At 67.0% G+C, this 115343-nt stretch carries 102 protein-coding genes, 3 tRNA genes, 1 other RNA gene, 2 pseudogenes and 1 riboswitch (2 of these 109 running past the window's edge); of the genes and pseudogenes, 80 read left to right on the forward strand and 28 right to left on the reverse strand.

The features are described from left to right. Positions 1-893, forward strand: partial view of a glycerate kinase gene (locus AAYO93_RS03715; protein ID WP_345763670.1) — the 3' portion only. The gene continues 235 nt to the left of window position 1, outside the view; the window shows 893 of its 1128 coding nt (coding positions 236-1128); its start codon lies beyond the left edge, outside the window; the stop codon is at positions 891-893. A 189-nt stretch (positions 894-1082) separates the two neighbouring features. Here AAYO93_RS03715 and AAYO93_RS03720 read toward each other — a convergent pair whose 3' ends face one another. The 3 genes from AAYO93_RS03720 to AAYO93_RS03730 all read right to left on the reverse strand — a co-directional run bounded on the left by AAYO93_RS03720 (position 1083) and on the right by AAYO93_RS03730 (position 4914). Continuing rightward, positions 1083-2525, reverse strand: coding sequence for a xylulokinase (locus AAYO93_RS03720; RefSeq protein WP_345763671.1), 1443 nt, complete (start codon positions 2523-2525; stop codon positions 1083-1085). 109 nt (positions 2526-2634) lie between these two features. After that, entirely contained in the window at positions 2635-3831 is a 1197-nt protein-coding gene (xylA, locus tag AAYO93_RS03725; protein ID WP_345763672.1) for a xylose isomerase, read from the reverse strand. An 84-nt stretch (positions 3832-3915) separates the two neighbouring features. After that, the gene (locus AAYO93_RS03730) at positions 3916-4914 is read right to left on the reverse strand and encodes a LacI family DNA-binding transcriptional regulator (RefSeq protein WP_345763673.1); all 999 of its coding nucleotides are present in this window, start codon (positions 4912-4914) and stop codon (positions 3916-3918) included. A 232-nt stretch (positions 4915-5146) separates the two neighbouring features. Here AAYO93_RS03730 and AAYO93_RS03735 point away from each other — a divergent pair, with 232 nt between their 5' ends. From AAYO93_RS03735 to AAYO93_RS03765, 7 genes are all read left to right on the forward strand, one after another. Continuing rightward, positions 5147-6433 carry an ABC transporter substrate-binding protein gene (locus AAYO93_RS03735; protein ID WP_345763674.1) on the forward strand — a complete coding sequence of 429 codons (1287 nt, stop codon included), beginning with the start codon at positions 5147-5149 and terminating at the stop codon, positions 6431-6433. A 12-nt stretch (positions 6434-6445) separates the two neighbouring features. Beyond that, a complete protein-coding gene (locus AAYO93_RS03740) occupies positions 6446-7471 on the forward strand; it encodes a carbohydrate ABC transporter permease (RefSeq protein WP_345763675.1) in 1026 nt (341 codons plus the stop codon). Beyond that, positions 7468-8334, forward strand: coding sequence for a carbohydrate ABC transporter permease (locus AAYO93_RS03745; RefSeq protein WP_345763676.1), 867 nt, complete (start codon positions 7468-7470; stop codon positions 8332-8334). The genes AAYO93_RS03740 and AAYO93_RS03745 overlap by 4 nt, the downstream gene beginning before the upstream one ends. 43 nt (positions 8335-8377) lie before the next feature. Beyond that, positions 8378-10705, forward strand: a complete 2328-nt coding sequence (locus tag AAYO93_RS03750; RefSeq protein ID WP_345763677.1) for a glycoside hydrolase family 3 N-terminal domain-containing protein — start codon at positions 8378-8380, stop codon at positions 10703-10705. Positions 10706-10780: 75 nt separating this feature from the next. Further along, the gene (locus AAYO93_RS03755; RefSeq protein ID WP_345763678.1) at positions 10781-11956 is read left to right on the forward strand and encodes a Gfo/Idh/MocA family protein; all 1176 of its coding nucleotides are present in this window, start codon (positions 10781-10783) and stop codon (positions 11954-11956) included. Then, complete coding sequence (locus tag AAYO93_RS03760; RefSeq protein ID WP_345763679.1) at positions 11953-12648, forward strand: ThuA domain-containing protein; 696 nt, start codon at positions 11953-11955, stop codon at positions 12646-12648. The genes AAYO93_RS03755 and AAYO93_RS03760 overlap by 4 nt, the downstream gene beginning before the upstream one ends. Next, positions 12633-13730, forward strand: a complete 1098-nt coding sequence (locus AAYO93_RS03765; protein WP_345763680.1) for a Gfo/Idh/MocA family protein — start codon at positions 12633-12635, stop codon at positions 13728-13730. Before AAYO93_RS03760 ends, AAYO93_RS03765 begins: the two co-directional genes overlap by 16 nt. A gap of 21 nt (positions 13731-13751) precedes the next feature. Here the strand turns inward: AAYO93_RS03765 and AAYO93_RS03770 are convergent, their stop codons facing one another. Further along, on the reverse strand, positions 13752-14717 hold the full coding sequence (locus AAYO93_RS03770) for an acetylxylan esterase (RefSeq protein WP_345764959.1): 966 nt from the start codon (positions 14715-14717) through the stop codon (positions 13752-13754). Between the two features lie 195 nt (positions 14718-14912). Between AAYO93_RS03770 and AAYO93_RS03775 the strand changes: the two genes are divergently transcribed. From AAYO93_RS03775 to AAYO93_RS03820, 10 genes are all read left to right on the forward strand, one after another. Next, entirely contained in the window at positions 14913-16106 is a 1194-nt protein-coding gene (locus AAYO93_RS03775; protein WP_345763681.1) for an ROK family transcriptional regulator, read from the forward strand. A 247-nt stretch (positions 16107-16353) separates the two neighbouring features. After that, positions 16354-17658: an ABC transporter substrate-binding protein gene (locus AAYO93_RS03780; protein ID WP_345763682.1), complete on the forward strand. Its 1305-nt coding sequence runs from the start codon at positions 16354-16356 to the stop codon at positions 17656-17658. Positions 17659-17757: 99 nt separating this feature from the next. Next, positions 17758-18723, forward strand: a complete 966-nt coding sequence (locus AAYO93_RS03785; protein WP_345763683.1) for a carbohydrate ABC transporter permease — start codon at positions 17758-17760, stop codon at positions 18721-18723. Then, positions 18723-19646: a carbohydrate ABC transporter permease gene (locus AAYO93_RS03790; protein ID WP_345763684.1), complete on the forward strand. Its 924-nt coding sequence runs from the start codon at positions 18723-18725 to the stop codon at positions 19644-19646. The genes AAYO93_RS03785 and AAYO93_RS03790 overlap by 1 nt, the downstream gene beginning before the upstream one ends. A gap of 66 nt (positions 19647-19712) precedes the next feature. After that, positions 19713-22040 (forward strand): alpha-xylosidase, encoded by a 2328-nt coding sequence (gene yicI / locus AAYO93_RS03795; protein ID WP_345763685.1) that lies wholly within the window; start codon positions 19713-19715, stop codon positions 22038-22040. Positions 22041-22139: 99 nt separating this feature from the next. Continuing rightward, the gene (locus AAYO93_RS03800) at positions 22140-23396 is read left to right on the forward strand and encodes an ROK family protein (protein ID WP_345763686.1); all 1257 of its coding nucleotides are present in this window, start codon (positions 22140-22142) and stop codon (positions 23394-23396) included. A gap of 242 nt (positions 23397-23638) precedes the next feature. Further along, positions 23639-24868: a multidrug effflux MFS transporter gene (locus tag AAYO93_RS03805; RefSeq protein WP_345763687.1), complete on the forward strand. Its 1230-nt coding sequence runs from the start codon at positions 23639-23641 to the stop codon at positions 24866-24868. A gap of 93 nt (positions 24869-24961) precedes the next feature. After that, complete coding sequence (locus AAYO93_RS03810) at positions 24962-25663, forward strand: phosphatase PAP2 family protein (protein ID WP_345763688.1); 702 nt, start codon at positions 24962-24964, stop codon at positions 25661-25663. Between the two features lie 133 nt (positions 25664-25796). Beyond that, the gene (locus AAYO93_RS03815) at positions 25797-27071 is read left to right on the forward strand and encodes a saccharopine dehydrogenase family protein (RefSeq protein ID WP_345763689.1); all 1275 of its coding nucleotides are present in this window, start codon (positions 25797-25799) and stop codon (positions 27069-27071) included. 106 nt (positions 27072-27177) lie between these two features. Continuing rightward, complete coding sequence (locus AAYO93_RS03820; protein WP_345763690.1) at positions 27178-27819, forward strand: GntR family transcriptional regulator; 642 nt, start codon at positions 27178-27180, stop codon at positions 27817-27819. Here AAYO93_RS03820 and AAYO93_RS03825 read toward each other — a convergent pair. The 4 genes from AAYO93_RS03825 to AAYO93_RS03840 form a co-directional block, all read right to left on the reverse strand. Further along, on the reverse strand, positions 27816-28640 hold the full coding sequence (locus tag AAYO93_RS03825) for an aminoglycoside phosphotransferase family protein (RefSeq protein WP_345763691.1): 825 nt from the start codon (positions 28638-28640) through the stop codon (positions 27816-27818). The genes AAYO93_RS03820 and AAYO93_RS03825 overlap by 4 nt on opposite strands. After that, positions 28637-29470, reverse strand: a complete 834-nt coding sequence (locus tag AAYO93_RS03830) for an AraC family transcriptional regulator (protein ID WP_345763692.1) — start codon at positions 29468-29470, stop codon at positions 28637-28639. The genes AAYO93_RS03825 and AAYO93_RS03830 overlap by 4 nt, the downstream gene beginning before the upstream one ends. A gap of 71 nt (positions 29471-29541) precedes the next feature. Continuing rightward, a complete protein-coding gene (locus AAYO93_RS03835; protein ID WP_345763693.1) occupies positions 29542-30099 on the reverse strand; it encodes a hypothetical protein in 558 nt (185 codons plus the stop codon). A gap of 294 nt (positions 30100-30393) precedes the next feature. Then, positions 30394-30807 (reverse strand): hypothetical protein, encoded by a 414-nt coding sequence (locus AAYO93_RS03840; protein ID WP_345763694.1) that lies wholly within the window; start codon positions 30805-30807, stop codon positions 30394-30396. A 174-nt stretch (positions 30808-30981) separates the two neighbouring features. On the opposite strand from AAYO93_RS03840, the gene AAYO93_RS03845 reads away from it, so the two are divergent. The 4 genes from AAYO93_RS03845 (at position 30982) to AAYO93_RS03860 (ending at position 33804) form a co-directional block, all read left to right on the forward strand. Continuing rightward, positions 30982-31851, forward strand: coding sequence for an N-acyl homoserine lactonase family protein (locus AAYO93_RS03845; RefSeq protein WP_345763695.1), 870 nt, complete (start codon positions 30982-30984; stop codon positions 31849-31851). A 4-nt stretch (positions 31852-31855) separates the two neighbouring features. Next, the gene (locus tag AAYO93_RS03850; protein ID WP_345763696.1) at positions 31856-32341 is read left to right on the forward strand and encodes a MarR family winged helix-turn-helix transcriptional regulator; all 486 of its coding nucleotides are present in this window, start codon (positions 31856-31858) and stop codon (positions 32339-32341) included. 55 nt (positions 32342-32396) lie between these two features. Beyond that, positions 32397-33290 (forward strand): metalloregulator ArsR/SmtB family transcription factor, encoded by an 894-nt coding sequence (locus AAYO93_RS03855; RefSeq protein WP_345763697.1) that lies wholly within the window; start codon positions 32397-32399, stop codon positions 33288-33290. Between the two features lie 103 nt (positions 33291-33393). Next, on the forward strand, positions 33394-33804 hold the full coding sequence (locus AAYO93_RS03860; protein WP_345763698.1) for an arsenate reductase ArsC: 411 nt from the start codon (positions 33394-33396) through the stop codon (positions 33802-33804). 6 nt (positions 33805-33810) lie between these two features. Here the strand turns inward: AAYO93_RS03860 and AAYO93_RS03865 are convergent, their stop codons facing one another. Together AAYO93_RS03865 and AAYO93_RS03870 are read right to left on the reverse strand one after the other, a co-directional pair. Then, positions 33811-34392, reverse strand: a complete 582-nt coding sequence (locus tag AAYO93_RS03865; protein WP_345763699.1) for a dihydrofolate reductase family protein — start codon at positions 34390-34392, stop codon at positions 33811-33813. 36 nt (positions 34393-34428) lie between these two features. Next, entirely contained in the window at positions 34429-35043 is a 615-nt protein-coding gene (locus AAYO93_RS03870; RefSeq protein WP_345763700.1) for a hypothetical protein, read from the reverse strand. A 56-nt stretch (positions 35044-35099) separates the two neighbouring features. Here AAYO93_RS03870 and AAYO93_RS03875 point away from each other — a divergent pair, with 56 nt between their 5' ends. After that, positions 35100-36071, forward strand: a complete 972-nt coding sequence (locus AAYO93_RS03875) for a GNAT family N-acetyltransferase (RefSeq protein ID WP_345763701.1) — start codon at positions 35100-35102, stop codon at positions 36069-36071. Positions 36072-36083: 12 nt separating this feature from the next. Here AAYO93_RS03875 and AAYO93_RS03880 read toward each other — a convergent pair. Together AAYO93_RS03880 and AAYO93_RS03885 are read right to left on the reverse strand one after the other, a co-directional pair. Beyond that, positions 36084-36171, reverse strand: a tRNA-Ser gene (locus AAYO93_RS03880). A gap of 44 nt (positions 36172-36215) precedes the next feature. Beyond that, entirely contained in the window at positions 36216-36779 is a 564-nt protein-coding gene (locus AAYO93_RS03885) for a hypothetical protein (RefSeq protein ID WP_345763702.1), read from the reverse strand. Positions 36780-36845: 66 nt separating this feature from the next. Here AAYO93_RS03885 and ffs point away from each other — a divergent pair. The 23 genes from ffs to AAYO93_RS04000 all read left to right on the forward strand — a co-directional run bounded on the left by ffs (position 36846) and on the right by AAYO93_RS04000 (position 64906). Next, an RNA gene (gene ffs, locus AAYO93_RS03890) (signal recognition particle sRNA small type) lies at positions 36846-36942 on the forward strand. A 107-nt stretch (positions 36943-37049) separates the two neighbouring features. Further along, a complete protein-coding gene (gene pta / locus AAYO93_RS03895; protein WP_345763703.1) occupies positions 37050-39158 on the forward strand; it encodes a phosphate acetyltransferase in 2109 nt (702 codons plus the stop codon). Next, positions 39155-40342: an acetate/propionate family kinase gene (locus tag AAYO93_RS03900; RefSeq protein ID WP_345763704.1), complete on the forward strand. Its 1188-nt coding sequence runs from the start codon at positions 39155-39157 to the stop codon at positions 40340-40342. Before pta ends, AAYO93_RS03900 begins: the two co-directional genes overlap by 4 nt. A gap of 84 nt (positions 40343-40426) precedes the next feature. Continuing rightward, positions 40427-41710, forward strand: coding sequence for an acyl-CoA thioesterase/bile acid-CoA:amino acid N-acyltransferase family protein (locus AAYO93_RS03905; RefSeq protein ID WP_345763705.1), 1284 nt, complete (start codon positions 40427-40429; stop codon positions 41708-41710). 62 nt (positions 41711-41772) lie between these two features. After that, positions 41773-43065, forward strand: coding sequence for an acyl-CoA thioesterase/bile acid-CoA:amino acid N-acyltransferase family protein (locus tag AAYO93_RS03910; RefSeq protein WP_345763706.1), 1293 nt, complete (start codon positions 41773-41775; stop codon positions 43063-43065). Further along, a complete protein-coding gene (locus AAYO93_RS03915) occupies positions 43062-44360 on the forward strand; it encodes an acyl-CoA thioesterase/bile acid-CoA:amino acid N-acyltransferase family protein (RefSeq protein WP_345763707.1) in 1299 nt (432 codons plus the stop codon). The genes AAYO93_RS03910 and AAYO93_RS03915 overlap by 4 nt, the downstream gene beginning before the upstream one ends. Next, the gene (locus AAYO93_RS03920; RefSeq protein ID WP_345763708.1) at positions 44357-45592 is read left to right on the forward strand and encodes an acyl-CoA thioesterase/bile acid-CoA:amino acid N-acyltransferase family protein; all 1236 of its coding nucleotides are present in this window, start codon (positions 44357-44359) and stop codon (positions 45590-45592) included. The genes AAYO93_RS03915 and AAYO93_RS03920 overlap by 4 nt, the downstream gene beginning before the upstream one ends. Before the next feature lie 100 nt (positions 45593-45692). Further along, on the forward strand, positions 45693-47981 hold the full coding sequence (locus AAYO93_RS03925) for a DNA polymerase III subunit gamma and tau (protein WP_345763709.1): 2289 nt from the start codon (positions 45693-45695) through the stop codon (positions 47979-47981). Positions 47982-47984: 3 nt separating this feature from the next. Beyond that, positions 47985-48581: a recombination mediator RecR gene (gene recR, locus AAYO93_RS03930; RefSeq protein ID WP_345763710.1), complete on the forward strand. Its 597-nt coding sequence runs from the start codon at positions 47985-47987 to the stop codon at positions 48579-48581. 101 nt (positions 48582-48682) lie between these two features. Further along, positions 48683-49972, forward strand: coding sequence for an aspartate kinase (locus tag AAYO93_RS03935; RefSeq protein WP_345763711.1), 1290 nt, complete (start codon positions 48683-48685; stop codon positions 49970-49972). Between the two features lie 127 nt (positions 49973-50099). Beyond that, entirely contained in the window at positions 50100-51110 is a 1011-nt protein-coding gene (locus AAYO93_RS03940; RefSeq protein WP_345764807.1) for an aspartate-semialdehyde dehydrogenase, read from the forward strand. A 14-nt stretch (positions 51111-51124) separates the two neighbouring features. After that, positions 51125-51571 carry a DUF1801 domain-containing protein gene (locus tag AAYO93_RS03945; protein ID WP_345763712.1) on the forward strand — a complete coding sequence of 149 codons (447 nt, stop codon included), beginning with the start codon at positions 51125-51127 and terminating at the stop codon, positions 51569-51571. Between the two features lie 42 nt (positions 51572-51613). Further along, complete coding sequence (locus tag AAYO93_RS03950; protein WP_345763713.1) at positions 51614-53089, forward strand: malate:quinone oxidoreductase; 1476 nt, start codon at positions 51614-51616, stop codon at positions 53087-53089. A 147-nt stretch (positions 53090-53236) separates the two neighbouring features. Then, positions 53237-54934, forward strand: a complete 1698-nt coding sequence (locus AAYO93_RS03955) for an ABC-F family ATP-binding cassette domain-containing protein (RefSeq protein ID WP_345763714.1) — start codon at positions 53237-53239, stop codon at positions 54932-54934. Positions 54935-54965: 31 nt separating this feature from the next. Next, on the forward strand, positions 54966-56081 hold the full coding sequence (locus tag AAYO93_RS03960; RefSeq protein ID WP_345763715.1) for an Rv2578c family radical SAM protein: 1116 nt from the start codon (positions 54966-54968) through the stop codon (positions 56079-56081). A gap of 115 nt (positions 56082-56196) precedes the next feature. Then, entirely contained in the window at positions 56197-57411 is a 1215-nt protein-coding gene (locus tag AAYO93_RS03965; RefSeq protein ID WP_345763716.1) for a sensor histidine kinase, read from the forward strand. After that, a complete protein-coding gene (locus AAYO93_RS03970; RefSeq protein WP_345763717.1) occupies positions 57408-58550 on the forward strand; it encodes a hypothetical protein in 1143 nt (380 codons plus the stop codon). Before AAYO93_RS03965 ends, AAYO93_RS03970 begins: the two co-directional genes overlap by 4 nt. A 6-nt stretch (positions 58551-58556) precedes the next feature. After that, a complete protein-coding gene (locus tag AAYO93_RS03975; RefSeq protein WP_345763718.1) occupies positions 58557-59225 on the forward strand; it encodes a response regulator transcription factor in 669 nt (222 codons plus the stop codon). 30 nt (positions 59226-59255) lie between these two features. Then, entirely contained in the window at positions 59256-59933 is a 678-nt protein-coding gene (locus AAYO93_RS03980) for a thymidine kinase (protein WP_345763719.1), read from the forward strand. A 13-nt stretch (positions 59934-59946) separates the two neighbouring features. After that, positions 59947-61260: a UDP-glucose dehydrogenase family protein gene (locus tag AAYO93_RS03985; RefSeq protein ID WP_345763720.1), complete on the forward strand. Its 1314-nt coding sequence runs from the start codon at positions 59947-59949 to the stop codon at positions 61258-61260. Between the two features lie 96 nt (positions 61261-61356). Then, positions 61357-63147 carry a DUF4012 domain-containing protein gene (locus AAYO93_RS03990; protein WP_345763721.1) on the forward strand — a complete coding sequence of 597 codons (1791 nt, stop codon included), beginning with the start codon at positions 61357-61359 and terminating at the stop codon, positions 63145-63147. 58 nt (positions 63148-63205) lie between these two features. Further along, positions 63206-63778: a hypothetical protein gene (locus AAYO93_RS03995; RefSeq protein ID WP_345763722.1), complete on the forward strand. Its 573-nt coding sequence runs from the start codon at positions 63206-63208 to the stop codon at positions 63776-63778. Between the two features lie 87 nt (positions 63779-63865). Next, a complete protein-coding gene (locus AAYO93_RS04000; protein ID WP_345763723.1) occupies positions 63866-64906 on the forward strand; it encodes an LLM class flavin-dependent oxidoreductase in 1041 nt (346 codons plus the stop codon). A gap of 40 nt (positions 64907-64946) precedes the next feature. Here the strand turns inward: AAYO93_RS04000 and AAYO93_RS04005 are convergent. From AAYO93_RS04005 to AAYO93_RS04015, 3 genes are all read right to left on the reverse strand, one after another. Further along, positions 64947-65020: transfer RNA gene (locus AAYO93_RS04005), tRNA-Pro, on the reverse strand. Positions 65021-65086: 66 nt separating this feature from the next. Further along, positions 65087-66064 carry a metallophosphoesterase gene (locus tag AAYO93_RS04010; RefSeq protein WP_345763724.1) on the reverse strand — a complete coding sequence of 326 codons (978 nt, stop codon included), beginning with the start codon at positions 66062-66064 and terminating at the stop codon, positions 65087-65089. Further along, the gene (locus AAYO93_RS04015) at positions 66064-68619 is read right to left on the reverse strand and encodes a transglycosylase domain-containing protein (RefSeq protein WP_345763725.1); all 2556 of its coding nucleotides are present in this window, start codon (positions 68617-68619) and stop codon (positions 66064-66066) included. Before AAYO93_RS04015 ends, AAYO93_RS04010 begins: the two co-directional genes overlap by 1 nt. Before the next feature lie 68 nt (positions 68620-68687). Between AAYO93_RS04015 and AAYO93_RS04020 the strand changes: the two genes are divergently transcribed. Both AAYO93_RS04020 and AAYO93_RS04025 read left to right on the forward strand, forming a co-directional pair. Further along, positions 68688-68861 carry a hypothetical protein gene (locus tag AAYO93_RS04020; protein WP_345763726.1) on the forward strand — a complete coding sequence of 58 codons (174 nt, stop codon included), beginning with the start codon at positions 68688-68690 and terminating at the stop codon, positions 68859-68861. Beyond that, entirely contained in the window at positions 68858-69331 is a 474-nt protein-coding gene (locus AAYO93_RS04025; RefSeq protein ID WP_345763727.1) for a RidA family protein, read from the forward strand. Before AAYO93_RS04020 ends, AAYO93_RS04025 begins: the two co-directional genes overlap by 4 nt. A 69-nt stretch (positions 69332-69400) precedes the next feature. Here AAYO93_RS04025 and acs read toward each other — a convergent pair whose 3' ends face one another. After that, the gene (gene acs / locus AAYO93_RS04030; protein ID WP_345763728.1) at positions 69401-71350 is read right to left on the reverse strand and encodes an acetate--CoA ligase; all 1950 of its coding nucleotides are present in this window, start codon (positions 71348-71350) and stop codon (positions 69401-69403) included. 354 nt (positions 71351-71704) lie between these two features. Between acs and AAYO93_RS04035 the strand changes: the two genes are divergently transcribed. The 5 genes and pseudogenes from AAYO93_RS04035 to AAYO93_RS20170 all read left to right on the forward strand — a co-directional run. After that, a complete protein-coding gene (locus AAYO93_RS04035; protein WP_345763729.1) occupies positions 71705-72730 on the forward strand; it encodes a TadA family conjugal transfer-associated ATPase in 1026 nt (341 codons plus the stop codon). Further along, positions 72720-73652: a type II secretion system F family protein gene (locus tag AAYO93_RS04040; protein WP_345763730.1), complete on the forward strand. Its 933-nt coding sequence runs from the start codon at positions 72720-72722 to the stop codon at positions 73650-73652. Before AAYO93_RS04035 ends, AAYO93_RS04040 begins: the two co-directional genes overlap by 11 nt. A gap of 105 nt (positions 73653-73757) precedes the next feature. Then, complete coding sequence (locus AAYO93_RS04045) at positions 73758-73949, forward strand: DUF4244 domain-containing protein (RefSeq protein WP_345763731.1); 192 nt, start codon at positions 73758-73760, stop codon at positions 73947-73949. Continuing rightward, positions 73942-74298 (forward strand): TadE family type IV pilus minor pilin, encoded by a 357-nt coding sequence (locus AAYO93_RS04050; RefSeq protein WP_345763732.1) that lies wholly within the window; start codon positions 73942-73944, stop codon positions 74296-74298. Before AAYO93_RS04045 ends, AAYO93_RS04050 begins: the two co-directional genes overlap by 8 nt. A gap of 100 nt (positions 74299-74398) precedes the next feature. Continuing rightward, positions 74399-74620: pseudogene (locus AAYO93_RS20170) on the forward strand (Rv3654c family TadE-like protein); the annotation flags it as partial. Positions 74621-74701: 81 nt separating this feature from the next. Here the strand turns inward: AAYO93_RS20170 and AAYO93_RS04055 are convergent. Then, positions 74702-74947 (reverse strand): hypothetical protein, encoded by a 246-nt coding sequence (locus AAYO93_RS04055; RefSeq protein ID WP_345763733.1) that lies wholly within the window; start codon positions 74945-74947, stop codon positions 74702-74704. A 213-nt stretch (positions 74948-75160) separates the two neighbouring features. Here AAYO93_RS04055 and topA point away from each other — a divergent pair, with 213 nt between their 5' ends. The 7 genes from topA to AAYO93_RS04090 all read left to right on the forward strand — a co-directional run bounded on the left by topA (position 75161) and on the right by AAYO93_RS04090 (position 83095). Further along, on the forward strand, positions 75161-77968 hold the full coding sequence (topA, locus tag AAYO93_RS04060; protein WP_345763734.1) for a type I DNA topoisomerase: 2808 nt from the start codon (positions 75161-75163) through the stop codon (positions 77966-77968). Then, complete coding sequence (tmk, locus tag AAYO93_RS04065; protein ID WP_345763735.1) at positions 77965-78597, forward strand: dTMP kinase; 633 nt, start codon at positions 77965-77967, stop codon at positions 78595-78597. The genes topA and tmk overlap by 4 nt, the downstream gene beginning before the upstream one ends. A 52-nt stretch (positions 78598-78649) precedes the next feature. Continuing rightward, positions 78650-79801 (forward strand): DNA polymerase III subunit delta', encoded by a 1152-nt coding sequence (locus AAYO93_RS04070; RefSeq protein WP_345763736.1) that lies wholly within the window; start codon positions 78650-78652, stop codon positions 79799-79801. A gap of 25 nt (positions 79802-79826) precedes the next feature. Continuing rightward, on the forward strand, positions 79827-81386 hold the full coding sequence (locus AAYO93_RS04075) for an alpha/beta hydrolase (RefSeq protein WP_345763737.1): 1560 nt from the start codon (positions 79827-79829) through the stop codon (positions 81384-81386). A gap of 63 nt (positions 81387-81449) precedes the next feature. Further along, on the forward strand, positions 81450-82130 hold the full coding sequence (locus AAYO93_RS04080; RefSeq protein ID WP_345763738.1) for a TetR family transcriptional regulator: 681 nt from the start codon (positions 81450-81452) through the stop codon (positions 82128-82130). Positions 82131-82225: 95 nt separating this feature from the next. Continuing rightward, positions 82226-82301 (forward strand) — tRNA-Thr (locus AAYO93_RS04085). Beyond that, on the forward strand, positions 82289-83095 hold the full coding sequence (locus AAYO93_RS04090; protein ID WP_345763739.1) for a Clp protease N-terminal domain-containing protein: 807 nt from the start codon (positions 82289-82291) through the stop codon (positions 83093-83095). The genes AAYO93_RS04085 and AAYO93_RS04090 overlap by 13 nt, the downstream gene beginning before the upstream one ends. A 52-nt stretch (positions 83096-83147) precedes the next feature. Here the strand turns inward: AAYO93_RS04090 and AAYO93_RS04095 are convergent, their stop codons facing one another. Continuing rightward, entirely contained in the window at positions 83148-83855 is a 708-nt protein-coding gene (locus AAYO93_RS04095; RefSeq protein WP_345763740.1) for an alpha/beta fold hydrolase, read from the reverse strand. A gap of 131 nt (positions 83856-83986) precedes the next feature. On the opposite strand from AAYO93_RS04095, the gene AAYO93_RS04100 reads away from it, so the two are divergent. The 13 genes from AAYO93_RS04100 (at position 83987) to AAYO93_RS04160 (ending at position 98241) form a co-directional block, all read left to right on the forward strand. Further along, positions 83987-84982, forward strand: coding sequence for a Gfo/Idh/MocA family protein (locus AAYO93_RS04100; protein WP_345763741.1), 996 nt, complete (start codon positions 83987-83989; stop codon positions 84980-84982). Positions 84983-85040: 58 nt separating this feature from the next. Next, positions 85041-86519, forward strand: coding sequence for a D-alanyl-D-alanine carboxypeptidase/D-alanyl-D-alanine-endopeptidase (locus AAYO93_RS04105; protein WP_345763742.1), 1479 nt, complete (start codon positions 85041-85043; stop codon positions 86517-86519). A 32-nt stretch (positions 86520-86551) separates the two neighbouring features. After that, on the forward strand, positions 86552-87133 hold the full coding sequence (locus tag AAYO93_RS04110) for an isochorismatase family protein (RefSeq protein WP_345763743.1): 582 nt from the start codon (positions 86552-86554) through the stop codon (positions 87131-87133). A 61-nt stretch (positions 87134-87194) separates the two neighbouring features. Next, entirely contained in the window at positions 87195-89417 is a 2223-nt protein-coding gene (locus AAYO93_RS04115; protein ID WP_345763744.1) for an MMPL family transporter, read from the forward strand. A gap of 127 nt (positions 89418-89544) precedes the next feature. Continuing rightward, positions 89545-90588, forward strand: coding sequence for a thiamine pyrophosphate-dependent enzyme (locus AAYO93_RS04120; RefSeq protein ID WP_434056667.1), 1044 nt, complete (start codon positions 89545-89547; stop codon positions 90586-90588). 10 nt (positions 90589-90598) lie between these two features. Continuing rightward, positions 90599-91573, forward strand: a complete 975-nt coding sequence (locus AAYO93_RS04125; protein ID WP_345764809.1) for an alpha-ketoacid dehydrogenase subunit beta — start codon at positions 90599-90601, stop codon at positions 91571-91573. Next, positions 91566-91889, forward strand: coding sequence for a biotin/lipoyl-containing protein (locus tag AAYO93_RS04130; protein ID WP_345763745.1), 324 nt, complete (start codon positions 91566-91568; stop codon positions 91887-91889). Before AAYO93_RS04125 ends, AAYO93_RS04130 begins: the two co-directional genes overlap by 8 nt. Next, positions 91889-92677 carry an alpha/beta fold hydrolase gene (locus AAYO93_RS04135; protein WP_345763746.1) on the forward strand — a complete coding sequence of 263 codons (789 nt, stop codon included), beginning with the start codon at positions 91889-91891 and terminating at the stop codon, positions 92675-92677. Before AAYO93_RS04130 ends, AAYO93_RS04135 begins: the two co-directional genes overlap by 1 nt. 77 nt (positions 92678-92754) lie before the next feature. Beyond that, complete coding sequence (locus AAYO93_RS04140) at positions 92755-93219, forward strand: Lrp/AsnC family transcriptional regulator (RefSeq protein WP_345763747.1); 465 nt, start codon at positions 92755-92757, stop codon at positions 93217-93219. A 208-nt stretch (positions 93220-93427) separates the two neighbouring features. After that, positions 93428-94576, forward strand: coding sequence for a hypothetical protein (locus AAYO93_RS04145; protein WP_345763748.1), 1149 nt, complete (start codon positions 93428-93430; stop codon positions 94574-94576). 152 nt (positions 94577-94728) lie between these two features. Next, positions 94729-96204, forward strand: a complete 1476-nt coding sequence (locus AAYO93_RS04150) for an NAD-dependent succinate-semialdehyde dehydrogenase (protein ID WP_345763749.1) — start codon at positions 94729-94731, stop codon at positions 96202-96204. A gap of 22 nt (positions 96205-96226) precedes the next feature. Further along, on the forward strand, positions 96227-97411 hold the full coding sequence (locus tag AAYO93_RS04155) for a thiolase family protein (RefSeq protein ID WP_345763750.1): 1185 nt from the start codon (positions 96227-96229) through the stop codon (positions 97409-97411). A gap of 68 nt (positions 97412-97479) precedes the next feature. Then, positions 97480-98241: a 3-hydroxyacyl-CoA dehydrogenase gene (locus tag AAYO93_RS04160; protein WP_345763751.1), complete on the forward strand. Its 762-nt coding sequence runs from the start codon at positions 97480-97482 to the stop codon at positions 98239-98241. Positions 98242-98265: 24 nt separating this feature from the next. Here the strand turns inward: AAYO93_RS04160 and AAYO93_RS04165 are convergent, their stop codons facing one another. Next, positions 98266-99708, reverse strand: coding sequence for a helix-turn-helix domain-containing protein (locus AAYO93_RS04165; protein ID WP_345763752.1), 1443 nt, complete (start codon positions 99706-99708; stop codon positions 98266-98268). A gap of 113 nt (positions 99709-99821) precedes the next feature. On the opposite strand from AAYO93_RS04165, the gene AAYO93_RS04170 reads away from it, so the two are divergent. Next, positions 99822-101672, forward strand: a complete 1851-nt coding sequence (locus tag AAYO93_RS04170; RefSeq protein ID WP_345763753.1) for a phosphoenolpyruvate carboxykinase (GTP) — start codon at positions 99822-99824, stop codon at positions 101670-101672. Positions 101673-101765: 93 nt separating this feature from the next. Here AAYO93_RS04170 and AAYO93_RS04175 read toward each other — a convergent pair whose 3' ends face one another. After that, the gene (locus AAYO93_RS04175; protein WP_345763754.1) at positions 101766-103748 is read right to left on the reverse strand and encodes an ABC transporter ATP-binding protein; all 1983 of its coding nucleotides are present in this window, start codon (positions 103746-103748) and stop codon (positions 101766-101768) included. Positions 103749-103879: 131 nt separating this feature from the next. Here AAYO93_RS04175 and AAYO93_RS04180 point away from each other — a divergent pair, with 131 nt between their 5' ends. The 4 genes from AAYO93_RS04180 to AAYO93_RS04195 are packed head-to-tail and all read left to right on the forward strand — an operon-like array spanning position 103880 to position 107198. Beyond that, positions 103880-104551: a GAP family protein gene (locus tag AAYO93_RS04180; protein ID WP_345763755.1), complete on the forward strand. Its 672-nt coding sequence runs from the start codon at positions 103880-103882 to the stop codon at positions 104549-104551. A gap of 51 nt (positions 104552-104602) precedes the next feature. Next, complete coding sequence (locus AAYO93_RS04185; RefSeq protein WP_345763756.1) at positions 104603-105529, forward strand: ABC transporter ATP-binding protein; 927 nt, start codon at positions 104603-104605, stop codon at positions 105527-105529. Then, positions 105526-106371 carry an ABC transporter permease gene (locus AAYO93_RS04190; protein WP_345763757.1) on the forward strand — a complete coding sequence of 282 codons (846 nt, stop codon included), beginning with the start codon at positions 105526-105528 and terminating at the stop codon, positions 106369-106371. Before AAYO93_RS04185 ends, AAYO93_RS04190 begins: the two co-directional genes overlap by 4 nt. Beyond that, positions 106368-107198, forward strand: coding sequence for an ABC transporter permease (locus AAYO93_RS04195; protein WP_345763758.1), 831 nt, complete (start codon positions 106368-106370; stop codon positions 107196-107198). Before AAYO93_RS04190 ends, AAYO93_RS04195 begins: the two co-directional genes overlap by 4 nt. Here the strand turns inward: AAYO93_RS04195 and AAYO93_RS04200 are convergent. From AAYO93_RS04200 to AAYO93_RS04205, 3 genes and pseudogenes are all read right to left on the reverse strand, one after another. Next, on the reverse strand, positions 107195-107473 hold the full coding sequence (locus AAYO93_RS04200) for a putative quinol monooxygenase (RefSeq protein WP_345763759.1): 279 nt from the start codon (positions 107471-107473) through the stop codon (positions 107195-107197). The genes AAYO93_RS04195 and AAYO93_RS04200 overlap by 4 nt on opposite strands. Positions 107474-107618: 145 nt before the next feature. After that, positions 107619-107963, reverse strand: a pseudogene (locus AAYO93_RS20175) (hypothetical protein); the annotation flags it as partial. After that, positions 107960-108319, reverse strand: coding sequence for an ArsR/SmtB family transcription factor (locus tag AAYO93_RS04205; RefSeq protein WP_345763760.1), 360 nt, complete (start codon positions 108317-108319; stop codon positions 107960-107962). The gene AAYO93_RS04205 and the pseudogene AAYO93_RS20175, both read right to left, overlap by 4 nt. A 56-nt stretch (positions 108320-108375) precedes the next feature. On the opposite strand from AAYO93_RS04205, the gene AAYO93_RS04210 reads away from it, so the two are divergent. Next, positions 108376-108849, forward strand: coding sequence for a DUF2269 family protein (locus AAYO93_RS04210; protein WP_345763761.1), 474 nt, complete (start codon positions 108376-108378; stop codon positions 108847-108849). Positions 108850-108871: 22 nt separating this feature from the next. Here the strand turns inward: AAYO93_RS04210 and ribH are convergent, their stop codons facing one another. The 5 genes from ribH to AAYO93_RS04235 all read right to left on the reverse strand — a co-directional run bounded on the left by ribH (position 108872) and on the right by AAYO93_RS04235 (position 113650). After that, positions 108872-109351: a 6,7-dimethyl-8-ribityllumazine synthase gene (gene ribH, locus AAYO93_RS04215; protein ID WP_345763762.1), complete on the reverse strand. Its 480-nt coding sequence runs from the start codon at positions 109349-109351 to the stop codon at positions 108872-108874. Next, positions 109348-110634 (reverse strand): GTP cyclohydrolase II, encoded by a 1287-nt coding sequence (gene ribA / locus AAYO93_RS04220; protein ID WP_345763763.1) that lies wholly within the window; start codon positions 110632-110634, stop codon positions 109348-109350. The genes ribH and ribA overlap by 4 nt, the downstream gene beginning before the upstream one ends. Then, positions 110631-111284, reverse strand: coding sequence for a riboflavin synthase (locus tag AAYO93_RS04225; protein WP_345763764.1), 654 nt, complete (start codon positions 111282-111284; stop codon positions 110631-110633). The genes ribA and AAYO93_RS04225 overlap by 4 nt, the downstream gene beginning before the upstream one ends. A gap of 2 nt (positions 111285-111286) precedes the next feature. Continuing rightward, on the reverse strand, positions 111287-112336 hold the full coding sequence (gene ribD, locus AAYO93_RS04230; RefSeq protein WP_345763765.1) for a bifunctional diaminohydroxyphosphoribosylaminopyrimidine deaminase/5-amino-6-(5-phosphoribosylamino)uracil reductase RibD: 1050 nt from the start codon (positions 112334-112336) through the stop codon (positions 111287-111289). A gap of 89 nt (positions 112337-112425) precedes the next feature. Then, positions 112426-112589, reverse strand: a riboswitch (FMN riboswitch). Positions 112590-112669: 80 nt separating this feature from the next. After that, positions 112670-113650 (reverse strand): sugar-binding transcriptional regulator, encoded by a 981-nt coding sequence (locus tag AAYO93_RS04235; protein ID WP_345763766.1) that lies wholly within the window; start codon positions 113648-113650, stop codon positions 112670-112672. A 151-nt stretch (positions 113651-113801) separates the two neighbouring features. Here AAYO93_RS04235 and AAYO93_RS04240 point away from each other — a divergent pair, with 151 nt between their 5' ends. After that, on the forward strand, positions 113802-115343 hold the 5' portion of the coding sequence (locus tag AAYO93_RS04240; RefSeq protein WP_345764810.1) for a glycerol-3-phosphate dehydrogenase/oxidase. It continues 168 nt past the right edge of the window; 1542 of the gene's 1710 nt are visible here — the first part of the coding sequence; it begins with the start codon at positions 113802-113804; the stop codon falls past the right edge of the window.

Genomic DNA, 115343 nt, shown 5'->3' on the forward strand with positions numbered 1-115343 from the left:
CGGCGTCGTGGCTGCTCCTCCCGCAGAGCGACGAGTTCCCGGGCGGCGTCGGAATCGTCGAACTGGCCACGACGAGCGGGATCACCCTCCTGGACGAGCTCGCCCCGCTCGACGCCCACACCCTCGGGTTCGGCCAGGCAATCGCGGATGCGCTCGACCACAGAGTCTCGCGGCTGCTGCTCGCGATCGGAGGGAGCGCATCCACTGACGGCGGTGTCGGCGCCCTCGCGGCCCTCGGGGCGCGCTTCTCCGATGCCCAGGGCCGACCCATCCGCCTCGGCAACCGGGGTCTCGGCAGCCTTGCGCGTGTCGACCTCGGCGGACTTCGCGCTCTTCCGGATGCCGGTGTCGCCATCCTGAGCGACGTCACCAACCCGCTGCTCGGTCCCGCGGGTGCGGCAGCGGTCTTCGCCCCGCAGAAGGGTGCGAACGAGGCGCAGGTGCTGGGTCTCGAGTCGGGGCTGGTCCGGCTCGAACGGCTGGTGCGCGCGGAGCGGCCCGGCGTCCGAGCGACGACAGCCGGCGCGGGTGCGGCCGGTGGAACGGGTTATGGGATGCTCGCCTGGGGCGCCACGATGACCCCCGGCGCCGGGGCGGTCGGAGATGCGCTCGGCCTGCCGTCACTGATTGCGGCCGCCGACGTCGTCGTGACCGGTGAGGGCCGTTTCGATGCACAGTCGGCAGCGGGGAAAGCGCCCTCGTATGTGGCGGGACTCGCGCGGTCCGCCGGCGTGCGCGCGATGTTGGTCGCCGGCGCGATCGAGGCGTGCGACGTTCCGTTCGACGAGGCGGTTTCGCTCGTCGAACTCGCCGGTGGGGCAGCGGATGCGATAGCCGACCCGGTCAGGTGGGCGCGCGCTGCCGGTGCGCGGCTGGCTTCGCGCATCCGCTGAGCGTGGCACGCTCCGACGCCGCCGCTTGCGGCACCGTTTCCCGCCGAGGTCTCGGCGCGAGTGCGGCACCTCCGGTCGAGCGCGACAGTTCTGCCGGGCGCTCTCGACCGGAAGTGACGCACTCGGCCGGCGCAAGGGCGCCCCGGCCGGCGCGAGGACGTCCCCGCCGAAGTAGGGGCGCCGGGCGGGCTAGACGCTCAGTGCGGCGTACCGCGCATACTGCTCGCGGACGACCGGGCGGTGGTCAGGCGCCGGCTCCGCCACGATCGCGAGTGGCCACGCCGGCCGAGTGCCGGTGAGCACCCACGCCGCCTGCACGGCCGCGCCGTCCGCGACGTATTCGCCGGGCTCCGGGATCACGACGGGCGCGTCGAACACCTGCGCCGCGACGGCCACCACGGCCGGGTTCTGCGCCGCGCCGCCGATGATCAGGATGCGCGTCTCGTGCACACCGACAGCGCGCACGGCATCCAGTCCCGCAGCGAGGCCGCACAGCATCCCTTCGACGGCCGCGCGGGCGAGGTTGCCGCGCGTGGTCGAGGCCAGGGTGAGACCGTGGAGGCTCGCATTCGCATCCGGAAGGTTGGGGGTGCGCTCGCCTTCGAAGTAGGGGACGAGCACGACGCCGTCCGAACCCGCGGGCGCACTGAGCGCCAGGTCGGCAAGGCCGGCATGGTCGACGTCGAGCACCCGGGCAACGGCGTCGAGCACGCGGGCTGCGTTGAGCGTCGCGACGAGGGGGAGGGAGAGCCCGCTCGCGTCGGCGAACCCGGCGACCGCGCCGGTGATGTCGATGGTTGGATGCTCGGTGACCGCGAACACGGTGCCGCTGGTTCCGAGGGACACCACTACGTCCCCAGCCCCGGCGCCCAGCCCGAGCGCAGCGCCCGCATTGTCGCCCGCTCCGGGACCGATCACGACACCGGACGGCGTTGTTCCCGCCGACTCGCCCGGCCCGAGCACGCGTGGCAGAACGACCGCCCCATCAGGGCCGGAGCTGCCGGCTTCGCGCCCCACCCGGCCGAGCGCCCGCTCGAACAGGTCGAAGTCGTACGCGCCGGTGGACGCGCTCCAGTACGCCGTGCCGCTCGCATCCGACCGGTCGGTGCGCAGTTCGTCCAGCACCGGTCCGAGCGGGCTCTCGCCGACCGGGCCGTAGCCGCGCAGCCGCCAGGTCAGCCAGTCGTGGGGGAGTGCGACGGCGGCGACCCGCGCGGCATTCGCCGGCTCGGCGTCGCGCAGCCAGCGCAGCTTGGTCGCGGTGAAGGATGCGACGGGCACGAGGCCCGTGCGACGCGAGTACTCATCGGCCCCGACCTCGGCGATCAGGTCGAGCGCCGCCTGGGCGCTGCGGGTGTCGTTCCAGAGGAGAGCGGGGCGAATGACCTGGCCGGCCGCGTCGAGGACCACCATGCCGTGCTGCTGGCCGGCCACTGCGATCGCGGCGACATCGTCGAGACCGCCGGCGTCGGCGATCGCCGACTGGAGCGCATCCCACCAGAACGCCGGGTCGACCTCCGTGCCGTCGGGGTGGGTCGCGCGGCCGGACCGCACGTGCGCCCCCGACTCGAGGTCGCGCACGACGACCTTGCAGCTCTGGGTGGATGAGTCGACTCCGGCGACGAGCGTCATGGCTGTTCCTTACGGTGCTTTCGGTGCTTCGACGACGAACGGTGAGCTCCGCACGTGACACGCGTGGCGCGTCAGAGCAGAACTCACCGTTCGGCGATCATGGGTGGGACTAGGAGCGGGCGCCGATCAGGTGCTCGAGAGCCAGCTGCTGGAGGCGAACGAAGCCGAAGCCCTTGCCGCCGAAGTAGGCGGAGGGGTCGAAGTCTTCATAGGATGCGCGGTCGGCGAGCAGGTCGTCGTAGGACTCACCGGCGCCGAGGGTCGGCACGGAGAGCTGGGTGACGCGCGACGCTTCGAGCGCTTCCTGCACCTCGGGGTCGGCGCGGAACGCCTGGGCCCGCTCCTTGAGGAGGAGGTAGGTGCGCATGTTCGCTGCGGCCGAGTCCCACACGCCGGTGATGTCTTCGGTGCGCGACGGCTTGTAGTCGAAGTGGCGCGGGCCGTCGTACGACGGGCCGCCGTTCGGGCCGCCGTTCTCGAGGAGGTCGACGAGCGCGAAGGCATTCTGCAGGTCGCCGTGTCCGAAGACGAGGTCCTGGTCGTACTTGATGCCGCGCTGGCCGTTCAGGTCGATGTGGAACAGCTTGCCCTGGTACAGCGCCTGGGCGATGCCCGCGGCGAAGTTCAGTCCGGCCATCTGCTCGTGGCCGACCTCGGGGTTGACGCCGACGAGCTCGGGACGCTCGAGGGTCTCGATGAAGGCCATCGCGTGGCCGACGGTCGGGAGCAGGATGTCGCCACGCGGCTCGTTCGGTTTCGGCTCGATCGCGAAGCGGATGTCGTAGCCCTTGTCGGTGACGTAGTCGCCGAGCAGGTTGACGGCCTCGCGGTAGCGCTCGAGAGCAGCACGGATGTCCTTGGCGGCGTCGTATTCGGCGCCTTCGCGGCCGCCCCACATGACGAACGTCTTGGCGCCGAGCTCGGCTGCGAGGTCGAGGTTGCGCAGCACCTTGCGGAGCGCGAAGCGGCGAACCTCGCGGTCGTTGGAGGTGAACCCGCCGTCTTTGAAGACCGGGGCGCTGAACAGGTTGGTGGTGACCATCGGGATGATGAGGCCGGTGTCGCTGAGGGCCTGCTTCAGTCGGTCGATCTGCTTCTGGCGCTCGGCGTCGGTCGAACCGAAGGCGAAGAGGTCGTCATCGTGGAACGTGAGGCCGTAGGCGCCGAGCTCGCTGAGCCGGGTAACTGCCTCGACGACGTCGAGCTGGGGGCGGGTGGGGCCGCCGAACGGGTCTGTGCCGTTGTAGCCGATGGTCCACAGACCGAAGGAGAATTTGTCGTCGCGGGTGGGGGTCGTCGTGCTCATGAGTCTGCTTCCTTCAGCATCATTGGTGATTTGTTGCGAGAATAAACATATAGGCAGTGTCTGCGAAACGCAATCCGGGTCCCATCATCGCGGAGGCGCGGTCGTCGCGCGAACAATCAGTCGGGTGGGCAGGCGGATGTGCGTCGGTGACGGCGACTCGCCCTTCATCAGGGCGACCAGCAGGTCCGCCGCGGCTGCGCCGAGCTGCTGCATCGGCTGCGCCACAGTGGTCAGAGGGCGGTTGTGTGTGGACGCTTCGGGGATGTCGTCGAATCCGACGACGGAGACGTCTCCGGGCACGTCGAGTCCGAGCTCCGTCGCGGCCTTGATCACGGCGATGGCCGAGAGGTCGTTCGCTGCGAAGATCGCCGTGGGCCGGTCCGCTCGTGACAGGAGGCGCGTGGCCGCTTCGCGCCCGGTGTCCTGCTGGTAGCGGCCGACGCCGACCAGGGATGCGTCGAACGGCAGTCCTGCCTCTGCGAGCGCCCGCCGGTAGCCGGCATCGCGGAGGATCGACGAACGCAGGTCGGGGCGACCCGCGACGAAACCGATCCGCTTGTGCCCGAGCTCGACCAGGTAGCTCGTCGCGTGCCGTGCCCCCGTGAAGCTGTCGGACTCGACGGTCGGCAGGTCCGCGTGGCCGGTGTGCGGGTCGATGGCAACGATCGGCACATCGGCGGTCACGTTCACCACGGTCGGAGTGACCATGATCGCGCCGTCGATCAAGGTGCCGCTCAGCCTGCTGAGGGAGCGTCGCTCCCATCCCTCGCTCGAGGCCTGCCGTGAGCCGCTGTACGCGAGCAGGTCGTATCGCGAATCATGCAGGGCGGTGCCGACACCTTTCAGGATCTCGGCGCTGAACGGCTCGAAGTCCGCGACCAGGACGCCGATGACGCCGGTGCGGCGGGATCGCATGCTGCTGGCGACGAGACTGGATTCATACCCGAGCTTCTCGACTGCCTCCAGCACGCGCTCGACAGTGTCGACGGCGATGCCGTAGCGCCCGTTGACCGCTTTCGACACGGTCGATACGGAGACACCGGCTGCTGCAGCCACATCGTGAATGGTCGGTCTTCGTCCCATGACCCTTGACACTAGCGCAATGGAAATCATTTTCGAAAACGTTTGACACTCTCAGGTGGGTTTGTAACACTGATGCCTCATCCGGGCCTGAGTCCGGAGACCCCTATGGGTACGCGGTCGGCTCCAGTGCTACGAGGCAGTCGCACCAGCCGGCACAACGCGAACCCAGTTCACCGGGCACCTCGGACATCACCGAGGTCCTGCTCAACGAAGAGAACAGGTTGGAAATCACATGAAAGCCAAGAAGCTCCTTGCGGGGGCGGCTGTCCTGGTTGCCGGCATGATGGCACTGAGTGCCTGTAGCGCACCAAGCAGCAACTCCAGCAATGGCAAGGTCACCATGACCCTCTGGCAGAACTCGACTACTGGCCCCGGCCAGCAGTTCTGGAAGGATGCGGCAGCATCGTTCCACACGAAGAACCCGAACGTCACCATCAAGGTCCAGACCGTCCAGAACGAGGCCCTCGACGGCAAGCTCCAGACGGCGCTGAACTCCGGCGACGCGCCCGACATCTTCCTGCAGCGTGGTGGCGGCAAGATGGCGGCGATGGTGCAGGCCGGACAGCTGATGGACATCACCGGCAAGCTCTCCTCCGACACCAAGGCGAACATCTCCCAGGGTTCGTTCAAGGCGGAGACCTACCAGGGCAAGGTCTGGGCGATGCCCCTCTCCGTGCTCCCCGGCGGCCTGTTCTACAGCAAGGACCTCTTCAGCAAGGCGGGCATCAACGAAGCCCCCGCGACGATCGACGACCTGTCGGCCGACGTCACGAAGCTGAAGGCCACGGGCGTGGCTCCGATCGCGCTCGGCGCGAAGGACGCCTGGCCCGCCGCTCACTGGTACTACTGGTTCGCTCTGCGCGAGTGCTCCGGTGACACCATGGAGAAGACCGCGGACTCGAAGGACTTCTCCGACCCGTGCTGGCTGAAGGCCGCTGAAGACCTGCAGGCCTTCGCCGGCGAGAAGCCGTTCAACAACGGGTTCCTCACCACTTCCGCTCAGCAGGGCGCAGGCAGCTCGGCTGGACTCGTCGCGAACCACAAGGCCGCGATGGAGCTCATGGGCGCCTGGGACCCGGGAGTGATCGGATCGCTCACGCCCGACCAGAAGCCGCTTCCGGACCTCGGTTTCTACCCGTTCCCCGAACTCTCCGGCGGTAACGGCCAGCCCGGCTCGATCATGGGTGGTGTCGACGGGTACTCCTGCTCGGCCAAGGCTCCGAAGCAGTGTGCCGACTTCCTGAACTACATCGCGTCCACGGAGCAGCAGACCGCCTACTACAAGGCGTACAACTCCCCGCCGGTCAACACCGAAGCGCAGAAGGCCGTCACCGAGCCGTACCTGAAGGATGTCCTGGCCGCCTACAACAAGGCGCCGTTCGTCTCGCAGTGGCTCGACACGATCCTCGGCCAGAACATCGGAAACGCGCTCAACGTCGCTGTCGTCGACATGCTGGCGGGCAAGAGTGACCCCAAGGGGCTCATCCAGGCCGCCAACGACGCAGCCAAGAAGGGCTAAGAGGAACATCCAGTGAGCAACACCCGCGAGAAAACCTCGACCGAAAAAGGGTCGAAGGCCGATCTCGCGCAGCGAGGCGGGGGCGGCGCGAACGCGTCGCTCCCGCCGAAGCCGCGGCGTCGCCGCCGCGGCTTCGGCTGGGCGGGGCGCATGGAGATCGCCATCCTGGCAGGGCCGGCGGCCCTCGTCTTCATCGGCTTCGTGATCTTCCCGGTCGTCATGGCCGCCTACTACGGATTCTTCCGGTGGAATGGCTACGGACCGCCGACCGACTTCGTCGGTCTGCAGAACTACTTCGTCATCGTCACGGACAAAGCGTTCCAGGAAGCGCTGGGTCACAACCTCTTCATCCTGGTCATGTCCCTGGTCCTCCAGGGGCCGGCAGCCATCCTCCTTGCGCTGCTGCTCAATCGCAAGATGCGCGGACAGTCGCTCATCCGCGTGCTGATCTTCGTGCCCTACGTCATCTCCGAAGTCGTGGTCGGAACCGGCCTGAGCCTGATGCTCTCGACCAACGGTGCCTTCAACGGGTTCCTGGAGTCGATCGGCCTCTCGTCGTGGGCCCACGACTGGCTCGCCGATCCGAGTCTCGCCATCTGGACCCTGATGGGGATCCTCACCTGGAAGTACATCGGATTCGCAGTGATCCTGTTCCTCGCAGGTCTGCAGGGTGTTCCTGAGGAGCTCTACGAGGCTGCCGCTCTGGACGGCGCGTCGTACTGGCAGATCCAGTGGAGGATCACCCTCCCACTGCTCGCTCCCACGCTCCGCATCTGGGCGTTCCTCTCGGTCATCGGTGCGCTGCAGCTGTTCGACCTCGTCTACATCATCTGGGGTCAGTACGTCGCGTCGACCGCCGGGACCTCGACCATGGCGACCTACATGGTCTCGAACGGCCGCGACGCCGGCAACTTCGGGTACGGCAACGCCGTCGCCGTCGTGATCTTCCTCATCTCCCTGATCATCGCGCTGTTCTACCAGCGCTTCGTCCTCCGCCGCGACACCCAGGGCGCACTGACTGAAAGGAAGGCGAAATGAGCGCCATCGCCTCTGTTCGCGCCGCACGGCGGAAGGAGCGCAAGGCCCTTCCCTGGGGTTCTCCCGCTGTGTATTTCGTGGCGCTCGTCGTCATCGCACTGATGCTCGTACCGATCGCGTACATCATCATCGGCGGCTTCCGCACGAACTCGCAGATCACGGTCGACCCGGCCGGCTTCCCGAACCCCTGGAACTTCCAGAACTACATCGACGTGCTCACCGGCGGGGTCTTCTGGGCCCAGGTGGGGAACTCGCTGATCGCCGCCCTCGCGACGACGATCGGCGTCATCGCGCTCGGTCTTGCTGCCAGCTACGTGCTGGCACGGTATGAATTCAAGGGCCGCGGGGCGCTGTACGCTCTGTTCGCCGCCGGCCTCATGTTCCCGATCACGGTCGCGATCACGCCGTTGTACATCGTCGTGCGCAACCTGGGACTGACGAACTCGCTCGCGGGCGTCATCATCCCGCAGATCGCCTTCGCGCTCCCGACGACGATCATCATCCTCGTGCCGTTCCTCCGGGCCATACCGGACGAGCTCCAGGAGGCGGCCTTCATCGACGGCTGCAGCCGGCTCGGATTCTTCTGGCGGATGGTGCTGCGGCTCTCGCTGCCCGGAGTGATCACCGTCGGGATCCTCGCCTTCATCGGCAGCTGGAACAGCTATCTCCTTCCCTTGTTCATCCTGAACGACCAGGCGACGTACACCCTGCCACTCGGTGTGCAGGCGTTCTCGTCGCAGTACTCGACGAACACAGCCGAGGTGCTCGCGTTCACGTCGTTGTCGATGATCCCCGCCCTCGTGTTCTTCAGCCTGTTCGAGCGCCGCATCGTCGGCGGGCTCACCGGTGCGGTCAAGGGCTGAGCGCCCCCGACCGACCGCCCCAGAGAGAAGTGTGAAAAGTTTCATGATCAGCCCCGATCTTCCGTTGGTCTCGGACCGCGTGCAGACCCTGTTCGACTCCATGACGCTCGAGGAGAAGCTGGCGCAGCTCGTCGGCTTCTGGGTCGACAAGGGTGATGAGGTCGTCGCCCCGATGGCAGGCGAGATGGCCAACTCGGCGAACTACTCGGATGCGACCACCCACGGCATCGGACACCTCACGCGGGTCTACGGCACGCGTCCGGTGGACCCTGTCGAGCGTGCGAACTGGCTCTGGTCGGAGCAGCGGCGGCTGAAGGAGGGGACCCGTCTGGGCATCCCCGCGATCGTCCACGAGGAGTGCCTGACCGGGCTCGCTGCGTGGAAGGCCGCGACCTTCCCGACGCCGCTCGCCTGGGGCGCGTCGTTCGACCCCGAACTCGTCGAACGGATGGGCCGCCTCATCGGTGCGTCCATGCGCGAGCTCGGCATCCACCAGGGACTTGCGCCCGTGCTGGATGTCATCCGCGATCCGCGCTGGGGTCGCGTCGACGAGGCCATCGCGGAAGACCCGTACGTCGTCGGAACGATCGGCACCGCGTACGTCCGCGGGCTCCAGGAGTCCGGCGTGCACGCGACGCTGAAGCACTTCGTCGGCTACTCCGCCTCGCAGGCCGGACGGAACCACGCGCCGGTGCATGCCGGGCAGCGTGAGCTGCGCGACGTACTGCTCCCACCGTTCGAGATGGCAGTGCGCGACGGCGGCGTGCGTTCGGTCATGAATTCCTACGCCGAGATCGACGGGGTCCCTGTCGCGTCGAATCCTGAATACCTCACCGGCATCCTCCGGGACGAGTGGGGTTTCGACGGTGTCGTCGTGTCCGACTACTTCGCAGTAGCGTTCCTGCACACCATGCACGAGGTCGCGGCCGACTTGGGTGAAGCCGCGGAGCTCGCCCTCGCCGCCGGCATCGACATCGAGTTGCCGACCGGCGACGCCTTCCTCGAGCCTCTCGCCGCCCGTGTGCGTGCGGGCACGATGGATGAGGCTCTCATCGATCTCGCGGTCCTGCGCGTGCTGTCCCAGAAGGAGGAGCTGGGCCTGTTCGACGAATCGTTCGCCGAGCCCCCCACGTCGATCGATCTCGACACACCTGCGCACCGCGAGGCTGCCCGCGAACTCGCCGAGGAGTCCCTGGTGCTCCTGACGAACAACGGTGTGCTGCCGCTGGAGACGTCCGGCCCGCTCCGGATCGCCGTGATCGGCCCGAACGCCGACTCGTCCGAAGCGCTGATGGGGTGCTACTCGTTCGCCAACCACGTGCTCGCGCATCATCCGGGCACCGAGCTCGGCTTCAGCATCCCCTCCGTCCTCGAGTCGCTCCGCGAGGAGTTCCCGGATGCGGAACTGACCTACGTGGCCGGCTGTGCTGTCGAGGGTGACGACACCTCTGGTATCCAGGACGCCGCCGTGGCGGTCGCGTCAGCCGACGTGGCCTTCGTGGTCACGGGCGACCGCGCCGGTCTGTTCGGCCGCGGAACCGTCGGCGAGGGCAACGATGTCGAGAGCCTCTCACTGCCCGGTGTCCAGCGTGAGCTGGTCGAGGCCGTGACCGCGACGGGCAAGCCGGTCGTCATGATCGTGATCTCCGGACGTCCGTACGAGCTCGGCTGGGCCGTCACAGGACCGACCGCACCGGATGCGCTGGTCCAGGCGTTCTTCCCGGGCGAGGAAGGCGGACGGGCGATCGCGTCCGTTCTGTCCGGCCGCACGGCTCCGTCCGGCCACCTGCCCGTGTCGCTTCCGCGTTCGGCCGGTTCGCAGCCGTACTCGTACCTGCACCCGAAGCTCGGAGGGTCGTCGGAGATCACGAGCGCCGACAGCACTCCAGTACTGCCGTTCGGGCACGGACTCACCTACACGACCTTCGAGCGCACAGACCTGGCGGTGGATGCCGAAGCACCGACCGGCGGGACCTTCCGTGCGAGCGTCCGGATTCGCAACACCGGCGAACGAGCGGGAACGGACCTGGTGCAGCTCTACGCGCACGACGTGTACGCATCCGTCACGCGGCCGGTGGCCCAGTTGGTCGGGTACACGCGCGTCGAGCTGGCTCCCGGCGACGAGGCGATCGTCGAGTTCGACGTGCCCACTGCGCGCCTCGCCTTCACCGACCGGAAGTTCGAACGGATCGTCGAGGCAGGGGACATCGACCTCTGGGTCGGGCCGTCGTGCAGTGAGCGCGACACCTCCGCATCGCTCACGCTGATGGGCGACGACCACCACGTGACCGCCGCAGACCGGCGACTCGTCGGTGTGCGGGTCGAACTGATGGAGGCCGACGCCGTGGGAGCGGGGATTCCCGCCGAGTAGCGTGCGAGGTGTCGGAATCGCAGTCGCATTTGTGGTTTCATCGTACAAACCATTCGATTCGCGAAGGAGCGACCTATGAGCCTGGACAAGCCGCAACTGCGCGTAGCCATGGTGGGCTACGGATTCATGGGTGCAGCGCACTCGCAGGGCTGGCGCGTCGCACCCCGATTCTTCGAGCTGGAAGCCGATCCCGTCATGAGCGTGATCGTCGGCCGTGACGCGGACCGGGTCGAGGAGGCGCGCGAGAAGTTCGGCTGGGAGCGCGCCGAGACCGACTGGCGCAGGGTGGTGGCCGACCCGGAGATCGATGTCGTAGACATCTGCTCCCCGGGCGATTCCCACGCCGAGATCGCCATCGCCGCGCTCGACGCGGGCAAGCATGTGCTCTGCGAGAAGCCGCTGGCCAATACGGTCGAGGAAGCCGAGCGGATGGTCGCGGCGGCCGAGCGAGCGGCGGCGCGCGGCATCCGTTCGATGGTCGGATTCAGCTACCGCCGGGTGCCCGCCATCGGGTTCGCACGCGCGCTCATCGCGGACGGGCGTCTCGGCGAGATCCGGCAGACGCGCGCTGAATACCTGCAGGACTGGCTGGTCGACGAGAACGGTCCCATGACCTGGCGCCTCGACAAGGCGCTCGCCGGCTCGGGCTCGCTCGGCGACATCGGAGCCCACGCGATCGACATGATCCAGTACCTGACCGGCTCCACCGTCGAGTCTGTCAGCGGGACACTTGAGACCTTCGTGACCGAGCGCCCTCTCCTGGGCGAGGGTCGCGGACTCAGCGGCACCGCATCCGATGAGCGTGGACGGGTCACCGTCGACGACGCGGCCTGGTTCACGGGGCGGCTGTCGAGCGGCGCCATCGGCTCCTTCGAGGCGACCCGGTATGCGACCGGGCGCAAGAACGCGTTCCGCTTCGAGATCAGCGGAAGCCGCGGTGCGATCGCATTCGACATGGAGTCGATGAACGAGCTGCAGTTCTACGACGCGACGGCCCCGGCCGGTGAGCAGGGCTTCAAGCGAATCCTCGTCACCGAGCCCGAGCATCCCTACATGGCGAACTGGTGGCCGTCAGGTCACCTGATCGGCTACGAGCACGCCTTCTCGCATGAGATCCGCGACTTCGTCGGCGACATCGCGGCCGGACACGACCCGGAACCGTCATTCGCCGACGGGCTGCAGGTGCAGCGCGTGCTGGATGCGGTGGAGCAGAGCGCAGGCAACGGAAGCGCATGGACGGAGACCCGATGACCGCCAGGAAAGCACTCGTCGTACGTGGAGGATGGGACGGGCACATGCCCGTCGAAACGACCGGGCTGTTCATCCCCTTCCTGGAGGCGAACGGTTTCGAGGTGCGCGTCGAGGACGGTACGGCGGTCTACGCCGACGCGGACGTCATGGACACCATCGACCTGATCGTGCAGGTCAACACGATGAACACGATCGAGCCCGATGAGTTCGCGGGACTCCAGCGTGCGGTGCTGAATGGGACGGGCATGGCCGGGTGGCACGGCGGCATCGCCGATTCCTACCGGAACAACGCCGACTACCTGCACATGATCGGCGGTCAGTTCGCCCATCACGCGGGCAAGGACCCGGCGGAACGCATCGGCGAACAGTCGGACAACTACATTCCGTACACGGTACATATCACCGAGGTGGGGAAGAAACACCCGATCACGCAGGGTATCGAGGACTTCGACCTGGTCACGGAGCAGTACTGGGTGCTCAGCGATGAGTACAACGACGTGCTGGCGACGACCACACAGGACGTGCGCCCGTGGGATGCGTGGAACCGGCCGGTCACAGCCCCCGCGATCTGGACGCGCCAGTGGGGCGAGGGCCGGATCTTCGTGTCTGCTCCTGGACACCGGATCGAGGTCGTCGAAGATCCGAACGTACGCACCATCATCGAGAGGGGCCTGTTGTGGGCAGCGCGCTGAACGTCGGCGTCGTCGGAGTCGGCGTCATCAGCAACCAGTACTTCGCGTCGTTTCCGAAGCTTCCTAATCTGAGTCTCGCCGCCGTCGCGGACCTCGACGTCGCGCGTGCCGCATCCGTCGCCGACGCACAGGGGACGCGCGCGCTGAGCGTCGATGCGATCCTCACCGACCCGGGTATCGATGTGATCCTGAACCTGACGATCCCCGCCGCTCATGCGGAGATCGCGTTGCGGGCGCTCGACGGGGGCAAGCACGTCTACGGCGAGAAGCCGCTGGCGCTGACGACGGCGGATGCTGCGGGTGTGCTCTCGAGGGCGGCGGACGTGGGCCTGCGGGTCGGCGGCGCGCCGGACACGGTGCTCGGCACGGGCATCCAGACCACCCGCGCGGTGCTCGACTCCGGTCGGATCGGTGCCCCGGTCGGAGCGTCGGTGCACTGGACGGCACCCGGTCACGAGCTCTGGCATCCTGCCCCGGGCTTCTACTACCAGCCCGGTGGCGGACCGCTCTACGACATGGGGCCGTACTATCTGACCAGCCTCGTGACCTTCTTCGGGCCGGTCGTGCGAGTGTCGGGGGCGGTGAGCCGATCGGCGCGCGAACGCACGATCGCCACGGGACCGAGCGCTGGGGCCGCCATCCCGGTCGACGTCGACACCCACGTCACCGCCATCCTGGAGCACGCGAACGGTGTCATCTCCACCGTCACGGTGAGCTTCGAGGTCTGGGCCACCCGCTCGCCGTACTTCGAGATCTACGGAACCGACGGCAGCATCCTGGTCCCCGACCCGAACATGTTCTCCGACACCGTCTCCCTCGCCACCTCCGCGAACCGGGAATGGGTGGAACTGCCCGCCACGGCCGGGTACGCGGATGCGGGGCGCGGTTTCGGACTGGCGGATATGGCCCGCGGGATCGAGACCGGGCGGCCGCACCGCGCATCCGGCGAACTCGCGTTCCACGTGCTCGAGATCATGGAATCGATCATCTCGGCGGGGCGCGAGCACCGCGTCATCGAACTGTCGAGCACGGTCGAGCGGCCCGAACCCGTCGCCGACGGAAGCACGCCCGCGACCTGGTAGGGCGCACCCGGGAAGGACGGGTCAGATGCGGTCGGCGAGCCAGGCGGCCTGCCTCTGCCAGTGCTCGGTCTGGCCGCCCTCGTGGTTGTTGAACTCGTAGACGTCGATCGCACGGTCTGTCGCGCCGAGCCGGTTGTAGGCCGCGTAGATCGTCGACGGCGGAACGATGTCGTCCATGAGCGCAACCGAGAACAGGGCGGGAGCGGTGACCCGCTCGGCGAAATTCACACCATCGAAGTACGACAGTGTCTCGAAGACGCGCTCTACCCGGGTCCGGTGCACCGACAGGTAGCGTGCGATCTCGGCGAACGGGTCCGACGTTGCGATCTCGGCGCCGCGGCGAAAGGCCGACAGGAACGGCACGTCCGGCATCACCGCGCGGACGGCCGGTGACAGCGCGGCCGTGGCGAGGGCGATGCCGCCGCCCTGGCTGCCGCCGGTGACGGCGATGCGGTCGGCGTCGACGAACTCGAAGCCCGCGACGGCGTCGACGAGCAGTGCTGCGTCGCTGAACACGCGGCGGTAATAGTACTCGTCAGGGTCGAGGATGCCTCGGGTCATGAACCCGGCGGATGCGGGTCCCGAGCCGTGCGGGTCGGGCGTGTCGCCGCCGGTGCCCCAGCCGCTGCCCTGTCCACGCGTGTCCATGACGACATGCACGTAGCCCGCGAGGGCCCAGAGAACTCGCTCGCCAGGCAGGCCGCGCCCACCGTTGTAGCCGACGTATTCGATGACCGCGGGACGGGGGCCGCCACCGCGCGGCCGGGTCACCCATCCGGCCACGCGTTCTCCGCCGAACCCGCTGAAGCGCAGGTCCTCGACGACGAGCTCCGTGACCGGGGTGCTCGCGGGCAGGAGGTCCGGCGCTGTCGCGGCGGAGCGCGACTCGCTGAGCGTGCGCGCCCAGAAGGCGTCGAAGTCGGCGGGCTGGGCGACGGTCGGGCGGTAGCCGACGAGTTCGTCGAGCCTCAGGTCTGTGAGCGGCACGTCACTGCTTTCGGTCGGGAGACGCTGCGTGGCGGCGACGTCTGCGGCGCTGCGGAACAACTGCTGTCCGTCGAGCCGGGTGCACACGTATCAAACCACGGCAGACACCCGATCACGACTCAGTCATTCTCGCAGTTTGTTGTGTAGGAGGACAAAATGCGACCGGCCGTGCGCGCGGCGCGTTATGGTCGAGCCATGACCAGCCCGACCGCGTCAGCGATCAAGAGCGGCACGACCGACCAGTTGCGGCGTGACAATCTATCCGCCGTGCTGCACCTCGTCCACCGCCACGACGCTCTTTCGCGGGCTGAACTCACCCAGCTCACGCGCCTCAACCGCTCGACGGTGGGAGACCTCGTCGCCGAACTGGCGGAGCTCGGTCTCGTCGAGGAGACCGCACCCGTCGGGGCCGCTCGCGCGGGCCGGCCAAGCCCGGTGGTCAGGGTCGGCACCTCCACCGTCGCGATCGCCATCAACCCGGAAGTGGATGCGGTCATCCTCGGGATGGTGGGGATGGGCGGCCACGTGCTGAAGCGCATCCGCATTGAGACCGCTTCGGCGCGCACCGCCTCCGAAGTGGTGACACTGGCATCCGCAGCGGTCGCCGGGATGCTCGCTGGTGTCGACGACGATGTGCGGGTCGCAGGCATCGCCGTAGCGGTCCCGGGGCAGGTTCGCCTGGCCGACGGGATGGTCCGCGAGGCGACCCACTTCGGCTGGGCCGACGAGCCTCTCGCGGCGATGCTCGAAGCCGCCACCGGCAAGCGTGTCTGGGCTGCGAACGCCGCCGTTCTGGGGATGCGCGCCGAGAGCGCCTTCGGGGCGGGGCGCGGGATCGACGACCTCGTGTACTTCATCGGCGGCGCCAGCGGCATCGGCGGGGGTGTCGTCAGCGGCGGTCGTCTGGTCACCGGTGCCGCAGGCTATGCGGGGGAGTTCGGTCACACTTTCGTGCGCAGCGACGGCCTCGCCTGCTACTGCGGCGCGCGCGGCTGCCTCGAAGCCGAGGTCACCCAGGGTGCGCTGCTGTCGGCGGTCGGGCTGGCCTCGGCGGACGCCTCGGAGCTTGCGGATGCGCTCGCCGCGTCGAGAGACCCGGCTGTGGACGCGCTCGTGCGCCGCGACCTCGGACTGCTGTCGATCGCTGTGCGGAACGCGGTCAACGTCTTCAATCCGTCCGTCATGGTGCTCGGTGGATTCCTGGCGGACCTGTACCGCGGTGCAAGCGATGGTGGCGAGGTGGACGTCCTCGGCCCTGTCGTGCGTTCGGCGCGCGAGGGCCTGCAGGTGCGCCTTGCCGAGCTGGGTCCCGACCAGTTGCTCATCGGCGCGGCCGAGCTCGTCTTCGCCGACCTCATCGCCGACCCCGCGCGCGCCGTCCTCGCCTGAGCCGACACCTGCTGCGTCGCGCGTCGGCGCCGATCTGCTGGACAACTGTGTGGTCTCGCCGAGTCGAAAACCGAACAATGTTGGGGAGTAGAACATATTGTCCAGTGAGGCAATCACTGGGATTATTTTGAAATTCGAGCTTGCAAGGCGTCCAAACTTGTGCTTATGTTGCCCTCGTCAACAAATTGCATCGGAGTGGCTGCGAAGCCTGCAAGAGCGCGTCCACTCCACTACAAGGAGGTAAAGGATGCGTAAGAGGCATCTCGCAATCGGGGCCGCTCTGGCCGCGAGTGCATTGCTGCTCGCCGGCTGCGCAAGCGGATCCGGCTCGGACGACAGCGCCAGCGGCAAAGGCAAGACCCTCACGCTCTGGCACTACGAGGGTGCGGACAGCGCCATGGGCAAGGCCTGGAACCAGGCCATCACGACCTTCGAGAAGGAGACCGGCGCCAAAGTCAAGTTCGAGGCGAAGAGCTTCGAACAGATTCGCTCCACGGCCAGCCAGGTTCTGAACTCGAATCAGGCGCCCGACATCCTCGAGTACAACAAGGGCAACGCGACGGCCGGCCTCCTTTCGAGCCAGGGCCTCCTCACGAACCTCGATGACGCCGTCAAGAAGTACGGGTGGGACAAGAAGCTGGCACCGAGCCTCCAGACGACCGCCAAGTACGACGACAAGGGCATCATGGGCTCCGGCAACTGGTACGGCGTCCCGAACTACGGCGAGTACGTCGAGGTCTACTACAACAAGGACATGTTCGCCAAGTACGGCATCGCCGTGCCGAAGACCATGGACGAATTCGTCGCCGCGCTCCAGAAGTTCAAGGACAACGGCGTCACCCCGCTCGCCGAGTCGGCCGCGGAGTACCCGCTCGGTCAGCTCTGGTACCAGCTGGCACTCAGCAAGGCCGATCGCAGCTGGGTCGACGACTACCAGCTCTACAAGGGCAAGGTGGACTGGAAGGGCTCGGAGCTCAGCTACGCCACCAAGACCGTCGACGACTGGGTGACCAAGGGCTACATCTCCAAGAGCGCGAGCGGGCTCAAGGCCGAAGACGCCGGGACCGCCTTCGAAGCGGCCAAGTACCCGATCTTCTTCTCGGGCAGCTGGTGGTACGGACGTTTCCAGACCGAGATCAAGAACTACCAGTGGGGTACGTTCCTCTTCCCCGGTGTGAAGATGTCGCCGGGTTCGGCCGGAAACATGTGGGTGGTCCCGGAGAACGCGAAGAACAAGGAACTCGCCTACAAGTTCATCGACATCACGATGCGCCCTGAGATCCAGTCGATCATCGGCAACAACGGTGGCGTCCCGGTGGCCGCGAAGACCTCCGACATCACCGACCCGAAGAGCAAGGAGCTCATCGCCAACTTCAACGCCCTCACGGCTGAAGACGGCATCGGCTTCTACCCCGACTGGCCCACCTCGACCTTCTACGACCAGCTGAACGCCGGTCTGCAGGAGCTCATCAACGGCAAGTCGCCGTCCGACGTCAACAAGGAGCTCGGCAGCGAGTACCAGGACGGCGTCGACCAGATCGTCAACCAGTAACACCCTCGCAACACCCCGGTCGAGCACAGGGGGAGTGGGCGAAGGCTCGCGCTTTCGCCCCACTTCTCCTGTGCTCGTCGGACCGAAAGGATTCACACCATGGCTGATGCGGCTGTCGCGGAGCGACCGCGCGTGAAGAACCGGCGGGCAGGGGATGCGCTCCTCCCGTCGAGCGGACGGGGGAGCTTCTGGTTCTACCTGGTCCCCGGGTTCGTATTGTTGCTCGTGATTGTGATCGTTCCTCTCCTCTGGAACGTCTACCTGAGCTTCACCAGCTATCGGGGCATCCGGCCCCCGAAGTGGATCGGCCTCGCCAACTGGACGAAACTGTTCAGCGACGAGAAGTTCTGGACCTCCTTCGGCAACAGTGTCGCGATGATCGTGGCCATGGTGATCATCCCGACTCTCCTCGGGCTGGTGCTCGCCGCCATGCTCTTCGACCTCGTCGGCAAGAAGTTCGGCGGCAAGCTCGCCAGTTTCCTCCGCGCGACGTACTACCTGCCGCAGATCCTCCCCGTCGTCATCGCGGCGATCGTGATCGGCTGGATCCTCCGGCCGGACAACGGGGCGCTTAACACCATCCTCGAGAAGATCGGGCTCGGCGCTCTCGCCCACGACTGGCTCGGCAGCCCCGACACCGCGCTGCTCAGCATCATGGCGATCATGGTCTGGGTCCAGCTCGGCTACCCGATCGTGATCTTCATGGCGGCTCTCCAGCGGGTCGACCCCGAGCTGTACGAGGCCGCCGAACTCGACGGGGCCAACTGGTTCCAGCGCTTCCGTTCGATCACCGTCAGCATCATCCGCCCCGAGATCTTCGTCGTCACCCTCACCTGCACGATCGCAGCGTTGAAGGTGTTCGGTCCGATCTACACCCTCACCCGCGGCGGCCCCGGCACGTCGACCATCGTGCCCAGCTACTACTCGTACAGCGAGTTCTTCCAGAGTCAGCAGGTCGGCTACGGAGCGACGATCGCCACTGCGCTCACCGTCCTGATCGTCATCGTCGCGATCCTTTTCATCATCGCCCAGAACCGGGCTGAGCGCAGGGAGAACGAGCGCTGATGTCCACTACTCTCGCCCCACAGAAGCAGAGCCCGCGCAAGCGCGACGACGACTCGAAGGTGCTTTCCGCATCCGGAAACCGTCTGCGACGCCAGAAGCCGAAGCGCAAGGCGTCGGACTGGATCATCCTGATCGCGGCGATCGTCATCGGCCTGGTCATCGCCGTGCCGTTCCTGATGATCCTGATCAACTCGTTCAAGTCGCCGACCGACTACAACCAGGGCGGTCCGCTCCAGCTTCCGACCCACCTGTACTTCGACGGCATCGTCAACTTCTGGAACCGCGTCGACTTCCCGCTGAAGCTGTGGAACTCCATCTTCATCAGCGGCGTCGTATCGATCCTCGCGGTCGTGATCTCTGTGCTGAACGCCTACGCTCTCGGCATCGGGCGGGTGAAAGCCCGTACCTGGATCATCGTGCTGTTCCTGCTGGCGAACATGCTGCCGCAGGAGGCCCTGCTCTACCCGCTTTACTACATGTTCAAGCAGGTCGGACTCTACGACAACGTGTGGAGCGTGATCATCATCTTCACGGTGATCCAGAGCGCGTTCGGCACCTACCTGCTGTCGAGCGTCTACGGCACCTTCCCGAAAGAGATCCTCGAAGCGGCGTCGATCGACGGCGCGGGCCGGTGGCGCATCCTGTGGCGCGTCGTCGTGCCGATCTCGCGACCGACGCTCAGTGTGCTTCTCATCTTCTTCTTCATCTGGACCTGGAATGAATTCCTGATCCCGCTGACGTTCCTGGTGAGCAACGACAACCAGACCGTGCCCGTAGCCATCAGCGTTCTGCAGGGCGACCGGCTGATGGATGTGACCACGACGAGCGCATCCGCCCTCCTCGGCCTCATCCCGACACTCGTCTTCTTCCTGATCTTCCAGCGCACGCTGACGCGGGGGATCACCGCAGGCGCCGTCAAGTAGCGCGGCGTCGGCCGATCGTTCCACCCACGCAGTAGTTCCAACCCACGCAGTAAAGGACAACACCGAGTGAAATTCACCGATGGCTTCTGGCAGACCCGACCGGGAGTGACGCCACTCTACGCAGCCGAGGCGTTCGACATCGTCGCAGGCGAACACACCCTGACAGTGACCGCCCCGACGAAGGCGATCGAGTCGCGCGGCGACACGCTGAACCGGGCCGTGCTCACCGTGACGCTGACGTCGCCCCTCCCGAACATCGTCGGGGTCACCATCGAACACTTCAGGGGCGGCCGGGACGAGCGCGGGTTCGAGCTGTTCTCCGAAGAAGGGCACGGCGTGGTCGAGGTGGTCGACGAGGCGGGCATCCTCCGCAGCGGCGACCTGACGGCGACCGTGACCGGCGGCGCACCCTGGAACCTCACATTCTCAGCGGACGGACGCACCCTCACGTCGAGCGGGCACAAGTCCGTCGGCTACATCGAGGTCGCGCCCCATGCGGAGGTGACCAGCGGTATCGTCGGCAACGCGCGGGTCGCCGACACGCAGCATCCGTCGCGCCCCACCACCTACGTGCACGAACAGCTCTCGATCGGCGTCGGCGAGCTCGTCTACGGACTCGGAGAGCGGTTCGGACCGCTCGTCAAGAACGGCCAGGTCGTCGACATCTGGAACGCCGACGGCGGCACCTCGAGCGAGCAGGCCTACAAGAACGTGCCGTTCTACCTGACGAACCGCGGCTACGGCGTCCTCGTCGACAACCCGGGCCACGTCTCGTACGAGATCGGCTCCGAGTCGGTCGAGCGCGTGCAGTTCTCGGTTTCCGGCGAGAGCCTCCGGTACTACGTCATCTACGGGCCGACGCCGAAGGAGATACTCGAGCGCTACACGGCCCTCACCGGCCGCCCCGCATCCGTGCCGGCCTGGTCGTTCGGCCTCTGGCTCTCCACCAGCTTCACTACGGCCTACGACGAGGCGACGGTCTCGAGCTTCATCGACGGGATGGCCGAACGCGACCTCCCGCTGTCCGTCTTCCACTTCGACTGCTTCTGGATGCGCGAATTCAACTGGTGCGACTTCGAATGGGATCCGCGCACCTTCCCGGACCCGGAAGGGATGCTCGCCCGCCTCCACGAGAAGGACCTGCACCTCTGCGTGTGGATCAACCCTTACATCGGGCAGCGCTCGCCGCTCTTCGCCGAAGCGGCGGCGGCCGGCTACCTCGTGAAGCGTCCGGACGGCTCGGTCTGGCAGTGGGACCTCTGGCAGGCCGGCATGGCGCTCGTCGACTTCACGAACCCGGATGCGACCCTGTGGTACCAGGACAAGCTCCGTCACCTGCTCAGCCAGGGCGTCGACGCGTTCAAGACCGACTTCGGTGAGCGCATCCCGCTCCAGGTGGACTACTTCGATGGGTCGAGCCCGGAGCGGATGCACAACTACTACACGCAGCTCTACAACCAGGCAGTGTTCGACGTGCTCCAGCGGGTCCGGGGCGAAGGCGACGCCGTGCTGTTCGCCCGCTCGGCCACCGCGGGCGGCCAGCAGATGCCGGTGCACTGGGGCGGCGACAACACGTCCAGCTACGAATCGATGGCCGAGACGTTGCGCGGCGGCCTCTCGCTGGCGCTCAGCGGTTTCGGGTTCTGGAGTCACGACATCGGCGGTTTCGAGGGCACCCCCGATCCTGGTGTGTTCAAGCGCTGGACCGCGTTCGGGCTGCTCTCAAGCCATTCGCGACTCCACGGAAGCAGCTCGTACCGCGTGCCGTGGGCGTTCGACGACGAAGCGGTCGACGTCACGCGCACGTTCACCAGACTGAAGCTCTCCCTCATGCCGTACCTGTTCGCTGCGGGGCGGGAGGCATCCGCCTCCGGAGCGCCGGTCATGCGTCCGATGCAGCTCGAGTTCCCTGACGACCCCGCGGTCGGCTACCTCGACCGGCAGTACCTCCTCGGGGCCGACCTGCTCGTGGCGCCGGTGTTCTCGGCGCCCGGCGACGTCGAGTTCTACCTTCCCGCCGGCACCTGGACGAACTACTTCACCGGGGATCGCGTCGCGGGCGGCGTCTGGCGACGGGAGAACCACGGCTACCAGAGCATCCCCCTGTATGTGCGCGAAGGCGCGGTGCTGCCGATCGGAGCCCGTGACGACCGCCCCGATTACGACTACCGTGACGGGCTGACTCTCGCTGTCTACCCCGCGGCTGCGGATGCGGACACGGTTCAACTCGTGACCGTCACCACTCCCGACGGCGAGGCATTCGACTACACCGTGGCACGAAGCCCGCGCGGCGTCGTGGCGACCGGACCGGCCGATCGGGAGTGGTGCATCCGCATCGTCGACGCGGGCGAGACAATCATTGCCGTCGACGGAAAGGCCGAATGGGTGCGCTGACCTGCAGCGGCGACCGCCGCGGCGGCGGCGTGACGCCTGTCCTCGCAGACGCGTCGGGCTACGGATACCGAGCGCGGTTCGATATGGTTCGTGTGGACTATGACACCTTCGAGCGAACGCGCAAAGGCCGCGCAACCCGACACGCCCGCCTGGCCGGCACCGACCGGATCACGGACTGACGTGCCTTCCGGCGCGCGCGGAAACAACCTCGACACGGTTCGCCGGCACAATCTCGGCACGGTGCTCGGAATGGTCCACCGCGGGGGACCTGCCGCGCGATCGAAGCTCACCCAGTCGACCGGACTGAACCGCTCGACCATCGGTGCGCTCGTCGGCGAGCTCGTCGACCTCCGCCTGGTGGTCGAACGCGAGCCCGGTGTGAACACGCGTGTCGGACGACCGAGCCCCGTGGTGACTGCGTCTCCGAATGTGGTCGCGATCGCGGTCAACCCCGAGATCGATGCGATCACGGTCGCCGTCGTGGGGCTGGACGGCACCCTGCATCGCCGCGTGAGGTATCCGACGGGGCACGCGCCCACCGCCTCTGAAGCGGTCGCGATCGTCAGCGCCATCATCGACGGGCTGCGCCCCGACCTCGGAACATTCACCCGAACGGTCGGCATCGGCGTGGCCGTACCCGGGCTCGTTCGCGAGGCGGATGGGGTTGTGCGGCTCGCCCCGAACCTCGAGTGGGTGGACGAGCCGTTCACGGCGATGCTCCAAGAGGCCACCGGATTCGTCACGCGGTCGGCGAACGATGCCTCCCTCGGAGCGACAGCGGAACGGTACTTCGGCGCCGGCAGGGCGGCGACGGACCTCGTCTACCTCAACGGCGGTGCGAGCGGCATCGGCGCCGGCGTGATCGTCAACGGCGACGCGATGACCGGCATCTCCGGGTACGCGGGCGAACTCGGCCACACCCTCGTCAACAGCAACGGCGTGCGCTGCCACTGCGGTGCGATCGGGTGCCTGGAGACCGAAGTCAGCCAGGCTGCACTGCTGGGGGTGCTCGGCCTCGCATCCGCCGACAGCGACGAACTCGACCGGGCGCTCGCCGTCTCCGCGCACGACCCTGCGGTGGCCGAAGAGATCGACCGGCAGCTGCGGTTCCTCGCCGTCGCGATGCGCAACGCGACGAACATCTTCAACCCGCAGCTGATCGTGCTCGGGGGATTCCTCGGTGCGCTCTACCAGGTCGCGCCGGAACGGCTGACCGGACTGATCGCCGGGCAGGCGCTGAAGGCGTCGGGGGAGTCCCTCGCGATCGCGCGGGCGGAACTCGGGTCGCGTCTGCTGATGATCGGCGCCGCGGAGCTTGCGTTCGGGCCGCTGCTCGCGGATCCTGCCGGCGCCTGAGGCGGCCTGTCCCTCCCTCGATCAACACGATCTCCTGTTTTGTGAACGGGCCCGTGGAAACGCCGATGAGAACGGTCACAAGCGGGGTCGCGCATCCACTAGGCTGGTGGAGGCGATATCGAATCGATTCGATTGAATCGATTCGATCATCCGCCCTTCCGCCGGCCTAGAGCCGGCACGCCCAATCCAGCTCCTCACCGTGGTCGTCAGCGACCGCGGTGTTCGTTTTCCCAAGGACACCTGTGACTACCGTCGTCCATCCCGGTGACTCGCTTTCCGGCCGCCAGCGGCTCGCGTACATCCTGATCCTCGGCGCGCTGACCGCGCTCGGGCCGTTCACGATCGACATGTACCTGCCTGCCCTGCCGACTCTCGAGAGCGAGTTCGGCGTCTCGACGGCGGCCATCCAGCTCACACTGACGGCGACCACCATCGGCTTCGGACTGGGCCAGCTCATCGTGGGACCGTGGAGTGACAAGGTCGGCCGGCGGCTGCCGTTGATTCTCGCGACGGCTGTGCACATCCTCGCGTGTGTCGGCGCGGCGCTTTCGCCGAACGTCGAACTCCTCGCCACCTTCCGTGCGCTCCAGGGCATCGGTGCAGCGGCCGGGGGTGTCGTCGCGATGGCCATGGTCCGCGACCTGTTCGGCGGACGTCCCCTGGTGCGGATGCTCAGCCGGCTCGCCCTCGTCAGCGGGCTCGCCCCGGTACTCGCACCGGTGCTCGGATCCCAGCTGCTCCTGGTCATGCCGTGGCGCGGCATCTTCCTCGTGCTGGCTGTCTACGGACTCTTCGTCATCGTCTGCGTGAGCCTGTGGATCGTCGAGACGCTCCCGAAGGCGCGGCGGCACGACGCCGGCCACTCGACTGTCGGCCAGCGCTACAAGGCAGTCCTCAGCGACCGCGTCTTCGTCGGTATCGCGATCGTCGGGGCGATGAACTTCACCGGACTCTTCGCCTACCTCTCGTCGAGCTCCTTCATCTTCCAGGGCCTCTACGGCTTCGACGCCCAGCAGTACGGTCTGCTGTTCGCCGTGAACTCGGTGGGCATCATCATCGGTGTCCAGTCGTCCGCGCGCATCACCAAGTACGTCGGTCCGCAATGGATCCTCGCTGTCACGACTATCGTCATGCTCATCTCTGCGCTGCTGATCGTGATCCTCGGCCAGGCCGGCTTCGGCATCTGGGGAACGGTCATCCCGCTCTGGTTCTTCATCGCGGCCTGCGGTTTCGGATTCCCCTGCGTGCAGGTGCTCGCGCTGAACGGCCACGGGCACGAGGCAGGCACTGCGGCCTCGATCCTGGGAGCCGCCAACTTCGGGATCGCCGGCATCATCTCACCGGTCGTCGGCCTGCTCGGGGTGACGACCGCGGTTCCGATGGGGGCGGTGATGGCGGTGACGTCGACGGTGAGCATCCTCGCGCTCTGGTTCGTCGTGCGCCCGCGCACTGTCCCTGCGCTCGCCCACTGACGCACGTTCACCTCGCTGCGCCCGCCCGCTGACGCGTCTCGCGGGCTACCGGGTCTGGGAAGTGTCTGGTCGTCCACGCGATAGCGTGTGGGGATGACCGACCACCGCGTCGACACCGGCGACCTGCAGCAGGCGCACACCATCGCGCGTTTCTGGCCCGTGGTCTCGGCATCCGTGGCGCTCGCGCTTGTGCTGATCATGGCCGGGATCATCGCTCTGCGTCCGAACGAGCCCTTCGCCATCGACCTGAGGTGGATGGGCGAGGTCGTCGAGCATCGCTCGCCATTCTGGACGGTGCCGGCCCTCATCATGGACACGCTCGGCGGCGGACTGATCGGGGTCGTCATCATCCCGGTGGGGATCGTTGTCGTTCTCCTGCTGTTCCGCAGGCCGTGGGCTGCCCTGTACTACGCGATCTCTGCCGCACTGAGTGCCGGCGCCGTCCAGCTCCTGAAAGTCACCGTCGGCCGGGCGAGGCCCGAGGACATGCTCGTGCAGTCCGATCCCGGCTCATTCCCGTCGGGGCATACAGCGAACGCGGCCACGACAGCTGTCGCTCTCGCCATCATCTTCCCGCGGGTCTGGGTGTGGGTCGTCGGCAGCGCGTACGCCCTGGCCATGGCTCTGAGTCGCACCTACCTGGGTGCGCACTGGCTCAGCGACACGATCGGAGGGCTGCTGCTGGGTGCGGGAGTGGCCGTGCTCGTCTGGGCGCCACTCGCCTACAAACTGGCTGCCGAGAGCACCAGACCGCATCCGTTCGTGCTTTCGGGCAAACCCTCGCCAACGTTGTAGCGCTGGCATAGTGTCCGGAATTCGGCCGAAAGTCGCCAATCGCGCCGAGGCTCGCCCGTCGGGCGCCGACTCTCGCCGGGAACGGCGACTTTCGGCCGGAAGCGTGTCTGCGCTCGCGAGTAGGGTGGCGATCATGAGAATCCTCCTGGTCGGCGCCGGCGGCGTCGGAGACGCCATCGCGAAGATCGCCGCACGGCGCACGTTCTACGAGCAGATCGTGGTCAGCGACTACGACATCGCCAGGGCTGAGAAGACCGTCGCGTGGATCGCACAGAAGCACGGCGCCGAGATCGCCGGCCGGTTCACGCCGGCGTCGATCGACGCATCCGACCCCGACAGCGTCGAGCGGGTCGCCCGTGAGCACGGCGCGACCCATGTGATGAACGCCGTCGAGCCGAAATTCGTGCCGACGATCTTCACCGGCGCGCTCGCCGCCGGGGCCGACTACCTCGACATGGCCATGAGCCTGTCCGAGCCGCATCCCACCGACCCGTACACGAAGACCGGGGTGAAACTCGGCGACGACCAGTTCGCCCAGCGCGGCGACTGGGAGACCGCGGGCCGGCTGGCACTGGTGGGCATGGGCGTCGAGCCCGGCCTCAGCGACGTCTTCGCCCGGTACGCGGCAGATCACCTCTTCAGCGAGCTCGACGAGCTGGGCACCCGCGACGGTGCGAACCTCGTCGTCCGCGACGTCGACGGGAACGAGATCTTCGCTCCCTCGTTCAGCATCTGGACGACCATCGAAGAGTGCCTGAACCCTCCAGTCGTCTTCGAGAAGGACGCAGGCTGGTTCACGACTCCGCCGTTCAGCGAGCCGGAGGTCTTCATGTTCCCCGAGGGCATCGGCCCGGTCGAGTGCGTGAACGTCGAACACGAAGAGGTGCTGCTGATGCCGCGCTGGATCGACGCGAAGCGAGTGACATTCAAATACGGGCTCGGGGAGGAGTTCATCAACATCCTCCGCACGCTGCACCAGCTCGGCCTCGACTCGACCACGCCCATCCGCGTGCGCAGCGAGAGTGGGCCCGTGCATGTCGCGCCCCGTGACGTCGTCGCTGCGGCCTTGCCCGACCCCGCGACGATCGGGCCCCGGATGACCGGCAAGACGTGTGCAGGGGTGTGGGCGACCGGCACGGGCGTCGACGGTTCGCCGCGCGAAGTGTATCTCTACCACGTCAGCGACAACGAGTGGACGATGCGCGAATACGAGAGCCAGTGCGTGGTCTGGCAGACCGCCCTCAACCCGGTGATCGCGCTTGAGCTGCTCGCGACGGGGGTGTGGTCGGGCGTCGGTGTTCTCGGCCCGGAGGCGTTCGATGCGAAGCCGTTCCTCGACCTGATGGCGCGCCCAGAGGTCGACGGCGGCTACGGCCAGTCCTGGGGCATGGAGGACCGACTCGCCTAGGCGAAATGCTGGCGTAATAGTGCTCTGAGAAATTAATTGCATTAGCATGCATGTTCGGAGCGAGTAGTCAGCGCGCTTCCCGTCTGTCTATCGAAGGATGTGCGCCGTGCCCGTTCCCTCTCCCGATCCCCAATCGATCGAGCGACGCTCCCTGCGGGAGATCGCAGCCGACAAGATCAAAGAGGCCATCTTCGATCACACCCTCGAACCCGGCGAGAACCTCCGGGATGAGGACCTCCAGGCGTGGCTCGGTATGTCCCGCACTCCGGTGCGCGAAGCGCTCATCGAGCTGAAACGTCTCGGACTCGTCGACATGGAGGCGCAGCGGTTCACGCGCGTGGCCACGTCCGATCCGAAGACCGCCCGCTACGACCTCCAGACGGTGGGAGCGCTACTGGGTGGCCTCATCCTGGTGACCGTCCCCGCGCTGGATTCGGCCGCGACGGCGCGTCTCGTCAAGATTCTCGACCGAACCGACGCCGTGCTCGGGAAAGGTGACGCTGCCGAGTATGCGGCCGGCACCCGGCAGTTGCTGGAGCTGCTCGTCGCGAGTTGTCCGAATCCGGTGATCGTCGAGGCCACCCAGGACATCGTCGACGCGAAGATCCACCGGGTCTACCTGGCCCGGACCGAGATCACCTACGACTGGGACGAGCTTCGTGCGAACTACCGCTCTCTTCGGGCAGCGGTGGAAGCCGGCGATGCGGCTGCAGCCATGGTCGCCCTCGGGCGCGCCTTCCAGCTCTAGGCGAGAAGCCGCTCGGCGGCAAGTCCGACCTGCAGCGCGTGCCCGGCATCCCCGTCGGCTCGCTCGCCCCATGCTGCAGAGAGCCCGGACCAGGCCACCGCCCACGCCGTCATCCGCCCGGGTTCGATGCCGGTGGCCTCGCAGATCACGGCGAGCTGCCGTTCGAGCCGGCCGGGGGTGAGCGCGATGCTCGCACCGGGATTGCAGAGGATGTTCGCGAAGTCGAACGCCCGATCGCCCGTGACGTGCTTCGGATCGATCGCACGCCATCCATCGTCCGCGAAGTCGAGCACATTGCCATGGTGGATGTCGCCGTGCAGGACCGCCTGTTCGTGCTGATCGTCGATCAGAGCGTGGGCGACGGATGCGGCCCGCGCGAAGAATCCGCCCTGCGCCTCCGCGTGAAGGAAGAGCTCGAGAAACCAGCGGTCGAGACCCACGAGGCCGTCGGGCGGTGCGCCAGTCACGGAGTGGAGCGTCGTAGCGACCTCGCACAGTATCCGCGTCGCCGCGTCGTCCTGGTCGGCCTCTGTCTCGGCCATGGCGGCGAGGGACCGCGTGCCTCGGGCGCGCTCGAGCACGATCGCGGGGCCATCGTGTTCGAACACCGGAGCCGACCCCTGCCCGTTCCACCAGACCATCAGGCGTGAGCCAAGCTCTTCCTCGCGCTCCGTCGCCACCTTGAGGAAGGCCTTCCGGCTGTGTGAGACGACAGGAACGAGGACGCTGCTGGGCGTCGTGAACGTTCGGCCGTCGCGGATGAGGTCCCAGCGCCGCAGGTACGGGGCGATGAGCGCATCGGCGGCTTCGTGCGACGTCACCGAGGGTCCGGTCCATCCGTGCGGGCCGTCGCTGCATACGCGCCGGGTGTCGAGCCGACCACGGTCTTGAACTCGCGGCTGAAATGCGCCTGATCCGAGTACCCGAGCGCGGCGGCGAGGTCGGCGAGCGCAGGCGGCTCATCACCGCGAAGCGCGGCCGCGGCCTCATGGAGCCGATAGCGCTGGATCAGCCATTTGGGCGAGAACCCGACATGGCTTCCGACCAGGCGCTGCAGCCGCCTGATGCCGATGCCGAAGCGGTCGGCGAGTTGCTCGACGCGGAGCAGGTCGCGATCGCCTTCGACTTCGCTGACGATCCGGTTCACCAGAAGCGCCTCGTCGTCGGGTTCGGGCACGCGGTCCAGCAGCCAGCGCTCGAACTCGTCGATCGCGGAGAGGTCGTCGCCCGTCGAAGCGTGCTCACTGACCTTGGCCGCGAGGTCGCCGGCGCCGGTCAGCCCGAGATCGCCGAGGTCCGCCGACGCCGGAGCGGAGCGGATGCTCCTGCCGAGAAGCATCCGCGCGGTGCCCGGCTGCAGCATCGTCCCGAACGCCCAGCCGGAGCCCACCAGCGTGCGCGTGCTGCGTCCCCGATGCGCGCGGTAGAGACGTGCTACGCCGTCCTCGACGACGATGTTCGTCGTCGGATACTCCAGCACATCCTGCCGGAGCTGTTCCCGTTCCGGGAGGTTCCAGCGGGGAACCCAGTAGTGCCGCACGAGGGCCGCGGCTCCGTCGCCTGCCCAGTAGCGTTCGATGCTCACAGGGTTCTGCGGCGACTCCGGCGTCAGCAGGCCCTTGCTGACGGGCGTACCGGCGACGGTCTTCACGCAGTAATACTTTCACGGCACGTGTCGCGCAGCGCAGCGCGATTCGTCGCGACGAGCGGGAACAGCCGCCGCTACCCGCGCCCGACGCGCGGAAAGCGCTCGAACCAGTACAGCAACTGCGGGGATTCGCGCCTCAGCTCGGTCAACGTGATCGACTCGCTCCGGGTGGTCACCGGCACATCGAGTTCCTCGGCAACGCGCTCCATGTCTTCGCGCGACCAGAACTGTCCGCGGAGGCGGAGAAGCAGGCGACCGTCCAGATCCGTGACGAACAGCTGGGGGAGCGTGTCGAGGGTGCTGCCTTCATAGAGGTCGAGGAGGACCACCGACCCCACCATCCCCGGCCGGATATCCGTAACGCGGCCGAAGAATCCGCGTTCGCGCACACCGCTCGGGAGCAACTGGATCGTGGTGCCGAAGTACGCGAGCACCGCGAGCACTGTCACGAGCACGACGGCGATGTGGATGGCGAGTACGAGCGGCCAGACGCCATCAGGGATGGTCAGCCAGTACAGCACGGCGAAGACAGGGGTCGTCAGCGCGAGCATCGCGACGATGCCGCGCGTGAAGAGATGGGCGTGCGGGCGCAGCACCACGCTCTTGGCCGTCACGACGGTCTCCTGTCCCATTGATTCCCCTCTACTCTCTGAGCTTCCCCTATCCGGCGGCCGCCCGGTAGCGGCATTTTGGGGGACACGGCACCCCCACTTCAGAGGTCGTCAAAGAGTCCGCGGGGCGGCTTTCAGGCCGGGGACCCGACGCTCGCCGAGCGCACCTGGGTCCTTCTGACCGAAGCGGTGCCGGGTGGATGGGGGCTCACTGGTCACGCCAACACGAACGACGAACTCGTGGTGGCGGCGCGAGCGCAGATCGCTGCCCTTCAGGCAGGAAGCTGAACCAACGTCGGAGACTGAGGTTCTCCGTCAGCGGTCGACGGCGGCTTTCAGGATGGCGGCGATCCGCTTCTTGTCCGCGTCATCCAGCTTGGTGAGGGCGAAACCGACGGGCCACACGTTGCCGTCATCCAGTGCTGCCGCCTGCTGGAACTCGAGGGTCGCGTAGCGGATATTGAACTTCGAACCAGGTTTGAAGGCGACGACCGTCTTCCCGTCGGCGCCCGCATAAGCGGGCATCCCGTACCAGGTCTTCGCGGCCAGCGACGTGTTCTCCTGGACCAGTTCGTGAAATGCCTCGGCGAGTTCCTTGTCGGTCCCGGTCATCGCGGCGATCGCTGCATCACACGCGGCTGCGGCGTCCGCACCTTCCTGCGCAGCCTTCTTCTCGGCGATGGCCGCCTTCATGGCGGCCTTTTCCTCTTTGCTGAATGTGGTAGCCATGGGGGCCCTCCCTGTGTTGTGAGCTAGACCAATATTAATTTGGGGGCTGTGCCTGGCGCTTCTCGAATCCTGCTCTCTCGCCGCATCGGGCGAAACTCCCGCATTGACAATGGACTCTCCATGGGCTTTACTAAGTGTCACGACATATATGTCGCGACATTTAATTTCGGAGGAATGATGAAGCTTGTCAAACGGGTCTCGGTCATCAGCACGGGAACCGTGCAGATCCGCCCCGAACATGTCGAGACCAATGGCACACCGATGCTGTGGTGGCTCAACACGTCACGTCGCTGGACCGCTCCTCGTCCGATCAACGTCTATGTGATCGAACACGAGAAGGGGCTGGTGCTCTTCGACACGGGCCAGGACCGACGCTCGGTCACCGACCCCGACTACTTCCCGGGCGGCATGGTCGGCTACAACTACCGTCGCCTCGCCACGTTCGACATCCCCGAAGGCGCTACGCTCACCGAGCAGCTGAGGGCCGACGGCTACGACATCGCGGACGTACGTGTCGCGATCCTGTCCCACCTGCACCAGGACCACATCGGGGGCCTGCGTGAGCTGCCCCGATCGGCGCAGGTGGTGGTGAGCGGTGCAGAACTGGCTCAGGTGGACAAGCGATTCGCGGTGCTCAACGGCCTGATGCGGGATCACATCCGGATTCCTGGAATCAACTGGGTTCCGGTCACCCCGCAACCTGTCCAGGACGATTCGCTAGCCCCGTTCACCCACGCTCATGACGTCATGGGCGACGGCTCGCTGCTGCTCCTGCCGACCCCCGGCCACACACCTGGTTCGATGTCGTTGCTGCTGCGGAGCGAAGGGCTTCCGAGCATGCTCTTCGTCGGCGATGTCACCTACGACGCAGACCTGTTGGCTGCAGACCGTGTCCCCGGAGTCGGTCACAGGCCCGGCCTCCACGAGACGACAAGACGAATAAATCAGCTGACTGCGCAGTTCCCCGAGATGCCCGTCCTGGCGGCCCACGACCCCGCGGCAGCACGCCTGCTGGAGTCGGCACTGTCGCAGCACGCGGAGTGATCCGTTGAGAACTGCTGAGCAGGTCCGTTACCTGATCCTTGCCGCGCAACGGGAGGGCAACCGCCACCTGATGGCGCTCTTGTCCGAGATCGACCTCACCCCGGCGCAATCGGAGGCGCTGCGCATCATCGCGGGCCACGGCCCGCTCGCTCTGAAGGAGCTCGGCGACATGCTCGTCTGTGACAGCGGCACGAGCCCCAGCCGCATCGTCGACAGGCTCGTGGCCGCCGGCCTCGTGAGTCGAGTCGCCGGCGAGCACGATCGGCGACAGGTCCGACTCACCGTCACCGCGGAAGGCGAAGACCGGGCAGCCCGGGTCCGCGGCATCGAAGATCAGCTCTACGACTCGATCGACAGCGCACTGAGCGCAGACGACACACAGGCGTTCCTCCGCATCCTTCGCATACTGACCGGAGGTTCTCCGGCCAGAGCCGCCCTCGACAAACGGCTCGCCGCCGAAGAACCACCGACTCGATCGCATCCCGCGTGACTCGGGTCTGGATGACTAGTTCGACTCACTGACCGCATCGCATAGGCTTCGGTCTATGAGTGGCGGTCCGGAGGCGAGTGACACGCTCCGCAGCCTGAAGCGGATCTCCGATCCGACACGCGCGCGCATCCTCTCTCTAATCCTTGCCGGGGAGGGCGGGCGCGCTTCGGTGACCCGTCTCGCCGAGGAGCTCGACCTGACTCAGCCGACCGTCAGCCACCACCTGAAGGTGCTCCTCGACGACGGCCTGTTGCTGCGCGAACCCGAGGGGCGGCTCGTCTGGTACTCCGTCGTGCCCGATCAGATCGATCGCGTCTCGGAGCTGCTTCAGGAACCTGATGCAAGCACGCCGGCCGGTGCGGTTCTGGACCGGATCTCAGCCGACCTCGCCGAGCGCTTCGTCGGTGTTTTCGCACGAGAGACGGTGGAGCGTTACGTCCGCGAGAGCTACGGACTGCTCGCCGACCAGTCCGGCATCACCCGCAATCTGGCGTCGCTCACGTCACACTTCGCCGCCGATCGGCTCAGTGCGCTGGCGCACCAGGATCACGTGGCGGGTGACCGACCGGAGGTGCTGTTCGTCTGCGTGCAGAACGCCGGCCGGTCGCAGATGGCCGCGGCGATCCTCAAGCAGCTCGCCGGCGACCGGGTGCATGTGCGCACTGCGGGCTCCTCGCCGGTCGACGTGGTGCGACCGACCGTCGTCACAGCGCTGGATGAGATCGGGGTGCCGATCGCAGGCGAGTATCCGAAACCCCTCACCGACGAGGTTGTGGGCGCGGCGGATGTGGTGGTCACGATGGGTTGCGGCGACGCCTGCCCCGTCTACCCGGGACGCCGCTACCTGGACTGGGACCTCGACGACCCGGCCGGGCAGCCCTTGTCGAAGGTGCGCGAGATCCGCGACGACATCGAATCCCGCGTGCGAGCGCTCCTCGCATCCCTCTGAGTCAATGCATTGACAGTCATCTATGAGTTCGCCATACTTGAAGCATCGACGACGGTGAATGCGTGAGGTCATCGTCGAAACACAACCCTCCGGAGAAGCCGCAGTGTCTGACAAACCCACAGTCCTCTTCGTCTGCGTCCACAACGCCGGCCGTTCCCAGATGGCCGCGGGCTACATGCAGGCGCTCTCCGGTGGCAAGGTCCAGGTGCTTTCCGCAGGGTCGGAGCCGAAGGAGCAGATCAACCCGATCGCGATCCGGGCGATGGCCGAGGAGGGCATCGACATCGCGAACAATGTGCCAAAGATCCTGACGACGGAGGCAGTGCGGGACTCGGATGTCGTGATCACGATGGGCTGCGGCGACACCTGCCCGATCTTCCCCGGCAAGCGCTACGAGGACTGGGAGTTCGAAGACCCCGCCGGCAAGGACATCACGGTGGTGCGACGAGTGCGCGATGACATCAAGGTGCGTATCCAGGAGCTCCTGGCCGAAATCCTTCCGATCACCGCGTAGCGAGGATCAGCGACGCACCCGGTAGCGCAGGTGAAGCACCCGGTCGCCCTGGACCACCGCCTCGGGATCCTCCAACAGGTGCTGAGCCTGGACCGATCCGAAGAAGGGCTTGCCCGACCCGAACACGACGGGTACGACGTCCATCCGCACCTCGTCGACCAGGCCCGCGGCGAACACCTGGCCACCGACGTCGCCGGCGGCGACCTCGACGATGCGCTCACCCGCGAGCTCCTGCGCCTTGGCCACGGCCGCCTCGACGCCGTCGACGAAGTGAAACGGCGCCTCGGGGTCCCAGCCCGCAGGTCTCGACCGGTGCGTCACGACGACCACGTGTTCGACCCCGCCTGGAGGCGTCCCGTCCCAGCCGTCCGTCAGGTCGAAGACGTGGCGGCCGACGATCGTCACCCCGATCTGGTCCCAGTACGGACGGGTGTAGTCGTAGGACGTCTGCGACACCTTCAACGCGCCGCTCTCGTCCAACGGGACGTCACCGCTGGTCAACCAGTCGAACAGAGGTCCGGGCTGGTCGTTCTCGTCCGCGACGAAGCCGTCCAAAGACACCGAGCTGTACATGACCACCGTGCCCACGGGGTCCTCCTTTGCTGTGGGTTGTTCGCCTGACATTCAGCCGAACAGGATCGTCAAGAGCCTCGGTGTGTAATTCTCAGGTCCGGCGTTGTTCCAGTCCGAGGCGAGCCAGATGCCCTTCCCGAGGAACTGTGACTCGCCGATCGACACTCCGGTGTGAGAGTCGTTCGTCAGGCACCACTGGCCACCGTACTCAGAGCTGCACGACCAGCCAAGTTCCTGCAGCCTGGCGAGCGCGGCTTGCTGCGTCGCGGCATCGACGTGACGCAGTTGAGTGGTGAGGAACGTGGTGCTGGGGCCGGCGGGAGGAGCCCAATCGCAGATCATGCCTGGATCGGTCGACAGCATGCCCGCCAGTGTCGGGTCGTACGTGCCGTAACCACTCGCGACAGGTCGCGATGTGCCCGGCCCCGACTTCCAAGCCGGGTTGAGCACCAATGAACCATCCGGTGAGACGAACGACTTCTGGCCGGAGAAGAGCACGTCGCAGTTGGCCGGCAGTCCATCGACGACATTCGGCGTTGTGGCAGGCGCGGGCGCGCTCGCCGGGTTCGAGGCCCTGGATGGGGTCGGCGCGCCTGCGGCCGGTGCACTGCAACCGGAAAGAGCGAGAACTGCGATGCAGAGAATGACGGACGTGGCGCGTTTCACACCGATGACATTAGCGGTAGACGACAGCCCTCGCCGCGCTCTATAAGGTTGCGATCATGACTGTCGAATCACCGAACCTCATTTGGCGCCCGATGGCTGTATCCGACGGCGCGGCGATGGCCGACCTCCTGAATGCGATCGACGCGGAGGACCACGTCTGGGGGCAGTACACCGTGGAAGACGCGACCGAGGAGCTGGACTCACCGGTCGACGACCTCCCGACGTCCACTCTGGCGGTGTTCGACGGCGCGACGATGCTCGGCTTCTCGGCGGTCCACTACAAGCCGACAGCCGAGATCGTCCACCGGGTGCACGCGGCGGGCGCTGTCCGCCCCACGCATCGTCGCCAGGGACTCGGGACGAAGCTCATGCAGCACGGGCTGGCGACCGCCGAGGCGCTGCACGCACTGCATCACCCCACGCTCCAACTGGTCGTCGAATCCGTCTACGGCGAGCACGTTGACGGGGCCGTCGCGCTGTATCGCGCGGCAGGCATGACGGCGACGAAGTGGAGCCGGCACATGAGGCATCCGCTCGGCACTGCCATTCCGGACGCTCCTATCCCCGACGGCCTGCGGATCGAGGGCTACACGGCCGAGACCGACGAGGAATTCCGCGCGGTCCGCAACGACGCCGCCCAGGACGTGGGCAGGTCGCAGCTGAGCGCCGAGGAGTGGAAGGTCTGGGCCGTGAACGCGAGCTTCCGGCCCGAGTTGAGCTTTCTGCTCCGTGACGTCGAGACCGGAACGGCGGCCGGGGTCATCCTGGTCGTCTCGTGGGAGGCGGAAACGGTGGCGACCGGCATCCGTGACGCTTACTTCCGGGTCATCGCCACGCGGCCCGCGTACGAGGAGCGCGGGGTGGCCGAAGCCCTGATCTCACACACGCTTCGGGCGGCGCAGGACCAGGGGTACGGACGGGCCAGCCTCAGGGTCGACGCCGATGGTTCGAGCAAAGAGTTCGGAGTCTATGAGAGTGCCGGGTTCGTCACCCAGGACACTCAGGTCCACTACTGCATCGAACTCTGACGCGCAAAAAATTGGCGGAGAATGGGGGATTCGAACCCCCGAGGGCTTGCACCCAACACGCTTTCCAAGCGTGCGCCATAGGCCACTAGGCGAATTCTCCTGGCTGGCGTATTCCTCGTTATCGAAGAACGGCCACGAAGCATCCTACCTGCTCAGACGGGTGCCTCGCGCCGCCTGGGTGCGCCCCACCCACCAGAAGGCCAGCGCGATCAGCCCGATCACGACCATCGTGCCGATCCAGGCGAGTGCCACGAGCATCCCGAGCCTGTCGATGCGTTGTTCGGTCGGAATCAGCGACTGGGCGCCCATCACGACCCGGTCGCCGCTTCTGACTTCGACGGTCGCGAACCTCAGGCCGGGTCGCGGCTGCCACGTGACATGGTTCGATCCGTCGGATGCTGCGGCCCGGATCACTCCGGCCGGTGGCGCGGCGAGGTGGCCGTCCAGGTAGCCGTTGCCGGCGATCGGATGCCCACCCGAGTCGTACACGACCACGAACGGGGCGAGGCTGGCGGCGATGTCGACGCGGGGGAGCCCGTCGAGGGTCGCGGTGGAACCGGAAGCCAGATCGCTGGCGACCTGTGTGGAGAGCTGCGCACCCACCTGGTCCGCGCCCTGCCGCTCGAGCTGCTGGGCGACCACGTAGACGGTTCCGAGCGTGAGCGTCGCGACGACGACTCCGATGATCCAGGCTGCGAGGCGGTTCATGCCCCGAAAACTACGCCTCTGGCGGTCGCGCGGCATCAGTCGCTCGGATGATTGGGTAAACTGGTCGACGGCTCCTCACGTGGCGCCATCCAGGCCAACTCCCCCAGGACGGAAACGTAGCAAGGGTAACCGGGCTCTGGCGGGTGCGTGAGGGGTCTTTTTCGTCTGTGGATAGCGCCCATCGCCCGCGCTCCCGACGGTAGGTTTGAAGAACACCCGCCGAGCACTGGAGGCCAGATGGCTGACGCGATCGAGAAGGCCGACTGACCGGTGTCGCACTCGATCTACATCACGTCGGCTGAGGGCAACACCGGCAAGTCGACGGTGGCCGTCGGGGTCCTGGAACTGCTCTCGCGTTCTGTCGGTCGCGTCGGGGTCTTCCGTCCCATCGCCCGTTCGACGACGGAGCGCGACTACGTCCTCGAACTGCTTCTCGAGCGCGCGACGGCGCCCGCCGACTACGACGAGAGCATCGGCGTCACGTACGACGACGTCCATGCCGATCCCGACGCGGCGCTCTCCACGATCATCCAGCGATTCCATGCCGTCGAAGCGCGCTGTGACGCAGTCGTCGTGCTTGGCTCCGACTTCACCGATGTGAGCAGCCCGACCGAGCTCGGCTACAACGCTCGTATCGCTGCCAACCTCGGCGCACCCGTCCTGCTCGTGCTCGGCGGGCGCACCGGGCAGGGCCGCGGCGAACGCCTGGGGCAGGCCGATCCTCGTCCGGCCGACGACCTCCGGCAGCTCGCCGAGATCGCTCGCGCCGAACTCAAGGCCGAACACGCGGCGCTCCTCGCCGTGATCGTGAACCGGGCGGATGCAGACCACACCGGCGAGATCATCGAAGCCGTGCGCGGCACGGTACCGGCCTCGACGATGGTGTGGGCGGTCCCCGAAGACCCCTATCTCGTCGCACCGAGCATGCGGTCCATCCTCGACGCGATAGACGGCACGCTCGTGTCGGGCGACGAAGAGCTTCTCGCTCGTGAAGCTCTCGGTGTGGTGGTCGCCGGCATGTCGATGGTCAACGTGCTTCCTCGCCTGATCGAAAGCGCAGTCATCGTCATTCCGGGCGATCGGGTCGAGACGCTCCTGGCCGTGCTCATGGCGAACGCCTCTGGCACCTTCCCCTCGGTGGCGGGCATCGTCCTGAACGGCGGATTCGACCTGCCTGAGCCGATCACGCGGCTCATCGACGGGCTGCGTTCGACACTCCCTGTCATCTCCACCGACCTGGGCACCTACGAGACGACGGTCCGCATCACGAACGCGCGTGGGCGTCTCGCAGCGGATTCACAGCGCAAGTACGACACGGCACTGGCGCTCTTCGAACGCAACGTGGACGGCATCGACCTTCTCGAGCGACTCGATGTCAGCCGCTCGAACGTGGTCACTCCGCTGATGTTCGAGTACGACCTGCTGGAGCGGGCTCGAGCGGCGAACAAGCACATCGTCCTCCCTGAGGGCGACGACGACCGCATCCTCCGCGCGGCCGCGACCCTTCTGTCGCGCGGCGTTGCTCGTCTGACGATTCTCGGCGAGCCCTTCGAGGTACGGTCGCGTGCGATCGCTCTCGGACTGGACGTCTCGGCCGCCGAGGTCGTCAGCCCGTTCGACGACGTGCTTCGCCATCGCTTCGCGCAGGAATACGCTCGGCTGCGCGCGCACAAGGGGATCACGATCGACCAGGCTGCGGACACGGTCACGGATTCGTCCTACTTCGGCACGATGATGGTCCAGCTCGGGCTCGCCGACGGGATGGTCTCCGGCGCCGCCCACACCACCGCGCACACGATCCGTCCCGCGTTCGAGATCATCAAGACCCGACCGGATGTCTCGGTGGTCTCGAGTGTGTTCCTGATGGCTCTCGCAGACCGGGTACTGGTCTACGGTGACTGCGCGGTGATCCCGGATCCGACAGCGACGCAGCTGGCCGACATCGCCATCTCGTCGGCCGAGACGGCCGCGCAGTTCGGCATCGAACCACGTGTGGCCATGCTGTCGTACTCCACCGGGGAATCGGGTTCCGGAGCCGATGTCGACAAGGTCAGGGAAGCGACGGCGCTGGTCCGGCAGCGCAATCCGTTCCTCCCCGTCGAGGGTCCGATCCAGTACGACGCCGCAGCCGATGCGGCGGTCGCGGCCTCGAAGCTGCCGCAGTCCGACGTCGCCGGTCGCGCCACGGTGTTCATCTTCCCCGATCTCAACACGGGCAATAACACCTACAAAGCGGTCCAGCGCAGTGCGGGCGCGGTAGCGATCGGCCCGGTGCTGCAAGGTCTGCGCAAACCCATCAACGACCTGTCCCGTGGAGCTCTCGTCGACGACATCGTGAACACTGTGGCCATCACGGCGATCCAGGCGGAGCTCGCATGAGTACGATCCTGGTCATCAACAGCGGCTCATCGTCGTTCAAGTACCAGCTGATCGACATGGAGTCGGAAGAGGCCGTCGCGAGCGGCCTGGTGGAGCGGATCGGCGAATCATCCGGGCACACCACGCATCGTGGGCCGTCAGGCACGAGCGAGCGCACGCTCGAGATCCCCGATCACACGGCAGGTTTCCGCGCCATGCTCGACGCCTTCGCCCAGAGCGGGCCAGCACTCGACGCCGAACCTCCGATCGCCGTCGGCCACCGCGTCGTTCACGGCGGCAAGCGATTCTTCGAACCCACCGTTGTCACGCCGCTCGTCGAGCTCAACATCGAAGACCTGTCCGATCTGGCGCCCTTGCACAACCCGGCGAACCTCGAAGGGATCCGGGCTGCCAAGAAAGCGTTCCCCGATGTTCCCCATGTCGCCGTCTTCGACACAGCATTCCACCAGACACTCGCACCGGCCGCCTACACCTATGCGATCGACGCCGACCTTGCCGAACGGTACCGCGTGCGACGCTACGGCTTCCACGGAACCAGCCACAAGTACGTCTCCGAAGAAGCGGCCCGGTTCCTCGGGAGACCGCTCGCCGCGCTGAAGCAGATCGTGCTTCACCTCGGAAACGGGGCATCGGCCTGCGCGGTCGACGGCGGTCGATCGGTCGACACGTCGATGGGCATGACCCCGCTCGAAGGCCTGGTGATGGGTTCGCGATCCGGCGACATCGACCCCGCGGTGCTTCTCCACCTCAGCCGCAGGGCCGCGCTCACCACCGACGGGCTCGATGAGCTGCTCAACCGGCGCAGCGGGCTGGTCGGGCTGGCGGGCCGCGGCGACATGCGCGACGTGACGGGCGCTGCCGCCCAGGGCGACGCATCCGCCGAGCTCGCACTCGCGACCTACCTGCACCGGCTGAAGCACTACATCGGCGCCTACTTCGCGATCCTCGGTGGGCTCGACGTGATCAGCTTCACGGCCGGTGTCGGGGAGAATAGCGCGATCGTCAGGGCCGGCGCCGTCGAAGGGCTCGAGCCGCTCGGCATCGAGCTGGACCCCGAGCGGAACGCGGAACGGTCGCGAGACGCGCGGAAGATCTCGACAGACGAGTCGCCCGTCACCGTCCTCGTCATCCCGACCGACGAAGAACTCGAGATCGCGCGACAGACCCGAGCCGCCATTTCCTGAGCCGCTCCCGCCCCAGCGCCGATCGCGGCGCGTGCACTTCCCGGCACTTCCGCAGAAGCTCATACTGGGAGCTGTGGTGCTCTGATGAAGTGGCATACCCGGACTGCGGTAGTGGCGCTGGTGCTCAGCGCGCTCGCGCTGGCCGGATGCTCAGAGAACTCGCAAGGACAGCCGGTCGGACCCCATTTCGTCGCGCTCCCGTACAGCGTTGTGATGCGTGACCCTGCGGTTTCGCTCGTCGGTCTCAACCCCGGCGACCGAGTCCGTCTGACGGCATACGTGGATGCCCCGGGAGGCCGGTGGCAATCCCACGCGACCTACACCGTGCCGGCGACAGGGACCATCGACTTCGCGGCCGCGCGGCCCCAGCTCGCCCCATTCGGCTCGCCCGACGCATCCGGGCTCGTCTGGTCGCTCCGTGGGCCCGCGCTTCCACCCGATGTCGCTGCCCACGTCTGGACCGAGTCGATACTCGCGTTGCACATCGCCGCCGTAGACAACGGTGCCCTCGTCGCATCGACCGTGGTCGATCTGACCGGACTCGGCATGATGGTGAAACCGCTCACGGTGTTCGGGTACCAGCTTCGCGGCCCGCGCGCACATCCGTCGACCACCGAGGAGGACTACGCGGTCGGCCGGTTCTATCCGCCCCAGTTCCCGCTGCGGCCGCGCGCGCCCGCGATTCTCATCTTCGACGACGACACGACAGGAGCATCTGAACAGTATGTCGCTCCGTTCTTCTCCCTCCTGGGAAATGCCGTGTTCGTCATTCCGGCTGAGCGCACCCCCGATGGCGTCCACCTTGCTTCGACGTACTCGGCCGACCGGATCGGTGCGATCATCGCCTGGCTCGCGAACCGCCCGGAAGTCGACCCCCACCACATCTTCGTGTACGGGTCCTCCCAGTCGGAGCAGGTCGCGCTGTGGACGGCCGCACACTTCAGTTCCCTCATCTTCGGCGCATTCGGCGCCGCAGGGACGACGGCACTCCTGTGCAGCCACGAGGACGCGCTCTCGATGGTGCTCGATGGCTCCGGGCATGCGCCGTGCGCGAGCAACGGCAACCTGGTGGACGACCGCAGAGTCGTGTCGCTGGCGAAACTGGCGGGACCTGTGCTCCTGGCCTGCAGTCGTTCCGACGAGATCCTCCCTGTCGCGTGTGGTTGGCAGGAGTCCGCGATGCGACAGCGCGGCGCCCGACCCGATGACGTGCTCATCCAGTTCGACGCGGCAGCCCACGCGATCACTGTGCCGCCCGGATATCCGATCGCGCTGCCCTCCGCCGCAGGTGCGCAGGCGACCGAACGCGCACGGATGACATTCTGGAACGCGATCGCTCGTGCGCTGCAGAGAACGGCGGTTCTGTGAGGCGGCGCACCGCCCTTCCGGCTGCTCCGGCGCGCGCTCATACTGAGACCAGTGGTGTTCTGATGAAGTGGCATGCACGGTCGACAGCGGTGGCGCTGCTCCTCGGCGCCCTCGCGCTCGCAGGGTGTTCGGGCGCTCCGCAACGCGCGCAGGTGGGTCCCCATTTCGTCACGGCGCCCCTCGTCTATCTCAGCACCGTCCTCTGGCCGCCGCCGCTTTCGCTCGTCGGGCTCACTCCGGGGTCGCGCATCCAGCTCGCCGCCCATGTGGATGCTCCCGGCGGCCGGTGGGAGTCGGACGCGACCTACACGGTTCCGGGCACGGGCATCATCGACCTGAACGCAGTGAGGCCGCAGCTCGCGCCGTTCGGCTCGCCGGACTCCGCCGGCCTCATCTGGTCACTTCAGGGACCCGACCTCGCACCGGATGCCGCCGCGCGGATGTGGACGGAATCGACGATCGGAGTGCACATCGCGGCTCTCGACGACGGCCGTGTCGTCGCATCCACGGTGCTGGATCTCGCCGGACTCGGCTCGACCATGACGCCGATCAACGTGCTGGCGGATGAGCTCGGCGGCACCGCTGCGAACCCGTCGACCGCCGAGGACGATTCGATCGCCGGGGCGTTCTACCGCCCGCAGGGCCCCTACCGCCCTCACGCGCCCGCCGTGATCCTGTTCGACGACGATGCGACCGGTGCGTCGCGTCCGTACGTCGCTCCGTTGTTCGCGCTTTTCGGCAGCGGTGTCTTCGTCGTTCCGGTCGAACGTGCCGCCGATCAGGTGCATGTCACGTCGACGTTCGACACGGCGCGGCTGGCCGCGATCATCGGCTGGCTCGACAACCGACCCGACGTCGATCCCCGACACATCTTCGTCTACGGATCGTCTCAGTCGGAGCAGCTGGCACTCTGGACGGCCGCACACTTCCCGTCTCGTATCTACGGCGTATTCGGCGCGGGTGGCGCGACAGCGCTGCTCTGCCGTTCGCCGGAAGGCGTCTCGACGATCTTCGACCGATCGGGACAGGTGCCCTGCGAACGCAACAGTGACACGGTCAACGATTTCAGCGTGGTCTCTCTAGCCGGCCTCGCCGGCCCTGTCGTGCTCGCGTGCACTCGCGCAGACGAGGTCCTCCCGAACGCGTGCGGATGGCAGGACTCGTCGATGCGCCAGCGCGGAAGGCATTCGGGGGATGCGGACATTCGGGTCGACGGGGCGGCTCATTCGATCACGGTGCCGCCGGGGCTTCCGCTCGGGCTGCCTCCGGTGCCGGGGGCTCAGGCGACCGAACGTGCACGCGTGTCGTTCTGGAACGCCGTCGCCGAGACCATCCTGAGAACGGCACGGTCGTGAGACGGCGCATCGGACGGAAGGTCGTCGCGTTCGCCGCCGCGATGATGCTCGGAGCAGTGCTGTCCGCATGCACCGCGGATGCGGGGACTCCCGGCACCCGTTTCGTCATCGGCCAGCTGAACGCAATCACGACGGATCCCGTCACCATTTCGCTCGTCGGGCTGCAACCGGGCCTCGATGTGACCGTGGCAGCGACGGTCGCCAAGGCGGGCCAGCACTGGCGCTCGCGCGCGATCTATCCGGTGCCGCCCAGTGGAGCGGTCGATCTCGGAGCGGCTCGGCCGTCGCTGGCTCCCTACCCGGCCGCCGACGCGTCGGGACTGCTCTGGTCGCTCGAGGGGCCGCCCCAGACTCAGGCCCAGCTCGAACACCTCTGGGCGGGCGGAGACATCGACATCGAACTCATGGCGAGCGAGGGCGGCCACGTGGTGGCGACGACGAAGATTCACCGGCCGGGGCTCGCCGGCTTCGCGACCGTCACGCCGGTGTTCGCGGGCGACGTCATACGGAACGCCATGGGCAAGCCGATGGGTGGAACGGCCTACGACCTGCGCATCGGCACGTTCTATCGGCCGGCAGCGCTCGAGACCGGACGAAAGCCCGCTGTCGTGCTGATCGACGGCGACGACGGGGGATCGTCCGCGCCGTTCATCGCCGGCCAGCTCGCACTCGCGGGCTTCCCGACATTCGTGCTCCCCGCCTTCGGACCCGAAGGCCAGATCCCCGGGTCCTCCGCGTTGTCGGTGGAGTCATTCGATGCCGGGCTGTCGTGGCTGCGAAGCCAGCCGAACATCGATCCGCAGCGCATCTTCACCTTCGGGTCGTGGCGCGCATCCCCTCTCGCGCTCTGGCTCGCCTCGAACGAGCCGCAGCGGATCTACGGGGCCATCGGCGCCTCCGGTGCGACCGCGCTGCTCTGCACGTCGGAATCCGGCACCGCGATAATCACCCACGACGGAGTCGGGGTGCCGTGCGAGGACCCCGGTCGTACGATCGCTGACATGTCGCTGATCCGGCTCGATCGCATCCCGGGTCCCGTGCTGCTCGCGTGCGGAGAGACGGACGAGACCCTGGGCAATGCATGCTCCTGGCTCGGCGCCGGCGTGAGCGTCCGCGGATCACGGCCGGGGGACGAGTTCATCCGCGCGCCCGGGGCCGGCCATGAGATCACCGTGCCGCCGATGCTGCCCATCGGCCTCGCCGGACTGGATCCGAAGACCGCGCAGGCGACGGAGAGCGCACGGGTCGCATTCTGGTCCGGGGTCGTGCTCATGCTGCAGGCGGCGACCGAATGATGATGAGACGTCTCCTGGCCGCGATCGCGTCCCTCGGCCTCCTCGCCTCGCTCGTCGCCTGCACGACGGGCGGACCGTCGCAGGCCGGTGCTCATTTCGTGGTGAGCAAGGACCCGAGCGCGTCGTGGTGGCCTCTCGACATCTGGGTAGAAGGCCTCGCTCCCGGCCATACGGTGACGATCACGGCGAGTGCGCAGTCGAGCGGCCTGTGGACATCGCGGGCGACGTATGGGGTGCCGGCGGACGGCGTCGTCGACCTGGGCACGGCCACGCCGCTGCTCGCGCCGTTCAGCCAGCCGGATGCGATGGGACTGTTCTGGTCGCTGGCCAGATCGAACGCCGGCTCGTCCACCGCGAACGACGGATGGAGCGACGGAACCGTGACGATCGATCTCACGGCAGCCGTGGATGGCCGGGCCGTCGCCACCTACGCGGTCCATCGGATGGGGCTCGGAACCATCGTGGGATCCCACGCCGTGTTCGACAGCGGATTCCTGGGCGACTTCTTCTCACCCACCGGCTCGTCGGTCGGGCTCCAGCCGGCGGTCCTCGTGCTCGACGGCGCGGACAACGGGATGCAGTCCGGGGTGCTCGCTGCGGCACAGATCGCCGGGCTCGGCTACCCGGCGCTCGCGCTCTCGTCGTTCGGCTCGGCCGGGGGAGTGTCGTCGGGCACGCTGCACGCCGAGACGCTCCTGGCCGCCCTCGCGTGGCTGCGCGCGCAGCCCGGCGTCGACGACGATCGGGTGTTCGTGTTCGGGGCCTCCCGGTCGGCGCCGCTGGCACTCTGGGCGGCAGTGCAGTATCCCGCGCTCGTGTACGGAGCGATCGCGCCGTCGGGAACGACCGGGGTGATCTGCACCTCGCCCGTGCCCGTCCCGGCGATCACCATCGGCGGAGCGTGGGTGCCGTGCACGACCGGGACGAACACGGTCAGGCCTGCGGACGTGCTGATGCTCGCGCAGATCCAGGGACCCGTTGTGCTCGCGTGTGCGGGAAAGGACGAGACGCTGCCGAACGCATGCGACTGGATGACCGCCGGCGAGAACGCGCGCGGGAACCAGATCGGGGACACCTTCCTTCGCGCAACCGGCGCGACGCACGCGCTCTACATCCCGCCGTACAGTCCGCTCTACCTCCCGTCATCGTCCACGGCGCAGGCCACGGAGAACGCGCGGGTCGCCTTCTGGCGTGCGGTCGAGCGCACCCTGAGGGGTGCGAGTCGCACCTGATCGGGATGCGGTGATCGGCCGGTGCGGGTGGCGGCGCTGACGGTCGGCGCGAGGCTGTGGATGAGACTCTTCTGTCAGCGGCGACAAGTAGCATAGGGGGGTGGTCACAGCCCTCTATCGCCGGTATCGGCCAGACACTTTCGCCGAGATGATCGGGCAGTCGCAGGTGACCGAGCCGCTCATGACGGCGCTGCGAACGAACCGGGTCAACCACGCCTACCTCTTCAGTGGTCCGAGAGGCTGCGGCAAGACCACGTCAGCGCGCATCCTTGCTCGCTGCCTCAACTGCGCGGAGGGGCCGACGGACACCCCGTGCGGAGTCTGCGCGAGCTGTGTCGAACTCAGCCGTGACGGCGGAGGCTCGCTCGATGTCGTCGAGATCGACGCGGCGAGCCACAACGGTGTCGACGACGCCCGTGACATCCGCGAGCGCGCCATCTTCGCTCCGGCGCGCGACCGCTACAAGATCTTCATCCTCGACGAGGCGCACATGGTGACGCCGCAAGGGTTCAACGCGCTTCTCAAGATCGTCGAAGAACCGCCGGAGCACGTGAAGTTCATCTTCGCGACGACCGAGCCCGAGAAGGTCATCGGCACCATCCGGTCGCGTACCCACCACTATCCGTTCCGGCTGGTGCCGCCCGCGCAGATGCTCGACTACGTGCAGAAACTCTGCGATGCCGAAGGCGTGACGGTGGCGCCCGGCGTCCTACCGCTCGTCGTGCGGGCCGGCGGCGGTTCCCCGCGTGACACCCTGTCGCTGCTCGACCAGCTGATGGCCGGCTCCGAAGGCGATTCGGTCGAATACGAGCGCGCAGTGGCCCTTCTCGGCTACACACACGCAGCACTCCTCGACGAGGTGGTCGATGCGATCGGCGTGCGCGATGCCGCCGGCGCGTTCGCCGCGGTCGACCGTGTGATCCAGACGGGCCAGGATCCGAGGCGGTTCGTCGAAGACCTCCTCGAGCGTCTTCGCGACCTCATCGTCGTGGCGGCGACGAGCGCCGAGGGGGCCGCAGCCGTTCTGCGGGGAGTGCCCCAGGACGAACTGGATCGCATGAGCGTCCAGGCGACCAAGTTCGGTGCGGCCGAGCTTTCGCGCTCCGCTGACATCGTCAACGCTGCGCTCACCGAGATGACCGGCGCGACGTCGCCGCGCCTGCACCTCGAACTGATGATCGCACGCATCCTCGTCCCCTCCAGCGACGCGTCCGAGCGGGGTGCCCTCGCGCGGGTCGAGCGCCTCGAACGCCGCGTCGGTGTGAGCGACTCGGTCGAGGGTGCTTCTGGTGGAACGTACGTGGCTCCGCAGCCGCCTGTCGCCGCCCAGCCCGCTCCGGTGCGGCCCGCCGTAGCCGCCGACGCCCCGCCTGCAGCTGCGTCCGCCGGTGGTGCGTCCGCCGGTGGTGCGTCCGCCGGTGGTGCGTCGGAGGCTGGTGGGCCCGCGGCACCGGCGGCGCAGACCGCGTCTGCCCCGGTCGGTCCCGTCACGACGCAGCAGGTGAAGGATGCGTGGCCGCAGATCCTCGATGCCGTCCAGCGTGCGAAGCGCAGCGCCTGGATGGTCGTGTTCACCGCGCAGGTCCGTTCGCTCAATGACGACGTGCTGTCGCTCTCCTTCCCGAGCGACAACGACGTGGCGAGCTTCCGCCAGCAGGGCGCTGGCCAGGGTGTGAGCGAGTATCTCCGCCAGGCGATCGTCGACCTCCTCGGCATCCGCGTCAAGTTCATCGCCCGTGCCGACGGCGCACCGCCTGCTGCCGCACCTGCGACCGTTTCGGCCGTCTCTCCGGACGATCCGAGTTCGACGAAGCCTGCGGCAACACCGCCGGCCACGGAGAAAACCGTGTCGGACGAGGCGTCCCCGCAGAAGGCGACTGCGCAGAAGCAGAAGGCGCCAGTGGAACAGAAGGCGACCGCGCAGAAGGGTTCAGCACAGCGGGCACCAGGCCAGAAGCCGCCGGCGCAGGCTTCCGCGGCGGTGACGACGACCTGGGCCACGGTGACGATCCCGGGCTCCGGTGCCGTCGCGGTCGACGACGCGCCTCGCGTCGACGAGCGCCCGGCCGACGTGCGCCCGGCCGACGACGAAGTGCCCTTCGACGATGTTCCGCCGCCCGAGACCGAACCACCGTTCGAACCCGCGATGACCGTGGAGCCAGCGATGTCGGCCGGCGGTGTGGTGCCGGTCGAGAAGGCCGTAGCTCCCGCGCGTGTGGCTGCCCAGAAGCCGTCGGAGAACCTCGTCGAGAGGCCGTCGACCGTGTCACAGGGGCGCGCGACTCCCGCCTTCCAGGAGCCGCAGCGCTATGGAGAATCGGTCGTTCGCGAAATTCTCGGCGCCAGCTTCATCGAAGAGCAGCCGGTCCAGCCGGGCGGGACGAGGTAGTCCGTGTACGAAGGCATCGTTCAGGAACTGATCGACGAACTCGGTCGTCTGCCCGGAATCGGGCCCAAGTCGGCCCAGCGCATCGCGTTCCACATCCTCCAGACCGAGACGTTCGACGTCACCCGGCTCGCCGAAGTGCTCCTCGAAGTGCGCGACAAGGTGCGGTTCTGCGAGATCTGCGGCAACGTCTCAGAACAAGAGACCTGCACGATCTGTCGTGACCCGCGGCGCAACCCGGCGCTCATCTGCGTCGTCGAAGAGGCCAAAGACGTCGTGGCCATCGAACGAACACGCGAGTTCCGCGGTCTCTACCACGTGCTCGGCGGCGCAATCAGCCCGATCGACGGCGTCGGCCCCGACGACCTCCGCATTCGTCAGCTGATGCAGCGTCTCGCCGACAACACCGTGCAGGAGGTCATCATCGCCACCGACCCCAACCTCGAAGGCGAAGCGACCGCCACCTACCTCAGCCGGTTGCTCAGCGCGCTCGAGATCCGGGTGACTCGGCTCGCATCCGGTCTGCCCGTCGGCGGAGACCTCGAGTACGCCGACGAGGTCACCCTCGGGCGCGCCTTCGAAGGCCGCCGCGTCGTCTCCTGACGCTGTGCCCAAACGAACGTCATATTCCGAGGCCGGCAATCGTCGGCCGATAGAATAACTGTTCCGGCGATTCTCGCCCCATCTCGCCCCCAGGAGTGTACGTGGCCCTAATCGTGCAGAAGTACGGCGGATCATCCGTCGCCGACGCCGAGAGCATCAAACGCGTGGCGAAGCGAATCGTTGAAACCCGTAAGGGTGGAAACGAGGTCGTTGTCGCCGTCTCGGCCATGGGTGACACCACCGACGAACTGCTCGACCTGGCGCATGCCGTCACGCCCATCCCAGCCCCGCGCGAACTCGACATGCTCCTCACCGCCGGTGAGCGCATTTCGATGGCACTCCTCGCCATGGCGATCCGCAGCATGGGCTACGACGCACGCTCCTTCACCGGCAGCCAAGCCGGCATGATCACGGATGCGCAGCACGGTGCCGCGCGTATCGTCGACGTCACCCCCGGGCGCATCCGCGACGCCCTCGACGATGGCGCGATCGCGATCGTGGCGGGCTTCCAGGGCTTCAACCGGGACACCAAAGACATCACCACGCTCGGTCGCGGCGGTTCCGACACGACCGCCGTCGCCCTCGCTGCCGCCCTCAACGCGGAGATCTGCGAGATCTACACCGACGTCGACGGCGTGTTCACGGCCGATCCGCGCATCGTGCCCATGGCCCGCAAGATCGATCGCATCACCAGCGAAGAAATGCTCGAACTGGCTGCGGCGGGCGCGAAGGTGTTGTACATCCGCGCGGTCGAGTACGCGCGCCGACACGGCGTGACCCTTCATGTGCGGTCGTCGTTCAACAACAACGAGGGCACGCTCGTGCTACATGAGAATGCGGCCCAGGCCGCGAAGCAGGAAGACGGAAGCACTGTGGAAGAACCCATCATCGCCGGGGTCGCAACCGACCTCAGCGAAGCGAAGATCACGGTCGTCGGAGTACCCGACGTTCCCGGCAAGGCGGCTCAGATCTTCAAGATCGTCGCCAAGACCGACGCCAACGTCGACATGATCGTGCAGAACGTCTCGGCTGCCGCGACCGGCCTCACCGACATCTCGTTCACCCTCCCGAAATCGGAGGGCCAGCGCGTTCTGACCGCTCTCAAGGCGGAGCAGGGCGACGTTGGATTCCAGTCCCTCCAGTACGACGACCAGATCGGCAAACTGGCGCTGGTGGGCGCCGGCATGCGCACCAACTCTGGCGTGTCCGCGAAGCTGTTCGAAGCGCTCTACGAGGCGGGCATCAACATCGAGATGATCTCGACGAGCGAGATCCGAATCTCGGTCGTCACGCGCGCCGACAGCGTCAACGAGGCGGCCCGCGTCGTCCACCGCGCGTTCGGCCTCGACGGCGACGCGACCGCGATCGTCTACGCGGGCACGGGACGCTGAGGGAATCATTCCGCGCGCACCGAAGTTTCACCCTGACAAGCCAGCAACCCGCGAAGGATCGATCGTGAGCGAAGCCAGAGAATTCACCGTAGCCGTCGTCGGCGCAACCGGCCAGGTCGGGAGCGTGATGCGCCGCCTGCTGGAGGAGCGCGAGTTCCCGGTGAAGCGCATCCGCTTCTTCGCCTCCGCGCGGTCCGCCGGGACCACTCTTCCTTTCAAGGGGGAGGACATCCTGGTCGAGGATGCGGCGACAGCCGACCCGACCGGGATCGACATCGCCCTCTTCTCTGCTGGTGCGACTGGCTCGAAGGCCCAGGCGCCGCGCTTCGCCGAGGCGGGCGCGATCGTCATCGACAACTCGAGCGGGTGGCGAATGGACCCCGAGGTTCCCCTCGTGGTCAGCGAGGTCAACCCTGAGGCCATCGCGGATGCGCACAAGGGCATCATCGCGAACCCCAACTGCACCACGATGGCCGCGATGCCGGTGCTGAAGGTCCTGCATGACGAGGCCGGGCTCGAACGCCTCATCGTCAGCACCTATCAGGCAGTCTCCGGTTCGGGACTTGCAGGTGCGGAGGAGCTTGCCGGCCAGATCCGCGCTGCGGTGCAGGACGAGAACCTCCTGCAGCTCGTCCACGACGGTTCGGCGGTCGCCCTTCCGGAACCCGTGAAGTATGTGCGTCCGATCGCATTCGACGTGATCCCGCTCGCCGGGTCGATCGTCGAAGACGGCTTCAACGAGACCGATGAGGAGAAGAAGCTCCGTAATGAGAGCCGCAAGATCCTGGGTCTGCCCGAATTGCTCGTGAGCGGAACGTGCGTGCGCGTTCCCGTGTTCACCGGTCATTCGCTGTCGATCAACGCGGAGTTCTCACGTGCCCTCTCTCCGGAGCGTGCGACCGAACTGCTCGCATCTGCCCCCGGCGTGGTCGTGACCGACGTGCCGACGCCGCTGGAGGCGGCCGGTAAGGATCCGAGTTTCGTCGGCCGCATCCGGCAGGATGAGGGTGTCCCCGGAGGCCGCGGCATCGCGCTCTTCATCAGCAACGACAATCTCCGCAAGGGTGCAGCGCTGAACGCCGTGCAGATCGCGGAGCTCGTTGCTGCGCGTCTGGCTTCGGAGTCCGTACCGGCGTAAGCGTTCGAGTCGAAATGGGCGACGCAGCCGTACCACCCGAGGTCGAAGCCTATTTCGGGGCGCTCGACGAGAGAAGACGTGCCGTTGTGCTGCCTGTTTTCGAGACGGTCCGCGCCGCGATGCCGGAGGGCTATCAGCTCGGAGTCCAGTGGCGGATGCCCGGCTGGGTCGTCCCACTCGAACGCTTTCCGGACACCTACAACAAGCAGCCGCTTGCTTACGTCAGCGTGGCCGCCCAGAAGACCTACAACTCGTTGTACCTCATGGCGATCTACAGCGACAGCGAGGAGGACCGCCGGTTCCGCCAGGCCTGGGCGCGTGGTGGTCGCACGCTCGACATGGGCAAGAGCTGCCTGAGATTCCGGGCCCTTGCCGACGTCGACCTCGACCTGGTGGCGGAGACGGTCGCAGCATTCCCGGTGGAGCGGTTCCTCGAGACGTACCAGCGCATCCGGTCCTGACCGGCCGTCACGATGCCGGGAAAGCCCCATTACACTTGATGGGTGAGTAATTCCCCCATCGACGTCGTCCTCATCGGTGGCGGCATCATGAGCGCAACCCTTGGCGCCCTCATTCAGCGGGTCCAGCCCGACTGGTCGATCCGTATCTACGAAAGCCTGGGCGAGGTCGCCCAGGAGAGCTCGAACCCGTGGAACAACGCGGGAACCGGGCATGCCGCACTCTGCGAGCTGAACTACATGCCCGAAGGGCCGGATGGAACCGTCGACGCGTCCAAGGCGATCAGCATCAACGAGCAGTTCCAGCTGAGCCGCCAGTTCTGGGCGAGCCTCGTGACCGCCGGTGACCTGCCTGATCCACGCGGCTTCATCAACTCGACCCCGCATATGACGTTTGTGCGCGGCCGCGACAACGTCCGCTACCTGCGCCGCCGCTATGAGGCGCTGAAGGACCAGCCGCTCTTCGCCGGGATGGAATACTCCGAAGATCCTGCAGTGATCGCCGAGTGGACACCGCTGCTCATGAAGAAGCGCTCTCCCAAGCAGCGCATTGCGGCGACTCGCGTGCCCGCGGGCACCGACGTCGATTTCGGTGCCCTGACCCGCGCCCTCACCGAGAATCTCACCGCGCGGGGTGCACAGGTCGCGCTCAACCACCGGGTCCGCAGCATCCGTCGCACGAAGGATGGGCTGTGGAAGTTGCGGGTGCGCCACGAAGTGGGCAACACTCCCCATGAGGTCACGGCACGCTTCGTGTTCGTCGGGGCCGGCGGGGGAGCGTTGCACCTGCTGCAGAAGTCGGGCATCCCCGAGATCAAGGGCTTCGGTGGTTTCCCGATCAGCGGTCAGTTCCTGCGAACGAGCAATCCGAAGATCGTCGCCCAGCACCAGGCCAAGGTGTACGGCAAGGCTGCTGTCGGTGCGCCGCCCATGTCCGTGCCGCACCTCGACACCCGTGTTGTCGACGGGGAAGCGTCGCTGCTCTTCGGGCCGTACGCCGGATTCAGCCCGAAATTCCTGAAGACCGGATCGTGGTGGGACCTGCCCGGCTCGGTGCGTCCCTCCAACCTCGGACCCATGCTCGCCGTCGCCCGCGATAACTTCGATCTCGTCAAGTACCTGATCGGTGAGGTCCTGGCGAACCGTGAGAAGAAGGTCAAGGCGCTGCAGGAGTTCATGCCGACCGCGAAGAGCGAAGACTGGGAGCTCATCACCGCGGGCCAGCGCGTGCAGGTGATGAAGAAGGACGAGAAGAAGGGCGGCGTGCTGCAGTTCGGTACCGAAGTGATCGCCGCCGCCGACGGATCGATCGCCGGTCTTCTCGGCGCTTCTCCCGGTGCGTCGACGGCCGTTCCGATCATGCTCGATGTGCTCGAGCGGTGCTTCCCCGACCGCTACCAGGCGTGGTTGCCGACGCTCCAGAAGCTCATCCCGACGATCGGGACGACGCTCAACGACCGGCCGGCCGAGGCCGCCACAGTCATCGCGTCGACCGCGCAGACACTCGAGCTCGCCGCCTGAGCGGACTGGACAGAAGCATACGAAGGGTGTTAGCCTCGTCCCCGCTATGAAGTAGAAACCTTCTTTCGTCCCGCGCCTGAGGCAGCCATCGTGCACGCCCGGCGGGAACCGCCTCCGTTCGCGGAGTGTTTCGAAAGAAGGTCTGCTTTGGCATTCCCCGATGTTTCCACCACCGATTTCGCGTCCACGGGCGCTTCCATCCCTGCCGCGTCCACGGCCGACTATCTGAAGGCGGATGGTCTTTCGCGCAGCTACGGCGATCGTCGCGTGCTCACGGATGTGTCCCTCACGGTCTCGACCGGCCACCGCCTGGGTCTGATCGGCGAGAACGGCGTCGGCAAGTCGACGCTGCTGCGGCTTCTCGCCGGGGTGGAGGGCGCCGACGCGGGAGCGATCACCCGTCCGCTCCGCACCGGGGTGCTCTGGCAGGAGGTGCGCTTCGATCCGTCCCAGACGCTGGACGATCTGATCGAGGCCGCCCTCGGCGAGGTCCGCGCCATCGAGCGGGAACTCCAGGCTTCGGCCGCCGCTCTCGCCGATGGGGATTCCGCCCGATACGAGCGCGCCCTGGACGCGGCCGAACAGGCCGGAATCTGGACGGTCGAGGCCAGACGTGACGAGTTGCTCGACGGTCTCGGCGTCGGCGGAATTCCGTTGACGCGTCGTCTCTCGGAGGTGTCGGGCGGCCAGCGCAGCCGGTTCGCGCTCGCGGCGCTGCTGCTTGAACGACCGGATGCGTTGCTCCTCGACGAGCCGACGAACCACCTCGACGACGACGCCTGTGCCTTCCTCGAGCGCCAGCTCGTGGCCTGGAGGGGACCGATCGTCTTCGCGAGCCATGACCGGGCCTTCCTCGATTCGGTCGCGACCGAGCTCCTGGACCTGGATCCGTCGAGCCGTGAGCGCACGACGTTCGGCGGCAACTACTCCGACTACCTCGTCGCGAAGGCGGATGAGCGCGCCCGCTGGGAACGCCGGTTCGCGGACGAGCAGGACGAGCTGAAAGCCCTGAAATTCGCGGTCGACGTGACGGCGCGCAACATCGCCTTCTCGGGTCGGCCGCGCGACAACGACAAGTTCGCAAAGTCGTTCAAGGGCGGTGCGCTCGACAAGCAGATCAGCCGGCGGGTTCGCAATGCGTCCGGCAGGCTCGACGAGCTCACCAGGAGCCAGGTGCGCAAGCCGCCGTCGCTTCTCAGCTTCGCCGGGATCCCGTCGGGTTCGCACGCCCTGGGCGAGGCGGACGGCTTGCTGTTGCAGCTGACGGATGCCCGGATCGGCGACCGTCTCGACGTCGCGTCGTTCCGCGTCGAGCCGCAGTCGCGCATCCTGATCACCGGCAGCAACGGTGCCGGAAAGTCGACGCTGCTCGCTGCGCTGGCCGGTGCGGTCGCACTCGAGGCCGGCTCTGTGAGTCGCCGCAAGGGTCTGCGTGTCGGGATGCTGGACCAGGATGTGCGATTCGCGGACCCTGCTGCATCGTCTCGTCGGCTCTTTCGCGAGGGTGTCGGCGAGAAACGGGCGGAAACGACGCCCCTCGTCAGTCTTGGGCTGATCGCGCCACGGGACCTCGACCGTCCGGTCGGTGCCCTTTCTGTCGGCCAGCAGCGTCGACTGGCGCTCGCTCTCATCCTGGCGAAACCACCGCATGTCTTCCTGCTGGACGAGCCGACCAACCACCTCTCGCTGAGTCTCGCAACTGAACTGGAGGAAGCCCTCGGCGCCTATCCCGGTGCCGTGGTCGTCGCGAGCCACGACCGGTGGCTCCGCGCCAACTGGGAAGGCGAGCGGGTCATGATGACCGGCGGTCGCGTCGTAAGGAGCGACACACCGGAGCAGGCTTGACTGAGATTCGAACATATGTTCGAATTATTCCATGAGGTGGAGCGGACAGGAACTGGCTGTGGAAGAGCCGTCGGCGCTGCCGGGGCTCGCACGGCTGAACAACCTGGTCCGGTCTGTGAAGACGCCGGAGTTCGCCGGCATCACCTTTCACGAGGTGCTGGCGAAGTCCGCGCTCAACAAGGTTCCGGGCGGCAGCGCGATGCCTTTCGGCTGGACGATCAACCCGTATCGGGGCTGTTCTCATGCCTGTGTCTACTGTTTCGCGCGGCCGACTCACACCTACCTCGACCTCGACTCAGGCAAAGACTTCGACAACGAGATCATCGTCAAGGTCAACGTCGCCGAGGTCCTCGGCAGAGAACTCGTGAAACCGAGCTGGGGCCACCACCCCGTCGCGCTGGGCACCAACACCGACCCGTACCAGCGTGCGGAAGGCCGCTACGCCCTGATGCCCGGCATCGTCGGAGCGCTGACGGACTCAGGAACCCCGTTCAGTATCCTGACCAAGGGCACCCTGCTGAGGCGCGATCTCGACTTGATCGTCGACGCGGCCGAACACGTTCCCGTCGACCTGGCGATGTCGATCGCCGTCTATGACGACGAACTGCAGCAGTCGGTCGAGCCCGGGACGCCGACCACGAAGGCGCGACTCGCGACGGTGACGGCAGTCCGCGAGCACGGACTCGAGTGCGCCGTCTTCCTCATGCCGATCCTGCCGTACCTCACGGATACGCGAGCGCACCTCGACGAAGCGCTGAGGCAGGCGAAGGCAGCCGGGGCGACCTCGGTTCTGTACTCCGCCCTGCATCTGAAGCCGGGCGTGAAGGAGTGGTTCTATCTCTGGCTCGAACGCGCGCATCCCGAGCTCCTGCCCAACTACCGCAAGCTCTACTCCGGAGGAACCTACGCGCCCAAAGGCTACCGTCAGTGGCTCGCTGCAAAGATCAAGCCGTTGATCCGCGCGCACGGTCTCGAACGCGGCTATGAAGATCCGCTCACCGGCGGCGTGCGATCTACCGCGCTCGGCACGACTCGCGACGCCGACGGCGAACGGCGGCGCACCGCCGTCACAGGTCGCGCGAATCCGAACGAACTCGCGCCCGGCGTCGCCCTGTCGGCGATGGAGGCACAGCCGACGCTGTTCTGAGACGACATCGGGTCCCTCCAACTGGGGTACAAGAATCCCTTGCCGGGGTACACGTGGCGGCGATCCGGTGGAATAATCCGAAGGGTCTGTGCTCGGACGCGTTGAGGGGGTGTGCATGTCGCTGGGACTTCCGAGTCATCTCGCGCGCGCAGCCAACAGCCGCGCCATAGCGGCGGCCGCCCAGGCGGCCGCCTTCGTCTGCCTGGCATCGGCGTTCGTCAACCTGCTCATCGCGGCGCTCGGCTCGGCTGGAGGCCACTACTGGTACGCCTCGATCGTCCTCGCCCCGATGGCGGCTCTTCTCATCCTGCTCAGCAGGCGCCGCACGACCGCTCTGACGATCGCCTACCTCGCGGTCGGCACTGCGTCCACGTACCTCTACGCCGCATCGGTGCTCGCCCTCACCCCCAGCTATCACGACACGAACCTCTTCGTGATCGCCCTGCCCATAGTGGCCATGACCCTCGTCGGCGGAACGGGGACGGGTGCGCTCGCGGGCATCCTCTGGGCGACCGTCGGCTTCGCACTGGCCGAGGCGGCCGTCTATTGTGCCGCCCTCACCGCCGGCCGTGCCTTCCACACCGACGCGATCTCCCTCGGCGCCTACCTCCTCATCGTCGGTGTCCTGGCCTTCGACGGCCTGACCCGCGGGGTCCGCAGCAGACCGCAGTCGGCCGTCCACCGCGCGATCAGGGACAACCGTGAAGCGGCAGTGCGCCAGGAGCTCGCCGTGGAGGCCGCGGCCGAACTCCACGACACCGTCCTCAGCGAACTCGTGACGATCGCCAGCTCGATGCCGGGACCCCTGCGCCCGCAACTGCGGCGCCGCATCGAAGACGATCTCCGTCAGCTCGGGCGCGACCCGACAGCGAGTGTCCACGAGCGGCGGGTAGCGTCGACGGACCCGGCGGAAGCCTGGTACGAGAGCGACCTCCGCGAGGCGATCGAACTGGCCCGCGACGAAGGACTCTCGGTCGATGTGTCAGGGGACCGCGAATCCCTCGGGCTCCTCAGCACGGAGCGACGCAAAGCGGTCGGGCTCGCCGTCCGTCAGTGCCTCATCAGTGTCTTGAGGCACGCGGGCAGCGCGACAGCGGAGATCGCGATCTCCGCATCGGACTCGAGCGTCTCCGTGCTCGTCGTCGACGCCGGCCGCGGCTTCACCGCGACAGCGGCGACGTCAGACCGCCTCGGGTTGCGCAATTCCGTCCACGACCGGATCGAACGGGTTGGAGGGACCGTCACCATCTGGTCGAACCCCGACATCGGCACCACCGTCATGATGCGCGTACCTGCTTCCCAGGGCGCGGAGAAGGGGCTGGTCTCATGACGGGCGCCGAGCGAACGCCCCAGCGACTCGACCCGATCGGCACGCTGTCCGCCTGGCCGCTCGGTCCTCTGGTCGGCGTCGTGGTCGTGGCGTACGCCGTCTACTCGACGCTCACCCACCTCGACCAGCTCACCGACCCACCGCTCGCCTGGCTGGCGCTGGCGGTCATCGCCGGGACAGCGATCTACTACTCGTTCCGCACGCGCCCGGTCGTCGCGCCTTTCAGCAGGTTGGGGCTGATCGTCGTCGTGGGGCTGTCGGTCGTCGCGAGCACACTCTTCACGCTCTCCGTGTGGGGTGGCAATCGCATCATCCAGGACGACTGGGGGCAGATAGCCATCGCCCTGATGTTCATCACCTTGCCGCTTTACCGACCGGTCGAAGAGGTTGTGGCTGCTGCAGTCCTCGCCGCCCTTGTGGTCGGGATCGAGGCAGGACTCGAGGGTCCATCGCTGCAGATCGTGAACATGCCGATCGTCTATTTCACGGTTGCTGCAACCCCGGTCATCGCGCTGGCGTTGGCGGGATGCGCATATGCATCCGTCATGACCGGCCAGACAGTGCGGTGGAGCGAGGCGGCCCGCGAGTCGCAGGTGCGGCTCGAGCCCGAGCTGCGTGAAAGCGCGACGCGGATGATCCACCAGGACAGGACGACGCTGCTGAACAGTGCGGCCGTTCCCTACTTCCTCAGCCTGGTCGAGCGAGACGAGCTCACGCCGGAGGATATCGAGGAGGCACGCGCCATAGCGGCCGCGGTGCGTCGCGTCGCGGTCGACGAGGTCGACCGCGGCTGGCTCGAGGAGAGTGTGGCGAGGGCGGTCGGGCATCAGACACCTGCGGTCGTCGACCCGGGCAGGCTTGCCGAGTCGATGTCCGAGGAGCACCGCGGGGTCCTGGGCGCAACCATCGCGGCCGCCGCTCGCATCCACGGATTCGAGTCTTCGTCGCTCAAGATCGAGATCGCAAGCGTCGCGGGACGCGCCGACACGATCGTGAGTGCGAAGGTCGGCGTTCCGGCGCGGGAACTCCGGCGCACCTTCATGCCGTACCTCGCGGCGCTGCGCTCCATCTCCTCCGACGCGACGCTCGACACTCAGGACGGTTCTGTGACGATACAGTTTTCTTATGGCGAGTCCTGAAACCCAATGAGCCCCACAGATCAGAATGCGCTCCCCGGGCCGGTCCGCCTTGCCCTCCTCGACGACCACGAATTGCTGCTCGACAGCCTTGCCAGCTGGATCAAGGCCAACGCGCCCGAGTTCGAGCTGGTTCTCCGTGCGAGCACCTGGCTGGATCTTGTGCACAGCAACGCGTTCCCCACCGACCTGGTGATGATGGATCTCCAGTTGCGCGAATCGGTCTCGATCGGCGCCCGGGTTCGCACCTGTCGCGCCGCAGGCGCGAAGGTGATCGTCCTGACGGCGATCGATGGCCAGGCCGACCGCGACAGTGCTCTCGCCGCCGGTGCCGCCGCCTACCTCAACAAGTCGGAACCGATGAGCGAAGTGATGGCAGTGGCGCGCACGGTGATGGGCCTCGACGGCACGGAGACACCGGAGCCTGCATGGCGTCCGCTGCCGAACGGCGCTACGCAGGTCGCTCGACCGCACCTCAGCGATGGGGAGCGACTCGCGCTCTCGCTGTACGCCGACGGGCGCACGACCGGGCAGGTGGCGCGGGAGATGGGCGTTCAATACGAAACGGCCAAGACCTACCTGCGGCGAGTACGCGAGAAGTACGGGAAGGTGGGGAGACCGACCAGCTCGCGGGCGGATCTCATCCGGCGCGCCGCAGAGGACGGCTACCTCACCTGAGACCGGCCGAACCACCCGTAGGATCGTCTCGTGGCAAAACTGTACTTCCGATACGGCGCGATGAACAGCGGCAAGAGCACTGCGATGCTGCAGGCTGCGTACAACTATGAGGAACGCGGTCATCGGGTCCTGCTCGCCAAGCCGGCGATCGACACCAAAGGCGACATGGGAATCCTGTCGCGACTGGGCGTGACGCGGGAGGTCGACTTCCTGATCGCTCCGGAGACGGATGCGTACGGCAGGTTCCAGCATCATCGGGAGCGCACGATCAAGCGGTACGACCGCGATGTCAGCTGCCTGCTGGTCGACGAAGCGCAGTTCCTCACGGAGGCGCAGGTCGACGACCTTCTTCGTATCGCGCTGCTCGAGAACATTCCCGTTCTGGCATACGGCATCCGGACCGACTTCCAGACGGTCGCCTTCCCCGGCAGTCGCAGGCTCCTCGAGATCGCGCACAGCCTGGAAGAACTGAAGACGATCTGCCGCTGCGGCCGCAAAGCGATCTTCAATGCGCGCAAGATCGACGGCATCTTCGTGTTCGACGGAGACCAGGTGGCGATTGACGGCGCGTCCGTGAGCTACGAGTCGCTGTGTGGCGCCTGTTACCTGCAGGAGAGCCAGGGGGTGCTCAACAACGGCCGGCGTCGCTGGCCCGTCGAAGCCGGCACACCGGCCTACATGGCTGAGCCCGACCCCGACTTCACCTGAACGAGAGCGCCACATGAAGATTTCCGTGATCGGCTGCGGTTACCTGGGGGCTGTCCACGCCGCCGCCATGGCAGAACTCGGACACGAGGTCGTGGGGATCGATGTCGACTCCGCCCGGATCGAGAGCCTGGCTGCTGCCATCCCTCCGTTCTTCGAGCCCGGCCTGCCGGAGATCCTCGCATCGGCGACCGCGAGCGGCAGACTCCGATTCAGCACGGACATCTCCGAGGTCGCCGACGCGACCGTGCATTTCGTCGCGGTGGGCACGCCCCAGCAACACGGCAGTCATGCCGCGGATCTTCGGTTCGTCGATGCCGCGTTCGTCGCGCTCGCGCCATACCTGAAGCCCGGCGACGTCGTGGCCGGCAAGAGCACGGTGCCGGTCGGAACGGCATCTCGACTCAGCGCCCGACTCGCATCGACGGCGCCCGGTGCGATCCTCACCTGGAATCCTGAGTTCCTGCGTGAGGGTTTCGCCGTGACCGACACCATCTCACCTGACCGCCTTGTCTACGGCGTCCCTGGCGGTGACGAGGGGGCGCGCGCGGCGGGCGTTCTCGACGAGGTCTACGCCTCCGCGATCGAGGGCGGCACGCCGGTCGTGGTGACCGACTACGCCACTGCCGAACTCGTGAAAGTCTCGGCGAACGCCTTCCTCGCCACCAAGATCTCGTTCATCAATGCGATGGCGGAGATCGCCGAAGTGACGGGGGCGGACGTGACGGCCCTCGCGGATGCGATCGGGTACGACGCGCGAATCGGCCGCCGGTTCCTCAACGCCGGCGTCGGGTTCGGTGGAGGATGCCTGCCGAAGGACATTCGGGCGTTCACCGCCCGCGCGGAGGAACTCGGCCGCGGGGAGTCATTGGCGTTCCTCAAGGAGGTCGACCAGATCAACCTTCGGCGGCGGCAGCGTGTCATCGACCTTGTCGTCGAGTTGCTCGACGGGCAGGTGAACGGCAAGCGGATCGCGGTGCTGGGGCTCGCCTTCAAGCCGCATTCCGATGATGTGCGCGATTCCCCTGCGCTCGACGTGGCCGTTCAGCTGCGCGGGCTCGGTGCCAAGGTCGTGGCGACCGACCCGCAGGCGGTCGCGAATGCCCGGAGACGGCATCCGCAGCTCAGATACACGGACGATGTGCTCACGGCGCTGGACGATGCGGATGCGGTGGTGCTGGTCACCGAGTGGCCCGAATACAAGGCGCTCGACCCCGTGCAGGTCGCTGGTCTCGTTCGTGGCACGGTCATCGTCGACGGCCGCAACTGTCTCGACGCCGAGCAATGGCGTGCGGCGGGCTGGACCTATCGCGGTCTTGGGCGGCGCTGACCGGTGAATCCTTCGGTTGCCCTTGCGGCAATGTACCCCCGGTTCGGGGGTACGCCAGGGCTCTCGTTAAAGCTGAGGAATTGTTAGATTTGCCGGATGGAGTCCAACCCGGCGATCTCGAAGCGACGACGCGTCATCTCTCTGACCGTCGCCGCGCTCGTCCTGCTGATCGCCGCGGTCGTCGGCTGGATCGGCATCCGGGGACTCATCGCCAAGCAGGAGCTGCAGGCGATCAACCCCCTGGTCACGAAGATCGAGGCCTCTGTGGGCTCGGGCGACCTGGGAGCGGCCCGGACTGCGGCGCGGCAGCTCGAAGCTCACGCACGACTCGCGGCCGGACTCACGGACGATCCGTTGTGGCGGGCGGCCGAGGTGGTTCCTCTGGCGGGCGCCAACCTTGCCGCGGTACGGCAGCTCGCAGCCGCGACCGAAGCCGTCTCCAGCAGGGTCGTCACGCCGCTCATAGCGGTGTCCGCGTCCGTCGACCTCGAGAAGTTCAAGCCCGTGGGCGGACGACTCGATCTGGCGCCGCTCGTTCAGGCGGCGCCGGCCGTCCTCCGGGCCCAGGCCGCGCTGAGCGACGTGGACCGGTCCGTCTCTGCCATCCGCACGGGTGACACGCTCGGGGTCGTGACGGATGCGGTCACCCGTGTACGGAACGCCATCAACCGGGTCAGCCCGACGATCACCGCGCTGGCGAACAGTGCTCGCGTGCTTCCCGGGATGCTCGGAGCGGACGGCCCCCGCAACATCCTGCTTCTGACGCAGAACCCTGCCGAGCTGCGGGCGACCGGCGGGCTCGTGGGTTCGCTGACCCTCATCCACACCGACGGGGGAGCGTTCAGCATCGTGGCGCAGGCCTCTACGACGGACTTCCCGCCGTTGGCGAGCCCGGTCATGCCGCTGCCGGCGGCGACGGAGGGCTTGTACGGATCGGTCGTCGGGCGCTACGTACAGGACGTCGGGGCGACCCCGTACTTCCCCGTGACAGCGAAACTTGCCGCAATGATGTGGACTGGGAAGTTCGGCGGGACCATCGACGGTGTGGTCGCCATAGATCCTGTGACCATCCAGTACATCCTGAAGGCCACCGGCCCGGTGAAGGTCGCCGGCGGCCGGCAACTCTACGCGGGCAACGTCGTTCGCATTCTCCTGAGCGACAGCTACCGCGACTATTCGGCGCCACGCGCCCAGGACGCTTTTTTCGCATCGACAGCGTCGGCGGTCTTCTCCAAAGTCGCCTCCGGGTCGGCCGATGCCACCAGGCTCGTTCGGGCGCTCGGCCAGGCTGGAGCGGAGCGGCGTGTGCTCATCTGGAGCAGTCACCCGTCGGAGCAGGCGGTATTCGCCGCGACGACGCTCGGCGGTGGGCTGCCGGCCTCGAGTCCCCAGGTGGCGGGAATCGGGGTGTATTTCAACGACGCCACCGGCGGAAAGATGGACTACTACCTCAAGTCGACCGTCTCGGTCGCGACCGGGGTCTGCCGTGCCGACCGGATACCGACCTCACGCGTGACCGTCAGCCTGACCAACGGGGCGCCGGCGGATGCGGGAACGTCCCTTCCCGCCTATGTCACCGGCTCCGGAATGTTCGGGGTGCCGCCGGGCACCGTTCGCACTCGGGTGGCCGTGTACGGGCCCAAGGATGGCCTTCTCATCGCGACGTCGAGTGGGAAGGCGCTTTATCCCACGCGTGCGGCCACTGACACCGGCAGACCGGTGAGCCTGTTCACGGTGGATCTGAAGCCGGGAGCGAGCCGAACGATCGTCGTAGATCTGCTCGATGTCGCCCAGAAGGCCCCCCATGCCCAACTCACTGTTACCCCCAGTCTGGGTGGCACAGTGTCACAAAACGTTGCCCTCGCCTGTGATTCGACCGTAAAATGAGGATTAATCACGTTGGTTGACCAATGTGTCCACAGTACCGGTCGGAAAGGCGCCTCCCATGTCCAGGAAGCTGCTCGCAACACTGCTCCTCGTCGTCGCGGCCACATTGGCAGCGCCCGCGGCCGCCAACGCAGTCGACTACACCACCGGAGGCGGCTGCACCGTCAGCCCGTCCACCCTCCAGGGAGGTCAGACAGCCGCCCTCAATTGCTCGGCGGGAACCTTCGGCCCCTCTGAGAGCGTCAGCTATGTCGTCTCTGGCCAGGATGGCGCCGACGCGCACCTCGCATCCTTCGCAACGTCGATCAGCACAGCCAATGTCGTCAAGACGTCCAGCGCCAACGGAAGCGCCATCCTGCTCGTGACCGTGCCGCGTTCCGCAAGCGGTGCCTACGAGATCACCGGCACGGGGGCGTCCAGCCACTCGGTGTCGACGGCGACCGTCACCGTCGTCCCAGCGGATGACCCGGCTGCCGCGAGCTCCTCGAATTCGGGCGACTCCGGAACCGGGCTCGCCCACACGGGCTCCGTGATCAGCACCTCACTCATCGCGGTCGGCATCGGACTGGCGCTCGCGGGAATCATCGTCATCCTGATCGTCACAACTCGCCGCCGTCGCGAATCGCTGTAACGGCGAGGCCCGGGCGATTCGCGTCGGCTGCGGATCGCCCAGGTTTAAGGCCGCGGGAATCGTTGGCGTCCGGTCATCGTTGGCACAATGGTGAACTCTGCGCCGAACGAATCCTCCGTGCCCCTGAACGTCCTCGACCTCGCAAGCCGGCCATACGGCGGGACCAACGCAGACGCCGTTCGCGGCTCGGTGAAGCTGGCTCAGGAAGCGGAACGGCTCGGGTTCTCGCGCTTCTGGGTCGCAGAGCATCACGGGATGCCCGGGATCGCCTCCAGCGCCCCCGCCGTACTGATCGCAGGCGTCGCAGCGGCCACGGAGACCATCCGGGTCGGGAGCGGTGGAGTGATGCTTCCGAATCATGCGCCGCTCGTGGTCGCCGAGCAGTTCGGCACCCTCCGCGCGCTCTACGGTGATCGGATCGACCTCGGTATCGGTCGCGCGCCCGGCACCGACGGCGCGACGGCGATGGCCCTCCGGCGCAGTGCCGAGGGGCTCGGGGTCGAGGACTTCCCGCAGCAGCTCCTCGATCTGTTCGGGTTCTTCTACGGGGGACTCAGCGACGCCAATCCGCTTCACACGATCACGGCTGTCCCCGGGCTCGGCGATGCACCGCAGGTCTGGCTCCTCGGGTCGAGCGGATACAGCGCCCAGGTCGCGGCGGCGCTCGGTCTGCCGTTCGCGTTCGCGCATCATTTCGCGGGAGAGAACACCGAAGCAGCGCTCGAGCTCTACCGCTCGCGATTCACGCCGAGTGACATCCTCACCGAGCCGCACAGCATGATCGCGGTGAACGTGATCGCCGACGAAGACCCCGAGGTCGTGCGCGCGCAATCGCTGCCCGGTCAGCTCTCCTTCCTTCGCATGCGGCAGGGCGGCAAGCCGCAGCCGGTCAGCATCGAAGAGGCACTGGCGCACGAGTTCACGCCGCTCGAGCAGGAGTTCATCGCTGCGCGTACCGCACGACAGGCGGTCGGCACGCCCGATGAAGTCGAGACGCGGCTCAGGTCGCTGTTGCAGTCGACCGGAGCGGACGAGTTGATGATCGCCTCCGGAGCCGCGACACTGGATGCGCGCATCCGGTCGCTGCAGATCGTCGCCGACCGGCTGGGCGTTCAGACGCGGGCTTAAACGGCTGCTGCCGGAGCGATACGCTCCGGCAACAGATGTGTCGGGGTGGCGGGATTCGAACCCACGACCTCTTCGTCCCGAACGAAGCGCGCTACCAAGCTGCGCCACACCCCGAGTGGCCCGAAGGCCTCAACTAGGATACACGCTGCGGAGCGGGATCGTTGACCAGTCGGTCGTGCCTCAGCGCGCGGGGACCAGGGTGAGAAGCGTGGCCTCGGGCGGGCAGGCGAATCTGAACGGCGCGTAGATCGACGTGCCGAGGCCCGCGGAGACGTTGAGATAGGCGGACCGGAAGGCGTGCCGCCAGATGCTGAGACCCTTGGCCTGACGGCGGGGGATGTCGCAGTTGGTCACGAGAGCGCCGAATCCGGGAAGGCAGACCTGGCCGCCATGGGTGTGGCCGGCGAGGATCAGGGAGGCCCCGTAGGTCACGAACGAGTCGAGCACCCGCTGGTAGGGCGCATGCGCGACGCCGACGGTCAGAGTGGGGCGTTCGACCTTCGGGGCGTCTTCCGGCCAGGTCGCATCCTCGGCGTATGGGTCGTTCTCGCGCAGCTCCTCGAGCGCACCGGGAATCAGCTCCAGCCGGTCGAAGTGGCGGTGCGGATCGTTCACGCCGAAGAACTCGATGTGGGTGCCGAGAAGATCGAGGGAGCCGGCGGAATTGTTGAGATCGAGCCAGCCGAGATCGTCGAAGTAGGAGATGAGCGCGGCGTTGTCGAGGAGCGCGGCCGTTGTCGCCACCTTCGACGGACCGGTGAAGTACTTCAGCGGGTTCTTGGCCTGAGGGCCGTAGTAGTCATTGGAGCCGTGCACGAACACACCGGGAATGCCGCGGAAGCGCTCGAAGGCGTACTCGATTCCCGCCAGACCGTCGGGGTGGCCGAGGTTGTCTCCGGTGTCGACGATGAGATCGATGTCGAGGTCGGCCAGGGATCGAATCCACTCCTGCTTGTGCTTCTGCCACGGAGCCATGTGCAGGTCGGACAGGTGCAGCACGCGGATCGGGCGCGCACCCGCGGGGAGCACAGGGACGCTCACCCGTCGCAGCGTGAACGCCGTGTTCTCGACGAGGGTGCCCCAGGCGAACGCGCCGACGGCCGCAGCGCCCGCCACCGCGAGTGCGGTGGCGGCGCTGCGGACGTGTGTGCGTGCCACTACGGTTTCGGTGCCCCGGTCGGAGGTGTCGAGGCCTGCTGGAGCGTCAGGGTGACTTTCGAGCCTGGTTTCGCACCGGTTCCGGCACCGGGGTCCATCGCCTTGACGATGTCGTCGGGGTTGCCGCCACCCTTGACCTGCACGCTGAAGCCGCTCAGGGCGGCCTGAGCCTCAGAGAGCTTCTTGCCGACGACGTCGGGCAGCGCGACGAGCGACCCATTGCTCGTGTACACCGTGATCTCGGTGCCCTTGCTCACGTTCGCGCCGGCGCCCGGGTCGGTGCCGTCTACTGTTCCGGCGGGCTTCATGGAGTCACGAGGACCGCCATCCGCATAGTTCAGACCGAGTCCTTCGATGATGGATTTCGCTTCGGCAGGGCTGCGGCCGCTCAGGTCGGGCACCTGAACCTGCACGCCCTGGAGGAGCTTGTTGTCGGGCGTCGGGAACGGGTCGCCGCCGAACTTCGCGACGGCCGCGCCCATGATGTTGCGCATCACTGCCGTTCGGGCGAGTGCGGGCGTCGTACCGTGCGTCGGGTAGATGCTGCGCATCGAGACGTGTCCGGAGATGTTACCGACCCAGTACGCTCCGGCCATCTTGGTGGTCGCGGCGACGAGCCAGATCTGCTCGTTGTTGTCGGTGGTTCCCGTCTTGGCGAGCATGTCGGTGTTGCTCGGGTTCATGCCGGCAGCCGTACCGCTGGTCACGACCTTCTTGAGCGCGTAGGCCATCGTGGCGGCTATCTGCGGGTCGACTGCCTGCGTGCACTTCGACTTCGGAGCGGGGACGTCCTTGCCCGTGCCGTCGATGATCTTGTCGATGGCAACAGGCGTGCAGGTGACGCCCTTGTTCGCGATACCTGCGAACGCAGTGGCCATCGTCAGCGGCGCGATCTCATTGATGCCGAGCACGCTCGTCGGGTAGGTCTTGAGCGGTGCGCTGTCTGCGCGGTGCACGCCGAAGGCCTCCGCGTCGTGACGGATGTCGCACAGGTCGAGCTCGTGCGCCATCGCGATGTACGCGGTGTTGACCGATTCTGTCGTCGCGGTCTGGGCGCTCATGATGCCGCCCTCGCCCGACGAGTCGTTCTGGGGGCGGTACGGACCGGAAGCAGGCCCGTCGCAGCTGTTCTTGAACGTCGACGCGTCGTAGGTCCTGGGGTTCGCGTTGACGGTCTCGTTCAGCGAATGACCCGCCTGGAGCCAGGCCGCGAGCGTGAAGACCTTGTAGGTCGATCCGGTCTGGAAGCCGCTCGATCCGCCGTACGCCTTGTCGGTGTTGTAGTTGATCGACGTGTAGTTGGCGCCCGAGTTCAGCACTGCGGGATCCTGGCTGTAGTCCTTGTTCTGGGCCATGTAGAGGACCCGGCCGGTGCCGGGCTGCACGCCGACGGCGGCGGCACCGAGATTGGCCCTGTCGTAGGTCTTCGGCACGTAGTCGCGGATGGATCCTTCAGCAGCGCCCTGCATGTCGAGGTCGAGGCTCGTGAAGATCTTGTAACCGCCACGGTAGAAGTTCGACGTGCGAGTGTCCGCATCCTTGCCGAAGGCGGGGTCGTTCAGGGCGATCTTCTGCACGTAGTCGCAGAAGTACGCCGATCCTCCCGCGGTCTGGCAACCACGGACCGACGGGGTGATCTTGGGCGTGATCTTGGTCTTCAGGGCCTCTTGGTACTGGGCCTTGGTGAGCTTCTTGTACTCGTACATCTTGCCGAGGATGTAGTTGCGACGATCCTTGTTGGCCGCGTAGCCGTTGGCGGCGCCGTTCGTCTTGCTCGTCGGGTCGTCGAGCTTGAGCGCGGTCGGCTGGTTCACGATCGCGACGAGGCTCGCCGCCTGCGCGGGTGTCAGAGTCTTGGCCGAGACGCCGTAGTAGTAGCGAGCCGCAGCTTCGATTCCGTAGACGCTGCCGCCGAAGCCGGCGATGTTGAGGTACCCATCGAGGATCTGGTCCTTCGTGTACTTCTTCTCGAGGCCGATGGCGTACTTCATCTCCTTGAGCTTGCGGTCAGGAGTCACGCCCGTGGAGTTCTGCACGCACGCGTCGTACGCCTTCTGGTCGGCGTCGGTCTTGACCGGCTTCGCCTCGCACTTCTGCAGCAGCACGTTCTTCACGTACTGCTGGGTGATCGACGAACCGCCCTGGGTGTCCTTCTTGAGCGCCGTGAAAAGCGCGCCTCGGATGGTGCCCTGGATGTCGACGCCGCCGTGCGTGTAGAAGCGCGGGTCTTCACCGGCGATCGCAGCGTCCTTGGCGGACTGCGAGATCTGGTCGAAGTTCACCGGCAGCCGGTTCTGGGCGTAGAAGGTGGCCAGCGGAACGTTGGTGCCGTTGCTCGCCTTCGCGTAGATGGTGGTCGGCTGTGCGAGTTCTCCGACGGAGAGATACTCCGGAAGACCCTCGAATACGCCGATGCTGTCGTTCGCGGCCATGCCGGTCACCGCGATTGCGGGGGTGACGGCGGCGGTGACGAGGAGGCCCGCGACGACACTCATGCCGACGAACGCGCCAAGCGCTCCAAGCGCACCTCTAGCCGGGGGTTTTTTGGCAGACATAGAATCAAGCGTAAGTGAGAAACCTGACAAACCCCCTGAACGACCGAGCTGAACGCACGAGGAGAGCCATGCCCCGCTGGGAATACGCGACGATTCCGCTGATCATCCACAACACTGCGGCCATCCTCAACACCTGGGGATCCGAAGGGTGGGAACTGGTCCAGGTCGTCACCGGCCCCGAGGGCGGCCTGGTCGCCTACCTCAAGCGTCCGGTGCTCGAGACGGACGGCGGCGACCAGTGACCTCCGCCATCGAAGCCCGTCTCGCCGAGCTCGGAATCGAGCTCCCCGAGGTCGTCCCTCCGGTTGCCGCGTACATTCCCGCGGTGGTCGAAGGCTCCCTCGTCTTCACCTCCGGCCAGCTCCCGATGGTGTCCGGCGCATTGCCGGCGACTGGCAAGGTCGGCGATGGCCACGGCCTCGTGCCGGCGAGCGACGCCAAAGCCTACGCGCGGATCTGCGCTCTCAACGCTCTCGCCGCAGCCAAGGGTGTGATCGGATCGCTCGACCGTGTGACGCGTGTCGTCAAGGTCGTCGGGTTCGTCGCATCCGATCCATCGTTCACCGGCCAGCCGGGTGTCATCAACGGGGCGTCCGAGGTGCTCGGGGAGATCTTCGGCGATGCCGGAGTCCACGCCCGCTCGGCGGTCGGCGTCGCCGTGCTTCCACTGGACGCGCCGGTCGAGGTCGAACTGATCCTCGCCTTCGCGTGAGCTGACGCCGAGTCGCCACCGACCGCCGCGCATTCGTGTCGGCGACGGTCGGTGACGACTCGACGGGATCTACTTCAGCTTGCCCTGGATGATCGTCATCACCGTCGTGTCCGCAAGTGTGGTCGTATCGCCGATCTCGCGGCCCTCGGCCACGTCGCGCAGCAAGCGGCGCATGATCTTCCCCGAGCGGGTCTTCGGGAGTTCGTTGACGACGAAGATCTGGCGTGGCCGCGCGATCGCACCGATCTGCTCGGCGACGTGCGCGCGAAGCACCGCGGCGACATCCTCGGTATCCGCCACTTCCTGCTGGCTCTGCTTGATGATGACGAACGCGACGACGGCTTGTCCGGTCGTCTCGTCGCTGGCGCCGACGACGGCGGCCTCGGCGGTGAGCGGATGCGCGACCAGCGCCGACTCGATCTCCGCGGTCGAGAGGCGGTGGCCGGACACGTTCATGACATCGTCGACCCGGCCGAGGAGCCAGATGTCGCCGTCCTCGTCGAGCCTGGCGCCGTCGCCGGCGAAGTACTTGTCGCCGAACTTCTCCCAGTAGGTCTCCTTGAACCGCTCGGGGTCGCCCCAGATTCCGCGCAGCATGCTCGGCCACGGCTCAGTGATGACGAGGAGGCCGCCGTTGCCCTGGCCGACGTGCTCGCCGGCATCGTCGAGCACGTCCACGGCGATACCGGGGAGCGGCGTCTGTGCGCTACCGGGCTTGGTCGCGGTCACGCCGGGAAGCGCGGAGATCATGATCGCGCCGGTCTCGGTCTGCCACCATGTGTCGACGATCGGAGTCTCGCCTCCGCCGATGACCTCGCGGTACCACATCCACGCCTCCGGGTTGATCGGCTCACCGACGGAGCCGAGCACGCGAAGGCTGCTGAGATCGAAGCCCTGGGGGATCTGCCGCCCGAGCTTCATGAACGAGCGGATGGCAGTGGGCGCGGTATAGAAGATCGAGACCCTGTACTTCTCGATGATCTCCCACCAGCGGCCCTGGTGCGGCGTGTCCGGCGTTCCTTCGTAGAGTACCTGGGTCGCGCCGTTGGCGAGCGGTCCGTAGACGACGTAGCTGTGCCCGGTGACCCAGCCGATGTCGGCGGTGCACCAGTAGACGTCGGACTCGGGGTGAAGATCGAAGACGTTCTTGTGAGTGAACGCGGCCTGGGTGAGGTAGCCGCCGGACGTGTGGAGGATTCCCTTCGGCTTGCCCGTCGTTCCGCTCGTGTAGAGGATGAAGAGGGGCTGTTCGGCTCCGAACGCCTTCGCCACGTGGTCGGCGTCGACCTGCGCGATCTCATCGTGCCACCAGAGGTCACGGCCGTCGGTCCACTCGACGTCGTTGCCGCCGCGCTTGACGACGAGTACGTTCTCGACCGTCGAATCGCTGGCCGCGAGGGCCGCGTCGACGGCGGCCTTGAGCGGGAACACCTTGCCCTTGCGCCAGCCGCCGTCGGCCGTGATCACGAGCTTGGCACTGGCATCGTCGATTCGGGAGCGCAGGCTTTCCGCACTGAACCCGCCGAAGACGACGGAATGGACGGCACCGATGCGCGCGACGGCCAGCATGGCGATCACGGCCTCGGGGATCATCGGCAGGTAGATCGCGACACGATCGCCCGCACGGATGCCGAGGCTGGTCAGCAGGTTGGCCGCTCGCTTGACCTCGGCCGTCAGCTCCGCGTAGGTGATCGAGCGGCTGTCGCCCGGCTCCCCTTCCCAGTGGATGGCGACGCGGTCGCCGTTTCCTGCGAGAACGTGCCGGTCGAGGCAGTTGTATGCGACGTTCAGCTCGCCGTCGTCGAACCAGGTCGCGAACGGCGGGTTCGACCAGTCGAGAGTCTTCGTGAAGGGTTTGTGCCAGTGAAGGAGCTCGCGGGACTGGTCGGCCCAGAAGGCGGGCCGGTCGGATGCCGCGCGCTCATAGAGGGCGGCGCCGGCGACGGCCTGGGCGGCGAATTCCTCGGTCGGCGGAAATCGTCGTTCCTCGTGCAGCAGGTTGTCGATCGTGTTGCTCATGGGGAGTTTTTTCGCTCCTTTGCGATGCGTGTTTGGCAGGGGTCGTGGCGCGACTTCTACAGACATTACCGCTTGGCCGCGACCCCTCAATCGGAGACTTGCGAAACCAGTTAATAGGCGTACACTAATACCCGGCCGAATGTAAATTCTGGCGTGCGGCGCGAACGATTCCCCCCAATCACGCGTCGCTGTGGCGGCACCTGTTCCCCCCAATAGGTGCCGCCCCCCTTTGTTAACCGCCTGTGGTCCGCCGAGCGTGCATCCTCTCCTCCACAGCATCCGTACTAAGGCCGCTCTCCACAGTCCAGCGTGCTCACTGCTCGCTCTGACCGACGCCTCCGTAACCTCGCAGGCATGTCATCCCCAACCTCCGGCAGCAGCCCAGGTGTCCCCTTCGTGCCCCATGCTCCGGCATCCAGGCAGCCGCCCGATCGGGGAGTGATCGATTGGAGCCAGTTCGGCCCGCTCGCTCCGCATGTCGCACGCGAGGGAGTCACAGACCTCTTCGTGAACGGGGCGGAGCTCTGGTGCGATGGAGAGTCGGGCATCCAGCGCCTTGACGGGTGGTCCGCCGACGAACGCGCCACGCGCGACCTCGCCGTGCGACTCATCGGCCTCGGCGGTCGCCACATCGATGAGGCGACGCCTGCGGTGGACGTACGACTGGCAGGTGGAGTCAGGGTGCACGCCGTGCTTCCGCCGATCTCCACATCGGGCACCCTGCTGTCCATCCGAATACCTCGGCGCGAGCGGTTCACCCTCGACGACCTGGTCTCCGCGGGTTCCGCGACGTCGTCCCAGGCGGCGATCCTGCGGAGCGCGGTCGCGCAGCGCCTGAATCTCCTTGTCACGGGCGCGGCCGGAGCGGGAAAGACGACACTACTCGCGGCCATGCTCGCCGAAGCATCGCCGGACGAGCGGATCGTCGTCATCGAAGACGTCGCCGAACTCAGGATCCATCACCCGCACGTCGTCGGAGTTCAGTCCAGGCAGTCGAACCTCGAGGGCGCCGGTAGCGTCGGACTCCAGCAACTGGTTCGGGAGGCTCTGCGGATGCGCCCGGATCGATTGGTTCTGGGCGAATGCCGCGGTGCCGAAGTGCAGGAACTCCTGAGCGCGCTGAACACCGGCCATGACGGAGGCGCTGGAACGCTTCATGCCAACTCCCTCAGCGACGTGCCGGCACGGCTCGAAGCGCTCGGGGCTCTCGCCGGAATGTCGGATCGTTCCATCGCGCGCCAGGCCGTGAGCGCGATCGGCCTCGTCATCCACGTCGCGCGGATCGACGGCATGCGCCGCATCGCCGGCTTCGGGAGGTTCCGGGCGGATGGCCGGTCGCGCCTCGCACTCGATGAACTCAGGATGCCCGATGCGAACTGACAGGGCGCAGCGCCGACCTGAGATCGACCGTCTCGCCACGCTCGCCGAGACACTGGCGACGCTGCTGGAGGCCGGGATCGGCCCAGCGCCCGCGTGGTCGTATCTGGCTGAGTCGACCGACGATCCGTTTGCGGCATCGGTCGGCCGCGGGATCACAAGCGGGGACACTGTCGTCTGCGCCATCATGAGTGGCCGGGACGACCCGCCGCCTCGTGTGCGTGAAGCCAGGGCCGCGCTCGCGGCGGTGTGGTGGGTGGCCACAGAGTCCGGATCACCGCTTGCCGATTGCCTTCGGGCTTGCGGGGAGTCCTTTCACAGACAGGGGGATACGGAGCGTGACATCGCCGTTGCGCTCGCGGGACCGGTGCTGACGGCCCGAATGGTGTCCTTCCTTCCCCTGGTCGGACTCCTCTTCGGGATGGCGCTGGGCTTCGACACCCTGGGCACGCTCACCGGAAATCCGGTCGGATGGGCGCTTCTTTCGGGCGGCGCTCTGCTCATGGGACTCGGCGCGGCCTGGAATCGGCGGCTCTCCCACCGGGCGACCCCGTCCGGCTCCGCGCCGGCGATCGAGCTCGAGCTCCTCGCAATGGCGCTTGCGGGAGGCGCGGCCATATCGGTTGCCCGTGAGGTCGTCGCGGATGCGTGTCGTCGTTTCCTGTCCGGGGGCCGTGACAGCGTGCCCGCCATCGAACGGGTGCTCGAGCTGTCCGCCCGCGCAGGGATTCCGGCGGGGGCGCTCCTTCGAAGCGAAGCAGACCGCGGGCGACGCGAGTCGCGCAGCGCCGGGCAGGCCGCGGCGGCATCGCTGGCAGTCCGGTTGATGCTGCCCCTCGGCCTCTGCGTGCTGCCGGCCTTCATGCTCCTCGGCGTCGCTCCGCTGCTGCTCGCCATTGTTTCCTCCACATTCGAGTCGTTGTGACTCCTGTCCACAGAAGTCGGCGGTTCCGCGCGAGGAGATCGTGGGCCGCGAAAGATGGATGCACAGGGGCGCTTCGCTTCGCAAACCAACTGGAAGGTAACCGAGATGACACACAAGGCATGGTCACGCGCAGTGGCAGCACTCTCAGACGAGCGGGGATCGGCGACAGCCGAGTACGCCGTCGCAACGATGGCCGCTGTGGGGTTCGCCGGGCTCCTTGTGGTCATACTCCGCGGAGACGAGGTCAGGCAGGTACTGACCGATCTCGTGAGGCGAGCTCTCTCCATCGATGTGTGACGCAGTTGAATCCACCTCCGAGCGAGGCAGCGTCACCGCGGAGTTCGCGGTCGTCGCTCCGGCGATCGTCCTCGTCCTCGCGCTCTGCCTGGGTGCGCTTCAAGCGGTGACCCAGCAGCTCCGGATCACGGATGCGGCTGCCGACGCCGCACGGGCGCTGGGGCGTGGCGACGCCGTCGAAACGGTCACCGCTCGCGCTCGCACGGCGATCGGTGCGGTGACGCTCTCCGTAGCGAGCGAGGGAGACTTCATCTGCGCCCGCCTTCGATCGCCCGGCCCTGCCGGTCCGTTCGGGGCACTCGGGCTCACTCTGGTCGGACGGTCGTGCGCGGTCGCGGGCGGTCTCTGAGATGAAGGTGTTCGAGACGCACGGGCGCGTGGCTACTGGCTCCGAGCCAGGGCGTGCGGCATTCAGCGAACGCGGATCGGTCTCGATCATCTCGATCGCGATGATCGGCGGGATTCTCGCGCTGACCGGATGCATCGCCGGAATCTCGGCGGCCTTCGTCGTCAAACAGCGCGTCGTCGGGGCCGCGGACGCTGCGGCTGTCGCTGCCGCCGATGTCGTGTCCGGGGCGATGCCGGGCTATCCGTGTGCGCGGGCAGACGATGCGGCGAGTATCAATGGAGGCACCCTGGTCGACTGCGCGATCAACGGCCCCTTGGTGACTGTGCTTGTGAAGGCACAGGTTCTCACCTTCGAGGTTCGAGTGCGCGCTCGGGCGGGGCCACCACGCACGCTGGAGCCTCTCTCAGTCGAAGACGGCCTCGAGGTAGCGGTATTCGACGGCGCTCGGCCGGCTGTCGAGGGCGTCGTCGGAAGCGAACTCCACGCCGCCACCCCGTGTATAGAGGTAACGCTTGCCGCCCGACTCAGCCTTGATCTCGATTCTCGGGCGCGGGTCACCCGACTCCAGGAACTCGGCAGTGATGGTTTTGCCTTCCAGCGGACCATCGGTCAGTTTCGCGGTATACGTCCCCATCGATGTTGTACCCATGAAGGCCATTTTCCTCGGCCACAGCGCCACCGCAAGGTCTGCGCTGAAGGCGAACGAGCCCGGAACGATTAGGTGTAAAAGCAGTAGAGGTGTGTATGGTGTGCCTTGATGGGCGGCGCTGCTCACGATCACAGCTGGGGGAGAGCGCCGGGGGAGCGCATCTACTCCGGGCCCAGCTGTTTCTCCACAGGATGCGTATATAAGAGGAGTCAGGTGCCAGACACGAAGAAGCTGGTCATCGTCGAGTCACCGACGAAGGTGAAGTCGATCGCCCAGTACTTGGGAGCGGGATACGAGGTCATGGCCTCGGTTGGTCACATCCGCGACCTGATCGAGCCCAAGAACCTTCCGCCGGAGCTCAAGAAGGGCTCGCTCGGCAAGTTCTCCGTCGACGTCGAGAACGACTTCGAACCGTACTATGTCGTCTCCGACCAGAAGAAGAAGACGGTCGCCGACCTGAAGCGCGCCCTCAAAGACGCCGACGAACTCCTGCTCGCAACTGATGAGGACCGCGAAGGCGAAGCCATCGCGTGGCACCTGATCGAAGTCCTGAAGCCCAAAGTGCCTGTGCGTCGCATGGTCTTCCACGAGATCACCCGCGAAGCGATCGAGCGTGCACGGGACAACACCCGCGAGATCGACGCTGCGCTCGTCGATGCCCAGGAGACGCGACGCATCCTCGACCGCCTGTACGGGTACGAGGTGTCGCCGGTTCTCTGGCGCAAAGTAGGTCCCGGCCTTTCGGCGGGCCGCGTGCAGTCCGCCGCCACCCGTCTCGTAGTCGACCGTGAGCGGGAACGCCTCGCGTTCGTCGCCGCCGGCTACTGGGACCTCACGGCGCAGCTGGCACCGACTTCGGAGGGTGACAGAGCTGCCAGTTCATTCGAAGGACGCCTGGTCAGGCTCTCCGGCGAACGAATCGCCACAGGACGAGACTTCGACGACCGCGGCCAGCTGAAGAGCAGCGCCCGAACCCTCGACGAATCGGCCGCCTCCGCGCTGGCCGAGGCGATCGCTCTGCCGAGCACCGTCGTCGCAGTCAGCAAGGTCGAGTCCAAGCCGTATTCGCGCCGTCCCGCGGCCCCGTTCACGACCTCGACGCTCCAGCAGGAGGCCGCACGAAAGCTGCGGTTCTCTGCGCGCCAGACGATGAGCGTCGCCCAGTCGCTCTACGAGAACGGCTACATCACCTATATGCGCACCGACTCGCCGTCGCTCTCGAAGCAGGCGACCGACGCGGCGCGTAAACAGGCTGCAGACCTCTACGGTGCCGAGACCGTACCCGACAAGCCACGGACCTACGCGGGAAAGAACAAGAGCGCGCAGGAGGCCCACGAGGCGATCCGTCCCTCAGGCGAGACCTTCCGAACGCCGGCGGAGCTGGCTTCCGTCCTGCGTGGCAACGACATGCGACTCTACGACCTCATCTGGAAGCGCACCGTCGCATCGCAGATGGCCGATGCCAAGGGCCAGACCGCCTCAGTGACGATCGAGGCTTCGCTGACCGAAGGCGACAACTCCGGTACTGTGGCCGAATTCTCGGCCAGTGGAACGGTGATCACGTTCCGCGGCTTCCTCCACGCCTACGAAGAAGGCCGGGATGAAGAGCGGAACGCGACGACGGAGCCGACCGAGTCCAAGCTTCCTCCGCTCGAGGCGGGCCAGAAACTGGAAGTGGTGGATGTCGAGGCGAAGGGCCACGAAACCACTCCGCCGCCGCGCTACACAGAGGCGAGCCTGGTGAAGACGCTCGAAGAGCTGGGTGTCGGCCGACCGTCCACCTACGCGTCGATCATCTCGACGATCGTCGACCGAGGGTACGTGACACCGCGAGGCCAGGCGCTCGTTCCCAGCTGGGTCGCGTTCTCCGTGGTCCGGCTGCTCGAAGACTATTTCGGCGAACTGGTCGAATACGACTTCACCGCCGAGATGGAGGACGACCTCGACCGCATCGCCGGGGGAGAAGCCGAGCGGAACGACTGGCTCAACAGCTTCTACTTCGGAAGCGATAAGCACAAGGGCCTCCGTCAGGTCATCGACAACCTGGGCGACATCGACGCGCGAACGATCAACTCCATCCGCATCAATGACGACATCACTCTCCGCATCGGCAAGTACGGCCCCTATCTCGAGATCGTTGAGCCCGGCGCCGCCGAAGGCGCCACACCGCGCCGGGTGAACATCCCGCAAGACCTCGCTCCCGACGAACTCACGCCTGCAAAAGCGCTCGAACTGATCGATGCGCCGGTGCAGACCGATCGGATTCTCGGCGTGAACCCGGCGAACGGTAAGCAGGTCGTCGCAAAAGACGGCCGGTTCGGCCCCTACGTCACCGAGCTTGAACCAGAGGAGCCCGAAGCGCTGAACGTTGACGGCGCGAGCGTCGACCCCGAGACCGGCGAGATCGTCGAGGCTCCGGCGCGTGCCGCCGTCAAGTCGAAGAAGGCCGTCGCCAAGAAGGCAACGGCGTCGAAGCCGCGTACCGCGTCGCTCTTCAAGTCCATGGATCTTGCGACGATCGATATGGATACGGCCATGCAGCTATTGGACCTTCCGCGGGTTGTCGGGGCCGACCCGACCACGGGCGACGAGATCCAGGCTCAGAACGGTCGCTACGGCCCATACCTGAAGAAGGGTACGGACACCCGCTCGCTGACTGCGGAAGACGAGATCTTCTCGATTGACCTCGCAGGCGCACTCGACCTGTTCGCGCAGCCCAAATACGGCGCGCGGCGAGCGTCGAGCGCTCTCAAGGAATTCGAAGCTGACCCGGTGAGCGGCAAGCCGATCAAAATCAAAGACGGGCGTTTCGGACCCTATGTGACCGACGGCGTGACCAACGCGACGATCCCCAAGAGCGAAATGGTCGAAGAGGTCGACTTCGAACGCGCGGTGCAGCTGCTGGCCGACAAGCGGGCAAAGGGACCAGCCAAGAAACCCGCGGCCAAGAAGGCGACCACGACCAGGAAAACGCCTGCCAAGAAGGCGGCCATCACACGTAAGGCATCGACCGCCACGTGAGCGAACGGAACGACCAGGGCCTGTTCATCACGCTCGAAGGCGGTGACGGTTCGGGAAAATCGACTCAGGCGCAACTGCTTTCCGACTGGCTGCGCGAACACGGAAGGACCGTCGTCAGAACGCGCGAACCCGGCGGAACCGACGTCGGCGTCGAAATCCGCGAGATCGTCCTGCATCACCGCGGTGACATCGCACCGCGGGCAGAGGCGCTTCTCTACGCAGCAGATCGCGCCCACCACATCGAAACGTTCGTCCGCCCGGCTCTCGCACGAGGCGAAGTCGTCATCCAGGACCGATACCTCGATTCGTCAGTGGCCTATCAGGGCGTCGGGCGCGTCCTCGACCCGACAGAGATCCGCAACCTCTCCCTCTGGGCGGCCGAAGGTCTCCTGCCCGACCTCACCATCCTTCTCGACCTCGACGAGACCGTCGCTCGTACGCGACTGGACAGCGCGCGGACCCGCTACGATCGCCTCGAAGCCGAGAAGGCTGAGTTCCACGCCCGCGTGCGGGCCGCCTACCTCGGGCTCGCGGCAGACGAGCCGGGACGGTTCCTGGTTCTCGACGCCGCACAGCCGGTCGGCGAGATCGCTGCCGCGATCCGCGAGCGCGTCGACACACTCCTCTGATGCTCCTGTGGACGGCGTCAGCGACGTCGGCGGCAGACGATAGCCTTGGACAATGGCAGTGTGGGACGACCTGACAGGTCAGGCTGAAGCCATTGCCATCTTCGAGGCAGCGGCAAGCGCGCGAGACGGCGGCGCTATGACGCATTCGTGGCTCATCACCGGGCCGCCGGGATCGGGGCGGTCCAACCTCGCCTTCGCGTTTGCCGCCGCCCTGCTCAGTCCGGGCGACCCCGAAGGCGACCTCGCCACCCGTCGTCAGGTCGACGCACGAACCCACCCCGACCTCGCCGTGCTCAGCACTGAGCGCGTGATCATCTCGATCGAAGAAGTGCGCAGTCTCGTCGCGAGTTCCCAATTCTCACCATCCTCCAGCCACTATCGCGTGATGATCATCGAAGACGCCGACCGTATGAGCGAACGCACATCGAACGTGCTCCTCAAGGCGCTCGAAGAACCGCCCGAGCGCACCGTGTGGATCCTCTGCGCTCCGAGCGACGCCGACCTGATTCCGACCATCAGGTCCCGTGTGCGCACCGTCCGCCTGCGCGTTCCGAGCACGACCGACGTCGCCGAACTCATCCAGCGGCGCGACGGCGTCGACGAGGTCGTAGCGGAGCGTGCCGCCCGCGAGGCGCAGAGCCACATCGGCATGGCCCACCGGCTTGCGACCAATGCGGAAGCCCGGCGGCGGCGCGAAGAGACCATCGCGATCGCCCTCGGAATCCGATCGGTCTCCGACGCCGTGCTGGCTGCGGCCCGCCTGCTCGAGATCGCGGGGGCAGACGCCAAGGCGATCACCGAAGAGCGAGACGCAGAGGAGCGAGAGCACACACTCCGATCGCTCGGGATCGAACCGGGCGGCACGATCCCCCCGGCCCTTCGCGGTCAGCTCCGGCAGCTCGAAGAAGACCAGAAGCGTCGTGCCACGCGCAGTCTCCGAGACGGCATCGACCGCATCCTCGTCGACCTGCTCTCGCTCTATCGCGACGTCGTGATGCTGCAGCTCGGCAGCGCGAGCGAACTCGTCAACAAAGAACGTCACGACCAGCTGGTGCTTCTCAGCACGCATTCGACTCCGGCAGATACCCTCGCAGCAATGGATTCGATCGCGTCCGCGCGCGAACGCATCGACGGCAACGTCGCACCCGCACTTGCGCTGGAGGCGATGCTCGTCTCGATCGTGCGCGGGTCAGCACGATCCTGAGCGCGATCGTGAACAAGGAGAAGGCGTGACAACAGGCAAGACAATGCGGCCCGGTCGACGTGTCGGGACCCGCTGGTCGGTGCTCGCCGTCTTCACGGTCGTGGCACTGACGCTCAGCGGATGCGTCGGGCTCTTCCTGCCGTCTCAGACGCGCGCGACATCGACCCCCGTCGCCGAAGATGTCGCTGCCGACCTTCAGCCGTTCTACCAGCAGAAACTCGAGTGGACCAGCTGCGCCAGCGGCATGCAGTGCACGACAGTGAAAGCGCCGCTCGACTGGGCGAACCCGTCGGCCGGGCAGGTCAAACTCGCGCTCATCCGTCACCAGGCGACCGGGACGCGCCTCGGTTCTCTGCTGGTCAACCCGGGCGGCCCGGGCGCATCCGGCTACGACTTCATCAAGAACTCGCTCGACTTCGCAGCCGACAAGAAACTGCAGGCCTCCTACGACGTCGTCGGGTTCGATCCTCGCGGTGTCGGCCGGTCCTCGGCGGTCACCTGCTACGCGCCTGCGCAGATGGACGCCTACCTCTACGACATCACGCCCGGAGTTCGCGGGTCAGACGAATGGATCGCCAACAACGTCAGAACGGCCAAGGAATTCGGGAGCGCCTGCGCGAGCAACACCGGTGCACTGCTCGATCACGTCGACACTGTGAGTGCCGCCCACGATCTCGACCTCATGCGAGCGACACTCGGCGACAAGAAACTGAATTACCTCGGATACTCCTACGGCACCTACCTCGGCACCGTCTACGCAGGCATGTACCCGCAGAAGACGGGGCGCCTGGTACTCGACGGCGCTCTCGATCCCGCCTCGGACAACAACGACGTCACCACCATCCAGGCCAAGGGTTTCGAGAGCGCGCTCCGCGCCTACCTCGCGGACTGCCTGGCGCACGCACACTGCCCGTTCTCGGGAACAGTCGCAGACGGCATGGCGACGATCACCGACCTCCTCGCGTCAGTCGAGGCGAGTCCGATCCGCAACAGCGACGGGCGTGAGCTCGGTGCGAACACTCTGGTGACGGCCATCATCTTCCCGCTGTACGACCGCGCGAGCTGGAGGTATCTGAGCAAGATGTTCAGCTCCGTCATGCAAGGTTCCGCCTCGTTCGCCTTCCAGCTGGCCGACGCATACAACAACCGCAACGATGACGGAACCTATGCGGACAACTCCATGGAAGCCTTCACCGCGGTCAACTGCCTCGACTACAGCTACAACGCCGATCCGTCCGTCATGAAGCAGCAGGCGGCCGAACTCGCCAAGGCCGCGCCGGTGATCGGTCCCTATCTCTCCTATGGCGACATCTCGTGCGCGAACTGGCCGTACAAATCGACGCTGAAGCGCGGTCCGATCGCTGCCGCCGGCTCGGCCCCGATCCTCGTCGTGGGCACGACGAACGACCCGGCTACGCCGTATGTCTGGGCGCAGAACCTCTCCAGGGAACTCGAGAACGGCCACCTTGTGACCTACAAAGGCGAAGGGCACACCGCTTACAACAAGTCGAACTCCTGCGTGAACAACACGGTCGACGACTTCTTCGTCCACGGGACGGTGCCGGCCGAGGACCCGAAATGCTGAGCCAGCGAAAGCAACATTCGCATTTAAGTGGTGCAAGTTTGCACAGAACGCAATAATTGGGCAATGAGCGTCATCGAGGAAGAACTGGGGCTGCGCGAACGCAAGCGCCTGGCCACACGTCGTGCGATCCAGCTTGCGGCTGTGGAACTCGCCAGCAAGCGCGGGTTCGACAAAGTCACCATCGACGAGATCAGCCACCTGGCGAACGTCTCGCCGCGAACGTTCTTCAACTACTTCCCGTCGAAAGAGTCGGCGATCATCGGTGAATTGCCCGAAATGCCCGACTCGTTCACGATCGAAGAATTCGTGGAAGCGGGGCCGCATGAGCCCATCCTCGACGGCATCCGCAAACTTCTGGTCGCGGCGATCGACACGGGCGACCTCGACACCGGCGGTCCGGCGGTCGATGCCGGGGATGCTCGAACAGCGCGCGACCTGCACAACCTGCGGCGCGCGCTCCTCAAGGACAACCCGGAACTGTTCGCGCTACGGATGGCGAGCATGCATCAGTTCGAGGATGCGCTCAGTGCGGTCATCCAGCGGCGTCTCGCACACGACACGCCGGGGCTCGCCGACGACCCCGAGACGCTGCACCAGCGGGCGCGCCTTGTCACCTATGTGGCATTCGCCGGAATGCGCCACGCCTGGTCCTGCTGGGCAGACCACGGCGGTGTCGAACCCCTGGCGGATCGTCTGCGCAGTTCGTTCGAACAGCTCCAGACACTCAGCAGCGTCGTCCGCTGATCGCCGCACCGTCCGGGCCGAGCGTGTGTGCGAACGCGCCCGCGGCATCAGGTAAGCTATCTAGCTGTGCGTCGCGCTCGTAGAGCAAGGCCCACGCCGCCCTAGCTCAGTCGGCAGAGCATCTCACTCGTAATGAGAAGGTCAAGGGTTCGATTCCCTTGGGCGGCTCCAGTAGGACCCGTCCACGAAAATCGAGCTGTCTGTCTCAATCTGCGATGCAGATTGGGGTTCCGATTTCCCTGGACACCTTGATCAGCTTCGTTCGGGCGATCCACCCCGACGGTGATGCCCTTGATGCGCTGTCTGATGCGAGGCGGGTTTCTGGCCGCGTCGAGGATCAGGCGGATGCGCTGATCGGCTATTTCGTGGATCAGGCTCGCCGCGCCGGGGCTTCCTGGAGCCAGATCGGCGACAGTATGGGTGTCTCGAAACAAGCGGCTCAGCAGCGTCATGTCGCTCGCTCGGGTGAGCTGGTTGCGGGCGGAAGGCTCTTCGAGCGGTTCGCCCCACGCGCCCGCAATGCCCTGGTCGTCTCACGCCAGTTGGCGGCCGACGACGATCAGGCCACCGAGACCGAGCCTCGCCACATCATCGGCGCCCTGCTCAGTGAGCCGGACAGTGTTGCAGCCCAGGCGGTTCATGCCCTCGGCGTCAGCGACGAGAAGGTGTTCGACGCCCTACGACTCCCTCCGGTCGTCCGCCTGGAATCCGACGCCAGCGCGGAGCAGACGCGCTCGGTCCAGTTCGGTATCGAGGCGAAGAAGCTCATCGCCCGCTCGCTGGACATCGCTCTGCACTACGTCCACAACTACATCGGGACAGAGCACCTCATTCTGTCGGGCGCCACCGAGGGTCCGGCCCAAGCCGAGCTCGAGGCGCTAGGCCTCAGTAGCGCACAGCTTCGCCCGGTGATCGAGAACCTGATCGGCGCAGTGCAGGCAGCCAAGCAGTCGAAGCCCGAGTGACGCCGGCCGGCCGCCGAGCCGGCAGGGTTTGCGAGGATCTTCTCGGCAGCGATCAGGCGATGTCGCGTGAGACCGCCGCGACGATTGCCGCACCGAGGTCTGCGGGGCGGGTGAACTGGGGCCAGTGCCCTGTCGGCAGGTCTATCAGCTCGACGTCGTGCATCCGCGACAACTCCGCGACGAAAGGTACGCCTCCGTCAATCCACTGTCGAAGCTGCTGCGTCGAGAACTCGCAGGCGATGACCGTCGACGGCACGTCGTATCGCCGGGCGTTGTGAAGGTGCTGCCGGTCGGTCATCACCCGATACGGCTCGGGCACGGCGCGGGCGCGGAAGTTCGCGCGCAGATCGTCGGTGAGATCGATGACGTCCTCGGGCTCGAACGCATCCCACTCGGGAAGCGGCACGCTGTCGCCGACGGGGGCGTAGTCGTCTGTGACGAAACCGCCTTCGCCGAGGGGCACGCTGTCGACGTAGATGGCGCGTGCGACGCGGTCGGGACGCGCATCCGCCGCCGCATGGATCATCGCGCCCGCGCCGGAATGACCGACGAGAACCACTGGGGCGGTCGCAGCATCGATCGCGGCGGTGACGGCGTCGACGTGGTCGCGCAGCCCGATGCCGCTGCGGTCGGCGTCGACGGACTCGAGTCCAGGCAGGGTGAGCGCTTGCACGTCATGACCTGCGTCCACCAGTGTCGGCGACACCCCCGACCAGGAGGACGCGTCGAGCCAGAAGCCGGGAACCAGGATGATGTTCATGCCCGCGATGCTACTCGGGGCATCCGACCCCGCCGCGGCCCGGCCGCAGGCACACTGTCCTCGCGTCTCCGCCCTGTTGCGCGCTAGCATCGCAAGCGGCGCCCGGCACCGGCCGGCCCGGAGGGAGACGCGTGTCTGCAGGAGCCGAAAGCCCTATCCGCTGGGGAATCCTCGCGACCGGCTGGATCGCGAGCGAGTTCACCAAAGACCTGGTCCTGACGGGGCACGAGGTGCAGGCTGTCGGCTCGCGGAACCTCGAAAGTGCGCAGGCGTTCGCCGACCGGTTCGGCATCCCGACGGCACATGGCAGCTACGAAGAGCTCGCGGCCGATCCCGACGTCGACATCGTCTACGTCTCGACGCCGCACGCCTTCCACGCCGAGAACGCGATCCTCATGCTGAACGCCGGCAAGCACGTGCTCGTCGAGAAGCCGTTCACCCTCAACGCGGCCCAGGCGCGTGAGATCGTCGATCTTGCCGCGTCGAAGGGACTCCTGGTGCTCGAAGCGATGTGGACCAGGTTCCTGCCCCACGTCGTCCGGATCCGCGAGATCATCTCCGAAGGCACCCTCGGCGAGCTGCGGCAGTTCGACGCGGATCACCGTCAGAAGGCACCGACGGATCCTCGCCACCGGATGAACGCGCTCGATCTCGGCGGTGGCGCGCTGCTCGATCTGGGCATCTACCCGATCTCGTTCGCCGCCCACCTTTTCGGTACTCCCGAATCCGTGCTGGCGAGCGCTCGGTTCCAGGAGGGCGGCGCTGATTCGCAGGTCGCGACGATCTTCCGTTACGCAGACGGGCAACTGGCCACGTCGATCTCAGCGCTCGACACACTGGGGCCCAACGTGGCGACGATCGTCGGCACAGAGGGACGGATCGACATCGACTCCGTCTGGTACTCGCCGACGACCTTCCGAGTGCTGAACAGCACGGGCGACGTCGTCGAGTCGTACGACCAGCCGGTCGAGGGGCGCGGGATGCAGTTCCAGGCCGACGAAGCGGAGCGACTGATCCGCGCGGGCGAGCTCGCCAGCCCCATCCTGTCGCCCGAGGAGTCCGTTTCGATCATGGCGACGATGGATGAGATCCGCCGCCAGATCGGCCTCGTCTACCCGGGCGAATAGGCGGGATCCCGGGAAAATGCTGGCAATAGCGTACAGATTGGGCGGGTAACATACTCGGATGCGTGAATCGGAGACGACAGAACGAGCGGGCGACACGCCCGCAGCTTCGCCGTTCGCCGGCATCCTGAGCACGGTGCGCAGGCACCCTCTGGCCTGGATCATCGCCGGTTCGGCGGTTGTTCTGGTCGTGCTCGGGTCGGGCGCGGTCGCTCTCGGCGCATCCGTCGGCACCTCCGCATCTGCTTCCACTCTGCCCAGCGCGAGCTCCACGCCGACTCCGACCCCCACGCGCCCTGTCGCGGCCCCGACCCGCCCGCTTCCCGTCGTAGCGCCCGCAGCGACGAAGATCCGCACCTGCTCGGTGAGTGGACTGGCGCAGGACGGCCGCCTGGGCAACCTCGAAGCTCAGGTCGTCAACGCCAAGACCGGCGCAGTACTGTTCGACCGGAACGGTGGCAAGCCGGGTCCGACCGCAAGCGTACTGAAGACGCTGACCTCCGCGGCCGCCCTCAAGGTGCTCGGTCCTGACTATCGGGTCTCGACGACCGTCGTGAAGGGGAGCGCCCCCGGCCAGATCGTGCTCGTCGGCGGCGGGGATGTGACGCTCTCGCGCCTTCCGGACGGCCAGGCATCGTTCTACACGGGCGCACCCAAGATCCAGGATCTGGCGAATCAGGCCAGGCAGGCGATGGGCGGACAGCCGATCACCTCGATCGTGGTGGACACGTCGCTGTTCGGCGGCCCGGTCTGGCAGCCGAGCTGGGATGAGCACGAGGAGCGCGTCGTCGAGGGTTCGACTTCGTACATCACGGCTCTGCAGGTCGATGGCGACCGCAACGACCCTACCGCGATCGAGTCTCCGCGGACCACCGACCCGGTCGGCCGCGCGGTGCAGTACTTCCAGCAGTACCTCGGAACGAATGTCCCGGTCACCCAGGGCACGGCACCGGCCGGCGCCCAGCAGCTCGCAGCCGTGCAGTCGCAGCCGGTCACAGCTCTGATCGACCAGGCGATGTCTGTCTCAGACAACACGATCATGGAGGAGCTCGCCCGGCTGGTCGCGATCAAGACGGGCGCGGGCAACACGTTCGCCGCCGAGAATGCCGGTGTGATCTCGGCCCTGAAAGGGTACGGAATCGACACGACCGGCATCCACATCGCCGACGGCTCGGGCCTGAGCGGCGACAACGCCGTTCCGCCGTCGTATCTCACCCGCCTGTTCGTGAAGGTGCTGAACCGGGAGAACGGACTCGGTGTCGTCTACGACGGTCTGCCGGTGGCGGGTCAGTCCGGCACGCTCGGCCCGGGCTACGCACGCTTCACCGGGGCGAACGCGGCAGCGCGTGGCGCGGTGCACGCGAAGACCGGATGGATCGACCACGGCTACACGCTGTCGGGTATCGTCACCGCAGCGGACGGAACTCCGCTGACCTTCGCCGTGTTCGCACTCGGTCCGGTGAGCGACAACGCCAAGCAGGCGATCGATACGCTGGTCACGGGGTTCTACCACTGCGGGGACAACCTCACGAACAACTAGGGTCGGCGTTCGTCGACCGGACGGAGGCGCTCATGAGCAAGGCCCTGTTCATCATCGACGTGCAGAACGACTTCACAGAGGGCGGGGCTCTCGGGGTCGACGGCGGGTCGGCCGTCGCGGCCGGGATCACGCGTTTCCTCGAATCGCATGCGGGCGACTACCGGACGATCTTCGCCTCCCGTGACTGGCACGACGCCGACAACGACAACGGCGGTCATTTCGCGACCGATCTGGCCCCCGATTTCGTCAACACCTGGCCGGTGCACTGCGTCGCGGGCACCACTGGAGCCGAGTATCACCCGGCCCTGGCGACCGGCAAGGTGACGTTCCACATCCGCAAGGGGCAGGGCGTCCCCGCGTACTCGATCTTTGAGGGCCGCACCGAGGCGGGCTCGACCGTGCACAATCTGCTCGACGAGCATGGGATCACCGACATCGACATCGCAGGGATCGCCACCGACTACTGCGTGCGGGCGTCTGCGAAGGATGCGCTCGAGCACGGTCAGCGGGTTCGGATCCTCACCGATCTCGTGGCCGGCGTGGCGCCGGAGTCCAGCGCTGCGGCGCTGGCCGAGCTCGCGCACCTCGGCGCTCGTCTCGAACCTTCCGAGTGATCGTCCGCTGGTTTATTTGCTAAGTTAGTTGCTAACTTGGCTAGATAACTATGGAGGACGCGTGAATCGGCGCACCGACTGGACCCCGGCACGCTGGCTGAGGATCCTGCTGCCCACCGTCGTGATACTTCTCTGGTTCGCGGCTGCGAGCTTCGGCGGTCCGACCTTCGGCAAGCTCTCGTCCGTCTCGAGCAACGACCAGGCGTCCTTCCTGCCCGCCAGCGCAGAGTCCACCGAAGTCCGCGACTGGCAACAGAAGTTCACCGACTCGAACGCCATCCCCGCGATCGTCGTGATCGAGTCGGATTCCGCGATCCCGCCGAGCGAACTCGCGAGCTACGCCACACTGGGCGAGAAGCTGGGCGCGGTCGATGGGGTTCAGCGGCCGACCGGCTCCGCCACGACGACGGTCGCAGGACCGATCCCATCGAAGGACGGCCGCGCGGTCGAGTTCATCGTGCCGGTCGAGGACACGAACGGCGTGAAGACGGTCGTCGCCGACCTACGGGCGGTCGTCGACAGCAACCTCCCGACGGATGCGCATGGCTGGGTCACGGGGCCGGCGGGCCTCACAGCCGACCTCGTCAATGCGTTCGGAGGGATCGACGGCATCCTCCTGCTCGTCGCGGTCGGGGCGGTCTTCATCATCCTGCTGCTGGTCTACCGATCGTTCGTACTTCCGTTCCTCGTGCTCCTGACATCCCTCTTCGCCCTCACCGCGGCGATCCTCCTCGTCTACGCGTTCGCGAGTTGGGGGTGGATCAAACTGAGCGGGCAGAGCCAGGGCATCCTGTCCATCCTCGTCATCGGCGCCGCCACGGATTACGCGCTGCTCCTCGTCGCCCGGTTCCGCGAGGCGCTCGGAGAAGTGGAGTCGCGCTGGGCCGCGATCGGCCGGGCGTGGCGGGCCGCCTTCGAGCCGATCGTCGCATCCGGTACGACCGTGATCATCGCGCTGCTCTGCCTGTTGTTCTCCGACCTCAACTCGAACAGGAGTCTCGGACCGATCGCCGCGATCGGGATCGTCTTCTCACTGCTGTCCGCGCTCACGCTCCTCCCGATGCTCCTTGTGCTGTTCGGGCGCGCAGCCTTCTGGCCGTTCCGGCCGAAGTTCGTCGGCGAGGAGCACCACGCGCCGGAGCATGCGGATGTCGCCGCCATCCACGGGCTCGAAGGCATCACCGGCCTCTGGCGTCGCGTGGGGGCGCTGATCGCCGGCCGGCCGCGTCTGACCTGGATCGCAGCGCTCATACTCCTCGGAGTGTGCATCGCGTGGCTGCCCCAGCTGCAGGCGAGCGGCGTCTCGCAGACCGACGTGATCCTCAGCCAGTCGGACGCGGTCGACGGCCAGAAGGTGCTCGCGCGGCATTTCGACGCCGGGTCGGGAAGTCCGGTCGTGGTCGTCGCGGATGCCGGCAAGGCGGAGGCGACGCTGGCGGCGGTCGAGCGCACCCCCGGCATCAGTGCGGCATCGCTTTACGTGGGCCCGATCGACCCGACCGCACCGGCCGCAGGGCCGGCCCCGGAGCCCATCGTCAGGGACGGGCGCGTGCTGATCAACGCGACCCTCGCCTCACAGGCGGATTCGGATGCGGCCGAACAGGTCGTGCGCGACCTGCGTGACACGCTCCCAGCCACCGACCCGAACGTCCTCGTGGGCGGCGTCACCGCGATCGCACTGGACACGAACGTGACGGCGCAGAGCGATCTGGTCAAGATCATCCCGATCGTGCTGGCCGTGATCCTGGTGATCCTGATGCTCCTGCTCCGTTCGATCCTCGCGCCGGTCCTACTGATCGCGAGCGTCGTCGTCTCCTATGCGGCGGCGCTCGGGGTGTCCGCCTTCGTCTTCAACGACGTCCTCCGGTTTCCGGGGGCGGATGCCGCGGTGCCGCTGTTCGGGTTCGTCTTCCTGGTCGCACTGGGCGTGGACTACAACATCTTCCTGATGACGCGCGTGCGCGAGGAGTCCCTGCGGATCGGCACGAGGCCGGGCATCCTCCGCGGTCTCGGAGTGACCGGGAGTGTGATCACCTCGGCCGGCGTCGTGCTGGCTGCGACATTCGCGGCGCTCGCCGTCATCCCGATCCTGTTCCTCGTGCAGATCGCGTTCATCGTCGCGTTCGGCGTTCTCCTGGACACCGTCATCGTGCGCTCGCTGCTGGTTCCCGCCCTGTCGTACGACATCGGTACGCCGATCTGGTGGCCGTCACGGCTGTGGCGCGAACATCGTCGAACAAAGCCGCGCATCCTGCACAGCGAAAGCGCCTCCACTCGCGCCTGAATGTACAGGGTGACCAGCATCCATTGTGCTTCTTGCCCACTCAGGTCCCGCGTGTCACAGTGGCCTCACGGGACGCGGGATGCCGCGCCGACAGCCCGTGGCGCCCCCTGAGACGAAACGAGACACGATGGCGATGACCACCCCCGAGCGGATGAACCACCCTGACGACGTGGACGGCGAGAACGTGGACGCCGACCTCCTGAGCAGTCTCTACGAGACCATGGTCGCCGTTCGCCACCTCGACCTCGACGCCGTCGCCATGCAGCGCCAGGGCATCATTCCTGGCTACGCACCGATGCGGGGCCAGGAGGCTGCTCAGGTCGGCAGCGCCGCCGCCCTCGAACGCACTGTGGACTTCGCCTTTCCGACCTATCGCGAACTCGGCGTCGCCATCGCGCTCGGCGTCGACCCCGTCTCCTACCTCGCGTCGCACCAGGGCGCGTGGCACGGCGGGCTCTGGAACCCGGCCGAGACCCACCTCGCGCCGCTCAACGCCGTCGTCGGGGGAGCGGTGACCCACGCGGTCGGCTGGGCGATGGGCGCACGACTCGACCACAGCGACGGCGTCGCAATCGCCTATTTCGGCGACGGTGCCAGCTCACAGGGCGACGTCCACGAAGCGATGAACTTCGCCGGCATCTACGAGCTCCCCGTCGTGTTCTTCTGCCAGAACAATGGATGGGCGATCTCAGTTCCCACGGAATCCCAGGTCGCGGGTGGTTCTGTCGCGGCCCGTGCCGAAGGGTACGGACTGGTCGGAAACCGCGTCGACGGGAACGATGTCATCGCTGTTCATCGTGCGACCGAGGCCGCGATCCTCCGCGCCCGGTCGGGCGGCGGTGCGACGGTCATCGAAGCGATGACCTACCGCGCGGGGCCGCACTCGACGTCGGACGACCCGGGCCGCTACCGCACCCTCGCCGAAGAGCAGGACTGGCTGACCCGCGACCCGCTCACCGTCGCCGAGGCCAGGCTGCGCGCACTCGGCTACGTCGACGCATACTTCGAGGGCGTGGAGGTCCAGGCGCGCGAACGCGCCGCAGAGGTGCGCGATGGTGTGGCCGCGCTCGGCGGACGACCCGGCGAGGAGATGTTCGATTTCGTGTTCGCCGAGCCCACCGCATCCCTTCTCGAACAGAGGCGCGCGTGGCAGGAGGCGTCGCGTGGCTGAGACGACGACGATGCAGCGCGCGCTCAACCGTGCGCTCGACGATGCCCTCGCGGCGGACGACCGCACGCTCGTGTTCGGCCAGGACGTCGGCCCGCTCGGCGGTGTCTTCCGCGTCACCGACGGGCTGAACGCGAAATACGGCGATGAGCGCGTGTTCGACACCCCGCTCGCCGAGTCGGGGATCATGGGGATGGCCGTGGGCCTGGCGATGGCGGGCTGGCGCCCGGTGCCGGAGATCCAGTTCGATGGGTTCTCGTACCCGGCGATCGACCAGCTCGTCAACCAGGTCGGGCGCATGCACTACCGCAGTCGCGGAACGCTTCCGATGCCGATCACGCTCCGCCTGCCGAGTTTCGGCGGCATCCGCGCCCCGGAGCACCACGGCGAGAGCCTCGAGGCGTTGTTCGCGCATGTGCCCGGCCTCAAAGTGGTGTCGCCGTCGAATCCGGCCGAGGCGTATGCGCTGCTCCGGCAGGCCATCGATGACCCGGACCCGGTCGTCTTCATGGAGCCGAAGTCGCGGTACTGGCACAAGGCCGGCTTCGACGAGGCGATGGCTGCCGAGCGGCTCCCGGTCGGCACGTCGCGGATCGTGCGGCCGGGAAGGCACGTGACCCTGATCGCCTGGGGCGCCATGGTGGCGCGCTGCCTGCAGGCGGCCGAGCTCGGCGCTGAGGACGGCGTCGAGATCGAGGTCGTCGACCTGCGCTGGCTCAAACCGATCGACGCGGCCGGTGTCGCCGAATCGGTCTCCCGCACGCGCCGCGCCGTGGTCGTGCACGAGGCGCCGCTCACCGCCGGCCTCGGCGCCGAGGTCAGCGCCCTCCTCATGGAGCACTGCTTCTCCGACCTCCGAGCGCCTGTCGGCCGGGTCACGGGGTATGACGTGCCGTACCCGTCTCCGGTGCTCGAAGACGAATACCTGCCCAGCATCGACCGCATCCTCGAAGCGGTCCAGCGAACCCTGGAGTACCGCCGTGGCTGAGATAACGTTCGCCCTTCCCGACCTCGGGGAGGGTCTGCAGGAGGCGACCATCCTCGAATGGCTGGTCGCCGAGGGCGACTACGTGGAGCGGAACGCGCCCCTCGTCGAAGTCGAGACGACGAAATCGGCCGTCGAGTTGCCGTCTCCTCAATCAGGAACGGTCGCACGGTTCCATGCCGCTGAGGGCGACGCCCTCGACGTCGGTGAGCCCCTGATCACGTTCGAGATCGCCGACGACGCCGTGGGGATCGTCGGAACCGTCCCGGATGAGGTTGCGCCCACGCGGCGCGTGCGACTCCAGCTTCCGGAGGATTGATGGACGCGGCCCAGCCATCGTTCGCCCACCCGTCGTTCGCAGCGACGGGCGACGGGCAGCGGATCGCCTACGAGCGCACCGAGGGCGGGCACCCGGTGCTGCTCGTCCACGGTTTCGCAACCACCGGAGCGCTCACCTGGGAGGCGACCGGCTGGGTTCGCGCGCTCGCTGAGGACGGGCGGGGTGCGATCGTCGTCGACCTGCGCGGCCACGGACAGAGCTCGGGCCCACACGATGGCGGCGCCTACTCGCCGACGATCCTCGCGGGCGATCTTCTCGCCGTCCTCGACACAGAGGGCCTCGAACAGGTGGACGTGATCGGCTACTCGATGGGCAGCTATGCCGCGCTCGCGCTCGCCCAGACGGCTCCCCAGCGCGTGCGGCGACTGGTCGTCGGCGGTATCGGCACCGAGGAGCAGTTCGCCCGCTGGGGCGTGGATGTGGTGCGTTCGGCGCTGCTGCAACCGGGCGACACCTGGGCCGACGTCGCGGATTCGCCGATCGGCCCGCTGCTGGCGTCGCTGCGCCAGGCGCCCGGACTGGACCGCGAAGCGCTCGCGGCCTGCGTGACGGGGATGGCAGCACATCCACTCGACCTGTCGTCCCCCGTTCCCACTCTGCTCGTCGTCGGCGAAGCAGACCCGGTGACGCAGGGGCGCGACGAAGCTGCACAGAAGCTCGGCGCCGAACTCGTGGTCATACCGAAGCGCAACCACGTCACCACGCTCAGTGCCCGGGCATTCAAGCAGGCCGCACTGCCGTTTCTGGAGCGAGCGAGCACGTCGTAGGGTCTTTCTCGCATCCGCTCTACACTGTGCATGACGGCACGGCGGAATGACGGCACGGCGGATGGGAGGAGGCGACGATGGTCGATGCACTCGATTCGGCGTTGATCGCGCTGCTCACCGAAGAACCCCGCATCGGCGTGTTCGAGGCGTCGCGTCGCCTGGGCGTCGCTCGCGGAACCGTCCAGGCGCGACTCGACCGGCTCCAGCGCGAGGGCGTCATCCGGGATTTCGCCCCGACGATCGACACTGAAGCGCTGGGCTACCCGGTGACGGCGTTCATCACCGCTGAGATCACCCAGGGCAGCGGAGACCGCTCGGTGATCGAACACCTCGACGGCATCCCCGAAGTGCTGGAAGTGCACACGATCACGGGTCAGGGCGACCTGATGGTCCGCGTCGTCGCGCGTTCGAACGCCGACCTGCAGCGCGTGATCGACGGAATCGTGAGCGACCCGGGGATCATGCGGACGTCGACGGTCATCGTGCTGGAGACGAAGATCGCGCACCGTGCGGTACCGCTCGTGCGCGCATCCCTCGACTGACGGCATCGCCGCCGCACGTGTTCTGTCCAGCCGCACTCGGTCTACGTAGTGCGGCGGGACGTAGCGCGTGCGACGAGCGGACGCCGGCGTCGCGATGCCCCTCGATAACGGGAATTGTGACAGCGATGCGGGCTCCGATAGCCTGTCCGTCGGCTGCAGCAGCGGTGCGCGACAGGGGGAGTGCGGTTTGGAATCGGAACGTCCGGCGGTGGCGCTGACCCGCGGGCGGCGCGCCGTCGTCATCCTCATCACTGTCATCGTGGCCGTCGTCGGTCTCGCGGGTGGAGCGGTCGCCTGGCACGTGGCCACAGCATCCCTGTACTCGGCCGCCTACAACACCGAGACGAGCTCGGCGAGACGTCTCGTCACCGCCCTCGACGACCGCACGTCGGCCGTGGCCCAGGGCAAGTCGACGGTCGTCGGGGCACAGACCTTCCTCGGGCGGGCGCGCCCGGCTTATGTCCCCGTTGCAGCGTTCACGGCACTCAAGCAGAAATCGGATGCGCTTCACACGACGGTCGCGGCCGTGCGACCCGTCAAGGCCCCGGCCGATCGGTCCTTCGTGCCGAACGTGGCGACCGTCGCGCTGCCCTGGGACACTCTCATCACCACATATCAGCTGGTCGACCGCCAGAAGGCGAACGTTGCTGCTGTCCACGCCGCGACTCACGACACGGCTGTCGTGAATGCAGCGCTGGACGACGTGCTCACGGCCAACACGGCGGTCTGGGGAGACATCCGCGCGACCGCGAACACGACTCTCGCCGGCGACACCCTGGCCACCTACCAGTCGCAGATCGGTCTCAAGCACGCGCTTGCGGCCGTCGCCGACAGCACGACCAACCCGCAGTTCGTCGGCAGGGGGATGCTCGCGACCATCACGGCGATCGAAACGGTGCGCGCCTCCCAGGCGGCCGGTGAGGCCGCGAAAGCGGACCCCGCCTATCCGATCCACGCCGAGATCGAGGCGTACGCTCGGTCGATCTCGCACGGGGTCCATCTCGACTTCGTCTGGGCGCACACAGTGAACGGGAAGGGCGACGGCTGGTTGTCCGGAACCACGCAGGCGTGGTCGGAGGACGGCGGCTGGGCCATCATCTCGCTCAACTTCAACGTTGCTGACTACTGGAGCGACGGACAGGATGCGCGAGCCCTGGTCGCTCACGAGGTCGGCCACAGCCAGGCGATCCGGGTCGCGTGCCGGCCGCTCTACAGCGGGCCGGTGTTCGACAGCAACGACGAGATGTGGGCGACGGCGTGGTCGATCAGCATGGGTTTCGACGTGCCAGGGTCGGGGATCGAAGCGTACGGGCGGCCCACAGACCAGCAGATCGCAACTGCGGCCAAGTGCCGGTGACCCCTGGTTCGCCGCCCGATCCCTCTCCCCGCCGAGCACAGGAGAACGCACCCCATCGCGCAGCCATAACGCGACTTTTCCTGTGCTCGAGACGGCGGGCGAGCGGGTGGTTATGCTCGAAGGTGGTCGGCGATGACGAAGGAGCCTGGGCGATGAGTGAAGCGAGCGAACACGAACTGCTGGCGAAAGTGCCGCACCAGCTCTACATCGGCGGCCAGTGGGTGGACGGGACGAGCGGCCGTGTCATCCACGTCGGCGATCCGGCGACGGATGCGACCATCAAGACGATCGCGGACGCGTCGGTCGACGACGGTCGCCGTGCGCTCGACGCGGCCGTCGAAGCATCGGATGCATGGGCCGCCACCGCCCCCCGCGCCCGTGGCGAGATTCTGCGCCGCGCATTCGACCTGCTGCAGGAGCGCCGCGACGAGTTCGCCCTGCTGATGACCCTGGAGATGGGCAAGCCGCTCGCCGAAGCGAATGGCGAGGTCACCTACGGCGGCGAGTTCCTGCGCTGGTTCAGCGAAGAAGCCGTGCGCGTCGCCGGACGATACGGGACGAACCCGGAAGGCACCGGGCGCATGATCGTGTCCCAGCATCCGGTCGGACCCTGCTTCCTGATCACGCCGTGGAACTTCCCGCTGGCGATGGCGACCCGCAAGATCGCGCCGGCGCTCGCCGCGGGCTGCACCGTCGTCATCAAGCCGGCCGAGCTGACGCCGCTCACCACCCTCTACTTCGCGAAACTCCTCGAAGATGCGGGACTCCCCGGTGGCGTGCTCAACGTGATCACAACGTCGACATCCGGTGCCGTCTCTGCGCCGATCATCGCCGACCCGCGTCTGCGCAAGCTGAGCTTCACCGGGTCGACCGAGGTCGGCCGCAGGCTGATCGAGCAGTCGGCGAAGAACGTGCTGCGCACGTCGATGGAACTCGGCGGCAACGCGCCGTTCATCGTCTTCGACGACGCCGACCTCGACAGGGCGGTCGACGGTGCGATGCTCGCGAAGTTCCGCAACATCGGTGAGGCGTGCACGGCGGCCAACCGGTTCATCGTGCACGACTCGGTCGCCGACGAATTCGCCAGACGGGTGACCGAACGGGTCAACGGCTTCCGGGTCGGCCGGGGCACAGAGGACGGCATCACCATCGGCCCCCTCATCAACGAAGACGCCGTCGCCAAGGCCGCGTCGCTCGTCGACGACGCGGTCGCGCGGGGTGCACGCGTACTCACCGGCGGCGGAGAGATCGACGGGGACGGCAACTTCTTCGAGCCGACCGTCGTCACTGACGTGGTCGCCGGCAGTCGGATCCTCAGCGAAGAGATCTTCGGTCCGGTGCTCTCCATCGTGCGATTCATCGACGAGGACGAGGCGATCCGGATGGCCAACGACACCGAATTCGGGCTGGTCGGCTACGTCTTCACGAAGGACCTCGCCCGCGGCCAGCGCCTCATCGACCGGCTGCAGACGGGCATGATGGGCCTCAATGTCGGCGTGGTCTCGAACGCTGCCGCACCGTTCGGCGGCGTGAAGCAGTCGGGACTCGGCCGCGAGGGCGGCCTCGAGGGCATCCACGAATACCTGTACACGAAGTACACGCTGACGCCCGACCCGGCGACGGCGTGATCCGGCGGAGGAGCCTGCGACCATGAGCACCGATGCGGTCATCGTCGACGTCATCCGCACCCCGTCCGGGCGCGGAAAACCGGGAGGGGCCCTGTCTGGCGTGCATCCGGCCGACCTCCTCGCCGGCGTGCTCAGTGAGCTCGTACGTCGCAACGACCTCGACCCTGCGCTCGTCGACGACGTGATCGGCGGATGCGTGACCCAGATCGGCGAACAGTCGACGAACCTCACGCGAACCGCCGCGTTGAGCGCTGGTTTCCCCGACTCGGTGCCGGCCGTGACCGTCGACCGCCAGTGCGGATCCAGCCAGCAGGCGGCCGCGTTCGCGGCGCAGGGAGTTCTCGCCGGCGCGTACGACCTGGTCATCGCGTGCGGCGTCGAGTCGATGAGCCGGGTTCCGATGCTGTCGAACCGGGCCGGGCAGTCGACGTCGGGTGCGCTCCTGCGGGACCGATATCCGGACGGCCTGGTCAACCAGGGCGTGTCCGCCGAGCTGATCGCCGCCCGGTGGGGATTCAGCCGGGAGGAACTTGATGCGTTCTCTGCGCGGTCACATGCGCGCGCGGCCGCGGCAGCCGCATCCGGAGCCTTTGACAATGAGCTCGTACCGGTCGGCGTGCCGGACAAAGGCGAGGTGACGGCCGACGAGACGATCCGTCAGGCCACGACCGCTGAGGCGCTCGCGGGGCTCACCCCGTCGTTCCGCACCGACGAGCTCGCGGCGCGCTTTCCCGAGATCGACTGGAAGATCACGCCGGGCAACTCCTCACCGCTCACGGACGGTGCATCCGCTGCCCTGATCATGAGTGCAGAGATGGCCGAGCGTCTCGGGCTGCGGCCGAGAGCGCGGTTCCACTCGTTCGGTGTCGCCGGAAGCGACCCGCTGCTCATGCTCACCGGCATCATCCCCGCAACGGAGAAGGTCCTCGCGCGCACGGGTCTCTCGATCGACGACATCGACGCCTACGAGGTCAACGAGGCATTCGCGCCCATCCCACTGCTCTGGCAGCGCGAGTTCGAGGCGGATGACGCGCGCCTGAACCCGCGCGGGGGCGCGATCGCCCTCGGCCACGCCCTCGGATCCTCGGGCACACGACTGCTGGCGACCCTGGTGAACCAGCTCGAATCCACTCGCGGCCGGTTCGGCCTGCAGACGATGTGCGAAGGCGGCGGAACCGCCAACGCCACCATCATCGAGCGGCTGTAGACGCTCGCCCCGCAACGCCCACCCGCAACGCTCACCCGCATCGCCCACGCCCACGAAAGGACTTTCTCATGCAGATCGAGGGATGCTCGGCTGTCGTCACCGGCGGCGCTTCCGGACTCGGCCACGCGACCGCGCAGGCGCTGACCGCTGCCGGGGCCTCTGTCGTCATCCTCGACCTGCCCTCGTCGGAGGGCGAGAAGGCGGCGGTCGCGCTCGGGCCGACCGCACGGTTCGTGGCCGGGGATGTGACCGACGAGCAGCAGGTGCAGGCAGCGATCGACGAGGCGTCCGGGCTCGCGCCCCTTCGCATCGTGGTCAACTGCGCCGGAATCGCGACGCCCGGCAAGGTCATCGGACGCGACGGAGTGCTCGCGCTCGGACAGTTCGAGCGCGTCATCCGGGTGAACCTGATCGGAACATTCAATGTGATCCGGCTCGCGGCGGCCGCCATGGTGAAGACCGAACCGGTGGGGGAGGAACGCGGCGTCATCGTGAACACGGCCTCGGTCGCCGCCTTCGACGGGCAGATCGGGCAGCCCGCCTATTCGGCGTCCAAGGGCGGAGTCGCCGCGATGACTCTGCCGATCGCGCGCGAGCTGGCGCGGGATCTCGTGCGCGTGATGACGATCGCGCCCGGGATCTTCGAGACTCCCATGATGGCGGGACTGCCGCAGGCGGCGCAGGATTCCCTCGCCGCCCAGGTCCCGCATCCCTCCCGCCTCGGCAGGCCGGCGGAGTACGCCGCGCTCGTGCGCCACATCGTCGAGAACCCGATGCTCAACGGCGAGGTCATCCGGCTCGACGGCGCCATCCGCATGCAGCCCAAGTAGCGCCGCACCCCCGACGGTCGCGCGCTACTCGGCTGAGTGCGCCTCGAGGAACGCGTACACCTCGTTGTCGTCGACGCCGGGGAAGCTGCCGGACGGCAGCGGCGACAGGATGTGCGCGTGCAGCCGCGCGCTCGGCCACGCCTTGCCCGCCCAGCGGTCCTCGAGTTCGTGCGCCGGCCGCTTGCAGCATGACTCGTCGGGGCAGCGCGACACCGCCCGCACCGTCGTCTCACGTCCTCGGAACCATTTCGCCTCGGCGAACGGCACCCCGACGCTGATCGAGAACCCGCCGGCGGAGGTCGACCCCGTCTGTGTCGCGCACCAGTACGTTCCGGCGGGCGTGTCGGTGTACTGGTAGAGCTCCGTCGTGCGGTTGGTGTGCGTGAACGCGCTGCGTGCGCTCCACTGGCGGCACACGAGCTGGCCCTCGATCGCCCCCGTGACGTCGGTCGGCAGCGGGAGGCCGTCGTTCTCGTACCCTTTGTAGAGGGCGCCGTCGTCGCCGACGCGGAGGAAGTGCAGCGTCATGTCGAGGTGGCTGGTGGCGAGGTTGGTCAGGCGGAGGGCTGCCGCCTCATGGGTGACACCGAACGCGTCGCGGAAGTCTTCGACGGCGAGGTCCCGGTCGCGTTTGCGTTCCTGGAGGAACCCCACCGCGGCTTCGCGCGGCATCAGGCAACACGCCGCGAAGTAGTTGATCTCGAGCCTCTGCCGCAGGAAGTCGGCGTAGCTCTCCGGCGGCTCATGCCGGAGCAGCCGGTGTGCCATCGCCTGGAGCGCCATCGAGCGGAGGCCGTGGCCGCCCGGGATGGACGCCGGCGGAAGGTAGATGCGCCCGTTGGCGAGGTCGGTCACCGAGCGGGCCGAGTGCGGCAGGTCATTGACGTAGATCAGGCGGAGACCCAGCTGCTCTGCCATGACGCTGACTTCGCGGTGGGTCAGGGCCCCGCGGGTGTGGCCCGCCGCGCGCACGCGATCTTCTGCCAGTTCTTCGATCTCGGGGATGTAGTTGTCCTGTGCGCGCATCTGTTCGCGCAGTTCGTTGTTCGCCCGGCGGGCCTCCTCGGGCGTCGCGATCGCCTGGGTCGCTCGCCGTGCGAGTTCCCGGTGCAGTCCGACGATCGCTTCGAGCGTCTCGGTCGGCGTTCCCTTGGTGGGTTTGACCGGGGGCAGGCCGAGTGCGGCGTAGAGGGACCCGCGTTGTGCGCGTGCCAGTTCGATCTCGAGCGCTGCGCGCGAGTTGGGCGGTTCGGTGCTGAGTAGATCGGAGAGGTCGATGGCGAGAGCGTTGGCGACGGATTGGAGCAGCGACAGCCGTGGCTCACGCTTACCGTTCTCGATGAGGGACAGTTGGCTTCCCGCGACCCCGGCGGCGGCTCCCAGCTCATCGAGCGTGAGTCCCCGCTGGGTGCGGTAGTGGCGGATGCGGTGGCCGAGTGTCGCGATATCGGCGCTGACGGTGTCCATCTCTTCACACTATCGAAAGAATCGCGATTCTTGACACGCAATTTCACGATCAACTGCCCATTTTCTGGCTCAGACTGACATTGGCGGAAGAATTTTCAGCGAAAGGACACACGATGACGATCACTGAGCTGCCGAGGACCCAGGGTGACACCGGCGGAGATCCCGCTCCGGCGACCACCGACAGGGCTCTTCGCGACTGGGTCGACGGGATCACCCGACTGACCCAGCCCGACCGGATCGTCTGGTGCGACGGCTCGATGCGCGAGGCCGACCAGCTGACCAAGCAGCTCGTGGCCGAGGGCAAGCTCATCCGGCTGAACCCGGAGTGGCGCCCCAACAGTTTCCTCGCGCGCACCGACGCCGGCGATGTCGCCCGCGTCGAGGACCGCACTTTCATCTGTTCGACGCAGCCCGATGACGCCGGCCCCACGAACAACTGGCGCGACCCGGCGCAGATGCGTTCCGAACTCGACGGCGTCTTCGCAGGCAGCATGCGCGGCCGGACGATGTATGTCGTTCCGTTCTCGATGGGCCCGCTCGGCGGCCCGATCTCGCAGCTCGGCGTCGAGATCACCGACTCGCCGTACGTCGTGGTCAGCATGGGCATCATGACGCGCACCGGCCGCCCGGTGCTCGACCTCATCGAGGCCGGGACGCCCTGGGTCGCGACCGTGCACAGCGTGGGGGCGCCCCTCATCGACGACGACGGGGTCCGGCGCGACGATGTGCTCTGGCCCTGCAACGAGACCAAGTACATCGTGCAGTTCCCCGAGACCCGCGAGATCTGGTCCTACGGTTCGGGTTACGGCGGCAATGCCCTGCTCGCGAAGAAGTGCTTCGCGCTCCGCATCGCCTCCGTGATGGCGCGCGACGAGGGCTGGCTGGCCGAGCACATGCTCATCATCAAGGTGACCTCTCCCGAGGGCCGTGCCTACCACCTGGCCGCAGCGTTCCCGTCGGCGTGCGGCAAGACGAACCTGGCGATGCTGCGTCCGACGATCCCGGGCTGGAAGGTCGAGACCATCGGCGACGACATCGCCTGGCTGCGCCGCGACCGCGACGGAAGGCTTCGCGCGATCAACCCGGAGGCCGGGTTCTTCGGTGTGGCTCCCGGCACCGGCATCACCACCAACGCGACCGCGGTCGACACCCTGTGGGGCAACACGATCTTCACCAACGTCGCGCTCCGTGACGACGGCGACGTCTGGTGGGAGGGTCTCACCGACGAGGCGCCGCAGCACCTGATCGACTGGGAGGGCAACGACTGGACGCCGGATTCCGGGCGCCCTGCCGCGCATCCGAACTCCCGCTTCACCGTGTCCGCTGCCCAGTGCCCGTCGATCGCTGACGACTGGGACGCGCTCGACGGTGTGCCCATCGACGCCATCCTCTTCGGAGGCCGACGCGCGACGAACGTGCCGCTGGTCGCCCAGGCGCGCGACTGGCGCCACGGTGTGTTCATGGGCGCCACGATCTCGTCGGAGAAGACGGCGGCTGCCGAGGGCACGGTCGGCGAGCTGCGCCGCGACCCGTTCGCCATGCTCCCGTTCTGCGGCTACAACATGGCCGACTACTGGGCGCATTGGCTGCATGTCGGCGACCGCCTGGGCGTGGACGCCCCGAAGATCTTCCAGGTGAACTGGTTCCGCAAAGGGGCCGACGGGGAGTTCCTGTGGCCGGGCTTCGGGGAGAATTCGCGGGTGATCGAGTGGATCGTCCGTCGGATCGAAGGTGCTGCGGATGCGGTGGACACCCCGATCGGGCGCCTCCCTGTCCCGTCGCAGCTCGACCTCGACGGCCTCGACATCAGCGACGAAGCGCTCGACGCCCTGTTCGAGGTCGACTCCCGCTCCTGGCTCGACGAGTGCGACCTGACCGAAGAGTACTTCGAGCAGTTCGGCACGCGAGTCCCAGCCGCTCTCCGGGCCGAGCTCGCCTCGCTCCGCTACCACCTCCGCGCCTGACCGCGGGCTCGCCCTCACACGGAGCCGAGCACAGGAAAAAGCACCCCATCCTTCAAGAATGGGGTGCTTTTTCCTGTGCTCGCGGGGTGGGTTCTAGACGAGGAGCTGGTGCTTGGCCAGGTCCCGGTAGAGCGGTGTGGTTACGACGAGCTCGGAGTGCGTGCCGGTGCCGATGACCTGTCCGTGGTCGATGACGACGATCTGGTCGGAGTCGACGACAGTCGACAGCCGGTGCGCGATCACGATGAGCGTCCGGTCTTCGGCGACCGCGTCGATCGCCTCGCGCATCAGCTGCTCGTTGCGGCCGTCCAGGCTCGAGGTCGACTCGTCGAGCAGCAGCACCGGAGGCGCCGCGAGGAGGGCGCGCGCGATGGCGAGGCGCTGGCGCTCGCCGCCCGAGAGCATGATGCCGTCCTCCCCGACCGGCGCCGACAGACCGAGCTCATTGCGTTCGAGCACCTCGGTGAGGTTCACCGCGTGCAGCACATCGATGCACTGGTCGTCGGTCGCGTCGGGCGCTCCGAGGGTGAGATTGTCGCGGAGCGAGCCGGCCAGTACCGGCGCGTCCTGCTCGACGTACCCGATCTGCGAGCGGAGGGTCGAGCGGTCGAGCGTGCGAACGTCGAGGCCGCCGAAGTGCACGACACCGTCGGTCGGGTCGTAGAACCGCTCGATCAGGGCGAGGATGGTCGACTTCCCTGCGCCGGACGGCCCGACGAGCGCGGTGCGTTTCCCACGCGGCGCCTCGAAGTCGACACCCCGGAGGACGCCGCCGTGCGGAAGCAGCTCGTCGACACCGTGGTCGAGCGGAAGCCCCGCGGCGGCCTCGGCTTCGGCGACGATGTCGACTCCACCCAGGGCCTCCACGGCATCGCGCCTGGCCTCGTCCCGCCGCGTCCGCGTCTGTTCCGCGTCGGTATCCTTCTGCGAACGCTCATGCGGCGCGATCGCCGCGTCAGGGTAGGAGAAATGCACGTCCACGAATGCGATGGCCGGCGCATCCGGTGCCATCGCCTCGTTCACGGCTCCGACGGTGATCGCCAGGGGAGCGAGGTCCCGGTCGAACTGGTCCTCGGCGGGCAGGTCGACGATCTCCTGGATGCGCCCCAGTGCGCCGAGCGCCGCGTTCACCGCGGTGACCGCCCCGAACGCCTGGCCCAGCGGCAGGATCATCATGAACAGGAACAGGATGAACGTGACCAGGTTCGCGACCGTGATCGCGCCGCTCGCAACGCGGAAGCCGCCGACGCCGAGCACGACGAGGAACGACACCTGCATCGCGATGCCCGCGACCGGGACGACGAGGGCGGAGATCTTCGCGACCTGGATGCCCATCTTCCACGCGCCCACCGCATCCGCATCGATCGCCGCGATCTCGCGGTCGGTCGCATTGGCGGCGCGGATCGTTCGCACCGAGCTGATCGCGCGTTCGACAGCGGCAGCCAGGTCGCCGACTTTGGTCTGCGCTCGCTGGCTTGCGACTCGGATGCGCCCCGAGAGACCCACGACGACGATGATCGAGACGGCGATGACGAGGATGGTCAGCCCGAGGAGCACCGGGTCGATGATCGCCATCGCGACGAGGGCGCCGAGGAAGGTCAGCGCTCCTCCGATCGCCTCCACGAGGCCTTGGGTGAGAACGGCGCGCAGCAGCGTCGTGTCCGAGCCGACCCTCGAGACGAGATCGCCCGTGCGACGGGTGTCGAACTCGCTGATCGGGAGGCGCAGCATCCGCCCCACCAGCCGGCGACGCGACGACAGCACGACGCCTTCGCCCGTGCGCTGCAGGAGGTAGTGCTGGTAGCCCGAGATGAGCCCCGAGACGATGACCAGGACGACGAGCAGCCAGACGAGCGGTCCGAGCGGCTTCTGCGATTCAACGGTCGAGATCACCTGACCGACGAGGAGCGGTTGAGCGAGGCTCGCCGCGGCGCCGAGGATGCTGAGTACGACGACGACGGAGAGGACCGCTTTGTGCTCGAACAGGTAGGGGAGCAGCTGGCTGAACCGCGCGCGCGGCCCTTCGTCTGCGGTGGGTCGCCCGAAACGGCGGCGTCGGGTTGGTGCGTTGGTCATGGTTCTTCTTCGATCGATTCCGGGTCGGATGCGCGGCGAACCGCTACCTTCGACCGTACTTCGTGCTGGCCGCCTGTTGCGACCAGCGTGTAGGTTCGCTCTAGAAGAGCTGAACTGATTGGGGCGCGTTCATGAACGGTGTCATCGGCGAGATCCTTCCGACCGCGCTGGGGATCGCGATCAGTCCGATCCCGATCATCGCGGCCATCCTCATGCTCCTGTCGCCACGGGCGAAGGGCACGAGCGTGGGCTTCCTGCTCGGCTGGGTCGTCGGGATCATCGTCGCCCTGGTCGTCTTCATCCTTCTGTCGTCGATCATCCCGGCGAGCGATCCGACTGCGGCGAAACCGATCGCCGGATGGATCAAGATCATCCTGGGCGCTCTGCTGCTGCTCCTCGCCGCACAGCAGTGGCGCAAGCGTCCGCGCCCCGGCCAGGAGGCGGTCCTGCCCGGCTGGATGAAGGCGATCGACTCGATGAACGCGGGAAAAGGCTTCGGTCTCGGTTTCCTGCTGTCCGCAGTCAACCCCAAGAATCTCCTCATGGCGGTGGCCGCCGGTCTCGCGATCGGTTCGGCGGCGCTCACGATCGGCCAGACGGTGATCGCATCAGCGATCTTCGTGGTGATCGCGGCGAGCACGGTGCTCGTCCCCGTCGTCGCCTACCTGATCGCCTCCAAGCAGATGGCCGCCCCACTGGAACGGCTGCGCGTATGGCTCGTGCACCACAACGCAGCGATCATGACGACGCTGCTGCTCGTCATCGGTGTCGTCCTCATCGGCAAGGGGATCGCGAACTTCTGACGGACTCGGTCGCGCACCCGGTGTCGGCGGTCTGGTCTACAGTTATGCACTGTGCCAACGCCTGTCATCACCGCTACGAACCTCGTCAAGAAGTACAAGGGATTTCCCGCCGTCGACGGGATCAGCTTCGAGGTCGCGCCGGGGGAGTCGTTCGGTCTCCTCGGTCCCAACGGAGCCGGCAAGTCCACGACAATGCGCATGGTGGGAGCCGTTTCGGCCCGAACCGAGGGCGACCTCAGCATCCTGGGCCTCGACCCGGACAAGTACGGTCCCGAGATCCGCTCGCAACTCGGCGTCGTGCCGCAGACCGACAATCTCGACACCGAGCTCCGTGTCCGCGAGAACCTCATCGTCTACGGGCGCTATTTCGGCCTCCCGACCGCCCGTGTCAAGAAGCGCGCCGATGAGCTGCTGGCGTTCGCACAGCTCGAAGACAAGGCGAAGTCGAAGGTCGACGACCTCTCGGGCGGGATGAAGCGGCGGCTGACGATCGCGCGGGCCCTGATCAACGATCCGCGCATCCTGCTGCTCGACGAACCGACAACGGGCCTCGACCCGCAGGCTCGGCACATCCTCTGGGACCGCTTGTTCCGCCTCAAGGAGCAGGGCACGACACTCGTGCTGACCACCCACTACATGGATGAGGCCGAGCAGCTGTGCGACCGGCTGGTCGTCGTCGACAAGGGCCGCATCATGGCCGAAGGGGCACCGGCGGCGCTCATCCGCCAGTACTCGTCGCGCGAAGTGCTCGAGGTGCGCTTCGGGTCGGAGAAGAACGTCGAGGTCGCCGAGCAGCTGGATGGCGTCGGCGAGCGCATCGAAGTACTCCCTGATCGCATCCTCGTCTACAGCTCGGACGGCGAGGCGGAGCTGGTGAGGATCACCGAGCGCGGCCTGCACCCCATCACCAGCCTCGTGCGGCGCTCGAGCCTCGAAGACGTCTTCCTGCGCCTGACCGGCCGGAGCCTGATCGAATGACCGAGACCCTCACTTCCCTCGGCGACACGGACCGCGCCCGTCTCGCCGCGGTCAGGCCGCGCCGCTTCGGCGGCTGGTACGTCGCGGAGCATCGGTTCCGCGTCATGCGGTCCTACCTGCAGACGGTGCTCGTCACGGGCATCGGCAATCCGTTCCTCTACCTGTTCGCGATGGGTGTCGGCCTCGGCAGCCTGGTGAGCAGCAACCTGGGACCGAACGCCGTCGACGGCGTCAGCTATCTCGAATTCGTCGCGCCCGCGCTCCTCTGCACGGCGGCCGTCACCGTCGCCAGCGAGGAGTTCACCTACCCGATCATGCTCGGCTTCAAATGGAACCCGACCTTCTACGGCATGAACTCCTCGCCGATCGTGCCGGGCCAGATCATCGACGGCGTCGTGATCTCGGTGACCGCGCGACTGCTCGGCACGTCCGTGCTCTACTTCATCTTCATGTTGTTCTTCGGCGCCGTCCCGTCACCGATCGGCTTCCTGGCGATCTTCGTGGCTGTGCTCACGGGTCTCGCCTTCGGCGCTCCCGTGATGACCTACGTCTCGACGCTCGAGCAGGACACCGGGCAGATCGCCATGCTGATGCGCTTCGTGCTGCTGCCGATGACCCTCTTCTCCGGCACGTTCTTCCCGCTGAGCCAGATGCCCGACTATCTGCAGTGGATCGGATGGGTGTCTCCGCTCTGGCACGGCACCGAGCTCGCGCGCGTGTTCTCCTACGGTGCCGCCGAGCCGATCTGGCTCACCATCGTCCACGTGCTCTACCTCAGCGCGCTCTTCGCCGTCGGCTGGGTCTGGACCCGGCGCATCGCCGCCCGGAGGCTGAACAAATGACCTCGACCGATTCCGATCTCGTCGCGACCGTTCCGCGCCTGCGGCCGATGCGCGCGCTCTATGCGGGCAACGCCTCCTCGGTGATGCAGCGCAGTTGGTTCGCCACGCGGAGCACCAACTGGCTGGTCGTCGTGAGCGGATTCTTCGAGCCGATCTTCTACCTGCTCTCGCTGGGCATCGGGTTCGGCAAGATGGTCGGCGACGTCACCACCTCGAGCGGACAGGTCATTCCCTACGCGGCGTTCATCGCACCCGCGCTGCTGGCGACGGCGGCCATGAACGGCGCCGTCTACGACTCGACGTGGAACGTCTTCTTCAAAATGCACTTCGCCAAGCTCTACGAGGGGATGCTGTCCACCTCGCTCGGCCCGCTCGATGTCGCGCTCGGCGAGATCCTGATGGCGCTGCTGCGGGGTGCGCTCTACGCGGTCGGCTTCATGATCGTCATGCAGGTCCTAGGCCTCAACCTCTCGTGGTGGGCCCTGCTGGCGCTTCCTGCGGTCCTGCTGATCGCGTTCGGCTTCGCAAGCTTCGGGATGGGCATCACCAGCTATATGAAGACGTTCCAGCAGATGGACTGGATCAACTTCATCATGCTCCCGATGTTCCTGTTGTCGGCCACGTTCTACCCGATCACGGTCTACCCCGAATGGATCCGGGTCATCATCCAGGCGATGCCGCTGTGGCACGGCGTGGAACTCGTGCGTGGCCTGACAACCGGCGACGTGTACCCGGCGATGCTCCTGCACGTGCTGTATTTCCTGGTGATGATCGCCATCGGGCTCGTCATCACCACGCGCAGGCTGCGCGCGCTGTTCCTCGACTAGGACTCGAGGTAGATCGTCTCGGGAGGCGCCGCCCACCATACGTCGAACGGATCGCCGGCGACGACCGCGAACATGGAATGCGCTGCCGCCTCGAACGCTCCGCGCGACTCCCAGATCGCGATGCCGACCAATCGGTCGCCGTCGATCTCCGCCCAGTCGTCGATCCGGATCAGGCCGGCGGACGCGCGAGCGGCCGCGTCCACCCGCCGCATGGATGCCCGGAGCGCCTCGCGATGCTCCGGATGCGGATGATGGATGGCGACGTGGGTGAACATCAGGCGTGCGCTGCCACGCCGCGGGCCGCATCCGAATACCAGCCGAGCAGTTCGTTCCAGCCCTGCTCGTAGCCGCGGTCGTAGCCGTCTTCGCCGTGCCCGACACGCTCCACCCGGAGTGCACGACGGTGACGAGGGTGCCGCCGTCGGCGGGTGCGAAGTGGATGTCGACGAACGTGGCTGCGTCGTCCCAGCCGGCTTCGCGCCACGTGTAGGCCAGGTGTTCGCCGGGGACCCAATCCGTGATCCGGCCGATCTCGAGGGCGTCGTCCCCGGCCTCATCGTAGACCTCGCGGAGCGCGCCTCCCACGCCGGGCTCGAATTCGAGCCGGAGACCCCGCGCGGAGTCGTTCCAGTAGTGGGTTCCGCGCCGCCACCAGGTGCCGATCTGCTCGGTGAACACCCGGAAGGCCGTGCCTTCGTCGGTGGGGACGAGGATGGATGCCGTCGCGACGATGTTCGGGTCGCTGGTGGCCTGTTCTTCGCTCATCGTTCTTTCCCTTCGTGTGCGCTGCCCGCATCCGCCTGCCGGGTCACCTCGGCCGCGAAGGCTTCGAGTTGATCGCGCCAGAACGACTGGACCTGGTCGAGCCAGGCGCCGAGGTCGCCGAACGGTTCGCGGCGCAGGCGATACAGCTTGACCCGGGCGTCGTCGTCGACCCGCGTCTCTTCGATGAGACCGGCTTTGCGCAGTACGCGCAAGTGCCGGCTGATGGTGGGTGCGGCGACGGGGAACGCGTCGGCCACGGCTCCGGCGCGCATCGGCTCCTGCACGAGGAGTTCGACGATGCGCCTGCGGGTCGGGTCGGCGAGAGCATCCCACGCCGCATCCAATTGTGTAGCCATGTCGTTAATATATAGCCGTTTAGCTAAGGAAACAAGAGCCTCGCTAGGCTGAAACCATGGATACTCTCTTTGCCGTCCTCCATGTCGTGGGCGCCGTCTTCATCGTCGGCCCGATGGCGATTCTCCCGATGAGCGCGATGCGTGCCGTTCGCGCAGGCAACGCCGCACAGGTCGGGACGCTCGCGAAGTCGACCAACCTGTTCGCGCTGCTGTCGCTGATCGTCTTCGTGCTCGGCTTCGCCCTCGTCGGCATGGCAGACCCCAAGTTCCACCTGTCGGTCGGCACGCCCTGGGTCCTCTGGTCGATCGTGCTCTACATCGTTGCCCTCGGCCTGACCCTGTTCCTGGTCGTACCGACCATGCGACATGCGGCGGAAGCACTGGAGGCGCCTGGTGCGGCTGCGGCGGGTGGAACGACCGATGAGGCAGTAGGGTCGCCGAAGGCCGGCTATCCCGCGATCGCGGCCGGCTCCGGCATCGCCTCACTGCTGCTCGTCGCCGTCGTCGTCCTTATGGTCTGGAAGCCCTGACCCGGCACACGCACCGGAGCATCTAGCGCGTGGCGAGACCGCGCAGCACCACGGCCGTCGCGAGCGCGGCGTGGGCCGCCTCGGCGCCCTTGTCCTCTTTGGAACCCGGAAGCCCGGCGCGATCCAGGCCCTGCTGTTCGTCGTCGAGGGTGAGCACGCCGAAACCGACGGGCTTGCCAGTGTCGAGGGCGACGCGGGTGAGCCCATCCGTCGCGGCCGCGCTCACATATTCGAAGTGGGGCGTCCCTCCGCGGATGATCACGCCGAGCGCGACCACCGCATCCGCGCCGTTCTCCAGGGCCGTCTTGCTCACGACCGGGAGTTCGAAGCTGCCCGGCACGCGCACGATCGTGTACGCAGCGCCCGATTCGGCCAGCACGCGCTCGGCACCCGCGATCAGGCCGTCCGTGATCTCTTCGTGCCAGGTGCCCGCGACGACGACGACCGTCAGCCCGGTCCCGTCGACCTTCTCCAGAGTCTCCGGCGCTCCGGCTCCGCTCATCGCACTGTTCCTTCCGCAGAAGCCCGCACGGTGTCGGCGAGCTGGCTGTCCGTGATCGAGTGACCCATGCGGTCACGCTTGGTTTCGAGGTAGCTCTCGTTGAACGCGCCGACGCCGACGACGAGCGGCACGCGCTCGGTGACCTCGATGCCCCGTTCCTCGAGCTGGCGCACCTTCTCCGGGTTGTTGGTCAGCAGGCGTACCGAATCGATGCCGAGGTCCTGCAGGATGGCTGTCGCCGCCCCGTAGTCGCGGGCGTCGATCGGGAGGCCGAGCGCGAGGTTCGCGTCGAGCGTGTCGAGGCCCTCCTCCTGGAGACGGTAGGCGCGGAGCTTGTTGATGAGGCCGATCCCGCGTCCTTCGTGTCCGCGCAGGTAGATGACGACCCCGCCGTCGCGCTGGATGGTCTCCAGGGCGGCGTCGAGCTGCGGCCCGCACTCGCACTTGAGAGATCCGAACGCCTCACCGGTCAGGCACTCCGAGTGCACACGCACGAGCGTGCCGTCGGAGGCGGGATGACCGGCGACGATGGCGACGTGGTCTGCGCCGGTCATCCGGTCACGATAGGCGCGCATGGTGAACGGTCCGTGCTCGGTCGGGACGGTGGTCTCCACCTCGAAGATGACGCGCGACGACTCTGGGATGGGCGTGACGGTCGCGAGCTGCTGGTCGCAGTGGAATTCCTGCAGGTACGCGATCAGCGCCTCGATGGTGATGACGAGCACTCCGTCACGCTCGCCGAGCTCGATGAGCCCTGGCAACCGCATCATCTCGCCGTCGTCGGCGACGATCTCGGCGATCGCAGCGACGGGCGTGAGTCCGGCCAGTTTGAGCAGGTCGACCGCAGCCTCGGTGTGACCGTCGCGCTCACGTACACCGCCGTCGACGGCGCGGAGGGGGAGGATGTGGCCGGGCCGGTGGAGGCTGGCGGGCGTCGAGTCGAGATCGGCGAGCACGCGAAGAGTGTGGGCCCGGTCGGCGGCGCTGATGCCGGTACTGAGACGGTCGGCCGCATCCACGCTGATCGTGTAGTTGGTACCCCGCGCGTCCTCGTTGTTCGCCACCATCACGGGCAGCTCGAGCCGGTCGGCGATCTCGTTGGTCATCGGTGCGCAGATGAACCCCGACGAGTTGCGCACGGTCCAGGCGATCCATTCCTGGCTGGCGAGCTCGGCGGCGATGATCACGTCGCCCTCGTTCTCGCGGCTCTCGTTGTCCGCGACGATGATGGGCCGGCCGGCACGAAGCTCGGTGAGGGCCTGGGGGATGGTGGCGAGACTCATGCGTCGCTCCTCGATGATTCGGTTTGGGTCACGAGCGCGGGTGCGGCGTAACCGAGGCTCAGCATGCGTTCCACATGCCTGGCCAGGATGTCTGTCTCGATGTTCACGCGGTCCCCGACGACACGGTCGCCGAGGGTCGTCGCCTGGAGCGTCTCGGGGATGAGCGACACTTCGAACCAGCCGTCGTCGAGACCTCCGCCGACGGCGCTCACGGTGAGCGATACGCCGTCGATCGCGATCGACCCCTTGCGCACCACCAGTGCGGCATGCTCAGGGTCCAGGCTGAAGCGGACCACCCGCCAGGCGCTCCCGTCGGTGATCGACAGAACGGTCGCGGTGCCGTCGATGTGGCCCTGCACGATGTGCCCGCCGAGGCGGTCCCCGACCTGGGCCGCGCGCTCGAGATTCACCCGACGTCCGGCAGCCACCCCGTCGAGGGTGCTCATCGCGAGCGTCTCTGCCATGACATCCGCCGTGAAGGAGTCCGCGGTCTGGTCGATCACGGTCAGGCAGACGCCGCTCACCGAGATGGAGTCGCCATGGCGCGCCCCGGTCACGGCGACCGGTCCGCGAACCGTGACGCGTGCCGCGTCGTCCGCCCAGTCGACGGCGGTGATCTCGCCGAGTTCTTCGATGATGCCGGTGAACATGCCTAGGTTCCTTCGCTGTGGGTGGATGCCGCTGCCTGACGAGGCCGCGCTGTGATGAGCAGGTCGGAGCCGAGCTGCTCGACAGACGTGATCTCGAGCCGCCGCTGCTCGTTGATCGTGGTGACGCCGATGTCGCCGAGGGCGAGCCGGTCTCCACCGATCAGCGAGGGGGCGAGGTAGATCAGGTATTCGTCGACCAGTCCGGCGGCGACGAAGGCGCTGATCAGGGTTGGTCCGCCCTCGACGTAGGCGCGGCGGAAACCGCGGGCCCGGAGGTCGCGGAGTACCTCAGCGACGTCGTGTGTCGGCAGGATGACGGGGGAGTGCGGGTGACGGAAGACAGCAGCGTCCGACGGGATGCTGCGGGTTCCGACGATCACGGGCGTCGGCTGGGCCGCGAGCAACTCCCCGCCGTCCCCGCGGGCGGTGAGGCTCGGATCGTCGGCGAGGACCGTGCCCGTTCCGACGATGATCGCGTCGGAGGCTTCCCGCTGTTCGTGCACCCGCTGACGGGCGGCCGTCCCGGTGATCCACTGGCTCGTGCCGTCGGATGCGGCGATGCGGCCGTCGAGGCTGCTCGCCCATTTGACGGCCACGAACGGCCGGCCGAGCCGTGCGGCCGTCAGCCAGTCGTCGAGGAAGTCCTGTACGTCCCGGGCGAGTACGCCGCCGATCACGTCGACGCCGGCAGCCCGCAGCCGGGCCGCTCCTCCGCCCGACGCGTGGCCGGGATCGCTCACCGCGTAGACGACGCGCGCGACACCGGCTTCGATGAGCGCTACCGAGCAGGGCCCGGTATGACCGGTGTGATTGCACGGTTCGAGGGTCACCACGGCTGTCGCGCCGCGGGCTGCTCCGTGTCCCAGCTTGCTGAGCGCGTCCACTTCTGCGTGCGCTGTGCCGACACCGCGGTGCCAGCCCTCCCCGATGATCGAGCCGTCGACGCCGACGATCACACAGCCGACGCGCGGATTGATGCCTGTCGCCGGCCCGTTGTGGGCTAAGGCGAGCGCGCGGGACATCGCCGCTGCGTAGCCGCCTGGCTCGGGCATCCGGATCCCATCTCTCGTTTTCGAGACGTTCCGGGGTGGTGGTGACGAAATAGACACCGTCACAGATGGATCGCTCGCGCGCTCCTCTGCTCGTGCTGCCTCCCATCCGGACTGAGGCGCCGCACGATTCCTCGCGCGAAACCATTACCGTCGGTGCCGGAATTCCACCGGCTCAGCAGGTCGACGACTGGTCGTCTTCCCGCTCGCGGACTATCACCGCCGGTTCGGACTTTCACCGACCCCGGAGCACGTTTCTGCTTCTGAGTCTAGATCAACGCATGAGCGGTCCGACTATTCCCGACGTCCAGGCCGATCTTCCGTCCTGTCGGACGCTCAGGCGTCCGCCGAGGCGACGAGCGCTCGGGCGGTCCCTTCATCGACGATGAGGTCCGTGATCAGTTCGGCAGCGAGCGCTCCACGCAGACTGTGGACCTTCGACGGCCCCGAGACGACGCACACCCGTCGCGGCACCTGTTTGATCAGGTCGATGTCGGGGCCGCTGGCCCGCTCGTTCAGGGGGATGCCGTGGTGGCTCCCGTCTTCGCGGAAGAACACGGTGGCGACGTCACCGACCACACCGGACTCCGTGAGTGCCGCGTAGTCCGCCGCCTCGAGGTAGCCGCCGGCGTAGACGTGCGACCGTACCTCCGAGAACGGTGAACCGAGCCCGAAGATCGCGACCTCCATCCGGCTCTGGATGTCGAGGATGCGCCGGGTGCTCCGCTCGCGCCACATGGCTTCCCTGGTCAGAGCGTCGTCGAAGAGCGCGGGTACCGGGAACTCCTGGATGGTGCCGGCGAACGTGTCGCCGAAGCGCCGCAGGATCTCGCTCGCATACAGCACGCCGGTGGTGTTCGTGTTCCCGGCTCCGTTGAGCTGCACGAACTCGAGGTTGTGCAGGTCCTTCGGGATCAGGTGGCGGCTCAGTGCGCTGATCGTCGAGCCCCAGGCGATTCCAACGGTCATGTTGGAGTCGATGAAGCGGTCGAGAATTCGTGCAGCCGAGATGGCCACGCGCTCCAGCCGGTCGACGTCGCTGATGTTCGCGGGGACCGGGACGATGTGTGCCGCGATTCCGTAACGCTCGTGGATGTCCTGCTGGGTGCGCGAGGCTCCCTCGTTGGGCGTCGCGATCTGGATGGTGACGAGCCCGGATGCGCGGGCATAGCTGAGCAGCCGCGAAACACTGGAACGCGAGGTGTGCATCTCGTGGGCGATCGCTTCCATCGTGAGGTCCTGCATGTAATACAGGTGTCCCGCTTTGAGTGCGTCCCTCACCTTCTCCGGAAGGTTGTCCGTCTCGGTTTGAGCCATCGATCCTCCTCTGCACGTATGTGCAGTCAGCTTGAACAATCTTGTCCGACTTCCCAAACTATAGCTGCGCACACCGGCCGGCGTGCACCGAGCAAGAGAAACACAGGTAGGGACAGTGACAACGCAGTCGGGAGCGACAGGTGACCTGAGGATGGACGTCGAGAGCGTCCGCGAGCGGCCCACCGCCCAGGTGCTCATCATCGGGGGAGGCATCAACGGTCTCGGAACCTTCCGCGACCTCGCACTCCAGGGCGTGGATGTGGTGCTCGTCGAGCGCAACGACTACGCGTCCGGAGCATCCGCATCCTCCAGCCACATGATCCACGGCGGCATACGGTACCTCGAGAACGGCGAGTTCCGGCTCGTGCGCGAGTCGGTGACCGAGCGGAACGGGCTCCTGAAGATCGCGCCGCACTACGTCAAGCCGTTGAAGACCACCATCCCCATCTTCTCGACCTTCTCCGGCATCCTGGCAGCGCCTCTGCGGTTCCTCACCCACAAGCAGGGTTCGACCAAGGAGCGCGGCGCCGTCCTGATCAAGACCGGGCTGACGCTCTACGACGCATTCTCACGAGACGGTGGCGCTGTGCCCCGCCACCAGTTCGCCGGACGCACCAGATCCCTCCAGACGCAGCCCGAGCTCAATCCCGGCCTCAAGTACACGGCCACGTATTTCGACGCGTCGGTACACGATCCCGAACGGCTCGCGCTCGACGTCCTGGAGGACGGGAGAGCGGTGGGGCCCCGGGCTCGCTCGGCGAACTACGTCGAGGCGATCGGCACCCGCGACGGGGGAGTTCTCGTGCGCGATCGGCTCTCCGGTGCCGAGTTCGTGATCCAGGCGGAGGTCGTCGTGAACGCCTCGGGTCCGTGGACGGACCTCACGAACGCGGCGCTCGGCCGGCCGACGGAGTACATGGGCGGCACGAAGGGCTCGCACATCGTCCTCGACAACCCGGCGCTCCTCGACGCCTGCAAAGGGCGCGAGATGTTCTTCGAGAACGACGACGGCCGCATCGTGCTGATCTACCCGCTGAAGGGGAAGGTCATGGTCGGCACCACCGACCTCGAAGCGGACATGTCGGTGCCCGCCGTCTGCACAGATGAGGAGATCGCCTACTTCATCGAACTGGTCGCGCACGTTTTCCCGGACATCGCCGTTGAGCGGTCGCAGATCGTCTACAGCTTCTCCGGCGTGCGGCCGCTGCCCCATCACGACGACACCCAGCCCGGGTTCGTCTCCCGCGACTACCGGATCGTCAACGGAACGGTCCCGGGGCTCGGCAGCACGACGCTGCTGAGCCTGGTCGGCGGCAAGTGGACCACCTTCCGGGCCCTGAGCGAGCACCTCAGCAACGATGTGCTCGCAGCTCTCGGCGTCGACCGCACCGTTCAGACCGCGGGCCTCGCGATCGGCGGAGGGGTGGGATATCCGGCGGGCGACGCAGCTCGACGCGACTGGATCGCCCGCTACGGCGCCGATATCGGTGCGGAACGTGCTGGACGGATGCTCGAACGCTACGGAACGAAGGCGAAGGCCGTGATCGAGGCCGTATCGGCTGTCGACGACGCACCGCTGGCGTCGGCGCCCGAGTACAGCACCGCCGAACTCGCGTACCTGATCCGCACCGAGCATGTGGCCCATCTCGCCGACATTTTCCTCCGCCGCACCAGTCTCGCGTTCACTGGTTCA

Origin of the sequence: Diaminobutyricibacter sp. McL0608 (genome assembly GCF_039613825.1) — a bacterium.
Lineage (GTDB): Bacteria > Actinomycetota > Actinomycetes > Actinomycetales > Microbacteriaceae > Diaminobutyricibacter.

What these genes read in the sequence shown, in the direction of transcription:
- AAYO93_RS03720 (WP_345763671.1), bottom strand. Translation starts at nt 2,525, where the DNA reads ATGACGCTCGTCGCCGGAGTCGACTCATCCACCCAGAGCTGCAAGGTC.
- xylA (WP_345763672.1), bottom strand. Translation starts at nt 3,831, where the DNA reads ATGAGCACGACGACCCCCACCCGCGACGACAAATTCTCCTTCGGTCTG.
- AAYO93_RS03730 (WP_345763673.1), bottom strand. Translation starts at nt 4,914, where the DNA reads ATGGGACGAAGACCGACCATTCACGATGTGGCTGCAGCAGCCGGTGTC.
- AAYO93_RS03735 (WP_345763674.1), top strand. Translation starts at nt 5,147, where the DNA reads ATGAAAGCCAAGAAGCTCCTTGCGGGGGCGGCTGTCCTGGTTGCCGGC.
- AAYO93_RS03745 (WP_345763676.1), top strand. Translation starts at nt 7,468, where the DNA reads ATGAGCGCCATCGCCTCTGTTCGCGCCGCACGGCGGAAGGAGCGCAAG.
- AAYO93_RS03750 (WP_345763677.1), top strand. Translation starts at nt 8,378, where the DNA reads ATGATCAGCCCCGATCTTCCGTTGGTCTCGGACCGCGTGCAGACCCTG.
- AAYO93_RS03755 (WP_345763678.1), top strand. Translation starts at nt 10,781, where the DNA reads ATGAGCCTGGACAAGCCGCAACTGCGCGTAGCCATGGTGGGCTACGGA.
- AAYO93_RS03760 (WP_345763679.1), top strand. Translation starts at nt 11,953, where the DNA reads ATGACCGCCAGGAAAGCACTCGTCGTACGTGGAGGATGGGACGGGCAC.
- AAYO93_RS03775 (WP_345763681.1), top strand. Translation starts at nt 14,913, where the DNA reads ATGACCAGCCCGACCGCGTCAGCGATCAAGAGCGGCACGACCGACCAG.
- AAYO93_RS03780 (WP_345763682.1), top strand. Translation starts at nt 16,354, where the DNA reads ATGCGTAAGAGGCATCTCGCAATCGGGGCCGCTCTGGCCGCGAGTGCA.
- AAYO93_RS03785 (WP_345763683.1), top strand. Translation starts at nt 17,758, where the DNA reads ATGGCTGATGCGGCTGTCGCGGAGCGACCGCGCGTGAAGAACCGGCGG.
- AAYO93_RS03790 (WP_345763684.1), top strand. Translation starts at nt 18,723, where the DNA reads ATGTCCACTACTCTCGCCCCACAGAAGCAGAGCCCGCGCAAGCGCGAC.
- AAYO93_RS03800 (WP_345763686.1), top strand. Translation starts at nt 22,140, where the DNA reads ATGACACCTTCGAGCGAACGCGCAAAGGCCGCGCAACCCGACACGCCC.
- AAYO93_RS03810 (WP_345763688.1), top strand. Translation starts at nt 24,962, where the DNA reads ATGACCGACCACCGCGTCGACACCGGCGACCTGCAGCAGGCGCACACC.
- AAYO93_RS03815 (WP_345763689.1), top strand. Translation starts at nt 25,797, where the DNA reads ATGAGAATCCTCCTGGTCGGCGCCGGCGGCGTCGGAGACGCCATCGCG.
- AAYO93_RS03835 (WP_345763693.1), bottom strand. Translation starts at nt 30,099, where the DNA reads ATGGGACAGGAGACCGTCGTGACGGCCAAGAGCGTGGTGCTGCGCCCG.
- AAYO93_RS03840 (WP_345763694.1), bottom strand. Translation starts at nt 30,807, where the DNA reads ATGGCTACCACATTCAGCAAAGAGGAAAAGGCCGCCATGAAGGCGGCC.
- AAYO93_RS03845 (WP_345763695.1), top strand. Translation starts at nt 30,982, where the DNA reads ATGATGAAGCTTGTCAAACGGGTCTCGGTCATCAGCACGGGAACCGTG.
- AAYO93_RS03855 (WP_345763697.1), top strand. Translation starts at nt 32,397, where the DNA reads ATGAGTGGCGGTCCGGAGGCGAGTGACACGCTCCGCAGCCTGAAGCGG.
- AAYO93_RS03875 (WP_345763701.1), top strand. Translation starts at nt 35,100, where the DNA reads ATGACTGTCGAATCACCGAACCTCATTTGGCGCCCGATGGCTGTATCC.
- AAYO93_RS03885 (WP_345763702.1), bottom strand. Translation starts at nt 36,779, where the DNA reads ATGAACCGCCTCGCAGCCTGGATCATCGGAGTCGTCGTCGCGACGCTC.
- AAYO93_RS03900 (WP_345763704.1), top strand. Translation starts at nt 39,155, where the DNA reads ATGAGTACGATCCTGGTCATCAACAGCGGCTCATCGTCGTTCAAGTAC.
- AAYO93_RS03905 (WP_345763705.1), top strand. Translation starts at nt 40,427, where the DNA reads ATGAAGTGGCATACCCGGACTGCGGTAGTGGCGCTGGTGCTCAGCGCG.
- AAYO93_RS03910 (WP_345763706.1), top strand. Translation starts at nt 41,773, where the DNA reads ATGAAGTGGCATGCACGGTCGACAGCGGTGGCGCTGCTCCTCGGCGCC.
- AAYO93_RS03920 (WP_345763708.1), top strand. Translation starts at nt 44,357, where the DNA reads ATGATGATGAGACGTCTCCTGGCCGCGATCGCGTCCCTCGGCCTCCTC.
- AAYO93_RS03940 (WP_345764807.1), top strand. Translation starts at nt 50,100, where the DNA reads ATGCGCCGCCTGCTGGAGGAGCGCGAGTTCCCGGTGAAGCGCATCCGC.
- AAYO93_RS03945 (WP_345763712.1), top strand. Translation starts at nt 51,125, where the DNA reads ATGGGCGACGCAGCCGTACCACCCGAGGTCGAAGCCTATTTCGGGGCG.
- AAYO93_RS03960 (WP_345763715.1), top strand. Translation starts at nt 54,966, where the DNA reads ATGAGGTGGAGCGGACAGGAACTGGCTGTGGAAGAGCCGTCGGCGCTG.
- AAYO93_RS03965 (WP_345763716.1), top strand. Translation starts at nt 56,197, where the DNA reads ATGTCGCTGGGACTTCCGAGTCATCTCGCGCGCGCAGCCAACAGCCGC.
- AAYO93_RS03970 (WP_345763717.1), top strand. Translation starts at nt 57,408, where the DNA reads ATGACGGGCGCCGAGCGAACGCCCCAGCGACTCGACCCGATCGGCACG.
- AAYO93_RS03975 (WP_345763718.1), top strand. Translation starts at nt 58,557, where the DNA reads ATGAGCCCCACAGATCAGAATGCGCTCCCCGGGCCGGTCCGCCTTGCC.
- AAYO93_RS03985 (WP_345763720.1), top strand. Translation starts at nt 59,947, where the DNA reads ATGAAGATTTCCGTGATCGGCTGCGGTTACCTGGGGGCTGTCCACGCC.
- AAYO93_RS03990 (WP_345763721.1), top strand. Translation starts at nt 61,357, where the DNA reads ATGGAGTCCAACCCGGCGATCTCGAAGCGACGACGCGTCATCTCTCTG.
- AAYO93_RS03995 (WP_345763722.1), top strand. Translation starts at nt 63,206, where the DNA reads ATGTCCAGGAAGCTGCTCGCAACACTGCTCCTCGTCGTCGCGGCCACA.
- AAYO93_RS04000 (WP_345763723.1), top strand. Translation starts at nt 63,866, where the DNA reads ATGGTGAACTCTGCGCCGAACGAATCCTCCGTGCCCCTGAACGTCCTC.
- AAYO93_RS04015 (WP_345763725.1), bottom strand. Translation starts at nt 68,619, where the DNA reads ATGTCTGCCAAAAAACCCCCGGCTAGAGGTGCGCTTGGAGCGCTTGGC.
- AAYO93_RS04020 (WP_345763726.1), top strand. Translation starts at nt 68,688, where the DNA reads ATGCCCCGCTGGGAATACGCGACGATTCCGCTGATCATCCACAACACT.
- acs (WP_345763728.1), bottom strand. Translation starts at nt 71,350, where the DNA reads ATGAGCAACACGATCGACAACCTGCTGCACGAGGAACGACGATTTCCG.
- AAYO93_RS04035 (WP_345763729.1), top strand. Translation starts at nt 71,705, where the DNA reads ATGTCATCCCCAACCTCCGGCAGCAGCCCAGGTGTCCCCTTCGTGCCC.
- AAYO93_RS04040 (WP_345763730.1), top strand. Translation starts at nt 72,720, where the DNA reads ATGCGAACTGACAGGGCGCAGCGCCGACCTGAGATCGACCGTCTCGCC.
- AAYO93_RS04045 (WP_345763731.1), top strand. Translation starts at nt 73,758, where the DNA reads ATGACACACAAGGCATGGTCACGCGCAGTGGCAGCACTCTCAGACGAG.
- AAYO93_RS04050 (WP_345763732.1), top strand. Translation starts at nt 73,942, where the DNA reads ATGTGTGACGCAGTTGAATCCACCTCCGAGCGAGGCAGCGTCACCGCG.
- AAYO93_RS04055 (WP_345763733.1), bottom strand. Translation starts at nt 74,947, where the DNA reads ATGGGTACAACATCGATGGGGACGTATACCGCGAAACTGACCGATGGT.
- AAYO93_RS04070 (WP_345763736.1), top strand. Translation starts at nt 78,650, where the DNA reads ATGGCAGTGTGGGACGACCTGACAGGTCAGGCTGAAGCCATTGCCATC.
- AAYO93_RS04080 (WP_345763738.1), top strand. Translation starts at nt 81,450, where the DNA reads ATGAGCGTCATCGAGGAAGAACTGGGGCTGCGCGAACGCAAGCGCCTG.
- AAYO93_RS04095 (WP_345763740.1), bottom strand. Translation starts at nt 83,855, where the DNA reads ATGAACATCATCCTGGTTCCCGGCTTCTGGCTCGACGCGTCCTCCTGG.
- AAYO93_RS04105 (WP_345763742.1), top strand. Translation starts at nt 85,041, where the DNA reads ATGCGTGAATCGGAGACGACAGAACGAGCGGGCGACACGCCCGCAGCT.
- AAYO93_RS04110 (WP_345763743.1), top strand. Translation starts at nt 86,552, where the DNA reads ATGAGCAAGGCCCTGTTCATCATCGACGTGCAGAACGACTTCACAGAG.
- AAYO93_RS04120 (WP_434056667.1), top strand. Translation starts at nt 89,545, where the DNA reads ATGGCGATGACCACCCCCGAGCGGATGAACCACCCTGACGACGTGGAC.
- AAYO93_RS04125 (WP_345764809.1), top strand. Translation starts at nt 90,599, where the DNA reads ATGCAGCGCGCGCTCAACCGTGCGCTCGACGATGCCCTCGCGGCGGAC.
- AAYO93_RS04135 (WP_345763746.1), top strand. Translation starts at nt 91,889, where the DNA reads ATGGACGCGGCCCAGCCATCGTTCGCCCACCCGTCGTTCGCAGCGACG.
- AAYO93_RS04140 (WP_345763747.1), top strand. Translation starts at nt 92,755, where the DNA reads ATGGTCGATGCACTCGATTCGGCGTTGATCGCGCTGCTCACCGAAGAA.
- AAYO93_RS04150 (WP_345763749.1), top strand. Translation starts at nt 94,729, where the DNA reads ATGAGTGAAGCGAGCGAACACGAACTGCTGGCGAAAGTGCCGCACCAG.
- AAYO93_RS04155 (WP_345763750.1), top strand. Translation starts at nt 96,227, where the DNA reads ATGAGCACCGATGCGGTCATCGTCGACGTCATCCGCACCCCGTCCGGG.
- AAYO93_RS04160 (WP_345763751.1), top strand. Translation starts at nt 97,480, where the DNA reads ATGCAGATCGAGGGATGCTCGGCTGTCGTCACCGGCGGCGCTTCCGGA.
- AAYO93_RS04165 (WP_345763752.1), bottom strand. Translation starts at nt 99,708, where the DNA reads ATGGACACCGTCAGCGCCGATATCGCGACACTCGGCCACCGCATCCGC.
- AAYO93_RS04170 (WP_345763753.1), top strand. Translation starts at nt 99,822, where the DNA reads ATGACGATCACTGAGCTGCCGAGGACCCAGGGTGACACCGGCGGAGAT.
- AAYO93_RS04175 (WP_345763754.1), bottom strand. Translation starts at nt 103,748, where the DNA reads ATGACCAACGCACCAACCCGACGCCGCCGTTTCGGGCGACCCACCGCA.
- AAYO93_RS04180 (WP_345763755.1), top strand. Translation starts at nt 103,880, where the DNA reads ATGAACGGTGTCATCGGCGAGATCCTTCCGACCGCGCTGGGGATCGCG.
- AAYO93_RS04190 (WP_345763757.1), top strand. Translation starts at nt 105,526, where the DNA reads ATGACCGAGACCCTCACTTCCCTCGGCGACACGGACCGCGCCCGTCTC.
- AAYO93_RS04195 (WP_345763758.1), top strand. Translation starts at nt 106,368, where the DNA reads ATGACCTCGACCGATTCCGATCTCGTCGCGACCGTTCCGCGCCTGCGG.
- AAYO93_RS04200 (WP_345763759.1), bottom strand. Translation starts at nt 107,473, where the DNA reads ATGTTCACCCACGTCGCCATCCATCATCCGCATCCGGAGCATCGCGAG.
- AAYO93_RS04205 (WP_345763760.1), bottom strand. Translation starts at nt 108,319, where the DNA reads ATGGCTACACAATTGGATGCGGCGTGGGATGCTCTCGCCGACCCGACC.
- AAYO93_RS04210 (WP_345763761.1), top strand. Translation starts at nt 108,376, where the DNA reads ATGGATACTCTCTTTGCCGTCCTCCATGTCGTGGGCGCCGTCTTCATC.
- ribH (WP_345763762.1), bottom strand. Translation starts at nt 109,351, where the DNA reads ATGAGCGGAGCCGGAGCGCCGGAGACTCTGGAGAAGGTCGACGGGACC.
- ribA (WP_345763763.1), bottom strand. Translation starts at nt 110,634, where the DNA reads ATGAGTCTCGCCACCATCCCCCAGGCCCTCACCGAGCTTCGTGCCGGC.
- AAYO93_RS04225 (WP_345763764.1), bottom strand. Translation starts at nt 111,284, where the DNA reads ATGTTCACCGGCATCATCGAAGAACTCGGCGAGATCACCGCCGTCGAC.
- ribD (WP_345763765.1), bottom strand. Translation starts at nt 112,336, where the DNA reads ATGCCCGAGCCAGGCGGCTACGCAGCGGCGATGTCCCGCGCGCTCGCC.
- AAYO93_RS04235 (WP_345763766.1), bottom strand. Translation starts at nt 113,650, where the DNA reads ATGGCTCAAACCGAGACGGACAACCTTCCGGAGAAGGTGAGGGACGCA.